Below are 115,343 nucleotides of genomic sequence, written 5' to 3' on the forward strand. Positions count from 1 at the left end.
ACTTTTAATCAACGCAGAAAAACCGTTAAGAATGGCTTAAAAGTAGTTCTTGATGTGACTTTGCTTCCAGAACATCCGTTTTTGAAACAACGTGCAGAGACATTAAGTGTCGATGACTTTATTGAGTTAACGCAGATTGTTGAAAAAGCGATGGTGTAGTATTAATGTCGCCACTCTGTGGCTTTGAATCTCGTGGTGTTAGTGTTTTTATTAACACTTCATCACTCTGTGGCGATGGATTGTAGATTCTAAAGCTACTGTAATCCAAAAAAACCACACGAAATTTCAATCCAAAATACCAAGTTAAAACTGTTTTAGTTTTATATTTATCGGTTCCTCACTATTACGCTAACTAGCCCACGGAGTGGGTGATATGTGAATAAAAAAAACGTTAGACGTTTTTTTAAAAGCCACAGAGTGGTGACGTGCTACTCAATCATCAATCTGTTTTCTGAATTGGTAAGCGTTTAGGATGAAATCACATTCATATGTCGCCACTCTGTGGCTTTGTAAACTCTTAGTGTAGCTAAAGCTACTAACACTTCACCACTCTGCGGCGATGGATTGTAGATTAAAAAACTACTGTAATCCAAAAAGAAAACACACGAAGTTTCAATCTAGAACATCAAGCTAAAACTGATTTTATTTTGCATTTATCTGCTTCTCTTTATCTAGCCCACGGAGTGGGTGATATGTTAATAAAAAACTTCTAAAGTTTTTTATTAACATATCACAGAGTGGTGACGCACTATGCACACATCACCGCTATTCTCTAAGGTTATGTGGGTTTTAATACTTTTGGTATTGCTGAATCAAAACACATAACGTTCGTCATATTCCACTTCACAAGTATCTAAAAACTCTAGGTATTCTTCTTCGAAAGTTTTCCTACTATGATGCTTTTCTTGATTTTTGATATAGTTTGTTACCATTGGTACTTGAGAATATCCAATAGTAAAAACACTATATCCTTTTTGCCAAGTAAATTTCTTACTCGTAAAGTGATTTTCATTAATCCATTTTGTTGAACTTGATTTAATATCTCTAACTAGATCAGGTATGAAGCAATTTGGATTACTACTTAATAGAATATGAAGATGATTTGGCATTCCGTTAATAATCATCATTTTTTGTTTTGGAGCCTTAACAATTCCGGTTATGTACTTGTTTAAGTCTTCTTTCCAAGATTTATCTATGTGGTTTTTTCTGTTTCTCACAGCAAAGATTATGTGATAATACATTTTTGAATAAGTGTCGCCCATGATTTAAGTTTTTAAGATTTACTAAATTAAGATAGTGAAATAATTGAGATTAAGCGATATAGATTAGGATTATTTTTTTTATTTCTGGATTTTGCGTTTGTGGTGTCCTGCTATTCAATCATCAATCTGTTTTCTGAAGTGGTTAGCGTTTAGGATGAAAGCACATTCACATGTCGCCACTCTGTGGCTTGGGACCCCATGGCTTTAGGATTTTTATTAACACTTCACCACTCTGTGGCAATGGATTGTAGATTTAGAAACTACTGTACTCCAAAAAAACCACACGAAACTTCAATTCAAAAACAATTCTTGTCTATAATTTCTTATTTCTCGTTATTAAGCCCACAGAGTGGGTGACATGTTAATAAAAAAACGTCTTACGTTTTTTTAAAAGCCACAGAGTGGCGACACGCTATTCAATCATCAATCTGTTTTCTGAAGTGGTTAGCGTTTAGGATGAAAGCACATTCACATGTCGCCACTCTGTGGCTTGGGATCTCATGGTTTTAGGGTTTTTATTAACACTTCACCACTCTGTGGCGATAAATGATGACTAAAAACGACTGTACTCCAAAAAAACCACACGAAATTTCAATCTAGAACATCAAGCTAAAACTGTTTTTGTTTTGCATTTATTGGTTTCTCACTATTACGCTAACTAGCCCACGGAGTGGGTGATGTGTTAATAAAAAAAACGTTAGACGTTTTTTTTAAAGCCACAGAGTGGCGACACGCTATTTAATCATCAATCTGTTTTCTGAAGTAGTTAGCGTTTAGGATGAAAGCACATTCGTATGTCACCACTCTGTGGCTTGGGATCTCATGGTTTTAGGGTTTTTATTAACACTTCACCACTCTGTGGCGATAAATAATGATTAAAAACGACTGTAGTCCAAAAAAAACACACGAAACTTCAATTCAAAAACACCAAGCTAAATGATTCTTGTCCCTTATTTACGAGTTCCTCACTATTACGCTATCCACCCCACAGAGTAGGTGATATGTTAATAAAAAAAACGGCTAGCGTTTTTTAGCCCGTCAGCTGCCGAATGACGCAACTATGCACACATCTTGTAAACAAATCGTTACTATTCTCTTAAACAAAACGCATAGCAATCGAAAAATTAAAACACATTCACGTGTCGCCACTCCTGTGGCTTTATGGCATTACTGAGTAGCTAAAGCTATTAACATTTCATCACTCTGTGGCGATCGATAATAGATTGAAACGCTATTTCAATCAAAAAACTCAAGGATTTATTTATATGAAGAAAAATTCTAGATTTTTCTTTCGTAAATTTGCAAAAATCTTATCCAGATGCAGTACGAATTAACTAGAGAATATTTAGATGAAATCAGAGATTTAATTGCTGAGAACGAAAGCGATTTTATTGAGAAAGAAATCATCATACTTCACCCAGCAGATATTGCTGAAATTCTAGACGAACTAAATAGAGATGAGGCCAAGTATATTTATGACCATTTAGATCATGATTTACAAGGTGATGTTTTAATGGAATTGGATGACGATGTACGTCAACGTTTCGTTGAAACATTCAATTCTGATCAACTTGCACTTCAATTAGAGAATTTAGATTCTGATGATGCGGTGGATATTCTTGGTGAGATGTCTGTTGCAAAGCAGCTGGAGGTAATCTCTAAGATGGACAGCGAAAACGCTTCTGAATTAGTTGATCTTTTAAATTATGACGAAGATTCGGCTGGGGGATTAATGCAAACGGAATTTATTCGTGCAAAACTCGAATGGCCAATTAATCGTTGTGTAATTGAGTTGCGAAGACAAGCCGAAGAAGTTGACAAAGTCCATACCATTTATGTAGTCGATAATGATGACAAACTTGTGGGAACATTATCGCTTCGTGCTTTATTAGTTGCCAATGCAAAATCGGTAGTTAGAGATGTTTACGAGAATACAAACATGGCTTATGTTTATACCAATGAAGACGCCGAGGAAGTAGCGAGAGTCATGGATAAATATGATTTGGTTTCTGTTCCTGTGCTTGATTTACAAAAGAAATTAGTCGGACGAATTACCATTGATGATATCGTTGATGTTATTCGTGAGGAGGCAGATAAAGATTTCCAGATGGCTTCGGGTATTTCTGAGAATGTAGAACACAATGCTGGAATCATAAAGATGTCACGTGCCCGGCTTCCTTGGTTGATGATTGGTTTAATGGGAGGAGTTTTAGGTTCTCAAGTAATTGGAAATTTCGAAACACAAATTGGTGCAATTCCTTCATTGGCATTTTTTATTCCGCTGGTAGCAGCAATGGGAGGAAATGTTGGAGTGCAGTCAAGTGCTATCGTTGTTCAGTCAATTGCTAATGGAACAAGTCAATTCAGTAGTATTTTATCCCGAGTAAAAAGAGAAGCTCTTCTAGGGCTTTTAAATGGTCTTATTTGTGGGATTTTCATTTTTGGAATCACATGGTTATTACAAGACATAAGATTGGGAATCTCTGTAAGTATCGCCTTATTTATTGTGATCTTTTTCGCAGCGATTTTCGGGACGTTAATTCCTTTGATTTTACACAAGTACAAAGTTGATCCCGCGGTGGCAACAGGTCCGTTTATTACAACTCTAAATGATGTTGTTGGACTGTTTATTTACTTTGCTGTGGGAATGATGGTGTTTGATTTGTAAACATGCAATGGTATTTTGGTTTGTGTTAACGAGCAATGGTTTTTGATTTGTGTTAACATGTAATGGTATTTTGGTTTGTGTTAACGAGCAATGGTTTTGGTTTGTGTTCACATGCAATGTTTTTGATTTGTGTTAATGTGCAATGGTTTTGGTTTGTGTTAACGTGTAATGGTATTTTGGTTTGTGTTAACGTGCAATGTTTTTTATTGTGGAGACGCAATGCATTGCGTCTCTACAATAAAAAAACAAATCAAACATTATCTTAACGGTGCAAATGACGTACCTGATTTCGATCCTTCGATTACCTGAATACCATTTTTAAAGGTCTGTTCTTTTACCACTTTTCCGTTTTCATCGTAAATTTTAACCTTCCCGTCTTTTACACCGTTTTTATATTCGGCTTCAGAGATAATTCTATTTCCTCTGAATTCATAATTTTTCATTTTACCATGGAGTTCTCCATTTTTATAATTTGAAATTACTGCCGGCAAAACACCTCCTGGATGATAAACTGTCCACGTTCCATGCTTTTCACCATTCTTGTATTTTCCTTCCTGCGTTTTTGAATAATCTTTTTGAGAATACTCAATTGATTTTCCATGAGGAACGGATATGCGTACTACTCTGTCTTTTGTTGGACCGTATTTTACCTTCGATTTCTTTTCAACTACTTTAAAATTCTCAACATCTTTTGGCATTCCATTTCTAAAAAAAGTTATCCATTCGCCAGATTTTTGACCATGATCATAAAATCCTTTCGAAAGTGGTTTTCCATCATTAAAAAACGACAACCATTCGCCATTTAGTTTTCCTTTTGAGAAATCAGATTGGTTTTTTAACTGACCATTTTCCCAGTAATTTTTCCAAGTTCCTTCTTCAAGGTCGTCTTTGTAATCACCTTCCATCAGTAATGTTCCATCCTCATACCAAGTAGTCCAGCTTCCGTTTTTTAAATCATTTTCGAAATGACCTACTTTAAACTTTTTACCATTTCTGTAATTATAAGTCCATTTCCCATCCTTCTTGCCTGCTTTGTATTTGGCGCGATAAGAAAGTTCTCCCGATGGAAAATTGTAAATCCACGAGCCATTTTGCAATCCATTCTTGAAAGACCCTTTCATGTCAATAACTCCAGAATTAGTATACCAAAACCATTCTCCTGTTTTTTCTCCTTCTGAAAATTCACCTTCAACATTCACCTGACCATTGTCGAAATAATAAATGTAAGAACCTTCTAACTTACCGTTTTTATAATGTGATATCTTTTCTAAATCTCCTGTGTAGTAGTAATATTCCCATTTCCCTTCGGGTTTATTGTCAATAAAAGATCCTTTCATTAAATAGTATCCATTCACAGAAGCTTCTTCAAAAACTCCGTGTCGTAATCCATCTTTGTAATTGTACCAAGATTCTAAGCGACCATTACCAAAGTATGTCGCCATTGAACCATTACCGTCTGTTATAGATTGTGTATGCGCGGTATCTGCTCCGTAAAACTGCCAAACATAAGAGGTTTCATCTATGATTTCTTCCACCATTTTTAAAGCACCATCCGTATAAAAATAACGCCATTTTCCTGTTGGTTCTCCTAAATTGAAATACCCGACTTGCGTTGTATCTCCAGTTAAAGAAAAATCAATAAATATACTGTCTTGCTCATCTTGATAAAAATAGCCTATGCTTTGTGTTTTTTCTTTTCCATAGTACTTTATCACTTCTCCATTTAGCTTATTTCTGTCGTAGTGACGTTCTTCAACCAATGTTCCTTCTCTATTAAAAAATGACCATTTACCATGTCTTTCAGTGGTTTCACCTAAATCATCTGAATAATAATAGCCATGACTTTCTACTTGAACCCTTGTTGCTGGATCGTAATAAAAAGTTTGACGCTTAGAAAGATTTCTTTCTTTTCTGGTTTGGCTATATCCATTAAAGAAAAGGAATACAAATAAAAAAAGTAAAATTGTTTTGTACATCATAGAAACTATATTAACATATCAGTATAACAAAAATATCAGAAAAGTTACATTTTATTTGAGCCACATAACGATGCTATTGATTACCAAAAACACACCAAAAACCATCAATATAGATCCTGTAATTCTATTTAATGAACGCAAAAGAGTTACTGTAATAAATGGACGTAATTTTTTAGCACCAACTATTTTCACCACATCAATGGCGAAAAATGTAAATAAAACAATTGAAAGATAGAGAATCATTTCACCTCCGGTAAGTACGTCATTTGATCGCGTGTGTCCCAATGCCATGACAGAAAACCAATAAAAAACGACCAAAGGGTTTGCTAAATTCAACAACAATCCTTTGATGAATAAAATCCAATAATCTTTAGGATCAGCATTAACTTTCTTTGTTTTGGCGACCTCAACAGTATCTACTTTTTTGACAAAGGTAAGGTAACCATAAACGAAAAAAAGTACACCTCCAATGGCGCGAATTAACGCATTATCACCTCCACTGGAAAGATCTTCGATTTGCTGAATAAAGACATAAGCGATAACAATATAAATAATATCACTGACTAAAACACCAGCATCAAAAGACAAAGCAGCGCGAATCCCTCTTTTAATACTTGTCTCTAAAAGCACAAAAAATGCAGGACCAAGCATAACGCTTAAGATTAATCCTGTAACAATCGCTTTTAGAAGTAATTCGCTCAATTTACTTTAGTTCTATTTAGTCGTTCAATTTCAATACCGCTAAAAATGCTTCTTGTGGAACTTCAACTCTACCCACTTGTCGCATACGTTTCTTACCTTCTTTTTGTTTCTCTAAAAGCTTTCTTTTACGAGAAATATCTCCACCATAACATTTGGCAGTTACATCTTTACGTAAAGCTTTAATTGTTTCTCTGGCAATAACTTTCGCTCCAATACTCGCTTGAATAGGAATCTCAAATTGTTGTCTCGGAATTAATTCCTTCAATTTTAAACAAATTTTCTTTCCTAATTCAAAAGCATTACTTCTGTGAACCAATGCCGAAAGAGCATCTACTTGTTCGTGGTTTAATAAGATATCCAGCTTCACTAAATCAGACGCTTGATAACCAATTGGGTGATAATCGAAAGAAGCATAACCTCTAGAAACAGATTTTAAACGATCATAAAAATCAAATACAATCTCTGCCATTGGCATTTTGAAAGTGATCTCAACCCTGTCTTGGGTTAAATAGATTTGATTCTGTAATTCCCCACGTTTTTCAACACATAATGTCATTACTTGTCCAACATATTCAGATTTTGTAATTACTTGTGCTTTAATATAAGGCTCTTCAATTGTTTCAATAGTCGATGGATCTGGTAAATCAGATGGATTATTTACAATTTGCTTATCTGTAGGATTTTTTCTTGTATAGCAATAGTAAGAAACGTTTGGAACAGTAGTAATTACTGTCATATTGAACTCTCGTTCTAAACGCTCTTGGATAATTTCCATGTGTAACATTCCTAAGAATCCACAGCGAAAACCGAAACCTAATGCAGCAGAAGATTCAGGTTCAAAAACCAGCGATGAATCATTCAATTGTAATTTCTCCATTGAATAACGCAATTCCTCAAAATCATCTGTATCAACAGGGTAAATTCCGGCAAATACCATTGGTTTTACATCCTCAAACCCTTTTACAGCAGTTAAGCAAGGATTGTCAAAAGTTGTAATTGTTTCTCCTACTTTAACTTCTTTGGCATTTTTAATCCCTGAAATAATATATCCAACATCTCCTGTTTTAACAATATCTCTGGGTTGAGGCGTCATTTTCAAAATTCCAATTTCATCTGCATGGTAATCTTCTCCAGTATTTAAAAATAGAATTTTCTCACCTTTTTTAAGAGAACCATTCATTATTCTGTAATAAGCAATAATTCCTCTAAATGGGTTGAAAACAGAATCAAATACCATCGCTTGTAACGGTCCATCAGGATCTCCTTTTGGAGCTGGAATTCGACTTAAAATTGCAGCTAATATTTCATCAACTCCTAATCCTGTCTTTCCAGAAGCTGGAATAACATCAGAAGGATCACAACCTATTAATTCTACAATTTGGTCTGTCACTTCCTCTGGCTCCGCACCAGGTAAGTCCATTTTATTTAAAATTGGAATAATTTCCAAGTCATTTTCTAAAGCCAAATATAAATTCGAAATCGTTTGTGCTTCGATTCCTTGTGATGCATCAACAATTAATAATGCACCTTCACAAGCTGCGATAGAACGAGAAACTTCGTAAGAAAAATCAACGTGTCCAGGTGTGTCAATAAGGTTTAAAGTATATTTCTCGCCATCCTTTTCATAATCCATTTGAATTGCATGACTCTTAATAGTGATTCCACGTTCGCGTTCCAAATCCATACTATCAAGCGCTTGATTTTGCATGTCACGATCTGAAATCGTTCCTGTAGCTTGTAATAATCTATCAGCCAAGGTGCTTTTTCCATGGTCAATATGTGCGATGATGCAGAAATTTCGAATATTTTTCATTTAAATCCTTTTGTTCTTGTGTTTTTGGTCTGACCTTAAAAAACCGATAATGATTTTATAATCGGTAAAAGATAAGAAATCGTATGCGAATTTAAGGGATTTTAGTCAGTTTTCAAGCTATTTGACTGCAAGAATGATAAATGATTAAACAGAAAATTCAATTATTGACAAAATAGAGCTGTTTTGTCCTGCAAAATTGACGATTTAATACCTGTCAAGGACTTATAATAGATGAAATAAAGAGATATGATTAAAGGCGTGCATAAATAAAGTGTCTTAAATTAATAATTGGAGATAGAGACGGGCGTCTCTATCTCCAATCAAACACTACTACTTATGAAACCTAACGGTACAAAGATACTAAACTTTTCTACCTTGGAATCACTTACCATGGTATTTATTCTTAAAAAAATGTTAAAAAAAATTTACCCCCTAATTTTAAAGGGAACTGGTGTTGAAAATTTGATTGAAGAATAAAATAATTGGGTGATCAAGATAGATTGCTAATTGAAAAATATGATTAGTATGAACTGTCATACGCTTCATCCACGCAGTGAATAAGATGTAATTAGTATCTGCTGACGGATGAAGCGCTCAACATACATGGACGCTTTTCTCTTAGACAAATCGCAGAGTAATCGAAAATTAAAACACAATCACATTTCGCCACGCTGTGGCTTTATCGCATTAATGAATAGCTAAAACTACTAACATTTCACCACTCTGTGGAGACAGACAAGAGATTGAAAGGTTGTTGACGTTCGTAAAACCAATGTAAAAATCCTAAAAAAACAATCTCCCATTAATCCATTCAGGATCTAGTGTGGCTCCAATTTTCTTGTAAAACTGAATAGCAGAGTCATTCCAATCCAAAACTTGCCAATCCATGCGTTTTACACCCATTTCTTTGGCTTCATCTACTAAAGTTTGAAACAGTTTTTGACCTATTCCTCCTCTGCGGAAATCAGGTTGAATGTATAAATCCTCAAGGTATAAACATCTTCCTCGCCAAGTAGAGTAAGAAATATAATATAAAGCCATTCCTCGAATTATACCCTCTATTTCATATACAAAACAATCACAAATCTTATCATCGAATATATCGATGGCCAGCTGCTCTGGGGTATTTATGACTTCATCTGGCGCTTTTTCAAATTCTGCAAGTTCATGAACAAGTCCCATTAGTGCCAGTTCGTCTCCTCTTTTGGCTTTTCTAATGTTTGTTCCTTCCATCATTATTGTGTTATTTATAGTCCTCCTAAATTGATTCTTATTCTAAGTCCAGCGGCAATGTTTCCTGTAACGTAAGACGTTGCAACCGTTGGATCTGTTAACTGCTGATCGTAAAATAACGAAAGCGTTAGGTTTTTTCCAACCAGATAATCTGCACTTGATCTGATAGAGAATACACGCTGTCCAGCTGTTGCTTGTGTCGTGTTTTCAATTACTTTTCTAATTACAGTGATGTTATCTCTGATTGATAAATCGATTCGGATATTCAAATCAGAGGCTTTCAATTTATTTCCTTGGAAGGTTAACGGGAGTCTGAAATTCGTGAACTTATATCCTGTTCCTACCACATACTCCGTTCCTATCATCTCTGTTAATTGATTATTTGCTAGAGACAAAGAAGAAGAACGTTCTTTACTGATTTCAAATTTAGTTAAAAGTCCATTTCCATTGACTTTCCAAGTTGCATCAAATCCAAATAATGGAGAGAAGCGCTCTGAAATAGTAACGTTTTGAACTTGTTGTTGAGAAATAAAATTGTCATTGATATCTCTGGCAGATAAGAATCCGTCATCATCTATTTCTGAATTCAAATTGGTTTGCATTCCTGCAACGGTTACAGATGAATTATAACCATGTCTTAAAGTGAAATTCTGTACATATTTTTTAAAGAATTTAAACTTGGTTAATCCATTATAGGAAACCTGCCAATTTGGAAGTGGAACATTTCGAACTGGAGAAATTGATTTCTTAGAAGTTTTCTTTCCAGAGAATGTGTTCAAGAAAGCACCAATAATTACATCTTGCTGACTTGGACCATATCCATCTTTATATCCTGCACTATCTGACAAACTATAAGGATTTCCTTCTCCTAAAACTTGAGAAACTTCTGTCCTTTTCGATCTTAGATTGTCAAAAGAAGGGGATCGGAAATCACTATCCATAGCTTCAAATGCCGAACGAATAGAAATTGTAGAATAACTTACCGTCGTTGATTTGAATTCACTTTGATTTTCAAAAGCTTGTAAACTATCTGAGAATCTATAATATTGAGATGAGCTTTCTGTGAAATTACGTTTCATTGTTAAATCAACCTTCAAATCTTTAATTGGCTCAATACTGGCCCTCAAATTATAATTTTGAGCATGCATTATTGTATGTTGTGTATTCAATCCACTTGTATCAACAACAAATCCATTAGCTCCAGCATAAGGTGCAAACTCAAATCCTGTTTCTTTTCCGAAAACATTTCGTTGTTGTTCACCAATTGCAAATCCTCTAATTTTACTGTCACCAATCATCGCGTTGTTCATTCCAAAGAACTTAGCCTCCTGATTAAATCCTGGCAATAACATCCCATCATTTTGAGTGTATGTTCCTGAAATTGTTCTCACACTCATCAATGCTCTAGCTCCAAAACCAGTAATTGGATGATATGGTTTTCCAAATTTATCTTGATACTTTTCTTCTCTTTCTTCTTGAGTGGCTATTCTTTCATTTTGATTTTCTAATCTTGGCTCTTTACTTCCTAATTTTCGTTCAACTTTTGCAAGCTCTTTTTGGTGCTCAACAAGTTCGTCTGTCTCAAGTTGATCTACCTTAATTTTTTCTAGTTTCTCTAGTTTTTCATTAAGTTCTTTTACCTTCTTGGCTAAACGGCTGTCGTTATTTGTGTTTCCTAAGTTCCTATTCACTCCACCTCTGGTATTTAATCCGCCATCACCCATTGCGCTGCGCATAGTTGCTCTTCCACCTCTACCATCGTCAATAATCTTCTTTAAGAAATCAGACTTCTTATATAAGGTCAACATATTCAATTGTGCCGTTGTATTTATCGTTCGGCTATTTTGAATTGTATTCCCAAAGGCTTCTTGACCTAAATTTGGCCTTGTCCATTCATAAGAACCACTGTAACGCACATTTGAATTAATGAAATCTAAAGCAGGTATCTTATTAAATGGAAGATTGTAAGTTAGATTATAAGTTTGATCATAGCGCATTGTTTTTCCTAAAGTCCTCAATTGAGTTCTTACAGAATCTTGAAATTCTCTGTATAATTCTGGATTTTCATTTTTATCAACTTGTCCTCCTGGCTCATCTATAATTGAACTATTATTTGCTGAAAAGTCGAATTTTAGATTTCTTGTTAAATCATACTTAAAGTCAAATCTTCTGTTCCATGTAAAGTTTTTCAAATAGATTGGTTGGAATTCAAAAGCAGTATTGGGAATATTATTTCTGATTTGTCTTTCGTTATAATTACGAATCAAGTTGTTTTTAACACTAATGTTCTTTGGTCCAAGATACAAATTCGTTGATTTCACTAAATCCCACCATTTAGATTTACGCATCAATTTGGAGTTTTTGAATGGCTCCCAAAGGGTTGGTGCTCCATTATAAACATAGTTCACACCCCCTTTCCAAATTTTAGTTCTATCATAATTCGTAGTGAAATCTCGGTGTAAATCTTCACTGTAAGCAAAGTTTAATGAGAAATTACTAATGTCCCAGAGATTGGCTTCTGAACCAGGCTTTCTTTGACGTCTAACATTTGTAAAGTTGAATGATTTACGTTGTGTAAAATCTCGTCCATCTTTTAATTTTCGTTTTCGCTCTTCTGCTTCATAAGAAGAAAGTTCTATATCCGGATTGTAAGGATCGAAGCGTGGATTTATTGCTCCAACGGAATAAGTATATAAGAAAGGAATGTCAATTTTAGCATTTTCTCCTAATAATTGTCCCAATTGTGCATTTGCAGAAATATCTAAACTTAAACGCGTATCTCTCTGACGGTCTGAAACTTTACTATCTATACTTCCCCAGTTTAAACCACTGTATGCACCCGCAACTTGAACAGTAGCAAAGTCAGCAATTTGCAGTTGAGCTTGTGCCAAAGCAGCAGATCCTCCTTCGTTTTGGAACTCTGTTAAACGCAGCTCATTCACCCAAACCTGAACACATTTCGCTAATCCATCATCTGGTTTCCAAGGGTTTTTGGCATCCAGTTTCGGATTCCTAACTCCAATCATGATGGTTTTCACATCTGTTAAGCTTGGATTTCCTTTCACCTTCATCATTCTTTTTGAATAACTAACGCTGTTGTTATCGGATTTCCCAGGTTTATGATTCACTTCTTTCGAATACTCAACATTAAAAGCAGCTCCAGAACCGGGTTGATCCAAGGCGTTATTTCTTTCTTTCTTCAAAGCAATTAAATCATCAAATACAATTCTTAAATTGTTTTCCTCTGGCCAAATTTGAAGATCTTGTGTTACGCCCCATTGACTAATTTTCATGGGCACCTCATACTCATAATAGTTTTCCTTAAAGTCGGTTCCTAGCCTAATGAAAACGGTTACATCTTCATCGTTGAGTGGATTTATGGCATCTACTTCTTCGGCATGAAGGTACATTTCTAAATTCTTGTACATAATCATGTCCATTCCAACATTCTTGGTGGCGGCCCTTGCATCACCATCTTTAAGGTTACACACCTCAATGGTCATCGATTGCTCATTCAATTGTCTTTGGAACTGCTGAGATGGATCAACTTCACGCAGAATCCCTGGTGGAATAACATATTTAATTGGCTCGCGTTGATCGTGTTCTTCAACGTTTACTGCACCAATATTGAAAGCTGTTGAATTTGGATCTTCTTGAACCCCTTCTCCTGGCTGTGTTAAACTTTCTCTGAATTTTCTCCATTCACCTCTTACCAATTCTAATTTGGCAAAACGCAATGTTGTTTCTTCTTCAAATGCCTTCATAAACATTCTCATGAATCGTATGGAACGGAAATCTGAAATTCCATTGACTGCTTTTTCAGGATTTCTAACCGGAATACGGAATTGATACCATTTATATTCCTTTTGTCCTTTTGAATACTCTCTTGAGTTAACAATGTAGTTCTTCCCAACTTGCAAATCAGGTTGACGCAAAGAAACTTTATATTGATAATAGCTTTCAGATTCACTCAGGTTATTGTCACGGTTAACATCCTCCATGTCAGGAGTATTTGTTGCCTGCGTAGGATAACCATCATTATTGATTGTTGCAGACATTTCTGGAGTTGGAGAGTTTCCTTCGTGTCCATTCCAGTATTTATACCTGCGAATTATACCTTGTTCATCTGAATCGTAGCGATCATCTCGGTAATAATTGTAATTGTCTTTTGATACATCGGCTAAGATTTTATCCTTTGCTGCTTGTGAAAGTGTTCCATTATTCTGAACCCAACTCACATAATTTGCAAAAGCCAAACGTTCTTTTTCATCATCGTATCCATCCAACCCAACATCTTGTGCTGCTCTGGTGTCTGGATCATTATCAAATGCATTTACTACAACTTGTTGCGTAGAAACACGTGCCCAATTCGTTAAATCTGTATTGTCTGTATTTGAAAATTCTCTTGGTAATCCATTTTCAAAACTCTTTCTTGAATCAGGAAGTACATCTTCCGATAAGTTACCAATGTTGAAATATAAATCTCCTCCAGAATGATTCGTATTGGGATCTTGTAATTCTTGGTCCTCATTAAATGGATCTAACATCCAGAACTGGATATATTCTACGTTCGTTTCTTCAAAATTTGTTGTTGTTAAAGAACGCATAATTCCATTCCATCTTTCTTGTGGATCATTGAATTCACCATCAATGTTAACCGTGTTAGTTGTATCATAATTATACATTCCTCTTTCCTTAGGATAGTAAGTCATGTTGAAAACTGGCAGGTTTGTAATTTCACCTGTTGCGGGTTGCGTATTCGGGAAAATGTCTGTTTTATTTATAATAGAAACATTCATGTTTTCCGTTTCATCTGGATTGTCAGCAATGTGTTGAGGTGTTATCGCTCGGTTTTCATGAAACATTGGATCAATAGAATACCATGATAAATGAGAACGTTTAAATCCTGCAGCTAAATTGTTTTTCAATGCTGCTTCTGGAAATAAATTACTTTGTCCTTGTGGAATAGAAGCTAATCTCCATGAAGAGAAGTTCTTTAAATCTATTGTAGATTGACTTCCTTCAAAATCATCAACATAAGAAATTCCTTCTTTTGAAATAGCACGTGGAGTTCCAGGAATCAAGTGCGCTACCTCTGCATTTAATGTCAAAGTAGACATTTGCTTTGTTGAAATAGTCGGAATAAAGTTGATCAATTTTGTTAAGAAAGGAATATCCTTTCTGTAAGATAAATTAGCTCCAACAATATTATTTTTAAATGGCTCATCTCCGATATCCACTTTTTGTGTAATTGGCTTTTCGGTCATTCTCATCCATGTTGCTCCAACATTAAAGTCTGGATTAATCATGTAATTCAAATGCGTTCCCATGAGGGATTTATTTTGAAATCCAAAGACAGAATTACTCTCAATCGAAATCTTGATATCTGCATTTGATTCTAAAACTGCACTGTTTAAAATCTTCACTCGACCAAGATTATAATCTACCGTAAAGTCTGAACCTTCTGTTAAACGAATTCCTCCTGCAGTTACTACAACTGCACCTTCAGGAACGTTCAATGCGTTTAATGGAATTTCATCACTCACAGAAGATTCATATTTCCCTACAAAGTAGAATCTGTTTTTCTTCGGTATTTGCTGTGCTGCAATTTTAGTAGAATCATATAATTCATCATAAGCTACTTTATCTGCAAATTGTGCAAGATCAGTACTCGTAGCAATCATTTCTTGTCTTATCGTTTCTCCAAACGGTTCAATTGTACTGAAATAAATTCTACCATTCCTGGTGTTAATAGTTCCACCATTTGTGGCTTGATTTCCATTAAATGTAATCGGTAAAAAGTCAAAAACACCATCTTGTTGTGCACGGTTGTTTTGATTTAACCTGTCCATTCCCACAACATCAATCACTTGTCTGTCATCCATTTTTTCAAAAGGAAGGAAATTCACCAATAAACTATTGTCTGGATTATTGTATAAAATATCTAATCTAAATCCTTCTTGACTTACTTGATAAGCACCAATAGAATAAACGTTTTTCATCATCAAATCCCAAAGTTTATTCTTAGGGTTTAAGATTGTAGGCTTCAATAATTTCAAGAAAAGTGCGTCAGTTCCAACAATACCATCAGTTGAAAATTCCCCAACTTGATATGTTCTTCCTGCATAAGTATATTCATAAGAAACGGCTAAAACCTCATCATTATTTAAAGGAAGATTTACCGAGATAAAACCCAGTTGGGCATTATAAGTAAATTCTTGGTCTGTTAATCTTCTTGCGTTCTCAACTTTTTCGTAATCATTTGCTTGTTGGAAAGGTCCTGGCTCTGTTAATTCAGATTCTAAGGCAACAACCGCATTATTGAATCCACGAATGGTTGGATTGTTTTTTGCGAATTCATATAATCCGTTGGCATTATTTCTTGGAAATTGATTACTCGATGCATTTCCTGGATTTCCTGACCAATTTTCAGGTTTTGCTTCCCCTAAATCGGTAAATCCAATAATATTTCTAGTGTCTTCAACTTTATTGGTTTGATTGGTTACCCAAACTTCAATACGTGTAATGTTTACCAAAGAACTTACAACAGGCACAGTTTTCATTGCCTCATCATAGTGATCTCTGTGGTAATAGTTCAAGAAATAGTGACGATTGGCTTCGTAATCATCTGCTTTCAATTTAAAGTCTTGTACTTGCGCACCTCCTTTAATATTGATTTCTTGTTTTTGCCCTCTTGATGTTGAAGCAATTGCATCAACGGTCAAACGACCAAACTTCATTCTTGTTTTTACCCCAAATAATGTTTGAGATCCTTCAATTAAAGAAGTTTCTAATGGCATGGAAACGTTACCTGCCTCAATTTTTTGAAGAATTTGATCTTCGTTTCCTGTCCACTCTAGTTTTGTAACATTGTCAAAGTTAAAAGCGGCTTCGGTATTGTAAGAAACTCCTAATTTCAATTTTGTACCAATTTGACCAACTAAGTTCAATTGAATTTGCTGTTGGAAATCAAATCGTGTAATACGGCGTTGATTTTCTGGTAAACTCGGATTATCGTATCGAGAAGAGTTTACACCTAAAGAAAGTTCAACACTTCCCTCTGGGCGAATTTGAATCTCATCTGATCCAAAAATATTCGCAAATCCTGGATTATCAATTGTAATAGGTGGAATTAATCCTTGCTCTTCTTCTGTTTGAGAATCGATTTTCTCTTTCCAGTAGCTTTGCATTTTTTGCTGACGTTCATACTCGATATATTCATCAAGGGTCATCATGGATGATCTTCTATAATCGAGACCACCAATAACTTCTTTAAAAACGTACTTCCCCGTTTTCGGATCGTAGACAATTGTTTTTTGAACGCTTTTAGGATCGCCCAAGTCAAAGCTTTGCCTTCCGTTTCCTGTTGGATCGTAAGGATTATTTATTGGATATGGTAACTTTGTTGAATCAGGATCATTCTGACCGTAAACTGATGTTGCGGCAGAAAGAATTAGAGTTAACAAAAACCCATTCCATAACGTATTTAGTGTTTGTATATTCACAGTTGAATTTTCCCGTTAGAGCACTTTCAAAGCGTTCTTGATTAAAATTTCTACAGAATCTTGCTCATTCATTACTTTATTTATGGCTTTTTCCGCTGATTTTTTATCAAAACCAAGTGAAACCAATGCAGTTAACGCATCAAATCGAAGTGTATTGTTTGAAGATGAAATATTATCACCAGAAACCTCGAATTTTAACATTTTGTCCTTTAAATCTACGATTACACGTTGCGCAGTTTTAGTTCCTATTCCTTTGACTCCCTTTATCGTATCAACATCTCCTGAAGTAATTGCGTATGCTATTTCAGCTGGAGAAAGTCCAGACAACATCACCATTGCTGTATTTGGTCCAATACCAGAAACAGAAACTAAGAAGTTGAACATTTCTCTTTCGACTGTATCATTAAATCCATACAAGATTTGCGCATCTTCTCTTACCACAAATTGAGTAAATATTTTAATCGATTCATCAGTTCCGATTGCCGAAAAAGTGTTCAATGAAATCTTTACCTCATAACCTATTCCTCCACATTCAATGACCAATACAGTTGGAGTTTTCTCTATCAGTCTTCCATTTAGGTATGTAATCATATCTATTTGTTTTGAGCGTCTACTACAGCAACTTTCACCATGTTTACTATTTCTCGTACAGACGCACCCAATTGCAATACATGAATTGACTTTCTCAATCCTACCAATACTGGTCCGATTGCTTCAGCATCCGTCATTTCTTGCAATAATTTATAAGCTATATTTCCCGATGATAAATTAGGGAAAATAAATGTATTTACCTCTTTATTCGCTAATTCAGAGAATGGGAATTTTTCATTCATCAACTCGTTGTTCAAAGCGAAGTTTGCTTGAACCTCTCCATCTACAACTAAAGTTGGATATTTTTCATGAATAATCTCAACTGCTCTAGCCATTTTCTTAGCATCTTTTCCTTCTGCTGAACCGTAGTTAGAATAAGACAATAATGCGATTTTTGGATTTACTTTAAACTTACGAATCATTTTCGCAACGTTGTTTGTCATATCCGCAATTTCTTCTGCTGTTGGATCAAAATTAACCGTTGTATCAGCTAAGAAAATTGGGCCACGTTTCGTAATCAAAACATACATTCCAGCAACTCGGTTCACATCTTTTTGTGTTCCAATAACTTGTAAAGCAGGACGCAACACATCACTGTATTTTCTTGTAGTTCCAGAAATCATTGCATCAGCATCACCTGATTGAACCATCATTGCACCGAAATAATTACGTTCACGCATTATTTTCATTGCTTCATACTCAGTGAATCCTTTTCTTTTTCTCAATTCAAAGAATTCTTTAGCATAACGTGTTAGTCTCTCTTTTTCCTCAGGAGCTTTAGGGTCTAGAATTTCAACGTCTGGAAGCTCCATGTTGTATTCCTTAATCATTCCTAAAACTTTTTCCTTACGACCTAATAGAATTGGAATAACAACTCCTTCTTCATAAGCTGTTTGTGCAGCTTTTAAAGTTTTATAATGATCCGCTTCTGCAAAAACAACACGTTTTGGATTGCGTTCCGCTTTCTCAGTTAAACCTCTAACAAGCTTATTATCAATCCCTAAACGTCTTTTTAAGTTAGCGTCATACTCATCCCAATCCTTAATCGGAATTCTAGCTACACCAGATTCCATTGCTGCTCTTGCTACTGCTGGTGCAACATGATAAATCAATCGTGGATCTAATGGTTTTGGAATAAAGTTCTCACGTCCAAAAGAAATACTTCTTTCTCCATACGCTTCACTTACTTCCTCTGGAACAGTTTCTTTGGCCAAATTAGCAATTGCAAATACAGCTGCTAATTTCATTTCCTCATTAATACATTTAGCACGAACATCTAATGCTCCTCTAAAAATGAAAGGGAAACCCAACACGTTATTCACCTGATTAGGATGATCTGAACGACCTGTTGCCATAATTAAATCCTTACGCACAGACATTGCATCTTTATAAGGAATCTCTGGATCTGGATTTGCCAAAGCGAAAACAATTGGATTGTCTGCCATTGATTTCACCATCGCTTTTGAAACCACACCACCTCGTGAAAGTCCAACCAATACATCAGCTCCTTTTAATTCGGTAGCCATATCAGAAGTTTTCTTGTGGTGTTCTCCAAAGAATTTTTTATTTCCGTCAAGATCTCTATCTCTGCTCAACAATCCTTTACTGTCAAACATGAAGATATTCTCCATTTTTGCGCCTAATGAATTGTACAATTTAGCACAACTCATTGCTGAAGCTCCTGCTCCTGAAACAACTATCTTAACATCTTCTATTTTCTTATCCGCCAACTCTAAAGCGTTGAGTAATCCAGCAGAAGAAATAATTGCTGTTCCGTGCTGATCATCATGCATTACAGGAATGTCTAATTCAGCTTTTAATCTTTCTTCTATTAAAAATGCCTCTGGGGCTTTAATATCTTCTAAGTTAATTCCTCCGAATGTTGGAGCAATTGCTTTTACCGTTTGAATAAATAATTCTGGATCATTGGCATCAACTTCAATATCGAAAACATCGATATCTGCAAAGATTTTAAACAACAACCCTTTTCCTTCCATAACAGGTTTTGAAGCTGCTGGACCAATATCTCCTAAACCTAAAACAGCTGTTCCGTTAGTAATAACAGCAACTAAATTAGATTTTGCAGTGTATTTATATACATCCTCCGGGTTTTCTGCAATTTTTAAACAAGGCTCTGCAACCCCTGGCGAATAAGCCAATGATAAATCACGCTGCGAACTGTATGGTTTTGTTGGTACAACCTCAATTTTACCTGGTTTACCCTGTGAGTGATAGTCTAGTGCGTCTTGTTTTCTTATCTTAGCCATATTGATGCGTTTTTGTAATTCTTTAGCAAGGCTGTAAATTTAACAAAAACCAACACATCAAAAGAATTAATAACTTCAAAGTATGACTAAACAGAAAATAATTGTTTTCACTGGTGCTGGAATCAGCGCTGAATCAGGACTTGGGACATTTCGTGACAACGGTGGATTGTGGGAGAAATTCAATATTGAAGAGGTGGCAACACCAGAAGCTTGGCATGCAGACCCTGAAATGGTAACTGAATTCTACAATATGCGCCGCAAACAATGTTATGAATCTAAACCCAACGCGGCTCATTATGCAATTGCGAAATTGGAAGACAAATTTGATGTTGAAGTAATTACGCAAAACATCGATGATTTACATGAAAGAGGCGGAAGTTCGAAAGTGGTGCATCTTCATGGAGAAATAAACAAAGTAAAAAGTTCTGGACCCAATGCAGAAAAGAAGTATTTCCTTCAAAAAGATTGGGAAGTAAAAATTGGAGACAAATGTGAAGAAGGTTTTCAAATGCGACCACATGTGGTATGGTTTGGTGAAGCGGTTCCAATGATAGACGAAGCCATTTCAATTATAAATGATGCAGATATCGTTATTGTTGTGGGAACATCTTTAAACGTTTATCCCGCTGCTGGAATTCTAAATTACGCTCCGCACAATGCAAAATATTATTTGATTGATCCAAGTGAAGTGAGTGTTCCGAGTTATTTTAACGTGATTCGTTCTTCGGCTTCGAAAGGAGTTCCGGAGTTGGTGGAGCAGTTGATGATGGAACACGGACTTTAGTCCCGTATTTTAATCGGGATGACACGGATGCATCGACAAGCTCACTTCGACAAGCTCTGTACAACGCTGCAGAACTGCAAGCAACGCGGATAATAACGGATTTTTGTCGAAATGTTTTAGAAATATTTAAATTGTTTTTCGGTAAAATCTAGTTAGATACCATAATTAGATTTAATGAAATTGATATCCCTCACAAATGTCAATTATCAAAAAGTTGCTAAGTATCATTTACAAAAGATGATAGGGTTTTTAGTGTTAGTTTATAACCGATAGGGGCTAGTGCTTACTTACGAAATAGTGTCTGGTCGGAAACGCAACAAATTCATTGATTACAATATTAGTTTTTACCTATAAGTAGTCTTTGAAGTTTTCCTACAGACATTTAATAACAACAAAAAAACCCTGATCGATAAGACCAGGGTTTAAATATTTATAAATAATGTTCGAGTGACTATTGAATAATCAATCGTTGAACATTACTTTTCGTTCCGTTATTTCCGTTGATGTTAACAAAATAGACACCTCTTTTTAAATCGCTAACTGATAACTTTGTGTTTATTCCTTTTACAGATGCACGTTTAACTTCTTTTCCTAAAGCATCCAAGAAGATAACTGTTCCGCCATCTTTAAGTCCATCACCTTTTATAGTAAGGAAATCTTGTGCTGGGTTAGGGAAAATACTCAAAGGAGTTTCTTTCATATTTTTATCAACACTCAAGTTACAATCTGCATTAGTTGTTTTAAAAATCACATTAATTGAATCGTAAACCGTACCGAATTCACCTACTACATAGTATTTGTGAACAGCACAAGATTCCATTCCATCAGGACGAATCTGAGGTTTAAAAATTGAAGAATCTCCTGGATTAATTTGATTTAAAGTAGGCGAAATATAAGTATAAGCATCATCAGCGGCATAACATTGAGAGTTGTCACAAATTTCGTCTACTCTATTGCTGTTAAAATCTCTAACTCTTTTGTACTTAACTTTTATTGGTTGCGCACCAGAATTAATAACTTTAAAGTCAGAATATATGGTAATTTCATTTTTATCATCTACTACTTCAACAGTAGTTCCGCTCAAATCTGTCGTTAAATCATTAACAGAAACTATTTGGACGCTTTGTCCAAACAATTGGGCTGCAGACAATAAAAGGGTTGTTGCAAGTATAGTTATCTTCATATGCTTAAATTTTTAATTACAATTAAGTAAATATAAATAAAAATAAAGTGAATTCAATAGGATTTAAGAAACTTTCGTATTTAAATCAATTTAGGATTACAATAATTAAACAATATTTTAGAATTAATTTTATTAAAATTTAACAAAATAGTTTACTTTTGGAAACATAAACCAAATTAAAACTAATAATTATGAAAACATTTTTACGTTCAGTAGCTGTATTTATAGCAGCTTCATTTACGATGAATGCCTCTGCACAAATTCCTGACAACGGAATTTGGCCTGCTGGAGTTACATTCACAGACATTAACGGTACAACTCATGACATGGATGCTATTTTAGATGCAGGTAAAACTGTTATCATAGATGCATTTGCAGATTGGTGTGCTCCATGTTGGTCTTACCACCAAGGACATGCATTAGAAAATCTTTATACTCAATATGGACCAAACGGTACAGATGAGCTAATGGTTTTTGGAATTGAAGCTGATGGTGCAGTACCTGAAAGCAACATTTCTGATGCTAATACAGGTATGGGAGATTGGACGGTAGGTGTTACTTACCCGCAAGCAAATGACGATCTTATATCAGGTATCATAAACCTTTCTTACTACCCAACAGTTATTATGGTTTGTCCAGACAGATCTGTTACTGAAGTTGGTCAAAAAACAACGGCAGTTTTATATTCTGGAATAAGTACTTGTGGAGCACCTTCTTCAAATGCAAATGACCCAAGATTAGTAGCAAGTGAGTCAGATGAAACATTCTGTGCTGGTTCTTCTGCTAATATGTCGGTAGTTCTACAAAACTTTAGTACTGCACCTTTAACTTCAGCTACAATTAAAGTAATGAATGGTTCAACTACAGTTGCAACTGAAAACTGGACAGGTAACTTAGCTTCTTATGATGTTACTACTGTTAATTTAGGTTCTGTTACTCCATCTGGAGCTACAAACTATACAATCAAAATTACATCTTCAAATGATGACACTTCGAATGACCAAATTATGGCTTCAGTTGCTCCAGCTCCAGTTTTAAGAGTAGGTAGTACAACGAAAAACATTAATTTCGTTATTGCAGGAGATCCATTTAAAGAAGAAATTGGAATTATTTTCGACGAAGGTGATGTTCCAGCAGTTTCTTTTGTGCAACTGCACAACGATGCTCAAGCAGGAACAACTTCACCATTAGGATTCACTCAAGTGGGTTCACTTGCGCAAGGAGCTGCGGCTGAGACTGTAACATACAACGCAGTTAACGAAGGTTGTCATTATGTAGTATTTGTTGATTCTTATGGAGATGGTATCACTTACCAAATGCCAGAAGCTAAACTTTCTATTATTGGTGATGGTAGTGCGAAAATTGATGTTAACCCAGACTTCGGTGATGGAATAGCAGTTATTTTTGATGTGAAATTCCAAACTGAGGTAAGTGTAAACACTGAAGAATTCGCTTCTTCATTCAAAGTTTATCCTAACCCAACAAGCAGCGTTGTAAACGTTGAGTTTGAATTGCAAAACCAAGAAGATGTAACAGTTTCTATCATGAACACTGTTGGTCAGACTGTAACAACAAACAATTTAGGTTCAGTTTCAGGAGTTCAAGCAACACAATTAGATGTTTCTTCTCTTGAGTCAGGAATGTACATTGTTAGAGTTAAAACGGCTAACGGAGAGCAGACAAAACGTATCTCAGTTATCAAATAATTTTGATTCTAAAGCTCGCTATCGTCGTTGTGAGTGAATTTTAAAACAGTTATTGACATAAAGTCAACGCCTTGGATTTAAAATTAACTCACGCCTAGATAACAAACTTTATAATTCAAAATGAGAACTTAGTTATAACGACTAATGTTTCAATAAAAATTTTAGAAGAAAGGGAGGCAGAAATGTCTCCCCTTCTTTTTTGCATTTAAATAGTACATCTAAAGCACTGTATTGTTGCTGTGAGTCAATTTTAAAACAGTTATTGACATAAAGTCAACGCCTTGGATTTAAAATTAACTCACGCCTAGATAACAAACTTTATAACTCAAAATGAGACCTTAGTTATAACGACTAATGTTTCAATAAAAATTTTAGAAGAAAGGGAGGCGAAATCGTCTCCCTTTCTCTTTTGCATTTAAATAGTACATCTAAAGCACTGTATCGTTGCTGTTAGTCAATTTTAAAGCAGTTCCTTCGACAGGCTCTGGACAACACACTGGCATAAAGTTAATTCCTTAGATTTAAAATTAATTCACGCCTAGATAACAAACTTTATAACTCAAAATGAGACCTTAGTTATAGCGACTAATGTTTCAATAAAAATTTTAGAAGAAAGGGAGGCAGAAATGTCTCCCTTTCTTTTTTGCATTTAAATAGTACATCTAAAGCACTGTATTGTTGCTGTGAGTCAATTTTAAAGCAGTTCCTTCGACAGCCTTTGGACAACGCATTGACATAAAGTCAACGCCTTGGATTTAAAATTAACTCACGCCTAGATAATAAACTTTATAAATCAAAATGAGAACTTGGTTATAACGACTAATGTTTCAATAAAAATTTTAGAAGAAAAGGAGCGCAAAAACCTTTCATTTTCTTTTTTGGATTCCAAGAGTAAGACCATCATTTTTATTCTGTTTTTCACTTTTATATCTATATTTGAAGATTAAGCGTTATATGGTACGAAGTATGCATATATGTTGCTGAACTAAAAACTAAATAAACATGAAAAAATTATCCTTTTTAATCGTTTCTACTTTTCTATTCTTATCTGCAAACTCTTATGCACAAGACGGAGGCAAAGGGCTTTTGGAAAAAACCATTCCTGAAATGCAATTAAAGAACACGGTTGGAGAAATGATTAATACTGCTCAACTTGAAAACGATGGGAAACCAATCATTATCTCTTTTTGGGCAACATGGTGTACACCTTGTAAAAAAGAATTAAATGCAATTCATGATTTGTATATTGATTGGCAAGATGAAACTGGTGTTCGTCTAGTAGCCGTTTCGGTTGATGATCAACGTACAGCTTCTCGAGTTGTTCCTTATGTAGATTCAAAAGCTTGGGAATATGAAGTTTTATTGGATCCTAACGGAGACTTTAAACGTGCAATGGGTGTAAACAATGTTCCACATACTTTCTTGGTTGATGGAAATGGAAATATTGTTTATTCACACAACAATTATGCGCCTGGTGATGAGTACGAATTGTATGATCATATTTTAAAACTTTCTGAGAAAAAGGATTAAATTCACGCTGCCGAATAGGGTTTTAAATCTTGAAGTAATTACAAGATTTAAGCCTATGTCGGCATTATACTCTAATTAATGAGCAGCATTACATTTTAAATTTGGTATAATTTACCGTACACAAATACATTATGAAAATTACAAAATTACTCGCTGGTTCAGCATTTCTTTTTATCGGTCTAAATGGAATGTCTCAAGGGACAATATCTGGAAATATGGAAAGCAATTTTCAATATTTGAACGATGATGAGAAAATCAACGCTATACAACCAGATGAGAAAGCACTTCTCAATTCCTACATAAATGTAAACTATCGCAATAGTGGATTTAAAGCAGGAATGAGATTAGAAGCTTATTTACCCTCAATTTTGGGTTATCCAGATCGTTTTGATGGAGCTGGATTAGGATACAGATACGTTGGGTATGAAAACGAACTTGTTGATGTAACTGTAGGTAACTTTTATGATCAATTTGGTTCTGGTCTAATTTTCCGTTCTTATGAAGACAGAGCACTCGGGTTTGATAACATGATGAATGGTATAAGTTTGAAACTACGTCCTTACAAAGGTGTAACGATTAAAACTGTTTATGGTCGCCAACGGTATTCATTTACGGATGGAAAAAACCAATACGGAGCTGGAATTGTTAGAGGAGCAGATTTAGAGATTAACTTTAGTCAGTGGTTTCCTAAGCTAGCTGAAAGTGACTTTAGGGTTACAGGAGGTGGTTCATTCGTTTCTAGGTATCAAGAAGACGACAATACTCAATTTGTATTGCCAGAAAACACAGGGGCTTATGGAGGTAGATTAAATTTAGCCTACAAAAAGTTCTTTATTAATGGAGAATACACAATTAAAGAACAAGATCCATCTCAAGACAATGGTTATATCTATAATTACGGAAAAGGTATTATAGTGAATGCAGGTTATTCGCAAAAAGGATTGGGAATTTTACTTTCTGCAAAATCAATTGATAATATGAGTTTTAGAAGTGATAGAAATGCTATTCTTCAAGATCTCACAATAGGTTTTGTTCCACCTTTAACAAAGACACATACTTATAATTTAGCGGCAACACTATATCCTTATGCTTCTCAGCCAAATGGTGAAGTGGCTTTTCAAGCAGATATCATTTACAATATTAAAAGAGGATCACTTTTAGGGGGGAAATATGGAACTGACATTGCGTTGAACTTTTCTACAGCTTACGAACCTTTAAAACGTTTGTCAGGAATTAATCCGGGTGACTCAACACGTGTTACCTACGAATCTAAGATTTTTGACAAAAGTGATTTGTTATACTGGAGAGACATAAACGTTAACATAAAAAGAAAATTGACTAAAAAATGGACTGTTGAAGGAAGTTACTTTAACATTTCTATGAACAATGATGTTTTAAAATTAACGAACGAAAAGGGAATTATTCAATCACATATTGGGGTTTTAGACGTTCAATATAAGATCAATAGAAAACATACGGTTAGAGCTGAACTTCAAGGCTTATGGACTGTTGATAATAAAGACAGAGGATCTTGGGCAACAGCATTAATTGAATACACTATTTCACCAGACTGGTTCTTTAGTGCGATTCTTCAATCAAATTATGGAAACCCAATAGAGGAAGATCGTATTAATTATCCTATGGTGTTTGTTGGTAAAATTTGGGGCGCAACACGTGTTCAAGTGGGTTACGGTCGTCAAAACGAAGGATTATTTTGTGTAGGAGGAATTTGTCGTTTCGTTCCAGCATCAAATGGTTTAACGGCATCATTTACACATAGCTTCTAAAAAATAAAACCATGAAAAAATTACATCAATACATCTTCTTTTTATTCGGATCAGCAATGCTTTTCACGAGTTGCGATAAAGTTGATCATCCTTACGAAAAAATAGCTACAATTAATTTAGATACTACCCTGTATAATGGTTTATGGAGTGATTATCTAGAGAATGAATACCCAACGTTTACGAGCAATACAAATACGAAAGTTAATGTATTGGTTGAAGACTACACAGGGCATACATGCTTCAATTGTCCTCCAGCAGCAGATCTTGCTCATGCTATGCATGGGAATAACCCTAATCGCGTTTTTGTAGCTTCGATTCATACAGGACCAGGGTCACTTAATTATCAAAAAGCATATCCTCAAAGTCCGAAATTCTTCACAGATCATACCAATCCAGATGGAGTTGAATATGGTGAAACATTTAAAAGCGGCTTCAATTTCTTAGGAAATCCTCAAGGAACAATAAATAGAAAATTTGTGGGTGGAGAAATGTTCACAATTACTGGAACATGGCAAAGTAGAACTGATGCTATTATAAATGCAAATGACTTAAAAGTTAATATACAATCTGTATTTAACTATTATTCAGATGCTAACGGGGGATATTTGCACGTTGAAGTAGAAAAGAAAACTTCTGATGCAATTGAAATGAATACCGTAGTTTACGTGATAAAAGATTCATTGGTGGATTGGCAAAAAATGCCAGACAATTCTGACTTTGAGTTTTATGTTCACCGTGATATGCATTTGGGAAGTATTGACAATAATCCATTCGGAATACCAACGTTTAAAGCTGAAGCAGCGGCAGGAGATAAAAAGATTTTAGATTACTCCTATGTTTTACCAGCAGATCTTGATATAACGAATATGCATTTCTTAGTGTATGTTTATGATAAAGACACTTATGAGGTTTTGCAGGTGATTAAGCAGAAAATTGAAGATTAAGAATGACGCTGGTGACTTATTAAGAATGACGCTGGTGACTTATTAAGAATGAAGCAGAGTTTCGCGGAGAGGCAGAGATACGCGGAGAAAAAAAAGATAAAGAAGAATGACGCAGAGTTTTGCGGGGCAGAGTCCCATGCAGCTGTCGGGACGCGGAGAAAAAAAGTATATTAATAGTTACGCCGAATTTTAGTCGAGAGATTTAAAATTCGGCGTAACTATTTCTTGTTTTTCCTCTTTTACACTTCTTTCTTTGCGAACCTCTGCGAAAACTTTGCATGTCTTTGCGTTATTCTTTCTATTTTTGAATAAATAACACAAATAATTCCTCCATGGGCAAGATTTTAGTCATAGACGACGAGAAAAGTATACGCAGAGCACTGAAAGAAATTTTAGAGTTTGAAGATTTTGAGGTTGATGAAGCAGAAGACGGAAAACAAGGTTTCGAGAAAGCGACAGCTCAGTATTATGATCTTATTTTTTGCGATATCAAGATGCCTAAAATGGATGGAATGGAAGTTCTCGCTGCGCTACAAAAAGAGAAAGTGGACAGTCCAGTAATTATGATTTCTGGACATGGAAATATCGAAACGGCGGTTGAAGCCATTAAACTAGGTGCTTTTGATTTCATTGAAAAACCATTGGACTTAAACCGTATTTTGGTAACCATCAGAAATGCGAGTGACAAAACCAATCTGGTTGAAGAAAAAAAAGCGTTAAGGAAAACAGTTCAACGTTTTAAAGGTTCCTCTATTATCGGAGAAACAGATGGCATCATTCAGATCAAGGAAATGATTGAGAAAGTGGGTCCAAGCGAAGCACGTGTTTTAGTCACTGGAGAAAATGGAACAGGAAAAGAATTGGTTGCAAGATCACTTCATGATAACAGCCCAAGAAAAGATGAATCATTTGTTGAAGTGAATTGTGCGGCTATTCCTGCAGAATTGATAGAGAGTGAACTTTTCGGACATGAGAAAGGTGCTTTTACATCTGCAATTAAACAGAAAAAAGGTAAGTTTGAATTGGCAAAAACTGGAACTTTATTTCTAGACGAAATTGGCGATATGAGTGCATCTGCACAAGCCAAAGTTTTACGAGCATTACAAGAAAACGTGATTCAAAGAGTGGGTGGTGAGAAAAACATCAATGTAAATCCACGCATCATTGCCGCAACGAATAAAAACTTACGTAAGGAAATCGAAGAAGGAAACTTTAGAGAGGATTTATACCATAGATTAAGTGTTATTTTAATTCATGTTCCTACATTAAACGAAAGAGAAGAAGATATTCCGTTATTGGCTGAGCACTTCTTATCGATGACGTGTGCTGAACATGGAATACCAAGAAAGAAGTTTACAGAAGATGCTTTAGAAGCGCTTAAAAACACCAATTGGAGCGGAAATATCCGTGAGTTGAGAAATATTATTGAACGTATGGTGATTTTATGTGACCATGAGATAACTGGGTTTGATGTGAATACTTTTTCGAATCCTAGAGGATGAGAATAATTATGAATTATGAATGATTAATTATGAATGGGCAGGGTGTTGAATCTCTTCTGCGAAGTGATTGTTGTTTGTAATTAGTTTGAAGCTAAAGCTTTGGGTTAAAATAAAAAAATAGATGTTTTTTAGATCATTATTTGGTAAAAAAAAGGAAGAAGAACAAAATATTCCAACAGAAATGAAGTATTTGATTGTAGGATTGGGAAATCCTGGTGCAAAGTATGAAAACACACGTCACAATATAGGTTTTAAGATTGTGGAGGCTTTTGCAGAAGAGCGTAAAGCAATTTTTGAAACGATAAAATTAGGTGACGTTGCGAAAGCGAAATGGAAAGGTCGCCAAGTGATTCTTTTGAAGCCATCTACATTCATGAATTTGAGTGGTAAAGCGGTGAATTACTATTTGCAGAAAGAGAAAATTCTTCCTGAGAATTTATTGGTGATTACTGATGACCTGGCGCTTCCTTTTGGAAAACTGCGCATGAAAGGAAAAGGAAGTGATGGTGGTCACAATGGATTAAAAGATATTCAGGCGGTATTAAATACGACCAGCTATGCTAGATTGAGATTTGGTGTTGGAAGTGAGTTTGGAAGCGGTCAGCAAGTAGATTATGTGCTAGGAGAATGGGATGCTGCGGAAGCCAAACAAATGGATGAACGAAAAAAAACAGCTACGGAGTTTATTAAAGGGTTTACGACAATTGGACTGAATCAAACGATGTCGAATTGGAATAATAAATAGGTTCATTTGAGAATGAAATTATATATCTAGCGAAATAATTAGCGGTTAGACATTATTAGATGTTAGACAGTTAGACGTTAGATATTAGACAAACTAGATGTTTGTCTTTTTCTAAGGTTTGGTGTTTGCTATTAAGGTTTTTAGAAGCTAAAGTTAAATGCACTAAAGTGCATGTTTTATCTCTTTGGACATTCTTACCAGCTCTTTAACTTTCGCCTTTAAAACCTTTGTTTCAATATTTAAATTTTCTATTGAAGTCAGTGTATTTCAAATAACACCATTCTTAATAAATACAGATCCTACTCCTCTTCGAAAGTAATTACAATGACAGTATTCCAATCTTTTTCAGAACCATAGACCACTTCTCCTTCATAATTTGAAATTATAGTATCAATTAATTCCATTCCAAAACTAGATTTATAGTTTCCCTCAGAAAAACCGACTCCGTTGTCTTTATACTTTAATTCAAAGTTCTTATCTTTTATTTTACGTAATGAAATATTGATTTTTGGTTGAGTTATACCTTCATTGAATGCATGTTTAAAAGAATTAGTAATCAACTCATTTAGAGCGATCCCAAGATTAATTAGGGTCTCTATTTTAAATGGAATTTCTTCAGATTCAATAGTAATGATGATTCGGCTATCACCTGTTTTATGAAGGTTTTCTACCAGTTTTTCAAGATAGTTTTTAGCATCGATATCTCTAAACTTTTCTTGACGATAAATAACATTATGAACAATTGCCATGGCATTAATTCGATTCACAGCTTCTTCGAAATTTTGACGTAAAACCTCATCTTCAAAACTATAAGATTGAAGACGTAACATACTTGATACAATTTGAAAATTATTCTTTACTCTGTGATGAACTTCTTGTAAGAGTATTTTTCTCTCTTCACTTTGCTTGGTAATATATTTATTGTGCGCTCTTGTTGTTCTTAGCCTAAAGTATATGATTAGTGAAAAAGTAAGTAGAATTACAAAAAGACTAGCTATAAGTAAGTAAAAATAATTGCGTTCTTGATCTTCATGTTCTTGATCGAGTTTATGTTTATCCTGATTATTTTCTGCAATAATTTTTTGTTTATCAAGCTTAAACCTGACTGTTTCCAGCTGATTTATTTGTTCATTTAATTGGTCTTTATGTTCATTTAAATGCTCAATTACTCTTTTTTGATATAGTGCTAGTTTATCTGTATCCTCTAATTTTTCATAAATTTTTAGTAAAATATTAAGGATAATATACTCTGCACGCTTATTTTTTATTTTCTCACTTAAACTCAAAGCTTTATTTGCAAATAAAATAGCTTGTTGATAGTCAGCTTTTAAATAATAATAATCGGAGTAATTAATAAACATAAAAGACCGCTTATAATCTGAATCGGCTTTATCAATTAACACAATTGCTTTATCAAAGTATATCTTAGCATTATCAAAATCGCCAGTGTTTTTATAAAACTCTCCAAAATTACTATAGACGTTTGCTTTAACTAATTCATCTTCTGTTAACTCAGACAACTTAAGAGCCTCCTGGTAAAACGGTAGCGCCTCTTCTAAATTATCATTAAAGTAATGCATTACAGCAATAGATATGAGTAAATAAATTGAAGCATCCACGTCGTCAGTCTCCTTACTTATCTTTAAAGCTTTGTTCAGGTACTCATGCGACCTCACATAGTCTTTCTGCCGTTTATACAACAACCCTATACTCCGGTAACCAATTATTATTCCCTCTGAATCGTTAAGATCTATAAAAATTGAGGTTGCTTTATGCATTAACTCCAAAGCTTTAGGTTCTTGACCTACTTTCGAAAAATTAGTAGCTAAATTTGTGAGACAATCTGCATACTTATTTTTGATATCATATTTTTTGAAAATCTCAATCGCCTTTTCATAACCATTGATAGACTCAAAAATTTCATTTCTAAAATAATTAGTTCCACCATAATAATAGTATATCTCTGCAATAGTAAGCTGTACCTTTTTTGAATCAACGGTATTTAAATCAAGTTCGTTACACATCGAATAACCATAGTCAACGTAGTAAAATAAACTATCCTTAATTTCTAATGAATCAAAATACAAGATTTTGTAGTAAACATCATATATATGTTGAATATCAACCTTTAATTCGGGTTGATTTTTCTCATTGGCAGCTAAGGAGCTAGAGCTTATCGCTAGAACGCACAGCAACCAGTACAAAGCAATTCCTCTGAATTTTTGCATAAAAGTATTATTTATTAATAATGAAAAATCACCTTCAATCTGATTCGTAAGGAGAATCACAAATGCTTTTTAATTGTAGTAATATTTTATCTTTTCAATTCGCATTTATAGTAAAAGCCACCTTAGGCACATGAGTAGTTTTCGTATTTATTTTACGAAAATTGAATTTGATTATCATTATTTATTTAGATCTTCAATGTAAATATAATAAAATCTACACATAGTTAGTTGCATAAGTTCTATCGATTAAAAAAAAATATGTGTATCAAAAAATAGCTTTTTTATCGTAATTCAAAGACTAATTAAGGATTGAATACTGTCCAGAATATGAACAGTAAATAACTCAATAACAGATAATTCAATCTTCCGTAAAGGTTATCTTGATCAAGGTATTCCAATTCATTTCTGGGGCAAAAGTAACCTCACCATCAAAATTAGAGATTATTGTTTCGATTAATTCCATTCCGAAACTTGATTTATAATCATCTTGATTTATACCAATTCCATTGTCTTTGTAGATCAATTCATAAGTTTTATGATCTATTGTTTTTAATGAAATACTAATTTTTGGTTGAAATATTGTATCATTAAAAGCGTGTTTGAACGAATTTGTTATTAGTTCATTCAAGGCTATTCCTAGGTTTATTAATGTCTCAATTTTGAATGGAATTTCTTCTGATTCAATAGCTATTAAAATTCGGCTATCTCCAGACCTGTGAAGATTTTTCACAAGTTTCTCTAGGTATGTTTTGGAGTCGATGTCACTAAATTTCTCTTGACGATAAATAACATCGCGAACGATCGCCATGGCGTTAATTCTATTCACCGCCTCTTCAAAATTTTGGCGTAATATCTCATTGTCGAAATTATAGGACTGAAGACGCAACATACTTGAGACAATTTGAAAATTGTTTTTAACCCTGTGGTGAACCTCCTGCAGTAGAAGTTTACGCTCTTCACTTTGCTTTGTAATGTTCTTATTTGCTTCCCTTGAAGACCTTAAACGAGAATAAATGATCAATGAGAAAGTTATTAATACAATAAAGATCATGACTAATATGATGTAGTAGAAATTCAATCTTTGCATCTCTTTCTCACTATTAAGCTGGGCTTGAACTTCTTTATTATTAGATATGATTTTATCTTTTTCTAATTTATACCGAATGGTTTCTTGATTAGAAATTTGTTCTATAATTTGCTTTTCGTTTTTTTCATTATACTTTATCAATATTTTTTGATAAAAAGCAGTGCGCTCCCAATCTTTCTGTTCTTCACTGATTTTAATTAAAAGAAGAACTGATTTGTACTTCCCTTCATTATTGGCTGTATGCTCACTTATCTCAAATGCTTGCTTGCTAAATTCTAAAGCCTTGAAATAATTTTGAGATAGATAATAATAATCTGCTAAATTGATCAATGTAAACACCTTTCCAAAAGTAGAATTATTATCAATAGAAATTTTATAAGCACGTTCAAAATATGCCTTGGCCTCCTCTAATTCACCCATTTCTTTGTGAATTACTCCTAGATTATTTAAAATCAAGGCGGATTTCATTTCATTTTCAGCATTTTTAGCAAATGAGAGTGCTTCACTATACATTGATAAAGCACCTTCTACATCACCTAATTCTTTTTTTAGTCCGGCAGTTGAGTTTAAAACGCTCGACAAAACATCAGAATTATTTAACTTTCGAGCTATATATAAAGCCTTATCTAAATACTCTTGCGTTCGTGGAAGATCAACTTGATCTCTATAGATTTTAGCAATACTATTATAACCTAAGGCAGTTGCGATAGAATCTTTTGTATCAATAAATATAGAAGTTGATCTATGTAAGTATTTTAATGCTTTGGTCTGATTTCCTATTTTTAAATAGATAATGGCCAAATTATTTAAAGACCTTGCTAATTCATTTTTTATGTCAAGTAAATGAAAGATATTCACAGCTTTCTCAAAGAAAATTAATGCTTCTGCTAATTCATTCTTTCTGTAATAACCTGAACCGACTAATGAATATATTTGACCCACAGAATAATGTAAATCACTCTTTTCAGTTCTTGAAAGTTTTGTTTTTTCACATAATCGCTCTCCTATCTCTAAGTAAAAATCTAAGCTGTCGACATTTTTAATAGAATCAAAATAGATGATCTTTTTTAAATTAGATTCAATTGATTTTTTGATTTGAGCTTGTGATTCTTCTTTGTCGTTATTATTTGCAGCCGCTAAAGAAGTCCAAGTTATTAGACACAATACAGACAACAAAAAGTATTTAGTCGTTTTTTGAATCATAAGCACGTTTATTGTCAAAAGTTTAAGCAAAGATCACTTCAAAAAAATAATGGTATTAATTAACTATTCTTCAACCTCAATTTCTTCATCAGTTGGCATTTTCACAACCTTAATTGGCAATGTCGTTTTGACTTCCCAATTCGCTCTAATTGTAGATTTGGACGAAAACCATTCAATAACCTCTGCTTCAACATCATTAAATATAGATCCGGTTGTCCATTTACCATCCCTATTTAAGTCATAAATGTAGTGAAAACTATATTCACCCGGTTGCATATACTCTATTCTATGGTCTGTTTTTTCAACACCATCAAAAACAACCCTTTTTTCGTATTTCGCTGCTTTGTTACTGATAACCAATACTCCATACTCAGGAATAGTATCAAACTCAACTATCATAACTCCAGTTTCCTTCTCCTTTTGCACTGAAAAATTGAAGTTTATGCTATCATTTAAAGCATAATTCTGACCTTGAACAGCAGCTGGTGGAATACTAATGAATACTTTTTCTATATTTTTCTTATCGAAATAGATGTGCTTTTCAATCGAACTGTGGTTTATTACTTCAAAATCTAAAGAAGACTTCACAGTATCTTTTATTTTAATCGCCTCAAAAACAATTGGTGCTTGATCAAAGTAAACAAAAGGTTCATTCGCTTTTAATTTCAAGGTATCATTTGCCCACAATTGATTTTTAGACAAGTTGTTTGATATTTTCAATACCAACTCCTTTTTATCCTTAATAAAATACTTTTTGATTATTGTATCACTTTTTTCTGATGATTGCAATACACCTGAGAATGATCCAGAATTTGAAGAAGATTCATAAAAAGCACTTAAAGAATCTTTTGTTTTATTCCAAATTACATGAGCAGGTTGTGGAGCTATAAAACTGAAGTTTTCTTCTTCGCTTAAAGGCCTATTAAAGCTTAAACACCACGTAGATGTTGGGATGACTTCATTACTTATGATATTTAATTCATTCGCTTCTGGTGCCATTAGTCGGATAGTTGGAACTGTTTCGAAAACAGTATCTAATTCAACAAGCCTGTTTAAAATCGCTCGTTTTTCAGTAGCATCTAATCGATTGTTTAAGTTATCGTCTTCAAATGCATAAATGAAAAAAGTGGTGTCTTTTATGTATTGAAAGAATGCGATTCCTTCTTCATTTGTTGAAGCATAGTAACGCGGTTCAACTTTACTTGTATCGTTAATTAGTTTTTGCGTGAACAAACCAACCGTAACTCCAGAAACTGGTTTTCCAGAATAAGCGTCTTGAACTTGTACTGCTGTTTTTAAAGAATCTAGAAAGTTTCCTGTTGAAAAAACATAAGCTATTATTGAATCATTGGCCTCGGTAATGTCCTTAACGGCACGATTTAAATAAACTGTATATGTTGTATTTGGTTTCCACTCTCCTGTTTTAACAGCTAAAACTACAGATTTTTTATTGATGGTATAATCTAGTTTTACATCTGCGGGAGTAACACGAATATTTTCAGCTGGTTTATTAAACTCAATAAATTCGTCAAAAGGAATTGTGATTTCTTGAGGAGATGTATTAATACTTCCCATAGGTGGATTCACTCTTTCCTGAATAATTCCTGGAGCTGTTATGTCTTTTTCACCACCTGTTATTGAGCCCACTTGTCCACAAGCAACGAGCAATAAAGAGAGAATTCCCCAGATTATATAATTGAAGCGAGCCATGAACAAATTTCGTTTAAATATTTATGATCTACTTCATCAAATGCTTTAACGTGGTCATGGTCTAAATCAAAAACACCAATTACTTCATTGTTTTTAATTAATGGAACAACGATTTCAGACTTCGATAGACTACTGCAAGCGATATGTCCAGGAAATTCATCAACATTATCTACTAAAATAGTTTCAGCTTTTTCCCAAGCAGTTCCACAAACACCTCTTCCTTTTTTGATTCGGGTACAAGCAATTGGACCTTGGAAAGGAGCGAGAACCAATTCATCATTATCAGATTTTTTATCAACAAGGTAAAAACCTACCCAATAATAATCAAAAGTTTGTTTGATGGCGGCTGCAACATTTGCAAGATTAGCCACACGATTAGGTTCCCCCTCACACAAGGCTTTCAATTGAGGAATAAGGGTTCTGTACTTTTCCTCTTTTGAACCCACAACTATGCTGAGATCCTCTGCCATTCTTACCTTTTTCTTGGAGTTTTCTTTCTTCCTTTGTGCATTTGAGCTTGGCGCATCTGGTTAGGAGAAGCGACCATTCCCATTTGTTTCTTCATCGTAGCAAGTTGCTCTTTCAGCATATTTTTAGTATCTAATTTCTTAGCTTCTGCCAACAACATTTTAGCCTCATTTTTACGGCCAGTTTGCATACAAATCCCTGCTAATTGCATGTGTGCAACGGCTTGATCTTGTTTAGTCCTCAAACCCATGTTTAGTCCTTTACGGATCATTTGCTCACATTGTGCGTAACCTAAATCATGTTGTAAACCCAACATTCCTTTTAAATAAAGAACATAAGCGTGTTGCTTTTTAGGTAAGAATTGTAGTGCTTTGATTCTATTTAATGCATTCCAAGCTTTATCTATTTTTCCCAAACGCATTTGATAAAGAGCGATAATCACATTTTCATTTCGCCAAAAAGTCACCCAAATAATAGCCAAAGGAAGAATCATTGTAATTCCCCATCCCCAAGATCCAGAGTAAAATAAATAAACATTAAAAGCCAATGCCGATACGGCGATAATAACTCTAAGAATAAATCCAATCATAATTTTAATTAATCAATTGTTGCAATACATTTTAATTCAATAGCAATAGGAGTTGGCAATGAAGACACTTCTACTGTTGTTCTACATGGCTGATTATCTTTAAAATACTCAGCATATATTTTATTGTAAGTATGAAAATCTCTCTTCATATTTACCAAGAAAACTTGAACGTCAATCAATTCATTCCAGCTTGAACCTGATGCATCCAAAATGGCACGTACGTTATCAAATACTTGACGACATTGTGCTTCGAAATCGAACTTAATAAAGTTTCCGTTTTTATCTAATTCTAATCCTGGAACATGAGAGTCTGTAGCGTCCGAACCAGCTGTTCTTGGTCCAACTCCAGATAAGAAAAGTAAATTTCCTGCTCTTCTTGCATGCGGGTATAAACCCACTGGTTTTGGTGCGTTATTCGTACTGAATTTTTCTTGATTTGACATATCCAATTTCTTTAATTGCACAAATATACGGAATTGAAGTGGGTTGAATCAAATTTATTGAAAGGTAAAATATTTTCTTATCCTTGCTCCTGAATATACTTTTCTACTTCTTCTGAAAAATGTTTATGCTCTACTACCAATACTTTCTTCTGAATTGTATTTACATCATCTTTTGGAGATAGTTCAACTTTGTATTGTGCAAGAATTTTGCCTTCGTCGTAGATATCATTTACTAGGTGTATTGTGATACCCGATTCTGTTTCTTTATTGTCTAGAACTGCTTGATGAACTTTCATTCCATACATTCCTTTGCCACCATATTTTGGTAATAATGCAGGATGGATATTGATGATTTGTGTTGGGTATGCTTTGATTAATTCGTTCGGTATTTTTCTTAAATAGCCTGCTAATATGATGTAATCTATGCGTTCTTCTTGCATTAATTCTGTTAGGAAAGATCCATCATTTGCTCCGTCATTATTGATGACTACTTGATCTATGAATTCTTCTGTTTTTTCTAAGACTCCTGCGTTTTCATTATTTGTTAATAGTAAAACTGCATTAATTTCAGGTGATTTATCAAAGTGCTCGATGAGTTTGATTGCGTTGCTCCCTGATCCAGAAGCGAAGATAGCGATGCGTTTTGTGTTCATAGGGGTAAAAATAAGCTTATTTTGGTAAATCGGCTCGCAGATTTCTTTTTCCCGCAGATTTTTCGGTGGTTGGTTTTTTGTTTCCCGCAGATTTTCGCAGATTTCGCAGATTTTTTTTGGTTGGGGTTTGGTTTGGTAAAAATTTGAATTAAATAAATAATCCTCTGCGGGAAAACTTTCCACCATAACACGCCCCCACATCTGCGGTAATCTGCGAGATCTGCGGGAGACTTACCCCTTACAACCCACTCACTTTCCTATAAATCCCTGAATTAATATTTTCTACATTAAAGTTAACCAGTATTGCTAGTTTTAGATTTGTAATCTTGAGGTAGGTCAATACTTGTTTGTGATGAACTCCTGCTAAGCGTTCTACCGATTTAATTTCAATAATTACTTTCTTTTCTACTAGTAGATCTAATCTGAAGCCTAATTCTAGTCTTTCTCCTTCGTAATAAACAGGGACTGGCACTTCTTTTTTTACTTTTAATCCTGCCTTTTTTAATTCGTACACTAATGCTGCTGAGTAGACTGATTCTAGTAATCCTGGGCCGAGATTGTTATAGATGTTGAATATCGCTCCTCTAATCTTGTATGAGATGTCGTTTTCTGTCATGATTAATTCTTTTGTTAATGTTGATTTATATTGATTTTGGTGGTAGAATGTATTAACAGAAAATTTTGAGGTTTTTTCGTTTTATAATCCTAGCTTAAATTAAGTTACGTAGAATAATTGGTTAAATGGTGGATTGGGGGGGTGTTTTTTTTGGGGGTGGGGATTTTTTTGGGTGGTTGGATGGTTTTTCCCGCAGATTATCGCGGATTTCGCAGATTTTAGTTGCGTGTTTTTATTGGGTTTAGAGTTATTCGTGGTTGGGTGGGGATGTTGCAATGGTTGGGTGGTGGGTGGTTTTTCCCGCAGATTATCGCGGATTTTGCAGATTTTAGTTGCGTGTTTTTATTGGGTTTAGAGTTATTCGTGGTTGGGTGGGGATGTTGCAATGGTTGGGTGGTTGGGTGGTTTTCCCGCAGATTAATGCAGATTTTAGTCGCGTGTTTATATTGGTTTTTTTGGGGTGGGGTGAAGTTTGGTGGTTGGTTTGGGTGGTGCTTTTGTTAGGAAGTTGGTTAGGAGATTATTGTATTTAACATACCGCTACTGGGTTTTTCTCATCGTCTACAGCTACCATTGTGAAAGTTCCGTGAACTGCTTGTTCTCTTTTTTCTGAATACATTTCTTCAACAAATATTTCTACAGAAACGACAATACTTGTTTTTCCTACCTTGTGAACATTCGCGACAAGTTCTACTAGGGTTCCACTTGGAATTGGTTTTTTGAAATCTACTCGATCAGAACTTACTGTTACTACCTTTTGTCTGCTAAATCTTGTGGCACAAATAAAAGCTACCTCATCCATTAATTGTAGGGCTGTTCCTCCAAATAAAGTATCGTAGTGATTGGTTGTGTTTGGGAAAACTGCTTTAAAAATCCTTGTTTCAGCGGCTGCCTTTCTTTCTTCTAGGGTTTTACTCATTTTCTAATTTTTCTAAAGGTTCTAAATTTTCAACTTTTGGGTTTTGTTTTAAATCCAATTCTTCTCTTTTAGCGTACTTTGTGCGGATCATTTTATAGTAAGCAAAACTTACCAAAGCCGCTCCAACATCAGCAATAGGAAATGCCATCCAAATTCCATTTAAACCAAAATACAGAGGTAAAATTAAAACAAGTGGGATGAGAAATATTCCTTGTTTCGTTAAGGCTAAAAACAGTGCTGGACCAGCTTTACCAATCGCTTGGAAGTAGGCACTAATAATTAAACTCACCGCTAATAAAGGTGTGGCTAAGAATACCGTACGAATAACTGGAGTTGTGTCTTTAATTAAATCGAGGTCAGAAGTAAATAGTTCCGAGATATTTGCAGCAAAAGTCATAAGTACTATGAACAAAACCACTGAAATCCCTGATGCCCAACCAATAGATATTTTTACAATTTGTTGAACACGGTCTTTCAATTTCGCTCCATAATTATATCCAACAATTGGTACAAAACCTTGTGTGATGCCTAGTACAGGGAAATTAGCAAACATTAAAACCCGATTTATTATTCCATAAACGGACAAACCTTGTTCTCCTCCATAAAAATAAAGTGAGTTATTGAGTACGACTGCCAAAACACTTATTACACCTTGTCGGGCCAATGTAACCGAACCTAAGGATGCAATTTCTTTTATGATTGGGAAGGATGGTTTACAATTTTCTATTGAGATTTTTAATGCTGACTTACCATAAATAAAGTGACGTAAAGTAAAGGCAGCGCTTCCTATATAGGAAATTGTTGTTGCCCATGCAGCTCCTTTTATTCCCATATCAAAAACAATAATAAAGATAGGATCTAAAATTAAATTTATAATCGCTGGGACAATCATCGCATACATCGCTACCCTTGGATAACCTTCTGCACGAATAACGTTAATACTCATCATAGCCCACGCCAGAAAGGGAACACCAAATAAGAGAATAGTAAAATATTCTATTGCTGGAGTTTCAATATCCCCCATTCCACCAAATACATGGATGATGTCATCTGTGAAAAACGCACCTAAAATAACGAAGAAGACAGCCAAAAATAAGGTCATCACTACTTGGTTTCCGAAAGTTTTAAATGCTTTCTTGCGCTTATCATTTCCTAATGCTCTTGAAAGAACCGAAGAGCCTCCCACACCAATTGCCATTCCTATACTCGAAATCAAAAAAGTAATGGGTAAAACAACTGTGATTGCACCAATTCCTTCTGGACCGACGAAATGACCAACATAAATAGTATCAACAATGGCATAAATCGACATGGTAAGAATCCCAACTGATGCTGGAATAGCTTGCTCTGCCAATAATTTCCCTAAAGGAGCGGTACCAAATTTATCTGTCGACTTCATTCTTGTATGCTAACACATGGATTTTAAAAATGTTGACGAAGGTAATTTATTTTTGAATTGAAAAACAATGATATTCCGCTTATTCTGCCAATAATACCTAAGAAATGAACCACTATGGACTGAAAGTACCATAGGTTCAAATGAGAATAAAATTCTACAGCTCTCCAAACATTTAGATGTTAGACATTCGATTTTTTGTCTGTTGTCTAATATCTATTTTTTAATTTGAAACTTTTTAGAAGCTAAAGCTAGATGCACCAAAGTACATAGCTTTAACTATTTCTGAGACCAATAAAATGACTGCTTTATGAGCAGTATGGTTTGCATAACAAAAGATATATTTCGAGGAACAAATTCAACTCTATTTAAATCCGTATGAAGTTTGTAGAAAAACACGAAGATTTAACAACCTTTCTCTTGGCTGATACGTTTGAAAAAAAACAGAAATGTGTTTTTACTTTGAATTATAAATATTAGAAAAAAATAGTCTGCATCCTCCTTTTTACTTTGAATTCCTGCCGTACAATTAGCGGGGATTTCATCATTATCATTCGATGTCATCCTCCGTTAAAGTGAAATAATAGTAGGTTCCAGTATCATTATTTTCACGTTTATAGGTTCCTTCCAATTGCTCTGTAAAAACCTCAATTAATTGTGTACCGAAGGTTTGTTCACCGTTTTCTTTCCATTTACCGTCATCAAAATAAGTCATATTAAAGCTTCGTCCTTCGCCTGGACTTAAAGTTAACTCGATTCTGCCAGATTTAACAAAAGCGTGTTTCATTGTATTGCTCACCAGCTCATTTATTATCAAGCCGAGAGGAACTATATTTTTAGCACTTACACTTTTTAAACTTGAATTAACACTGAATTGAACATCTTTATCTACTGCTCCTGATTCAATAAGATTTTTAATTAAAGTACTCAGGTAATCCTTAATATCTATATCAATCAAAGACTCTTTTTCATACATTTTTTGATGAATTAAAGACATCGTCATAATTCTGGTTATCGCATCTTCAAAACTTTCTTTAGCTTCTTCTGATACTATTTCTCTCGATTGCATTCTCAAAAGACTCACGATCACTTGCATGTTGTTCTTTACACGGTGATGAATCTCTTGGAGTAAAACAGTGTTTTCTTTATTTTGATGCTCTACTATTTGTTTTTCCGAGTTCAATTCTTCATACGCTTCAGAAGCACGTTTGTAGGCATATTTATTAATCAATCCATATTGAAACATCACATAACCAATCAGAAACATAGCAATTGTAAACTCAATAGACAGCAAAAGAAGTGCATCTGGTCTTATGGTGAGGCTAATATGCGCTGTTCCTGCAAATTGAAAATTATAATATATTCCGTAAAATATTGAGTTGATAAGCAAGTAGAAGCTTCCCCAACCATTTCCTAATGTAAAAAATGTAGAAAGGATTAATACAACCATCCACAATGCTTCTTGGAGATGCAAAGACTCAGGAACAGTAAAAATTGCCAAGCCCAAAACTATAGAAATTGTGAAATAAAGGACTTTGGCTACTTGTCTATAGGACCTTAAATATTTTAAGAAAAAAAGACTGCCTACGGTAATAAAAAAGACTATGGCATAGTATACAAAAAATCGATCTTCAATGATATAAGTAAAAACCGTCATTACAAATCCCACAATCGTAAAGACGAAATTTATACGCCATACAAAATTGAATCTTGCTTTTTCTTGAAAACTAGAAAGTATGTTGTCCGGTGTCATTAATAGACTCATAAACGGATAGTTGGTTATTTAAACTGTTGAATTTCAAACGCTTTTAATTTGAAATTTAATTTCGACATAAATATACAGTTTTTACTTTTAGCACATCAGTAAAGCAATGTTTCATTTTACATAATTGCTGTTTTTTTTGAAATTACATAATCACTTCATCAGTGAGTTCAAAATGATAATATGTTCCAATAGTTGCAATTTCTCTTTCATAAGATCCATCTAGTTGTTCTGTAAAAACATCAATTAATTGTGTACCAAAAGTTTTTTCTATATTTTCTTTCCAAATACCATCGTCAAAATACGTCATTTTAAAGTCGCCTCCTTCTCCCGGAGTTAAGGTTAGTTCTATTCGCCCTGACTTCTCAAAAGCATGTTTAATCGTATTACTCACCAATTCATTTATTATTAATCCCAAGGGCACTATGCTTTTAGCGCTCACACTTTTCAGCGTAGAATTAACAACAAAAATGATGTTTTTATCTACCGAGCCTGTATCAATTAAATTTTTAATCAAGGTATTCAAGTAATCTTTAATATCAATATTCATTAAAGATTCATTCTGATATAGTTTTTGATGAATAAGTGACATTGTTAAAATTCGAGTGATGGCATCTTCAAAAGTTTCCTTTGCTTCTTCCGATTTTAATTCTCTTGATTGCAGTCTCAATAAACTCACTATCACTTGAAGATTGTTTTTTACGCGGTGATGAATTTCTTGAAGTAAAATTGTTTTTTCTTTATTTTGAAACTCCACAATCTGCTTTTCTGCTTTCAATTCATCATAAGCGTCTGAAGTCTTTTTTACAGCCTGATTTATTAAAACCCCATATTGAATCATCACGAATCCGATTAGAAACATTGCTATTGCAAATTCGATGGATAAAACAAAAAGCTCATTTGAACTTATTTCGGCAATGAAATGCGCGTTAGGCTTAAAGACGTAATTATAGTAAAAGAAATAAACGATCGTATTGACAATCAAGTAAAAAATTCCCCAGCGATTTCCTAAGGTAAAAAAGGAGGTGAGAATTATAACGACCATCCACAATGCTTCTTGAAGGTGCAAATACTCAGGTAGGGCGAAAATGGCAAAAGAAACTATAGCCGCGAGTGTGAAATAAAATACAATAGCGACCTCTTTATAGGCTTTTAGAGACCTTAGCAAATACGATCCTATTAAGCTGATTAGAAAAGCTACTAAATAGTAGTTAAAAAGACTATTGTCCTGTATGAAAGTGAATACAGACAGGAGCAAGCCAATGAATGCATAACCAATAGTTATTCTCCAAACAAAGACAAACTGCGCCCGTTCTTGAAAACTGGGAAACTTATTTTCAGGTATTTTAAAAAAACTCATTAATGTTGTCTTTTTTAGCTTAAAATATAATATCCATGTGAAAAATAATTTGCTCTATACTATAGAAGGCATATTCCCACTTTTCAAATATAATGATTTTACAACCACAATAATGATAAATAGATTCAGGTTTATAAAATGAAAGTGGTTTGAAAGCTGTATTCAACGCTAATCCAACCTTTAAAACTATTTCGCAATTATTAAAGCACTTCAGTTGGCGAGTAAGTTGTCATAGAGACTTGTTTTCTTTTTCAACCCTAATGTTAATAGTCGATACCTTCAGCTTTCTGTTCGAATTTTCTTACATTTGTATGTATTAAAAATCAAATGCAAGAAAAAACTTACAAGTTCGCAACTAAAGCTATTCACGCTGGAGTTGAACCTGATCCCACCACGGGAGCAATTATGACTCCCATCTACCAAACCAGTACTTACAAACAAGAAAAAGTTGGTCAACACAAGGGATATGCATATTCTAGAACATTAAATCCTACTCGTCACGCTTTAGAAAATGCACTGGCAGAATTAGAAAACGCTAAATATGGCGCTTGTTTTGGAAGTGGAGTTGCTGCAATTGATGCTGTATTGAAAATGCTCAATCCAGGAGATGAAGTAATTACAACGGATGATCTTTACGGTGGTTCTTACAGAATTTTCACAACGATTTTTGCGAAATTTGGAATCAAGTTTCACTTCATTAAGATGGGTGAATTATCTGAATTAGAGAATACAATAAATGAAAACACAAAGTTAATTTGGATTGAAACCCCTACCAATCCAATGATGAATATTATAGATATTGAAGCGGTTGCAAAGATTACTAAGAAATCAAATATCTTGTTGGCAGTAGACAATACTTTTGCAACACCTTATTTACAGAATCCTATCGATTTAGGTGCAGATTTGGTAATGCATTCTGTAACGAAATACCTTGGAGGACATTCTGACGTTGTTATGGGAGCAATTGTTACCGACAATAAAAAAATTGCAGACGAAATTTACCGCATTCAAAATAGTTCGGGAGCAATCACTGGACCAATGGATTCTTTTTTGGTGTTGCGTGGATTAAAAACATTGCATTTACGTATGCAAAGACATTGTGAAAACGGTGAAATACTCGCTTACTTCTTGAAAGATCATCCGAAAGTGGACAAGGTTTATTGGCCTGGTTTTGAAGATCATCCAAATCATGAAATTGCGAAAAAACAAATGCGTGGTTTTGGTGGAATGATTTCTTTTTCTTTGAAAGGAAACGATAGGAAAGAAGCACATTCAATTATGGAGAAATTTGAAATATTTACGCTTGCAGAGTCACTTGGTGGTGTTGAATCATTAACTTGTCACCCTGCGACGATGACACATGCTGCTCTTCCAGAAAAAGACAGACAAGAAGCAGGAATAGTAGATTCTTTGATTCGACTAAGTGTTGGAGTTGAAGATTCAGAAGATTTAATAAACGATTTAAAACAAGCTTTAGCTTAAAATACACAAATGGGATTTAACAAATTTGCAGTAATTGGAGTTGGGAAATATGGTTCAAACATCGCCCGACGTCTTGCCGAAAAAGGAGCACAAGTTTTCGCTTTCGACAATAATGAAGAAAAAATTGAAAACATCAAGGATGATGTTGCATTTGCTGTGACGTTAAACAGTACAGATTTTAAGATCTTATCCTCTCAGAAATTGGAAGAAATGGATGCCGCTGTGGTAGCCATAGGTGAGAATTTTGAAGCTACAATTCTAACTGCAGTTCATTTAATGGATTTAGGTGTTAAGAGAATTATTGCACGTGCAAACGGAGCAGATCAAAGATTAATTCTAGAAAAAATCGGTATTAAAGAAATCTTAACTCCAGAGGATGAGGTTGCTTTCGTTATTCGAGAGAAATTGCTGAACCCTTCAATTTTATCTTTCCTTCAGTTATCTGAGGAATATGAAATTGCTGAAATAAAACCTCCAAAAGGAGTACTCAATAGAACAATTCAAGATATTGATTTTAGAAATAAATATCAATTGACATTAGTAACCATGAGGCGCGAATATGACATTAAAAAGAAAGGTCAGTACGAGGTAGAACAACATGTTATTGGTGTTCCGAAAGGAGATACCGTAATTGAATCTCGTGATACTTTGGTGGTTTTCGGAACTGCAAAACACGTTCAGCGCTTTATTGACGTAAATGAATCATGATTTATATAATAACAGGAACATCATCGGGAATAGGAAAAGCCTTAGCCCATTTTTACTTAGAAAAAGGAGAAAAAGTAATCGGAATTTCGAGAAACAATTCCATTACAGACGATAATTTCACGCATGTAATGTGTGATTTATCAGACAAACACCAATTGCATGATCTTGCACTTTTAGATCTTGTCTCAAAAGACAACTTCCCAATTCGTTTAATTAACAATGCAGGAATCATCGGAGATATTAAAAGATCGCATGAATTAACGTTGACGCATTATGTGGATATGGCAATGGTTAATCTTGTTGCTCCACAATATCTTTGTAGCTATGCTTTATCGACGTTTGGTTTTGAAAATGTAGATACAATTGTAAACATAACTTCTGGTGCAGCTCAGCGCCCTGTTCCATCTTGGGGTTCTTATTGTGCCACCAAAGCAGCGATGGATATATTTGCTGAAACCCTAAATGAAGAAATCAAAGAATTAGGCAAATCAACGAAAATTTTCAATATAGCGCCAGGTGTTGTAGACACGCGTATGCAAGAAGCTATTCGCGGAAGTGGAGCACAAAACTTTTCTGGTCACCAAAATTTTGTTGATTTAAAAGAAAATAATGAGCTGAGAAGTCCAGAGGAAGTGGCGGTTTTAATTGATGCATTTATCAATGAAGAACACCCGGAAGAAGAAGGAGTGATTTGGAGAATTTGAAAATTAATGGTTAACGTGAAATAATGGTTAATGTTTAATTGTTAATGTTTAACGAGGTTTTGTTTGAAAATTAGATGGTTACATGTTGTTTTAAAACGAATTTTGTGGAATCATTTTTTTGGTTTTGATCTGTTTTTAATACAAAAGAGATCCTCTGTCAACTAACGAGATCCCTTGTTAAAATTCTTTTCCAACAAGTTGAAAAAAGAATTTTAACAAGGGATGACAGTCGGAGGTGGGTTATTTTGAAAAAAGGGGAGAAAAAGTTGATGCTCTGCATCAACTTTTTCTCCCCTTTTTTCACTCCAAAACTACTATAGACTGTCATCCTACCTATTTGTGAAATCATTGATTTTACAAATGGGTAGGATCTTGTTGGAGAGCGAAGCCTAGTGCCATTATTGAAATTTTTCAATTTAAAAATCCATAAGCAATGGTTGAGTTCTGGTCTACCACTTTTGGAGAACTAAAACATAATCAAACCATTGATGAACTAAATCTAAAACACCAAGCACACAATCTGATAATTATCAATTGTCCATTGTTAATTATCAATTATATTTAAAGCTTACTCTTTTTACCGGAACTTTTCTCAAAGTGTCATCTGCGTTGAAAAAATTAAGTTCACTTGGAAGAAAATTCTTGTACTTTATAATTCCTAAATCACTGTGTAGAAATTCATCGCTGGCAGAAACTAAACTGTCTTTGATACTCATTAAAACTCCAGTAGAATCATAATCAAAACATCTTTTAGTGGTAAAATCTTTCGTGTGAAAACTTTGACTTTTTAAAGCTTTTGATGGATAATAAATACGGGATTGTTTCAGGGATTTTTCTACTAGATTCACCAATGAAAAAGAGGAAAGATAATCTGTTGGAGAACCATAATAAAATAGGTGTTTTCCTTCTGGATTAAAGTTATGATCTATGTAGGAGACATTCCAATTTGCTGTGTCCAAGATGAAATAATGATAGATTTCTTTTTTACTGCTTTTGTCAACATATTTAAGTAGTTTTTCATCTGATTCTTCTAAAACTAATCTTTGATATTGCTGCAGTTCCTGTAAAGTATTCAATAATGAAATCATACTTTTTTCGCGGTATTTTACATTGCTAGAAACTGCTGGAGTTGAATACCCCAAAGAATCTGTTCCTGATTTGTAACTAAAAATGTGCTGCGCCAATTGAATTCCGTCAATAAATTCTGCCATGACAACCTTTTTCACACTTCCTTTTTGATCAAAATTAATTTCTAAAGTTCTATAAGGCATTGTATCGGTAATGTTGACAATACTGTCTGTAAAATTGAAATTTGTAAATCCAATCAATATGGTTTTAATATCATTTGAATCGATTAATTCTTTGGAAAACCAAGTTGGAAAACTCATGTTTTTCCATCCATCAGCATTCATAACACTCCAGTTTATCAATTGCGAAGTTAGCGGTGGCTCAATTAGAATCTCCTCTTTTTTTACTTCTTCCTGACCACAAGAATACAATAATGCGATTGAAAAAATCAAAAGATATTTTATGCGAAATTTCATGTTTCAAAGGTCATGTTTTTATCAGGAATAACCACATTATGGTAGCCATTTTCTTTTAAATGTTTTTTGAAGTGAACGGCAACTTCTTCCTCACCATGAACTAAGAACAAACGTTTTAATTTCCCTGAATTATTTCCTGACAAATAACGAATCATTTCGTTGTAGTCTGCATGGGCACTCAAGGATTTAATGTATTCTATTTCGGCATTCACTTTTCTTTCATCTCCAAAAATAGTGACTACTTTATCGCCTCTTTGTAAACGTCCAGCCAATGAATTTGGCTCAGCATATCCAACAAAAAGAATGGTGTTTTTAGCTTTTTCTAGTGCATGATAAATATGGTGTTTCACCCTTCCTGCGTCTGCCATTCCTGAAGCAGAAATTACAATACAAGGCTCATCCAATTCATTTATACGCCGAGAATATTTTTGTTCTTTAACGTAAATCAATTTTTTAAAACCAAATGGGTCGTGTCGGGTTCCTTTCTTAAAACGTGTAACCTCTCGGTTTAAAAGATGCGAATAACGGCGCATAATATCTGTTGCGTCAATTGCCAACGGACTATCTACAAATATTTTTACATCTGGAAGTAATCCATATAGATCCAATTTATTCAAAGCAAACACTAACTCTTGGGTTCGTCCCAAACTAAAAGCTGGAATTATTAATTTTCCTTTTTTATCTTTTAAAGTATGCAAAACAGCATTCAATAAACCTTGTTCTGCATCAACGGTATTGTCATGTAATCGATCTCCGTAAGTAGATTCACAAATCACGTAATCTGCTTGAGGTGGAAGTTCAGGATTTCGCATTAAAGTAGCGTCGTATCTTCCAATATCCGCTGTGTAAAGTAAAGTATGTTTTTCGCTTACTTCGTCAATATTCAAATAAATGGCAGCACTTCCTAGGATATGTCCATTCGGAATAAATGTTGCTTTAATTCCTGAAGTTATTGCAGTAATTTCATTTTCCTTAACAATCACAAACTGATGTAAAGCTTGCTCAACATCTTCAAAACGATAAAGTGGTTCATAAGCAGCATCACCTTCTCTTTGGTGTCTTTTATTAGAATAAAGCACATCTGCTTCTTGAATATGCGCACTGTCCCGCAGCATAATTTCACATAATGCATGTGTGGCTTCGGTACAAAATATTGGCCCTCTGTAACCATCTTTTACAAATTTTGGAATTAATCCAGAGTGATCAATGTGCGCATGGGAAAGTAAAATAGCTGAAACGGAAAGCGGATCTGCAAAATCCTCCGAATTTAAAGAGTGCGTATCTTTTCCCATTCCTTGGTACATTCCACAATCCAACAATACCTTTGTATTGTCCCACAATTGAACAATGTGCTTACTTCCTGTAACTGTTTTGGCGGCTCCTGCAAATGTAATTTTCATTTGTTGTGTTGTTTAGTAGTTCTTGTCTAGTGTCCATAAGAAAACTAGGCCTTTTCTAGTATTTGATAAGAAGATTCCAAAGACAAGGCTTGTGATTCCGATAGCTATCGGAATTTTAATTGTCAGGAGTCCCCAATAATAGATTGGGGATGACTGCAATTTAAAACAAGCATAACGCAGTATTTGTAGTTTTCTTGCAAAGACTATCTAAGGTAACACAAATGAATGAATAAAGGAAGGGAAATGTGGGGAATAAAAAAAAGTGCAGCTCTTTCAAACTACACTTTTAACACACCTTCTTATTTTACTTTAACTTTTCGGCACTTCTTTTTATTTTAGCTGCTCTCCACAAGTCGTAATAACTTTTCGTTTCTATGATAATTACGCCACCTGTTGTATCTCCATATTTTGCTGGAATTGCGCTAGAATAAATAGTAATTGCTCCGATAGCAGCACTGGGAATTGATTTCACTTCATCCATTTTTACTCCATCGATATAAGAAACGAGGTTATTCCCTCTAGATCCACGGATCATCATTTGTCCATTGTCGTCAATCTTTATATCAGAATTTCTGCTGCTGATTAAAGCTTTCATGTCAGATCGAACAGCACTTTGGGCGATATCTAAACTATTGATTCTTTCTTGACCAAAGTCGAAGCTAATTAAAGGATCTTGGTAATATCCGATTTTATCAAAACCTTCTATTTCCATTACCTTGTCTTTAAAGTTAATTCGACCTAAATTTTCTATTCCATCTGCCACCACTTTAGCATAAATGGTTTGAGAAATAGTGTCCGATAAGTAGTTCACTTTTAGCACATACATTCCTGTTGGAATAGAATTAATTTTAAATCTTCCATTTTCATCTGTGTCGGCCCCAAATTTTGTGGCACCTCTTTCCACCCAAACTTTGGCGAAAATTGCTGGTTTTTCTGTATCTGGATCTTCAAAAATTTGTCCTTGAATATCTCCAACCGCTCCTTGAGCAACTGCAAAATTCACAAAGAACATTGCTGCGATAACTTTCATTATTGTTTTCATCATTTCTATGTTTATATACCAACTCAACATTCTAATAACTCATTAAAAAGATAAATTGGTATTGGTTCAACATTGAGATGCGGAAGGAGTAAAAATTCCATAAATTAATTTGAAATAGTTGTGAAACAGCTTGACTGAATAACTATAGACTATAAGTGTCATCGGTTCATTTGAGAATAAAATTCTATATCTAGCGAAATATTTAGATGTTAGATTTTAGATGTTTGTCAAAAGACAAAAAGTCTAACATACAAAATCTATTGTTTGGTTTAAAAATTTTTAGAAGCTAAAGCTAGATGCATTAAAGCGCATATTTTCAACTATTTATGAGATCAATAAAGGGCGTATTGGACTTCGACGCTGTTCAGCCACTTCCATCCATACATTCAAGCTTTTAAAAAAAAACATTAGCTAATTTTCTTTTTCCCCCTAACTTTCATCAAGAGTTTAGAGAAATTAATATTATCGAAAATCAATCCTACCACTATAAAAATAAGACCTGCAATTGTGGAAACGAGGATGGTTTCGCCGAGAACAAAATAAATTACGATTAGAGAAAGGAAAGGAACCAAGTAGATGAATTTACTCACTTTAGCGGTGTGTGTTGACTTTTTTAAGGCCAGTGACCAAATAACGAAGGTAATTCCCATTTCAAAAAAACCAACATAAGCAGCAGCAGAAAAGTATTTTAGAGAGAATTTAGGGAACTCAGAAAAAACAAAAAGAAAAATTGTAATGTACACCATTCCAAAAAGGAAATTAAGAAACAGTTTCCCGATTTCGTCTCGTTTATCCTTAATATTATAAATCCAAAAAAGAGCCCAAATTACCGCTGAAAGTAAACCAAGCAAAGCGCCAAAAGGATTACTAAATGTAAATCCTAGAATATCTCCTTTTGTTGAAATCACGAGTACACCAATGAAACTGATGAATATTGCAACGAAATTCTTTACTGTTATTTTCTGTCCTAAAATAGGAATAGAGAGTAAAGTCATCATGATAGGCCAAGTATAATTTAAAGGTTGCGCTTCTTGCGCTGGCAATAGTGAATAGGCTTTAAAAAGAACGATATAATACAAAAATGGATTGACCAGCCCGAAAACGGCCGATTTTAAATAAGCTTTTCTTTCATATTGGAATACATCCTTTAGCTTATTCTGAAAAACCAGAATAAAAAACAAAGAGATTAAAGAACAGGAAATAGCCAGAAAAAGCAATTGCAAATAATCAAAATAGCCCAATGACAACTTCATTGCTGAAGCGACGGTACTCCATAAAATTACAGCAATTATGGCGTATAGATATGCTTTGTTTTGATCTTTCATATTATAGTTTTAAGAAGCATAAGCAAGGGCGTTTTGCAAAACGCCCATACTTAATACTTCTTAAAAAGTACTCCGATGAAATGAGTTCAGTAACCTCTCACTACCCCTCACCTTTTTCTCTTTTCTTTCTGTTCTCCTCATCAACTCTTTTCATTGTTTCACCAATTTGGTTTGACGCTGTAAACGAAGCCACCATATTGTTCAACATATCACTACCCGCTTGTGGCGAGTTTGGAAGTAAGATAAGATTAGAATTTGTTTCTTCTCCAAGAGATTGTAGCGTATCGTAATGTTGTGTTACCACGATTAAAGCCGAAGCTTCTTGAGAATTAATTCCCACTTTGTTTAAGACATCAACACTTTCAACTAAACCTCTTGCGATTTCTCTTCTTTGATCTGCAATACCTTGACCTTGTAATCTTTTACTTTCTGCTTCTGCACGTGCTTTAGCTACAATTTTAATTCTTTCTGCTTCTGCTTCAAATTCAGCCGCTACTTTTTCACGTTCCGAAGCATTAATTCTGTTCATTGAAATTTTAACTTGCTCGTCTGGATCAATGTCTGTTACCAAAGTTTTGATAATATCGAATCCATAATCCTGCATCGCTTCGTTTAATTCTGATTTTACAGCATTTGCAACGTCGTCTTTACGCTCAAATACATTGTCTAATACCATTTTTGGAACTTCAGCACGTACAACATCAAAAACGTAAGATGTAATTTGAGATTGTGGATTTTCAAGCTTGTAGAAAGCTTCATAAACCTTGTCTTTCATTACTTGAAATTGAACAGAAACTTTTAAACGTACAAAAACATCATCTTTGGTTTTTGTTTCAATGATTACATCCAACTGCTGGATTTTTAAATTGATTCGTCCAGCTACTTTATCTATCAAAGGAATTTTGAGTTGTAAACCTGAATCTCTAACCGATTGAAATTTACCAAAACGCTCCATAATTGCAGCAGTTTGTTGTTTTACGAGGAAAAATATGCCGTAAATCAAGAAAATGACAATGGCAAGGATGATCACATTGGAAATTGGAAATTCGTTCATAGCTATTAGTTTTGAACGAATTTACAATAAAGAAGTTAATAAACGATTAAAACAAATAGGTTTGGTTAGATATGGACCTAACTTTTACATTTCAATAATTCCGTGTAATTAAATCACCTATAATGTTCCCGAAACATTAAGTCATTTATATGACATTACAGTAAGCGCTGTATTGAAACGCTGACATTAGTCCCTTATTTTAATCGGAATGACGCTGATCTCTTCCCTCAGATTTTGCGCAGATTCAAATAATGAAAAGTCTTGCAGGTCGATTGTCGGAGAAACTATAGATAATTCAATAAGATTATAAAAATAAGAACCTCCCTCTCGTTCTCGCTCCAAAGCAAGAAATGAAAAAAAATATTACAAACCTTGCATGGTACTCAACTTGTGATACAAACCATTTTTAGCAAAAAGTTCTTCATGCGTTCCGCGTTCGGCAATTTCACCTTTACTCAAAACCAAGATTAAATCGGCATTTTTAATGGTGCTTAAACGGTGAGCAATAACCAAGGAAGTTCGATTTTTCATTAAATTATCTAAAGCATCTTGAACCAATTTTTCGCTTTCTGTATCTAAAGCAGAAGTTGCTTCATCCAAAATCATGATGGGTGGATTTTTCAAAACTGCACGGGCAATACTCACTCGTTGTTTTTGACCTCCAGATAATTTGTTTCCACGTTCACCAATGTTCGTGTGGTAGCCATCTTCCATTGCAGAGATAAAATCATGCGCATTGGCTATTTTGGCTGCTTCCATCACTTCCTCTTCAGTTACATTGTTCATCCCAAAAGCGATGTTATTGAAAACCGTATCGTTAAACAGAATAGATTCTTGATTTACAATTCCTACTTGATCACGTAAATCATGTACTGTAAATTGATTGATATTGGTTCCGTCATAAGTGATTTCACCCGAAGTAACATCATAGAATCGTGGAAGTAAATCAGCGATAGTTGACTTCCCACTTCCAGATTCACCCACTAATGCAACAGTTTTTCCTTTCAGTAATTCGAAGTTCAAATGCTGCAAAACCATTTCTGTTTGATAAGAAAAAGATACGTTTTTAAATACAATCCCTTTTTCTAATGGATGAATAGCTGCTGGATGAACTGGATCAAGAATTTTCTCATCCGCTGATAAAATCTCTTCTATTCTTTCCTGACTCGCTTTTGCTTTACTCAGGTTCGCGCTATTCTTAGCTATATTCTGAACTGGAACTAACAATTGAGAGAATACGATAATGAATCCGATAAACTCTTTCCCTGTGAAACCATCTCCAGCTGCTCCATCAAGAATCATTGAACCACCGTACCACACAATACCAATCATAACCAAAGCACCCAAAAACTCATTTAATGGCGAAGAAACATCTCTTTTTCTAAATGCACGCGTAGTTAATCTTTGGTGGTGTAAATTTATTGCTGCGAATTTTCTCACTGACTCATCCGTTGCATTGAATGCTTTTACAATTCTAATTCCTCCAAGGTATTCATCTAAAAATGAAAACAAAACACCCAATTGCTTTTGTCCTTTACTAGCAGTTCTTTTTAAACTTTTCCCTATTTGAGTAATGATTAAAGCAGAAACGGGCAGTAAAATAAAAGAGAAAAGTGTTAAAGCTGGACTCCAATAAACCAATACACTTACTGTAATGATTACAGATAAAGGATCTCTAAAAATCAATTCTAAAACAGCTACAACTGCAACTTCGATTTCATTGACATCGTTATTCATTCGTGACATCAAATCTCCTTTTTTCTCTTCTGTAAAGAATGAAATTGGCAATCCCATTGATTTTTTAAAGAGTTGATCTCGGTAATCTCTTACCACTGCCATTCTTAATTGGGATTGATGGTAAATGGCCAGGTAACGGAATAAACTTTTAAAGAAAAACGCAATAACGACAGTTACACAAACAAAAAACAAAGCATGTTTTGGATCATTTTGCGCCATTGAAGTCATGAAATAATTGTAATAATTACTTAAAAACTCAATATAAGCTGAAATCCCGTCGTTTTCTAAAATTGGCTTACTCACTATTTCAACTTCTTCAGAAGGGAAAATAACTTGTAAAAAAGGTACAAAAAGCACCAATGAAAGAAGATTGAAAATGACATATAAGAAGTTAAAAACAATAGTAGCTATTGCTCTCGCTTTGTAAATAAATGTCGCTCTGAATATAGTCGATAATTGTTTCATTCATCGCAAATATAGGATTTTTTCAAGTTTAAAGAGTAGACAAAAAGTTATTAATGATAAACGTAGAAACGCAATGCATTGCGTCTCTACGTTTATCATAAAATGCATTCATACAATATCTAAATTATCACTACTTTTGCACTATGGGTACAATAAGACAAAACAAAATTGAGAAAGTCATTCAGGAGGAAGTTTCTAAAGTTTTCCAACAGAATGCGCGCGAATTGTGCATGGGAGCAATGGTTACAGCAACTGTGGTTCGTGTAACTCCGGATTTGAGCTTGGCTCGTGTATATTTAAGTATTTTTGCTGGTCCACCAAAGGAGGAAGTATTGCAAAACATACAGATTAACAAAGGAAAAATTCGTGGTGACGTTGGAAGAAGATTAAAAGATATGCGTCATATTCCTGATTTAGAATTCTTCATTGATGATTCATTGGATTACGCTGAAAAAATCGATGAATTGTTAAAGAAATAAGTCTATGAATGTTGCTCGATTCATAGCACGAAGGTACTTTAAAGCTAAAAAATCTCGAAATGTAATTAACCTCATCACTATGATTAGTGTTGTGGGAATTGCTATTTCTACTGCTGCTTTGGTGATTTTACTTTCTGCATTTAATGGAATTGAGCAAATGGTTATAAAATTGTACAGCGATTTTGATCCATCGATCAGTATTCGTTCTGCAAAAGCAAAAACCTTTAATCAAGGCTTTATAGATTTAGAGAAAATTAAAGCGGTTGAAGGGGTTCAAAATACATCGCGTGCCATTGAGGAAGTCATCATTTTAAAACATGAAGACAAATGGGTTCATGCTGAAATGGTTGGTGTAGACACCAGTTTTTTAACCATGTCTAAGATGAAAGACCACCTTGTGGATGGTATTCCAACTTTGTATATCAACAATAAACCGCAAGCCATTTTTGGAGCATATTTGTTAGATAAATTGGGCGGTTACATTCCGATGTCTGATCATATTCAAGAACAAATCACGTTTAATGTTCCTTTACGAGAAGCAAAACTACGCCCAGGAAAAAACCCTTTGAATGTGCGTGTTGTTAGTGTTTCCTCTCGCATGAATTTCAACAGAGAAGTCAACGCTGAAAAAGCAGTTATTCCTTATGAATTGGCCAATGAACTGCTAGAATACGGAGAAGATATTACGGCAATGTATGTTGATGTGAATGACGATTACAATCTAAATTCGGTCAAAAAAGAGATCCAAAATGTTGTAGGAGATGATTTTGAAGTAAAAACTAACTTTGAAAAGAATGAGTTGATTTTCAAAACAAGTCAATCCGAACGCCTAATAGTTTACTTCATTTTGGTGTTTATTTTTATTCTGGCTTCTTTCAATCTCATTGCTTCTATTGCGATGCTTTTTGTTGAGAAAAAGTCAGACATTACCACACTTTATGGATTAGGAGCAACAAAAAGCACCATTTTCAACATCTTCTTCTTTGAAGGATTAATGATTGTGGGAAGAGGAATTGTTTTCGGATTAATAATCGGTTATTTTGTGACCTTCTCACAAATCTATCTCGGCTTAGTAGCAATGCCAAGCGCACCTGGAGAAAGTTTCCCGATGGTGACCACTTGGTCTGATGCATTTATGATTATTTCATCAGTGACTGTTTTAGGACTGATCGTTTCTTATTTCCCAACGAAGGTTTTGATTCGTAGACACGAATGATTTAATGTTTAATGGTTAATTATTAATGTTTAACGAGGGTTGTTTTTAATTGTTAATTTTTAGCGAAGGTTCGTATTGAATTTCTACTGTTTAGAAATTGAGGTTGTTACTCAATTGTGGAGTTTTAATCTAATTGATTTCACCTTCGCGTACGCGTTGAATAATGGTCTCCTCCAACTGAAGGATGACACGACTATGATGGGTTTGGGTTGAAAAACGTGGATTAAAAAATCCTCTCCCTCAGTCCCTCTCCAAAGAGGGAAGTGCTTCGAATCAAGCTTTTGCCATATAAGAAGAGACTCCTCAATCTTATAGTTGTAAGCAATTAGCGGCTTAACTCAGCAATCCAATGAGAAACAATATCAATGATTTTATCAGTAGCCCAAAATTATCAATTGTCAATTAACTGAACGAATCCAGATTTATCAACATCTTCGCCAGTAATAGTTTTGGCTTTTATGACATAGAAAAATGTTCCGTTGGTAATTTTATTGCCTTTTTTATCTGTTCCATCCCATTTGAAATCAGGAGTATCGAATTCACGAACTAAATTTCCCCAGCGATTTACGATCACACATTCTAGTTGTTGAATTCCTTCGAAAGAGATCAGTTTAAAGTAATCGTTAATACCATCAGAATTTGGTGTAAAAACGTTGGGTACTTCAACATCACAATTGGGATTCACTGAGATAAAAACAGAATCTAAATCTGATTTACATCCTCCAACATTTGCTTGTACATAAAAGTAGCTAGATTCTGAAGGTGACAACATCTGACTCGCCCCAATCAAATTATTTGGAAACCATGTGAATTCAGAATTGGGAATCGATGAAACAGCCACTAAGTTTGCTTCATCACCTAAGCATAAGTTAACACTGTCTGGTAAAGAAACAAGTGGCTTTTCGCCTAAAACGAGTTGAATGGAATCTATTTCCGTTCCACAAACTGGATGTGTTCCTTCAAGATATACCCAGCCAATATCAGCAATGGTAGTACTTAAAACTGGAGTTGTTTCGTTTCTTGGTAACCATAAAAAATCAGTTTCAGTTAGATTAGAGATGGCTTGTAAACTGTTTTGGTCGCCTTCACAAAAAACGGTATTTCCTTCAATTTCAACTTCTAATTCCTCCAGTACAGTCATTTCAAATTCAGCTGTTGCTACACATCCTTGTGGACTAGTTGCTGTTACTTCATAAATTGTTGTTGTACTTGGCGCAACTGTAATTGTAGCTAGTGTTAAATTATTATTCGTCCATAAAAAATCTGTTTGTGGAATTGAAGAAATAACTTTAATTAATCCTGCTGTACCCTCACATATAACCGAATCACCTTCAAATGTAAGAACCGGTAAAGGATTAACATTTACGACAACCGTTCCTGTGTTCGATATACAACCGTTTGCATCTTCTCCCACTACAGTATAAGACGTTGTTGCGTTTGGAGAAACATTAATTGTAGCTCCTGCTCCACCTGGCGTCCAAGTATAAGTCATATTTGAAGACACAGAACTTGCTGTAATATCAACATTATCTCCCTCACAAATGGTTTGTGCTGAATTCACTTGAATTACAGGGTTTGGTGGAATTGTAACAGTAACTTGATCAGTATAAGTACAAACTGGTCGAAAAGAGATATCATCAATTGAAAAGTCATTTCCACCTCCAGAACTATTCAAATTAGTAATACAAATATCAATTGATGTATTGGCTCCGGAATTCCATACTTCAAAAAATTGATTCCATGTACATGCATTCGTTGCCGTTGAAAATGGTGTTCCTAATGTGGTTCCGTTTATAGAAAATTGAAGTTGTGCAACATTTGGATCATTTAAAGCATTGGCTGCCCAAGTACTAAACTGATAGTTCGTATTGGGGGAGACATTTACAGTCTGACACCAAACATTTGTTCCTGGAATATCAGCACCGTTAACAACCATCATATTTCCAGTTCCGGTAGTATGGTCTGGACAAGAGCTAAAGTTATTGTGAGCATTGCTTGGAGAAGTAGTTATGGCATAAGTACCAGGATTTGAAAGCAATCCATAAGTACCGCCTGGAACACCAAGTGTATAACCAGTTGTAAAACCAGTATTTCCTGCTGAAAAATCTCCATTTACTACTATTTCTGGTCCCAAATCAGTCGCAAAACAGCTATACGTTCCTGATGTAGAAACTGTAATAGAAGATTGAGAAGATCCTGTACTCCAAGCATAACTATCTAGTCCTTGATTGGCTTGAAGTGTATACGTTTGACCACAAAGTAATGTTGAATCATTTCCGATAGAGAAGTTAATGTTACAAGGACTTTGGGCTTGCAGTGTAAAAACACAAAACAATAGGGCGACTAAAAGGAATATTGATTTCATAATTTTTAAAATATCTGGTTATTAAAATTAATTTAATAGTTATTGTTAGACGAGATGAAAGGCTAAATAGTTGTTTTGCTTTTCACATTAATATGCCAAATTCTAACTAATAAAGAACAGTTTAAACTATTGAAAGTAAAGGCATCTCGATAAACATAATCAGCTTTAGTTTCATAATCTAAGGTATAAAAAAAGTGATGGATGAAATGCATCCACCACTTTTAAAAAATTTATTGAACAATCAGTTTTACAACTTCAGTTTTATTTGCATCTGTAATATGAGCAAAGAATACACCTTTACTCCAATTGTTTACATCTATTTTCACAGTTGAATTAATTTCTCCTAAATCAGAAACAACTTTTCCGTTTACATCAAATATTACAACATTTGCTTTAGCAGTATTCCCTAATTCGATAGTGATAAAATCGCTACTTGGATTAGGATAAATTCTCAAAGCTTCTTCGCTGTTTTCATCTGTTAGACCAACAGTTGTCGTAATATTCACTGAATTTGTAATGGTTGTATCTCCACAATCGTTTGAAACAACAACTGTAGCTGTATACACTCCTTTATCATCGTAAATATGACTTATGTTTCCTGATGTATTTGAATCGGTATTTCCATCTCCAAAGTCCCAAGCATAAGCATACCCATTTTGAGCATTTTGAACATTGAATAACGTAACTCCAGATGGGTGATAAACTACTTCTAACATTCCCACATTTGGAACGTCATTTACAGTAACAATTGTTGAACCCAAACCTGTACATCCTAACGTATCGGTAACTTGAACAACATAAGCACCTGACTGATTAACAGCATAAGTTTGCGTTACAACACTTGTTCCATTCCATACATAAGTTGAAGTTACATTTCCAGCATCTAAAACTACAGAATCACCTTCACAAATTGTATAATCACCTCCTAAGTCTACAATTGGATTAGTGTTATTTAAAACAATAGTCTGAACCATTTTCTGACAGTTACTTGTAGAATCCTTTCTCATCCACAAATAGTAAGTTCCAGGAGCTAAACTATCAAATTCTTTACCCGCTTGCCATTTTGTTGGTTGATTTGTTGAAGATGTTGTAATACCAAACTCATATTGTCCAGCAGAGATTTTTAAGTTTTTAAGCGCATGTCTATTTGCATCACCACCCGTTTGAGCACTAAAACAATGTTTCCAATTGCTAACATCTTCAGTTATATAAGCAGCAGGCAATGCAACATTATCAAAAATAAGAACACCATTCACCATCAAAGAAAGTGCGCCATTTTCAATACTAATATCAACAGGAACATCAGCTTGATTTTTCCAACTACTCAGGTCAGCATTATAAGCTAATGTAGTCAGATCTCCAGGAGCAGGAGCATTAGTATTTTGTTTTCCATAAACTAAATAAACACCTGCTGAATTCGAGCCGTTATCCGCAGAGTCAAAGCTCAATCTTAATTTAGAACCACGTCCATTATTTATGTTACTGTTCGAAACATTAATGTCATCTGCAAAAGAATAAGCAATACCATCTGCTCCACCTGTTCCGTATGTGTTAATTGGTAAATCAACAGTCAGGTCAAAAGAGATTTGCATTGAATTATCACTTCCTAAAACTTGATTCGTTGGTGAAATAACCAAAGATCCATTATTTCCAGTTGCAGAAGGTGTAATTACAGCCATTCCATTTGTCAAACTTGTGTTTCCTACAACAACAAGGTCAGCTGTATTAGAAGGATCAGAAAAATCATTTTCGAAAATTATTGAACCAGTACTTTGACCGAAATCATTATTTGCTTGAATTGATCCACCTAAATTTACACAGTTGTAATCTACTACATTTACTTCTGTACCGAAACCAACAGTTATAGTTTTAACCGTAGATTCATTTTCAACAGAAGAACACTCAGTTGATCTGATTTTATATTTGATTTTATAAACTGAATCTACTGGAGCATTAATTGCATAAGTATTAGTAGTACCCCAAGCAGCTAATGTAACGTTGTTTTCATCCAAGAAAGTATATTCCCAAGCAGCTGTACCTGCTAAACTTGGTAGATTTATAACTTCAAAATTAATAATCGCTGGAGCACTGCATAAACCACTCGCATTGTAAGTGAAATCTGTAATTACTTTATCAATAGGACTTACTATTACTGTTTCAACGGCTGTACATCCGTTTATTGAAGTTCCTGTCACTTCATACGTTGTAACATCAGTAGGAGAAGCAGTAACAATTGCAGTATTAGAATTTGATAATCCAGCACTTGGTGACCAAGAATATGTATTTGCACCACTAGCCATTATAGCAGCAGGATTACCTCCACAGAATGCGATATCTTGAAAATTCACGGTTAAAGGTGGCGCAGAACTAACTGTTATTGTCTCCACTCCTGTTAGGATTTCAGTATTATTAGCTAAACATGTTGCTTTTACTCTAATATCAGTCGTTTGAGCCAAACTAGACTCGTAATATGTTGAATCTGAATTTGCGAAATCAACCCAATTACCATTGTCTAGTTTTTGCCATTGATATACTAATCCATTCACATAAAACAATTCATCAAAAGTTCCATTAAACAACTCATTATCACAAAGCGAAGATTGTGCTAATGTCATGTTATAAGGTCCTGTAAAAGCTTGACTTTGACAGTCAACATAATTGATGTGTTGAAATTTAATTTTTGGTACACTTTGATATAAATTTTGTGCCACCGGTGGAGTTTGTAAACTTGGAATGTTAAAATCATTATAGGTTCTCATAGAACGATTTCCTGTAACAGGGTATGTACCCCATTGAATTTGGCTGCCGGTATAACCAGGAGACTGATCACGGACTCCTACTACAATATTAGAAACACCATCCCATAAAAAAGTAGAATCTAATTCTATTTCCATCCATCCATTTGCACCATTTGCAGTAACCGTTCCGTTATAAAGCGTTTCTAGATTAGCAAAAGCTTCCCAATCATTTCCATCTTGAAAAGCTGTTTTACTCGTTTGTCCAATTAAAATTGTCCAATTATCAGTGCTAACAACGTTTCCCGACACATTTAAAAAACTTAATTTACTTATTTCAGTGGGAACACCTTGAACTGCGGGTAAAAATTCTGAGGCTAAGTAAATACTTTGACTATAACTATAGCCATAATATGAATATACTGGAATATTGGCGTTCTGACCTGTTCCTTGATCCAGAGAGGTTTCATAAACTTGTGATTGAGCACTATTAAAAAAGAGCGCTGAAATAAAAATGATGAGTGAATAATGTTTAAGTTTCATATTGCGTGTTTAATAATTAATATTAAACCAAAAATAACTACAGCGCTTTTATATATCGAAAATTTAGCGAGACAAAAACAAGACAACTAGGAATTAAAAATCAACTATACCTTTCAGTTCTTAAAGATTGAGTTGGATTAAACGGTTTTTATAAATTGAATTAATTCCTTTTGAGACTCTATCGAGAGTTTTTTTCTAAGTCTTAAATTAGATTTCCGCACTGAATCTTGAGATATTCCTAAAATTCTAGACATTTCAAGACTTGAAAGATTCAACTTGATTAGCATAGCCAATCTTGTCTCAGAATTTGTTAAATCATCCTGTTTTTGTATCAAAGAATCATAAAAACTAGGATGTATTTTATCGAATAAATGCTTAAACTCCAATAAATCATTCTCTGTCAGTAATGTAAAAGTGTTGATTTTCTCATATATAACTTCTTTCTCTTTTTGCAAAGTGAGATTTTCATCCGATACTTCTCTTTTATTAATCTCCTGATTTAAGGTGTCAATAATATCGTTTTTCACAACTAAGTTTTCTAAAATCTTATTCAACTCTTCCTCGTTCTTTTTAAGCTCTGTTCGTATTTTTTCTTTTTCTAATTCTAAAATTTTATGCTCATAAATTTTCCTTTTTCGCATCAAATAAATGATGTAAATACAAGCTAAAATGATCACAGATAATATAATTGCAATTCCATAATAGAGTTGACCTGTTCGTTTCTCTTTTTCAATTAATAATTCAGACTCATTTCTGTTTTTCTGAAATTTTATTTGAAAAATCATGTTTTGAAGATTCAATTGATCGTATTCCCTTCCTGATGAATCTTTATATAAAACACTTTGTTGATAAGATTCATAAGCCAATTTATACTCTTTAAGATGTTCCCAGTAAATTGTTTTTATATAATGATAGCGCATTACCGAATAATAGTCAGTCACTTGAGGAATCAAAGAATCAAGGGTTTTCATATAAGTTTCAACCAAATCAAAACGCCCTCCATTTAACTCTATTTCTATAAGTAGCGCAAGGGCATTTAAGGCGCTTTCTGTTTGCTCGTTTTTCAGACTTAATTCTTTATCTAAAATCAAACATTTTCTTGCACTGATTAAATCTCCATTGAGATAGTAGATGAACCCCAAGTTCCCATTGATTATACCAATCCATTCATTGTTATCTATCTTCGTTGCTAGCTTTAAACCTTTATTGAAATAATAAATCGAAGAGTCAATATCACCTAATTTTTTGTGAATTAATCCCAACGTATTAATCATACTAATTTTCAAAGTACTCTCTTCTTTCTGTTGTTTTAAAGCTTTTAAAAGTAATATCCTTGATTCCTCATATCTTCTAAAATCATAGAAATAAGTTCCTTTCATTTCATAAAACTCAGCTGCAAAAGAAATTTCTGAAATATCGTTCTCTTTTAAAATATTACTCACAACATCTAAATACTCATAAGCTTGATAAGGTTCATTGTCCTTAGTGAGTTTCTTGGCTATTTCAAAACAAATTTCTGCATAAACGATGGTGTTTGAACCTTTAAATAATGCTGCTTTTTTAGTAATGAAACTTACGTATGCGTTATTACTTTCAAAGACATCTTTGTTTCCTACTTTTATGAAGTCTAAAAGTTCTTTCTCTTTATGAATACTTGGTTGTTCAGTCTTTTCTAAAGCTGATAAATTGGTGATTTCTTCACTTTCTTGCGTAATTGCATGTGAATTGGATACCAAATAAAAGATATAGAACAATATCAATAATAATCTTTTTTGCCTCAAAACCTCATCTCTTTTTTCATGTAAAATTGATAGTCAATTACGAATTCCCAACTTTTTAATTAAACAATTGAATTAAAGCTTTATCAATAAATTCAAAATGCAGATTCGTAACTTCTGAAAGTTATCTAAAATATTGAAACTAAAAAGTAAGTCCTTGTAAAAAATCACCGAATTCGTAATTGACAATTATAAATGATCAATTGGTTTCTATCTTATCAAAACAACAGTCCCCGTCTTTATAACTACATTTTCATTTTTTAATTCATTGAAAGTTATCTTCCAAGAATACATACCTGCTTTTACTATTTGACTCCCATAAGTTCCATCCCAACCTACACTGTAATCATTTGATTCAAATATTTTTTCTCCCCAACGATTATATACTTCAAACTTATACTGCTGCGGATCTACTCCGACAGTCATTATTGGAAGAAAAACATTGTTATTGTCATCACCATTTGGCGTAAAAGCATTGGGCACATAAAAAATTGTTTGGTCTTTTACTGGAACAATTCTCGTTGTTGAGTCAATACAGCCTTTATCCGAAGTAACGATTAACTTAACCTCATAGTTGCTTTCTTTACCAAACGGGAAAGTGAAAATTGGATGAGCTTCTGTGCTTTGACCTAATCCATCAAAATTCCATTGATTTTGAGCGTTCAACTCTGATTGATTTTCAAAATTAACTACAGGGTTATCAGAAAATATACTTTTTGGTTTAAAATCAAAAGCCGCAACAGGATCTGGGTTAATACAGATAAGCTTGTTTTCTGTCAAACTTGAGGTACAAAAATTGTCTGTTACAATTCTTAAACCGATGTTATAACATTTCACTTCTTCAAAAGTATAACTCATGGTGTTGTTCACTCCCACTTGGTTTCCATCAACAAACCAAGTATAATCTGTGCTTCCATTCACAACTGTTAAATCCGTAAAATCAACAGTTAATGGACTACAACCTTCATATAAATTAGCAGAGAATTGAATATCTGCTATTTCACTTAACTCTATACTTACAAATGCTGTATCTGCTTCACACGGAAAATCATTGCTGACCACAAATTGGAAATTATAGCTATTTTTCGATAAATTATCTAACTGTAAAATTCCAGATGAAGGATTAAATATTGAATTTGGCAACCCATCCAAAGAGGACCAAACACCAGCATTATTGACGGTTAAAAAGTTATTTAAGTTTGTTGTTCCATCACTACAAAAACGTTCAGAAATATCATTTCCTGCGCTTTTAAAAACCTTAATGTCCAGTTCAAAAACAGCAGTATCTGATGGACAAAATGTACTGGTTAAGACATAGTCATAATTATTAACCCCTAACAATTGGCTAATATCTAATTGTCCGCCATTTATCAATATCCCAAGTTCAGTATACCATGCTCCTGATGTAGAAATTGAAGGATCTAATAAACTAAATAGATCAACATTTAGATCCGTATCACAAAAAGAAAACGAGTCATCCATTCCAGCGTCTGGAGGCGTGTGAAAAGTGACAATAAAATCTTGTTGTTCATCACAATAACCGTCATCAGAAACAGTCACTGTAAAAGTTCCAGAAGTATCTACTTGAATTGTTTGGGTGGTTTCATTTGTAATCCACTCATAATCAAAACCAGGGTTTTCTGCATTCAAGGTTAAAATTTCTCCTTCACAGTCATTTAAAATAGTTGGTAGAGAAAATACTGGACTCGAATTATAAGTAACATCAATGGTATCATTAAAAACACAAATCGGAGAAAATGAAATATCATCAAGTGAAAAGTCATTTCCACCACCAGTACTATTCAAATTGGTAATACAAATTTCAGCCGTTGTTGCTGTTCCAGAATTCCAAATTTCAAAAAACTGATTCCATGTACATGCAGTCGGAGAGGCAGCAAAAGGTATTCCTATATTCACCCCATTTATGGTAAATTGAAGTTGCGCAACATTTAGATCATTCAAAGCATTGGCTACCCAAGTACTAAATTCATAATCAGTATTTGGAGAGACATTTACTGTTTGACACCAAACACTCGTTCCGGGAATATTTGCTCCATTCACAATCATCATACTTCCAACTCCTGTTGTATGGTCTCCACAAAAGCTAAAATTATTGTGCACATTGCTGGGTGAGGTATTGATGGCATAAGTTCCAGGATTTGACAAAATTCCCCAAGAACCACCTGTACCCACAATATAATCTGTTAGAAAGCTTGTGTTTCCCTGTGAAAAATCACCATTTATCACCAAGTTAGTAGATAAATATTTTACTTCAACGAAATAAATCCCAGTTGCTGAAACTGTCCTTGTAGCTGAATTTGATCCATTATCCCAAGTAATTGAAGGATTATTTGTTAAACCCGATAAATCAAATTGTAAGGTATTGTTTGGACAAAGTATGGTGTCGTTTCCAAGGTCTGGACCAGTAAATTGAGTGCATTGGGTTTGTGCATGAACTATAAAAATAGCGAACATACCCAATTGTATAAATATATTTTTGAAATGAGCTTTCATAAAATAATTTGAAAATAGAAATTTAACATCAAGTTAAAGGCGAAAATTAAGCGTTAAAGCACATAATCATTCAAATATAAAAAGATTATTTCTGGAATTTTATTAGTCGTGGGACAAAAACAAGACAACTCTCAAAAAACAAGCATTTATTACCAGTTCATTAGGATGTATACAAAGAATACACTTGTTTTTGAAAAGTAATAATCAATTTTTATCATACCTTTTCAATTATATAGTTTTCCAAAAAAGAAATCTCAACCAAGACAGCAATATTCAATCAATAACTATTAAATTTGCGCTTTCTAAAATGATACATTATGTTGGAAATTACAAGGATTAGAGCAGAGAAAGATATCCTAATTGAAGGATTGAAAAAACGAGGCGTAGATTTTAGCCCACAATTAAACGAAATAACATCACTTGATGAGTCATGGCGTGCTAAAAAATCTGAATTAGAATCAGTTCAATCCGACAGTAATAAAATCTCAAAAGAGATTGGAAAACTAATGGGAGCAGGAAAAACAGAGGAAGCGAATGCTGCCAAAGAACAAACTGCTAAACTTAAAAAACAAGAGCAAACGCTCAAGGATGAAGTAAGTCAATTAGAGGATAAAATTCAGGTATTACTTTACGAAGTTCCTAACGTTCCATTGGCAATAGTTCCTTCAGGCAAATCTGAAAATGATAACATAACAGTTGAAGAAGTAGGACAAAAAGTTCAGTTTTCTGGAACACCATTACCGCATTGGGAATTGGCTAAAAAATATGACATCATCGACTTTGAGTTGGGTGTTAAAGTTACAGGAGCAGGATTTCCATTCTATAAAGGAAAAGGAGCGAAAATTCAACGTGCTTTAATTAACTTCTTTTTAGCTGAAGCAGATAAAGCAGGTTATACTGAATATATTCCGCCATTAATGGTGAACGAAGCAAGTGGAATTGGCACTGGACAATTGCCAGACAAAGAAGGTCAAATGTATCATGATGCAAAGGACAATTTGTATTTGATTCCTACCTCTGAAGTTCCTTTAACGAATATTTACCGAGATGTCATTCTTCCAGATGAAAATTTCTCAATCAAAATGACAGGATACACGCCAAACTTTAGAAGGGAAGCTGGATCTTATGGAAGTGATGTGCGTGGATTAAATCGTTTACATCAATTTGATAAAGTTGAATTGGTGCGTATTGAGCATCCAGACCGTTCTGAAAAAGCATTGGAAGAAATGGTAAACCACGTAAAAGGTTTACTTGAAAAACTAGGTTTACAATACCGTGTTTTACGTCTTTGTGGTGGTGATTTAGGATTTACATCTGCTATCACTTATGATTTTGAAGTATTTTCAGCAGCACAAGAAAAATGGTTAGAAGTGAGTTCTGTTTCATTATTCGAAACTTTCCAAGCCAACCGTTTAAAATTGCGTTTCAGAAATGAAAGTAAGAAAACACAATTGTGTCACACTTTAAATGGAAGTGCTTTGGCATTACCAAGAATTTTGGCTGCGTTGCTTGAGAATTATCAAACGCCAGAAGGAATTGAAATTCCAGAAGTATTAGAGAAGTATGTGAATTTTAAGATGATAAATTAATCAGCTCCACAGGAGCGACACATTAATAGCCAAGAATGTAAATCCTTGGTATAAAAAATAGTGATAAAATAATCCCAAAAAAAAACCGACGTAATTGCATGCAATTACGTCGGTTTTTTTTTGGGATTATAGATTTGTGTGGTTCTATCGGATGGACTCACGTCCATTCCTATTAATATGTCGTCACTCTGTGACTGTAAACTATAATAAAGAGTTTAGCATAATTTAAATACTGTATTATACATCCAGAACAACTCTCGGGAGTATAAGACAGTATTTAAGATTATTCATTAATTTCGTCCCTCAATATTTTATGTGACAAATGTAACGGTGAAAACGCTCATCTGTTTGTAAATTTGCACTGTAATTGAAACTTAAAACAAAAACAATGAGCAATAATAGAAAGGTTATAGACGTACGTTCAGAAATGGAATTCATGGGTGGAAATGTTGCAGGAAGCATAAATATTCCTTTGCAAGAGGTTCCTGATCGTTTAGATGAATTTAAGGCGATGGATAACCCTATTCTTTGTTGTGCATCAGGAAATAGAAGTGGACAAGCAGTTCAGTTTTTAAAAGCAAATGGCATCGAATGTGAAAACGGCGGTGGCTGGATGGAAGTAAATTATCAAATGGCACAACAATAATAGTTATGGGATTTTTAAGTAGATTGTTTGGAGGAGGACCTAAAGTTGATTTAGCTGAATTGAAGAAAAATGGAGCGCTCATCCTTGATGTGCGTAACCCAGGAGAATTCAAAAGCGGCCATATCAAAGGTTCTAAAAACATTCCTTTACAAGAGTTAAATAGCAAAATGAAAGGTTTAAAAAAGGACCAAGTAATCATCACCTGTTGTATGTCAGGAATGCGTAGTGGAAGTGCTAAAAACATTTTAAAAAATGCGGGTTTTGAAGTTTACAATGGCGGCGGATGGTCAAGCCTAAAGAATAAGATATAATAGTAGTGAATTATAATTAGTAGTAGTGTTTTTAATAAAAAGTCACTCCTTTGGGAGTGACTTTTTTGTTTTGATTCGTTTAAATAAATTACCTTTGTTTTTAATAAATGATCAAAAATGGAATTATATACTTTACATATTATTGAAACTATTGTTCTTCTTGTTGCTTACTTTATTTTAAAGTATATCACAAAAAAAGCAACGAATAAAGCAGCATTAAAATTCTCAAAATCAAAGACACGTGTAAAGATCATTAAGAAAATCATTCAACTGATGTTGATTACAATAACCTTAACTTTTCTATTGCTCATCTGGGGAGTTGAACAATCAGAACTAATGTTCTTCATTACCTCACTACTTACTGTATTAGGAATTGCTTTTTTCGCGCAATGGTCTATTATATCAAACATTACTGCTACGTTGATTATTTTCTTCAATCACCCCGCAAAAATTGGTGACGAAATTGAAATATTTGATGTAGATCACCCTGTTCTAGGGAGAATTAGCGATGTGGGTATTTTCTTTGTTACAGTTAGAAATAAAGAAGGTGCATTAATTACCATCCCAAGTAATCTATTCATTCAAAAAATGATAATTAAAAGAGATAATCAAGCGTCTTCTATAACTTCAAAACTCCTCTAAATCCCCTAGAAATATAATAAGATATTGCACTGTTGTGATAGATAAAAACTTCATCATATCTATAGTCACCAAAAATCGCACCCCCTAGTTTTCTTATTCTCTCAGGTGTTTTTAACCAACTAGAAGTTTTGGAATCGAAGGTCCCAAATTCTTGAAGTCTCCTGTATCCGATATGGTCAAGGATATCAATTCCCATCTCTTCGGCAACATCTACAATATTATTTTTAGGTTTTGCTTTAGGTCTAGAAAGCCATGCTTCCTTGTCATAACATAAGCTTCTGCGTCCTTTTGGGCTTTCAATTGAACAGTCGTAAAAATAGTAGGTATCTGTTTGGGAATCATAATCAATCACATCAGGTTCACCGCCTGTTTCCTCCATTTTATGAAGAGACCACAGTTTTTCTGGATATGACTTTAATTTTTCTAATATATTCTCCCATTTTAATGACTCGTGTCTCATTAAATTTTTTTCAAATCTTTCTTTAAGTGTTTTGATTAAGCGATCGCTTTCACGAGGGGTTATCGTCTGATTCATAATTGTAAGAGTTAGTTTAGTATAGCTTAGCATTGCTATAATGTACAAAAAGCACATAAATTGTTAACAAAGCTAATCGTTTTTTAAAGCTAATCGTTGTTTTCTAATTTCTTTTTAAGTTTTTCATTCATTAAGACAAATCCGTTTTTTGTGTTTAATTCGAAGTTTTTACCAAAAAAAAGCAATAAAAAACCTTTAAAAACCTCACTATGTAAGAAAGTTGTGGATCCACCTCCATTGTCAATTAGTTCAAACTGATGTGTTCAATCAAATAATCCTCTAAATAAAAAATGTCACAACCAACAGAGTTTTGTACCTTTTTCTAGCGCCAAAACTGTAGGATTAAAAATCATTCCCTTTGAATTAGGTGGAACTATTTTCACTTTTAGCTTTTCTCCTATTTCAATTTTTCCAGTGATCGATTGAATAAAAGGGTTCCAAACAGGATATTCTTTAAAATTAGTAAGTACTTCCCAGATTCTCTCTTTACTTGAATTAATTACAATCTCTGTTTTAATCTCTTTTGTCATTTGATTTTGTTTTTATTTATTACATCACAAAGATCTGGAAGGATAGTAACTTTCCTCTTGACAAATATGAAGACATTTAGATTTTAGAGGTTAGACATTAGACATTTTTAGTCTTCTGTCTTTCGTCTAACTTCTAAAATCTATTTTTTGAAATGAAAATTTTAGAAGCTAAAGCTAGCTGCACTAATCCCGATGGCTTATCGGGAGCATAGTTTTAACTATTTCTGAGACCAATAAAAAGTATTGATTGTTAGAATTAAGCCAAATTTATAAAGTTGTTTTTTTTCTAATTCTACTAAATATTTAGAGGTTAGATTTTAGAGGTTAGACATTAGACATTTTTCAGTCTTTTGTCTTTTGTCTAACCTCTAAAATCTATTGTTTGATATGAAAATTTTTAGAAGCCAAAACCAACTGCACTAATCCCGATGGCTTATCGGGAGCATAGTTTTAACTATTTCTGAGACCAATAAAAAGTATTGATTGTTAGAGTTAAGCCGAATTTATAAAAGTTGTTTTTTTCTAATTCTACTGAAAGTCTCTGGTGTCATTCCTAACATCGAAGCAATATATTGCAGCGGAACTTCATTAAATAACGCTTTATTTGATTCAAAAAACATTTTATACCTCTGTTCTGCCGACATTGATAAATGACTAAAAACACGGTCTTCTAAAGTGATGAAACAATTAATCAAAAACTGCTTTTCCAAGGAGTGCCATTGGGAAACAATTTCTCCAATTTTATCATAATTTTCTTTGGTAATAGAAAACACTTCTGTGTCTACCAAAGCTTGAATAGAGAGTCGAGAAGATTCCTCATAAATAAAACTCGCCAAATCAGTTGAAAAATATCCTTTTGTGGAGATCCATTGCGTCACTTCATTTCCATCCACTAATGCGAACATGCGTAATAATCCAGATTGAACAAAACTGAGTTTATTACACTTTTTACCTGATTCTAATAGAAAATCACCCTTTTTAAGCTCAGAATATTCAAAAAGCTTACTGATTTTGTTTAAATCCTCTTTTTCGAGAATTCCAAAACTGGCTTCAATATATTTTTCGAGTTCTGTCATGATTTGTGATAATGTGAAATAATAAAACCTCGCCAATTGACGAGGTTTTGAAATGTAAAATTATAGTCTATTATTTAGAAGTATCTCCTTTTGGTTTATCATCTTTAACATCAGCCTTCTTGTTTGAATTATCATCAGCGTCTTCCAATTCTTCACCTTTTAAGTAGTTCGGTAATTGCATTCCCGCCATATTAAACATTTCCTGTAATGGCGGAACAGCTTTATACATTCCCGAAATAAAGTTAGAAGTAGCTGTTTTTCCATCTTTTCCTCCACCATTTTCCCAAACAGTAATTTTGTCAATTTTGATATTTTTAATCGCCTCAGCTTGTGTTTTAACTAATTCAGGTAATTTATCTGCAATTAATAACAGAACAGCATCTTTTGAGTTGTTCCCAGCTGCTTTTACAATCATATCTAAACCTTGTGCTTGCTTAGTTAGTATTTCATAAAGTCCTTTAGCTTCTGCTTCTTTCTTTAAGAATATTGCATCCGCTTCACCTTTTGCAATTCTTCTGATTTGTTCTGCCAGTGCCTCTGCATCAATTTCAATTTTCTGTTTAGAAATTCTTGCTGGAACGATAATATCTGCTCCTTGCTCAGCTTCCTTTCGTTTTGCTCTGGCTTCTTCAGCGATTTTCTCCGCTGCATAAGCTTCCTCTAATGCTTGTGCTGCTTGAACTTTCTCAGAAGCATTTGCGATTTTTTCCGCTTCCGCTTCTCGCGCTCTTCTATCAGCATCAGAATTTGCTACTTGGATTTTTGCAGTATTTTCTCCTTCGACAGCATGCGCATTTGCCGCCGCTACTTGAATTCGTTGATCTTGCATTGCTTGTGCCTCACCAATTGCACCATCTCTCACTTTCTGAGATACGGAAATTTTAGCATCGTTAATTGCTTTGGCTGCAGCTTCTTTTCCTAAAGCCTCAATATATCCTGACTCATCATGAATATCTGTAATATTCACGTTGATTAATTTCAATCCAACTTTCTTTAATTCAGATTCAACACCAATTGTAATGTGAGATAAAAATTGATCTCTGTCAGAATTGATTTCTTCAATATCCATTGATGCAACGACCATACGTAATTGACCGAAGATAATTTCTTGTGCTAAATCTTTAACAGCATCTAAAGTCAATCCTAAAAGTCTTTCAGCTGCATTTTGCATTATACTCGGCTCAGTAGAAATACCAATTGTAAATCTTGAAGGTACATTCACACGAATATTTTGCTTACTCAATGCTTTGGTTAAATTCACCTCAATAGACATTGGAGTCAGGTCCAAGAATTCGTAATCTTGAATAATTGGCCAAATAAATGCGGCTCCACCATGGATACATTTCGCTGATTGACCTCCGCCGGTTTTTCCGTAAACAACTAAAATGCTATCAGAAGGACAACGTTTGTACCTGCGCATCATAGAAAACAGGAAAACAAATAAGATCAATACAACAGCGGCGACTAAATAAATCCCGCTAAAGATTTCAACTTGTGCAATTAATAAATTCATTTTTATTTGATTTTTGAAAGAGTTTCTACCAGTAATATTTCAGCACTCACGACGCCAACGACTTTAATGACAGTACCTGTGGACAATACATTATCCTCGTCAGTAAGAGCGTCCAATTCTCGAAATGAACCTTGTACACTAATTTGAATTTTTCCTGTTTTGGAACGATGAGGCCCAATAGGTAAATACACTTCTCCAACAGTACCAATTGCATTTTTAATTTTCAGAGTACCATCTTCTGCAAGTCGGCTCATAAAGTAAAACATTGAAGAAGTAACAAGCATCATTAATAAACCAGCAATGACAGAAATCAATAAAACGACACCATTAGAAAGATTTAAATCGTTACAAACTACGCCTGTCCAACCAAAAATAGTAAAGAAGGCAATTAGGTTTTTGAAAGTAAAAAACTCAAATCCAACACCTCCATCATCTGTTTCAAAGTCTGTGCTATCTGCTAACATATCACTATCCATGCCTCCGCCAACGAAAGTCATCACCAACAAAATACCAAATATTAAAGAACCAATAATGGCAATAATCCAATACGTTTGTGCGTAAACTGTTAATCCGTTAAATAATTCTTGCATTTATAATAGTTTTGAAATTCTTTGAGTTAAGAAGATTTCAGAAAACAAAATAAACATATTTTTTGGTATTGGACCCTTTTTTCAGAATGACAATTTTTAAACCATAGATATTGAAGCACATTACCCACAGTTTAATTGGCAACACTTATTTGCTCCAAATGGACTCATTTTTATCATAATCCAGCCATTTGATTCAAATAGCATTAAAAAACTTGGAAAATTCATGTATTTATGATAGATTCTGCGATCAAAAAAAATTAACAATAATATATGTCAATTAAAGTCTCAAGAAAAGACAGTACTTCAACATTTTTAGGATTAGTCGTAAATAAAACAGTGTTTTTTGCAACAATCGCAGTAATTATATTTAGTGTTGGATTTACGCTTATTTTCGAACAACAGGCAGACCATTATTTTGGAATTGCACAAACTTATGTTTCTGAACACGGAGGATGGATTTATACTTTAGCCGTTAATTTATTCATTGTTTTTTGCCTATACATGGCTTTCAGTAAATACGGATCTATTCGCATTGGCGGACGAAAAGCTAAACCGGAATTTAGCCGTTGGGCTTGGTTTGCTATGCTTTTTAGCGCTGGAATTGGAAACGGATTGGTGCTTTTTAGTATCGCAGATCCTGTACGTGACTTTCTTAATCCACCACGATTGGCTGGAGAAGATCCTGTATTAATTGCACAAGAAGCGATTAACTTTTCATTTTTACACCACGGAATTCACGGTTGGGCAATTTATTCGGTAGTCGGATTATCTCTCGCTTATTTTACCTTCAACCGAAAGATGCCGCTCACATTACGTTCTGCTTTTTATCCTATTCTTGGAAATAAAATTTACGGTTGGATGGGAGATTTAATAGATATAATGGCCGTGATTACCACCTTGTTTGGATTGGCAACAACTATTGGTTTTGGAGTTGGACAAATCAACTCAGGTTTAACCCATGTATTTGGTATTCCAAGTTCTCTGTACTATCAAATTATTATTATTCTAGCAGTAACTCTAGCAGCTACAATTTCAGCATTTAGTGGAGTAAATAAGGGAGTTCAAATGCTAAGCAAACTCAATATTAGAGTAGCTTCTGCCATATTTTTATTGGTACTTATTTTAGGTCCAACAACATATATTTTAAGTGCATACATTCAAAACTTGGGTAGTTATTTGGTGAATTTTGTAGATATGTCAACATGGACAGAATCATTACGTGGAACAGATTGGCAAAAAACACGAACAATAATGTATTGGGGTTGGTGGATTTCATGGTCTCCTTTTGTGGGAACCTTTATCGCTCGAATTTCAAAAGGAAGAACCTTCAAAGAATTTATTTTATGCGTTCTCATTCTACCTGCATTGGTAACTTTCTTATGGTTTAGTGCTTTTGGAGGAATAACAATGCGCGATATTCTCTCGGGTGATACAGCCATGATTGTTGCGGTTGGAGACGATATTTCTACGGCTGTTTTTGTATTCTTTGACAAGTTTCCAATTGCAATGGTATTAAAGGTTCTTGGCCTTGTTCTCATCAGTAGCTTCATCATCACTTCTGCAGATTCTGGTGCTTTGGTAGTAGACAGCATAACATCAGGAGGGAAATTGAAAACACCTAAATACCAAAGGGTTATTTGGGCTGTAGCAACTGGACTAATTGCGGCAGTCTTAATGTACGGTGGTGGTTTAAATGCCCTGCAAACCGTCTTCACTATTTCTGGACTTCCCTTCGCTATTCTATTGGTCATCATGTGTTTTTCGTTGTATTCAGGTGTCAAAGAAGATTACAATAAAGCTGAAAGAAAAGAAAAACTCGTTGAACGGGAGGATTACAAACAAAACATTCTTCAATTGGTAAATAAAGACCGAGAGGAACGGAGTTTAGATAAAATTGATCCGGAAGATAAAGATGATTCACAAACATTAAGTGATTAAAATAAGGTAAAACAAATCACAGGTATTAATAATTAATTGCGTTAAAATAGATTCAAAATAATGGGGAGAAAGATAAATTTAAACTCGAATTTAAAAATAATGGTAGCGATGGATCTAACTAAAATGGATGCCATTCTCTTGAATTACGTGAGTTTTTTGTGTTCGGTTTGGGGAACGGAACACATTTACTTCACGCACAACATTAAACAATATAAATTAGAAAGTCTACAGGATAGTTTTTTGGAAGAAGGAATTTCCATTGAAAATATCATTGATAAAGAATTACAAAGATCAATAAAAGAAAATTACACAGCTGATATTCCTTACACTATTTTACTCACAGCAGACGATTACACCGAAAGTATTCTCACACATTTGTCTAAAGAGTATAAGATAGATATTATGATTACAGGGAATAAAAACGAATTGCAAGGAACGGGTGCATTGAACCAAAAGCTTGTGCGAATGTTAGACGCAAATGTTTTACTAGTACCAGAAAAAACAAGAAATCAACTAAAAAAAGTATTGATCCCTACAGATTTTAGTTCAGCTTCAGCAAATTCTTTTGAAGAAACACAAATCTTAATAGCAAGCTCAAAAGGTGAAATTGAAGCTTTGCATGTTTACAATATTCCATCATTTTTCTTTCCATATATCAACACTGAAAAAGCAATTGATAAAACCAAAAAGCAACTGAAAGAAAAAGTTCAACAGTTCAAAAAACGCTATAAACTTACAGAAGATATTGATTTCAAATATATGGACAGAAAAGAATTCTCGGTAGTAGAAGCCATTGAAGAACATGCAGAAAAGGGTGATTTTGATATTATAGTCGTTTCTGCTAGAGGTGGAAACAAAATCGCTTCGTTGTTTATTGGAAGTGTGACGAATGATTTATTGATTAGGAATAGGAGAATGCCATTGTTAGTGATTAATTAATCTGTTCTACAGGGTTGGTGTAGGTCCGGTTTGCAACCGACTTTGCCTAACCACCCCTGCAAACCGTCCTTAACGAACAGCCCCTGCAAAACCTTCTCTATTTAGTACTCACAACCTGCAATCCAACAATAGAAATAACCAATGTCATCAGGAAGAATAATCTCCAAAAACTAACCGGTTCTTTAAATAGAATAATACCTGCGATTACTGTTCCGATGGCGCCAATTGCACCCCAAACAGCATAAGCTGTGCCAACAGGAATCGCGTTTTCTCCACCCATCGCTTTAAAAAGTAAATACATACTCACACTCACGCAAATTGCAAAAGCTATGAGCCACATCCATAATTCTTTTCCTGAGGTTTGTTGTGCTTTTCCTAAGCTAATGGCAAATCCCGTTTCAAATAATCCTCCAATAATTAATAAAATCCAATTGATACTCATGTTTTTATTTTCTGTCTTTAAAGTGTTATTAAAAAAATGTTTCGCTGTGTTAAAAGCCGCGGAAAAGATACACTTTGTTTTAGTGAATTACCAATAAATACATCTTTGAGTGAATGATTTTGATTAAATTGAACAGCTCAATGTAAGCAGAAACCTTACATAAACTTTAAGCTTCAAACAGTTAAAATTCTTTTTCAAAATAATTCCCTATTTTTGTATTACATTTTATTTAAAACCAAAACTTATGCAACATCTAACATCTAAGCTTTTAATTGCAGTCATTACTTGCTTTTTCCTTTTTACAAGCTGTAAAAAATTTGGTTTTGACAAAATAGCTGAGGGCAGCTGGAATCCAAACTTTGCTGTTCCAGTAGCACATGCCAATTTCGGTGTCTACGATATTTTGGCTTCTCAAGACAGTTCTGATTTAGTTGTAATAGATCCTAATACTGGTGCAATTGCGCTCGTTTATAAAGGAGAAATTTTAACGATTGATGCTGGAGTTTTGTTAAATATTCAAGACGAGAATGAAAGTTTAAACCTTGATGCTACTGACTTGAATGCTATTCCTGCGCCTATTTTCAACGGTTCGGTGACTTCGAATAACAATCAAAACTTTGTTTTTGACGCTGGAACTTCGGAGCTCCATCAAGTTACTTTCAAATCTGGAAACCTAGACATTAATGTTTCTACAGATTTAGCACATGATATTACATGCATTATTACTTTTCCAGAACTAAAAAAGAACGGAATTCCAATTTCAACTACAGTTTCACTCAATTATTCTGGAAATGTTCCACAAAGTGACAATGCTTCGGTTAATCTTTTAGAGGCGATTGGAGATTTTACTTTAGGAAATACCACTTTTAATCAACTCGATGCTGAGATATCTATAACGATAAACGGAACTGGTCAACCAATAACAGGAACGGAGGATATAGACATTGAATTTGCTTTTAGTAATCTCGATTTTAAAAATGCGAACGGATATTTCGGTCAGAATAATTTAGGGATTTCCGGAGATTCAGTTCTTTTAAGATTGTTCCAAAATGCCAATAATGGATATTTTGAATTAATTGATCCTAAGATTACGTTTTTTGCAGAAAACACATTCGGTTTTCCAATACGTATGAATTTTTCAAATTTAAAGACTGTTAATGTCAACAATGGAAATGAAATTTTTCTATCTGGATTTCCTAGTGTATTTGATATTCCTAGCGCTATTTCAATTGGACAATCATCATTTTCTCAATTTGATTTGAATACTACAAACACAACTAATTTATCAACTATAGTCTCTTCTGTACCGAAGTTTTTTGTTTATACAGCCAATGTAGTATCGAATCCTGATGGAAATATTCCACCATTAAACTTTATCTCCGAAAAAAGTCAAATGAAAATTCGAACTGAGGTTGAATTGCCTATGGAAGGTTTAGCTTATGGATTTGAGTTAAGAGATACAGTTGATTTTAACTTTAATGAAGATCTTTCACAGTTGGAATCTGTAATGTTTAGATTAAATATAGACAACGGTTTCCCTGTAGAATTAAAGTCTCAAATAACATTTTTAGATGATAATTATAATCCTATTTTCTCAACATTTAATACACCCGAATCTGTTGTTTCTCCAGCCTTGGTAGATAATAATGGACGTGTGAATCAGCGCATAAAAAAAATCACTGATATTAATCTGACTCAGGATCAAATTTTACTTCTTTCTGGTGTAAAATATATTCTTTTAAATGCTGTAGCTCAAACGCTAGATGGGACTAATGGACAAGTTATAAAACTATTTGATGACTATACCTTAGATTTTAAATTAGGACTTCAGGTTCAAGGAAAAATTAACTTATAAATATTTAAATCACCAATTATGAAAAATTTAGACTTAAATATTAATTTTCTTTGGATAACGATTATAGCTTTATTCATTGGAGGAAATGCAATTGCACAAAAGAATTACACATTTTATGCTCTCGAAAACACAGCCCAATCTCATTATTTTAATCCTGCTTTTAAACCTTCTGCAAAGGTTTCAGTGAGTATTCCTGGATTATCGATGCACAGTTTTGGTGCTTCCAATAGCGGATTTAACTTGAGTAATCTTTTTAATGAAAGACCTCAAGACGATTCCTTACAGATCGATCCGCAGAAAGCGCTTAGTAAAATGAAGGATAAGAATTTCTTAACTTTTGAATCTTACAACGAGATTTTTGCTTTCGGAATAAAAGTAAATAAAAACTATTTCAGTTTTGGAATTACCAACCGATTAAATGCCAGTTTTATCTATACTAAAGACCTATTTACAATCGCTATAGAAGGAAACGGTAAATCACTTTTGGGTGAGCGTGCAAGCTTTGATGGAACAGGAATAAACCTAAATTCTTATGTGGAATACGCTTTAGGTTTCAATAGGGAAATAAATGATAAACTTGATGTTGGGGTAAGAATGAAAATTCTTTCTGGTATTGCTAACGTAAACACACGAAAAAGCGAATTCGGAATACACACCAATAAAACTACGTTTGATCTAACGTTTGATGGTTCTGCTATCATTAACACTTCTGGGATTAAGCCATTTTATGATACGCTTGCAACAGACGATTATATGCCATCCGATAACGCTTATAATTTTAAAAACTTTGGTCTGGCCTTCGATTTAGGTGCTTCTTACAAATTGACAGAGAAAATAAAAGTATCAGCGAGCTTACTTGATTTAGGTTTTATTACTTGGAAAACTGAAAATGCTACTTTTGAAATTGACGAAATCAATTACAGATTTGAAGGTGTGTATTTGAATCAATTTTTAACAGACTCAACGGAAGCCGTTTTTCAACAATTGCAAGACACTTTAAAAGATGTTTTTTCACAAGAAGAAAGCAGCGAAAATTACAGAACAGGATTAGCTACTCGTTTTTATTTAGGTGGGACTTATGAGTTAACTGAAAAATTTAAAGTTGGAGCTACATTATATAATGAAATAATTAAATCAAATTATCGTGTCGCAGCAATTGTTTCAGGAACTATTCAATTAAAAAATTGGTTAAGCGCAACCATAAATTATTCACAATATGCTAGATCTTTTGGAAGTATTGGCGCTGGAGTTTCTTTGCGAGGTGGACCTATTCAATTCTTTGTTGCCTCAGACAATATACTTGGTTTTATTGCTCCACAAAATTCAAAAAATGTGCATTTAAGTTTTGGTTTAAATCTTTTGTTTGGGAAACCAGATAAGCCAATTAATAAAAAAAGATACGGATAAGAAAGTGAAAAGCTATTAAAAAAATGACGCTTTAGGCGTTAGAGAAATGACTTTTTTTCAAACATTTGTTTTCTGATGCTGTCTCCATAAAAAATCACAAAAAGTCAATTTTGGGGATTAAATCAGCTAAAAAATGCGATATTAACGCTATTGTAAGGTATTTCACACCAAAATCTCAAAAAATAACTAGATGAAAATTAAAAAAGTACTTGTTGCCAATCGTGGAGAAATTGCGATTAGAATATTTCGATCATGTACAGAAATTGGCTTAAGAACCGTTGGAATTTACACATTTGAAGACCGTTATTCTTTGCACCGATATAAAGCGGATGAAGCTTATCAAATTGGTGAAGATGATGATCCTATCAAACCTTACCTTGACATCAACAAAATTATTCAGGTTGCGAAAGAAAATGGTATAGATGCTATTCACCCTGGATATGGGTTTCTATCAGAAAATGCAGCATTTGCTCAAGCGTGTGAAGACAATGGAATAATTTTCATTGGTCCAGATGTTTCAGTTTTAAAATCTTTGGGAGATAAAGTAATGGCGAAAAAAGTAGCCATTGAAAACGGAATTCCAATTATTGAAAGTAATAAAAACGACCTTACAACAGTAGAAATAGCTATTGAAGAAGCTGAAAAAATTGGCTACCCTGTAATGCTAAAAGCTGCCTCAGGAGGTGGTGGACGCGGAATGCGTGTGATCAAAAACAGAGATGAGCTGAAAAAAGCTTATCCTGAATCAAAAAGAGAAGCGTTAGGTGCTTTTGGAGATGATACTGTTTTCTTAGAAAAATACGTTCAGAATCCGAAGCATATTGAAGTTCAAATTCTAGGTGACAAACACGGAAATTTAGTGCACATGTTTGAGCGTGATTGTTCTGTGCAACGCCGTTACCAAAAAGTAATTGAAATTGCTCCTTCTATTCATTTGCCGCAAGAAGTAAAAGATAAACTATATAAATATGCCTTAGATATCGGTAAAGCTGTGAATTACAGCAATGCCGGAACGGTAGAATTTTTGGTTGACGAAGACCAAAGTATTTACTTTATTGAGGTAAATCCGCGTATTCAAGTGGAGCATACAGTAACGGAAGTTGTGACTGGAATTGACATTGTGAAATCACAAATATTTATTGCTGGTGGTTATAAATTGGCCGACGAACAAATCAAAATTACAAGTCAAGATTCAATTACCACCAATGGATTTGCTGTTCAATGTAGAATAACAACAGAAGATCCTAAAAACGATTTCAAACCAGATTACGGAACAATTACTACTTACAGAAGTGGAAGTGGTTTTGGTATTCGTCTAGATGCTGGAAGTGTTTACCAAGGTGTTACTGTTTCGCCATTTTTCGATTCAATGTTAACGAAAATCACTGCCAACAGTAGAACTTTGGATGGTGCTTGTCGTAAAATGAGACGTGCTTTAGCAGAATTTAGAGTCCGTGGTGTAAAAACCAATATGGCGTTTCTAGACAATATTCTAAACGACCCAACTTTTAGAGAAGGAAAAGTTACTGTAAATTATATTGCAAATACACCTGAGCTTTTCAATATTAGAGAACCACGTAACAGAGCAACAAAATTGCTTAATTTCTTAGGAGATGTAATTGTGAATGGAAATCCAGATGTGAAAATCATCGATCCAAATAAAAAATTAATTAAACCACATATTCCGAAATTTGATAAGCAAGCAGCTTATCCAAAAGGAACAAAAGATTTACTCACCGAATTAGGTCCAGAAGGATTCTCAAAATGGTTGAGTAATGAAAAGAAAATTCATTACACAGATACCACAATGCGTGATGCGCACCAGAGTTTATTGGCGACACGTATGCGTACTTATGATTTAGAAAAAGTGGCCAAAGGATTCGCAATGAATCACCCAGAAGTTTTCAGTATGGAAGTTTGGGGTGGAGCGACATTCGATGTTTGTATGCGTTTCTTAAAGGAAAATCCTTGGGAACGTCTACGTGTTTTGAGAGCTGCAATGCCAAATGTATTATTCCAAATGTTATTGCGTGGTTCAAACGGTGTGGGTTATACTGCTTATCCAGATAATTTAATCGAACGTTTTGTTTCTGAAGCTTGGGAAAACGGAGTTGATATTTTCAGAATTTTCGATTCTCAAAACTGGATGAAATCTATCGGACCTGCAATTGAACATGTGCGCAAGAATACCAAAGGATTGGCAGAAGGTGCGATGTGTTACACGGGAGATATTTTAAACCCAAATGAGCAAAAATATAATCTAAAATACTATTTAGATCTTGCCAAAGAAATTGAAAATGCTGGAGCTCATATTTTAGCCATTAAAGACATGGCAGGTTTATTAAAGCCTTATGCAGCAACGGAATTAATTACGGCTTTGAAGTCGGAAATTAAGATTCCAATTCATTTGCATACACACGATACCTCATCCATTCAATCTGCAACTTACATTAAGGCAATTGAAGCTGGTGTTGATGTTGTAGATGTTGCTTTGGGCGGATTAAGTGGATTAACTTCACAACCCAACTTCAACTCTATCGTGGAATCTATGCGTTTTCAAGAGCGTGAGAATAAAATGGACATTCAAAAATTGAATGAATATTCTACCTATTGGTCAGATGTGCGTGATTACTATTATCCATTCGAATCTGGATTAAAATCTGGAACTGGAGAAGTATTTACACACGAAATTCCGGGTGGACAATATTCTAACTTAATTCCACAAGCAGAATCTTTAGGATTAAGAGATCGTTTTTCTGAAATTACAGAAATGTATACGAAAGTGAATAAACTTTTCGGAAACATAATTAAGGTAACACCAAGTTCGAAAGTTGTGGGTGACATGGCGCAATACTTAGTAAGTAACAACTTGACGATTGAAGATTTCATGGAAAAAGGAGAGACATTGTCTTTCCCAGAATCTGTGATCAGTTTCTTTCGTGGTGATTTAGGTCAACCCGTTGGTGGATTCCCAAAGGACATTCAAAAAATCATTTTACGTGATGAAAAACCATACACGGATCGTCCAAATGCGCACCTGGAACCAATTGATTTTGATAAAGAATTCGCTGAGTTTAAAAAGGAATTCGATGCTGGAATGGACAGGGAATTAGAGATTACTGATTTCTTATCTTACAAACTGTATCCAAAAGTATTTACTGATTTGTATAATCACTATCTCAAGTTTGGTAAAGTGATGCAAATTCCAACTAAAAACTTCTTCTACGGAATAAAGCCAGGGGAAGAAATTATTATTGAATTAGACAAAGGAAAAACTTTATTGATTGAGTTGATTTCTGTTACAGAAGCCAATGATGACGGTGAAAGAACAGTATTCTTCAAAATCAATGGACAAACAAGAAGTACTGATATTAAAGACAATACCATCTTAGTTGAAAAAATAGTTCACCAAAAAGTGGACAAAAATAACGTCAATGAAATAGGTGCTCCATTGCAAGGATCTTTATCTTCCATCTTGGTAAAAGAAGGAGATACAGTTGAGAAAAACCAAGGTTTATTTGTAATCGAAGCCATGAAAATGGGAACAACGATTTGTGCAAATGCCGAAGGAAAAATCAAGAGAATTTATCTGAAAGAAGGAACGATGGTGCACAGTGATGATTTGATTGTGGAAATGGAGTGAGACAGTGTTGAGTATTGAGTAGGGACGGTTTGCAAGCTGTCCCTACCCAAGTAAACTCGATTAAAATCGGCAGGAAGAAAAAAGGTGAATATGGGCTCGGAGTGAGGGCTTCTAACGTGAATTTTGTGAGTTGGTGTTGTTAGGTGTTTTTTCTCCCGCAGATTATCGCAGATTTCGCAGATTTTTTTTGGTGCGTGACTTCTGTAGACTTTAAAACTAGTTTCCTTTCTATCCAATCTCGGTGAATCACTGTACTTTCTCAGTGCCCTCTGTGCAAAACCTTTCTTCTCTCCCCTCTCTCTGCGAATCTCTGCCCCTCCGCGCATCTCTGCGTCATTCTTTTTCTCTTCTCTTTGAGACCTCCGCGGTTAAATTTTATCTTTGTCCTCCATGAGAATTGATCCATTTGTAATTGCCATCACGTTAAGTATAGTCTTGGCGTATTTCTTTCCGCAACTCGGTGCTTCTGGAAGTCCTATTCCTCTAAACATCATTGCAAGTTTGGGGATTTCACTCATCTTCTTTTTCTATGGATTAAAACTCTCCACCGAAGCCATTAAAAGCAGTTTAAAGAACTGGAAACTTCACGTTGTTGTTCAAGCAAGCACATTCGTCCTATTCCCTTTGATTGTCGTTGTATTCTATCCGCTAGTTAAAGACACAACTCACGAGATGCTTTGGCTTTCCTTACTTTTTATGGCTGCTTTGCCTTCTACCGTTTCTTCATCTGTTGTGATGGTTTCTTTGGCCAAAGGAAATATTCCTGCAGCTATTTTTAATGCCAGTATTTCGGGAATCATTGGAATAATAATTACTCCATTGTGGATGACGACTTTCATTCAACAAACCGATATCGCTTATGATTTCTCCGCTATTTATTTGCAACTGGGAATGGAAATCTTGCTGCCACTTATCTTGGGATTATTGTTGCGAAAATACCTTGGAGCTTTCGCACAAAAGAACAAGCGTGGATTAAGTCTATTCGATAAATCTATAATTCTCCTTATCATTTACAAAAGTTTTGTTCATTCCTTTGAAGAAAAGGTTTTCAGCAGCGTGAGTATCTTCGATTTATTAATCATGTTTGTTCTTGTGATTGCGCTTTTCTTCCTCGTATTTTTCATTACTGGATGGATAGGAAAACGTTTACACTTCAACCGTGAAGATAGAATTACCGCTCAATTTTGCGGAACTAAAAAATCGCTTGTCCATGGAACCGTTTTTTCTGAAGCTTTGTTTGGTCAAACGAGTATTATGGGATTGATGCTATTGCCGTTAATGCTTTTCCATGCGGTACAGATTTTAATTATTAGTGTTTTGGCTACTAAAATGGGGAAAGAGGAAACGGAACGGGAGATTGCAGAATCACGAAGTTCCCATCAAAATAACTAGTTTAAAAACAGCTTTTTTTCAGGTCGTTTTTTAAGGAAAATTACTTTTTTAACAATTGGTTACGAACTAAAAGGGTATAATTGTTAATTAATTATGCAGTTACATGATACATTAGAACATATTCTCTTAAATATAATTTTCCGTAATTAAGAAGAAAAAAATGACTCGAACACTACTAAAAAACAAAGGCGAAATTATTTATATCTACTATGAAAGAATCTATTTTTAAATCCACATTACAATCTTATGTATCAAAAACAGCTGTATTGGCAATACTTTTGTTGATTGGAACAACACTAAACGCTCAAGTTGCATTCTATTTGAGACCGACGGTGAATATGAAGACAAACCAAAGTAGTTTTGGAACTGAATATCAAATGAACACTTATAATTCCGTCACCAACGAACATTTTACGTTTGTAAACAGACCAATGTTTTTGGATGGCCATATTGACTTAGGAATTAACGTAGGAATTCAGATAAAAGAAAAGCACTTTATAGAACTAGGTATATCCTCCGATCATTCTAGTATTGGAAGAAGTCTATTAACGCATTCAAATTTCAACGATTATGAAACAGGAGAAAACTACACAAGCAATAGTTATTCACATACTACGGTAAGCCCTTTTTATGCAAGGATATCTGCTGATTACCACAATAATTTTTGGAACAACAAGAAAGGAACTATAGGTTTTCGAAGTATTGCAGGAATAGGATTTTTATTTAGTGGAAATAGTAAACTTCAAATTAATGGAAGTGGACATGGAAACGGAAATTTAATCATGGGCAATGATGATTATGGAACTGGAATAACAGGTGATAATGATATTCAACAAATAGCCCCTGATGTTTTCATAACTGATTACGTAAGTAAAATTGAAACTTATGATGGTGTTACAGCATCCGTTAAGCTTGGACTAGGAATAGATTTCAGTACCAAAAAAGATTTTCATTTATTCTCATTTGATGTTTCCTATCTTCTAAGCACCAGACCTGTCCAGTTTCAAGAAACTAAAATCACAGTAATTGATAATGGTTTTGAAACAAATTATAGATATAATCAATCCAGTAGAGGTTCAGGATTATACTTTACATTATCGAGAAGATTCCAATTTTACCCTTGGAAACCTATAATTAAGAAACAGCAACTTTAGAAATAAGGATACTGTTTTTAGTTAAACCATTTTTAATTAAAAATACACCTTTATTATTAAATTATTGGCACCTATTTTGAAGAGCAAATATTTAAGCAAGAATTAATTTTTTAACAAATACATATCTGTTTTAGAGTTAATATTGCAAGTTGTTTTGAAAAATAAAAGGAGATGATTTTACCTGAACGCTCCTAGATTAAAAGTAAGGCCCACTACATTTTATATGAACATGAAAAAATCTGCATTTGAACCATTACTGTTTTTGTTGAAAACGGATAAATTAATCAACCTGAAAAAATCAACATTACTCTCCATATTTTTATTGTTTGGAATTACCTTAAACGCACAAGTTGCGTTTTATTTGAGACCGACAATTATTGCTAAAACCAACCAAGGTAAATTTGGAAGTTTTAGCGGTAAGGCGTCATTTAATACGATAACCAATGAGCATTTTACGTTTGCGAATCAACCTGTTTTATTCAGTGGATATCTCGATATAGGTTTTAATATTGGAATCCAAATAAAGGAAAAGCATTTCATTGAATTGGGTTTATCATCTGATTACTCTAGTATTGGAAACAATATTTTGATTAATTCAACTTATACTGATTTTCAAACAGGTAAAGAATACATAACGAACAATTATTCTATGGGCACTACAAGTATATATTATCCGCGACTTTCTGTAGATTACCACAATAATTTCTGGAGTAATCCAAAAGAGACATTGCGAATTCGAAGCGTTGCAGGAGTAGGAGTTTTAATAGGTGGGAAAAGTATTGCTAGCAATGGAGGAGATTCTCCAGATCAACCAAATTCTCCCGAGGACTACCGTGAAATAGGACCAAATATTTTCATCACAAATGAATACTCTACAAGTACTAACAACGGAGGAAATACTGCTTACTTTAAACTAGGTTTTGGAATGGATTTCAACACGAAAAAAGACAGACATTTATTCTCTTTGGATGCATCTTATCTGCTTAGCGCAAGACCTGTACAATATGAAGAAACAAGAATTCATGTGCTTGACAATGGAAATGAAGTAAACTATTTATTCGATCAATCAAGCAGAGGATCTGGTTTTTACTTCCAAATTTCTAGAAAGTTCCAGGTTTATCCTTGGATTCCTATAAGAAAAGATAAAATATAAATTGGAGCTTCGACTCCAGTATTATGTCATTCCCAACTGGGGCTTCGACTGCGCTCAGCCGCCAGTTGATAATTGATAATTGATAATTGATAACTATGAAACGGCAACTTTAGAAATAAGGTTGCTGTTTTTGTTTTTTGTAGGATAATATTGAATTGAAACACTTTTTCTAAAGAATTAATTCATCACAATAGAATTGATTTATCAAACAAGGACTATTAAATAGATGTGAAATTTCAACAAATTAAAAACACATCAACAAAATCCCTATCGGGTGAACAATTTACAATTAAAATTTAACCATTAAAATATTAACTTTAGCCCTGCTAATGAAAGAAACCCAGTTCATCAATCAGAATAAAAACAAGTGGAACAAATTTGAAAAACACTTGGCTTCCTCTTCGACTGATCCCGAAGAGATTCGTGAACTGTACACCGAACTCAACAATGACTTGAGTTACGCGCAAACGTTTTATGAAAAAAGAACTGTTCGGGCTTATCTCAATTACTTGGCTCAAAGTGTTCACCGACAATTGTACAAACAGAAAAAAGAACCTTTTTCGGCAGTATGGAAAGCTTGGACAATCGAATTACCACTAGAAATTTATAGAGCACGTAAAAACTTACTTTTTGCATTGATTTTGTTTGTTATTTATGCAGCAATTGGAGCTTTTTCAACACATCAGGACATTGATTTTGCGAAAACTATTCTTGGAACTGGTTATGTGAATTTAACAGAAGAAAATATCGCAGCAGGAAATCCTTTGGGAATTTATGGCGATTCTTCGCAAGGAACAATGTTTGTTCAAATCACACTCAACAACATTAAAGTAGCCTTGTTGTGCTTTTTTGGTGGAATTTTATTCTCTCTCGGAACACATGTTATTTTGTTTAATAACGCCGTAATGGTTGGTGTTTTTCAATACTTTTTTAAGGTTAAAGGATTGTTATTGACTTCATTTTTAACGATTTGGATTCACGGAGCTTTTGAAATTTCTGCAATTGTTATTGCGTCAGGAGCCGGATTTACGCTTGGACATGGATTATTATTCCCTGGAAGCTATACCCGACTCCAAGCTTTACAAATGAGCGGTATGAGAGGAATCCGCATTATGCTTTCTTTGATTCCTATATTTGTTATTGCTGGATTTTTGGAAAGTTATGTCACAAGAAACTACCAAGTGCTACCTGATTGGTCAAAATGGATGATTGTAATATTTTCTTTTGCAATGATTCTATTTTATTATGTCGTTTATCCAATTTTAGTCGCTCGGAAATATCCAGAGAAAGTGCACGCAACACCACAAACAACTGCATTTGAAAAGGTAAAATTTGAACCTTTTAAAATCAGAAAAAATCTTGAAATATTTAGAGAAAGCTTTCAATTGTACAGTATAAAATTCATTTTCTTTTGGAAAGGAATCATGCGTAGCGCGGTTCCTATGATTTCGGCACTCCTTATTTATCAGTTTTTCATGCATTATTCTGATTTAACGAGTTCGTATTCTGTTGACTGGAAAGCACAACTCTCTATTTTATTCGGAAATTCATGGTCAGAAACTTATAATGGAATCTCTGATACATTGATCTCCATTTTGTGGATTTTACCGATAGTTTTTATCGCCTTATCCCTGTTTTTTAGTTTTTATTCAAAAGAAGAAATATTCAAAATGCCAAGTTTCGTTTCTTATGTTAGCAAACGATTTTTAAAAATGTTATTGGCTGTTTTACCCCTATATTTCTTAATGATTGTCCTCCCTTTTTATATTTTAATTCCGATGATATTCTTATTTCCATTTTTCATATTAGGTCTACCAAGTGCCGGATTAGAAGAGAAATCGTCAATTAAGTCGGTATTTAAACTGGCTTCTCAAAAGTGGTCTGCGAGTTTGATTATTCTGATCGTTTTATCACTTACCACATTCTTCTTTGCACAACCCTTTGCTTTTGTTATCTCAGGAATGGGTGATTTACTGGATTGGTTTACCGATTTCTTACTTCCAATTTTTGCTGAAATCTCATCAGATCCTATCGTTTGGGTTAATGTCATTCGACAAATAGTTTATGTATTATTTATGATTTTATTACTTCCTTTATTCTTCATTGCATTTACATTATTGTTCTATTCTGCGAAAGAAGAAAATGAAGCTTTAGGATTAAAGTCAGAATTTCAGAAATTTGGTAAACGCAGTAGAATTAAAGAAACAATAGTCGATTTTGAATAAATTTCAACTCAAATATAATCTGATTTGGCTCTTGTTTGCCGTTTTTCCTTTCGTGCTTTTTGGACAGGAGAATGATGCTTTTGAAAAGCGTTGGGAGGAAATCAATAAAGGAATTGAATACAAAAAATCAGCACGTCCAAAAGGCCCTGAAAAAGAATACATCGCTCCTCAAAGTTTAAATGAAGAGCGCAAGAACGAAGAAAATTACGATGCTCGACCTAACAGTGAAGATATTATTTATTCGAGAGAAAAGCGATATGAAAATGGCGAAAATCAAGGAATAAAAAAGCACATTAAAGATGGAGAAAATCAAAATATAGATGATTTATCAACTCCAAAAAGCGAAGCACCAAAATCGGAAAATTCTTATAATAATCGTGATTTCGGTGATGGTACCGTTTTTAAATATATTATCATCATTGGTATCGTCTTGGTCGTTTTTCTAATCTATTATTTCTTCTTCAAAAATGCGGTAAAGTCCGACAAGGAAATCGTGAATATCGATTATGAAAAAGTAAATGACATCAATCCAGAAACCATTAATAAAAGTCAGCTGGAAACTGATTTAGAAAAAGCTATTTCAGAAGAAAATTACCGTGCTGCAATTCGTATTTATTACATTCTTTTATTAAAAGCCTTAATCAATAGAAACTTGATAAAATGGGCGAACAGAAAGACAAACACACATTATTTGGCAGAAATGACCACGCAAAAGGAGTTTGAAAACTTCAATAAATCGGTTAATATTTACGAATGGACTTGGTATGGGAAAAACAATCCAAGTAAGGACGTTTTTGAGCGCTTCGCAGCATTTTATGATGACTTTTTAAAACGATTAAAGGATGAATAATAAAAGAATCCTTTACCTCATCATTGCGGTTGTGCTTGTTGGCGCATTGTTCGTTCTGTTCCTAAATTCAGGTTCGGAGGAACCCACAGCAGCAAAACGTAAAAAAGTTGATTACTCTTCTCACGATTGGAAGGTTGACTTATCACTCGATAATAAAAATCCTTATGGTTTATATGCTTTCCGAGAGTTAACAATTGCTGATGGTCGATTTACTGAATTCAATGCTGTTTCTGACTATAATTTACTCGATTCTATTGTCCAATTAGATTCATCGATGTTGATGTTCATTGGAATGGATTTAATGCTGACAGATGAAGAAATCGACTTGGTTTTAGAAAGTATTGATTACGGAAATGACTTCTTTATATCAGCTGAGAAAATACCTTCTTATTTGTTAGATCAATTAATGAGTGAAAAAGCGTTAACCTATTATCCGAATAAAAAAGCGCCTCATAAAATCAATAAAAAGGTTTACGATATGTATTATTTCTACGAGAATGATACACTGACTGAAATTTGGGATCTATTCAATCCTAAGAAATTGGACACGCTGACCAATGTATTGTCTACAATCTACGGAAGACCTAATTATATTGAGATTGAATATGGTTTAGGGAAGGTTTTTATCCATTTGAATCCTTTGGTTTTTACAAATGTTCAGCTCTTAAAAAGTGATGGTAAATCGTATTTTAAAGAAGTTTTATTGACGCTTGAACAACCAAAAATTCAATGGCTTACTTTTGCTAATTTCGAAGCTAAACCTTACAGCGATAAGTCAACAAGCTTTGAGAATAATAAGAGTTTATTGAGTGAATTATTCAAACATCCAGCTTTCCGTTGGGGATTTATTCTAGCCGTTTTTGGTGTACTTTTATTCTTGCTTTTTAGAAGTAAAAGAAGACAGCCAATTATTCCTGCAGTTGAAGACAATAAAAATACTGGCTTTAGTTATGTAGATACTTTGGCGGGAATTTATTACAACAAAGAACATGGAGATAAAATCTTAAAAATCATGCGCCGTAATTTTTACAGCGCTGTTTACGACCATTTCTATATTGATTTGGCCAAACGAGAGGATTCAAAACCAATAATAGCACTTTCAAAAAAGTCAAATATTCCTACATCTGAAATAGAGCAATTAATAAAGTACCTCGAAGTTACCACTAAAGTGAGCGATATTTTCTTGAGTAATACTTACAAAATTCAGCGTTCCTTCTATTTAAAATCTGGAATCTGGAACGAAGAAATCAGACAAAAACAAATCAACAGTTCGGTTTCAATTTACCGTCAAAAAGAGCGGGCTTTGGGAACAATTGGTTTAGGTATTTTCATTATTGTACTTGGATTCATTTTCTTATCCGTTTCTTTAGGAGTTGGAGTTTTGTTCTGGCCATTGGGAATTGTAGGAATTGTGATTGGAACAAGAATGCTCAATACTCCAGCGATAATATTAAATCCTGGTCAAATTGAGTTAAATCCATTATTTGGTAAAAAAGTTATCATTTTGCATGAAAATATTAAGTTTATTGAAGAAAAAGGTCTAAATTCTCTCATTTACTTTAAAAATGGAGGAAAGGCTACTTTAAATAATTCACAATTAGATCAAAAGAAAATTAAAGCATTAGATCATTTAAAACAACGGTTTAAACAAACTTAGCAATGGAAGAAAACGAAAAATATTTACCGAAAAACGAAGAGAATGCTTCAAGCAATAATGAAGAAAACCCTCTTTCATCAGGGGAGAATGTGGAAGTAAATCCACTTGAAAAAATGCCTTTTGAAGAAGAAAATCCAGAGATGATTTGGCTCTCACAAAAGGTCAATGAAATCAGAGCAAAAATGGGTGAATTCATTATTGGTCAACACGTAATGGTAGATTTATTAATGACAGGAATTTTCTCTGCCGGACATATTCTGTTGGAAGGAGTTCCTGGAGTCGCAAAAACATTATCGGCAAAAGTATTGTCTAAATCATTGGATATTGATTTCTCTAGAATTCAATTTACTCCTGATTTAATGCCTTCAGATGTCATCGGAACTTCGGTTTTCAACATGAAGAATTCAGAGTTTATTTTCAAGAAAGGACCTATATTTTCTAACATAGTTTTGATTGATGAAATCAACCGTGCTCCAGCAAAAACGCAAGCTGCTTTGTTTGAAGTAATGGAAGAACGTCAAATTACTTATGATGGAGATTTATACAAAATGGAGTTTCCATTCATTGTAATAGCGACACAAAATCCAATTGAACAAGAAGGAACTTATGCTTTACCAGAAGCTCAGTTGGACAGATTTCTATTCAAAATCACAATGGGTTATCCAGATTTAGAAGACGAAATAAAAATTCTTTACCGCTATAGAAATAATATTAAACCACCAGAATTAGATGACGTAAAAGCGGTCATTTCCACTGCTGATATTCATAAAATTCAGGAGTTGATAAAGAAGGTTGTCATTACAGATGAGTTGATTCAATACATCGCTTCAATTGTTGATAAAACGAGAAATCACGGGAAGATTTATTTAGGAGCTTCTCCACGTGCATCGCTTTCAATTCTTAAAAGTGCAAAAGCAGCCGCAGGAATTCGAGGAAGAGCATTTGTAACGCCAGACGATATTCAATTTGTTTCTCCTTATGTGTTGAATCACCGTTTAATTTTAACGCCAGATGCTGAAATGGAAGGAACTTCAACGAATGAAGTTGTCGCTTCAATTATTCAAGAAATCGAAGTACCAAGATAATAAATGTTGAAATCGCTTTACATATCGCGCTTCTTTTTCATTGCTTTTGGAATGAGCATTGTTCTTATAGTAACAGGATTTTATTTGCCTGTTTTGCTCTATTTTGGACAATTTTCACTTATTGTGCTGCTAATTCTAACAATTTTGGACGGTTTTCTGCTGTTTAATCATAAAAACCCAATTGCTGCAAAAAGGAACATAGAAGCACGTTTAAATTTAGGTGATGAAACATTAATTAATATTTCGATTAAAAATAAAGGAAATCAACCTTACAGAATAACGGTTTTTGATGAGCCGCCATTTGAAATGCAAGCCAGAGATTTGACATTCAACGGATATATCAAAGCAGGAAGCGAAGAGCAATTCAGCTATACATTTAAACCCACAGAACGTGGAGAATATGAATGGAAAAACTTGCATGTTTTCATTCGTTCTTTTATCAATCTATTGGAACGAAGAATCATTATTGAAGCTCCAGAAAAGGTCTTGGTTTATCCTTCTATTTTGCAAATGAAGAATTTTGAATTCCTTATTTTTAACCAACAAACACAGCAAAGAGGAATCAAAAAAATCCGAAGATTGGGTCACAACAATGAATTCGAACAAATTAAAAATTACATTCAAGGAGACGATATCCGAACTGTCAATTGGAAAGCTACCTCTCGTCGTTCAGAATTAATGGTGAATCAATTCCAAGCACAAAGATCTCAATCTGTCTATGCGGTTATTGATAAATCACGCTCAATGGAACACCGATTTGAAGGATTAACACTATTGGATCATGCGATTAACAGCACACTTATATTTTCAAATATAGCATTAAAAAAAGGTGATAAAATTGGCTTGGTTACTTTCTCTCATAAGTTAGGAACTCAAATTGCGCCAAATCTAGGAAAGAGACAATTGCAAAGAATCTTAGATGCACTTTTTGCTCAAAAAACAGAGTTTAAAGAGTCAAATTACTCGCTTTTGTACCAATCTTTGCGAAAAACCATCCCTTTTCGTTCACTTTTGATGTTGTACACCAACTTTGAAACAGAACTCGCAATGCACCGCGCTTTACCCATGCTGAAAAGCATCAATAAGAGACATGTTTTGGTAGTGATTTTCTTTAAGAACACAGACTTAAATGAAGAACTCACGAAAAGTCCGACGACTGCTAGAGAATTGTATGTTTCAACGCTTGCAGAGGATGTAATTAACACCAAAAAGCGCATCGCAAAAGAATTGAATCGACATGGAATTCAAACTGTTTTAACAGCGCCAAATGAGTTGAATGTCGATACTTTAAATAAGTATTTGGAATTGAAATCTAGAGGGTTGATTTGATGTGTCTGTTTTCGTGCGGACTTGCGGTACGGACGATTTGCAAATCATGCACACATGGACTAGTACGGTCGATTTGCAAATCGTCCCTACAAAGTCCTTCTCACCAACCCCAAAGTCTTCTGCCCTTGGTCACTATAATAAATCGTCTTGTTTTTATTCTCTAAATCGGGAACAAACTCTTTATTCAAATGCAATTGAGCTTTTGAAAACACCTCTTCAACAGTAATCAATTTCATACAAACATTATCGCCGTTACAAGGAGAAATATTGAAATCATGCACACATGGACTACAGAAAACTTTTTTGTAAATCACCGTTGTATATTCGTTTCCTCCATATTGATCAGGCGAACACGGTCCAAATAGACAAACTGTCGGTGTTTTGCAAGCGAACGCAATGTGCATTGGTCCTGTATCATTCGTAATGACCAATGTCGCCTTGTGAATCAAAGCTATCAACTCATCAATTGTAGTTTTACCCGCTACATTTTTAACGCTAGGATGATTGATTCCTTCAACTGTTTTTACGCTGTATGGACGCTCATCTTTACTTCCAACAACAAGTATTTCCATTAAAGGATATTCTTCAACCAATTTTAAAATTAATTGATTAAACTTATCTGAACCCCATCTTCTTTCTAACCTTAAATCTGAAGCATTAGGATTAATGATAATGTATTCACTTTTTGGAATTCCGTCATAATCATGGGTGTTTTCAAATAAAGGATACAAAACGTTTTTCGTGTGATTTACGCCAAAAAGACGTGAAATCTGTAAATAAACCTCCGAAATCGGCACATTATTGTTGAAAAACATCATGTGCGTATAAATCCCCATATTAAACGAACTTGATCTCAAGTAGAATCCAACTCTATTTTTCGAGAAAGTAAACAACGTAAATAATGTGCTGAAATTGGAATAGATTTCTAAGTCAATATAAACATCTGGTCTTTTTCGCATTAATTTAAAAAGCGAAGAAAACATCGTAGAAATAAGCTTAAAAACGTTTTTGTCATCTAAGCAAATTATGGAGTCAATGTGCTCTATTTTTTCTAAAACAGTCCGATTGGCTTTCGTAGAAACAAATGTAATTTCAGCATCTGGAAATTGAGTTCGTAAAGCTTCAATCATTGGAGTCGCTTGAATAATGCTGCCCATTCCTTTGAATTTACAAACCACAATATGCTTGAAATCATTGTCTAAACTGTGATCAATTCGTAAAATTTGCCCAACGATTCGCACCAAAAAGTTCATCAAAAACGCAATGGGTTTGATGAGATAATTGTCTATTGCTAATTGATGTTTAGTTTTCAAATCGTGTGTCTTTATATAGAGTAACGCTTTTTAAAGCACTTGAGTTACCATTTTCTAATTCAAAGAAAGTTGCATTTCCGTTGTGCCAATGGTAACTGTTTGAAATTCGAATCATGTATTTATTTCCCAACTCTTTATTGATTTCAAACTTAAACAAGTCTAGTTTATTTCCCAAGGAATCTTGTAAAATTAAGCTTTTCGTTGTCTTATCGAAATCATCATTAAATTCAAATAATAAATACGCATGTGAATTATTATTCGCTAAATCTCTAATTGAAATTGGATCTGCTAATTGTGTTTTCCATTCTTGAATTGTTTCTAAATCTTCAAAGCTATTTCGCTGATAAAAGTCATGAATATAATGTGCTGTTTTCTTATAATTATAAACTTCTGGAGATTTAGAAACAGAATCTTTTAATGCCAAATAATCGTTTTTAATTTTAAAATCTTTCGCTATCCAAATGCGTTTTTCACTAATGATTGAATAAGGTTCGTAATTTTTATAAATGTATTCAGCGACCAGATAATAGCGCATACTGTTAGGTATTCCATCCGTTTCATCAAACCATGATTTTGGATAAGAAGAAAACACCACCACAGGAACATCTTGAGGATTTACAGCATTCAATAAGTGCAATTGTGAAAAATCATCTACACTATTTTGAAGATTCTGACAAAAATATCCAGGCACTTCTTTCCCTGAATAATAGTACAACATTGGTGTATTTGAAAAATCTAAGAAGGTTTCTTTCCCCGTTAAGTTATCCTCTAAAAAGTTTTTAAAATCTCTAAGCTCACTAGCATAAAAGCCATGGTTTGGTTTCGTTCTGCGTAATTCTGTTTTTGCAGCAATATCAACGTTTAATGTGATGAAAGCATTTTTCTTAATTGCCTTATCAAAAGTTCCAAATTCTGGTTGATAAGGGAAAAATCTGAATATTAAAAACAAAGAGAAACAACCAATATAAAAAAGTGTTAATCGATTTTTTACTACATAATTTCGAAGCAAAAACACAATCAATAATGTCAGCGCAAAATAAAATGTAGTAATCACTGCGCCATCATTATTTTCTGCATAACCATGCCGAACGATTCCTCTTTGTGCATTGGCTAAAGAAATCAAAAAGAAAAACAATGAAGTATGTAAAATCAATACATCACTTTTACTGATGTTCAATAATTCCACTTTTTTCCATAAACGAAAAACAATATAAAGTATAGAAATCACGGATATCAGCGGCAAGAAGAAATAAGAAATATAAAACTGATGTGGATATTTGTAGGCAATTTCAGAATATCCATGGGCTTGATTTCCGCTCACATAATGCAACGCAACTCTAAAGTTTTCTAAAATAGTACCTCCACCTCTCAATAAAATAGCGACAATAAGAAGTCCTAAAATTATGGCAATCGCAATGAAAAACCCCTTAAAAAGATGCTTCCACTGAATTGAAATAGTTTTGGTAATAGTTAAGAAAAGGAAATAGAAAAAACTTGAAATTAAGGCAGCATAACCGGCGTCAATTTTCCAAACAATCAAAAGAATTACAGAAGCAAATAAGAAGAAATAAAGTTTCGTTTTTGATTCTTTTAAAATCTGTTGAATAATAAAAAACGGAAGTATACAATAGATTAAATCATTGGAAAAAACCTCTGTTAAAAATGGAAAGGCCAGAACAAATAAGAGAGAAAACGCTGGTCTTTTAAACAACTTGTTCAATACAAAATAAACGACTAAAAGGAACATCAATCGATTAAAGAAGAAGTAAATCTGAAAATCTAATTCATTATTGTACCCAAAAATAAGTGAGTAAATAATGCCGTACCATTGTTCTGCAAACATGTGAGAACTCATGAAATCAACAAATGGAATTTCACCAAACCTAAAGATTCGCATTATGGCATTCGCTGGATTCCCTAATTCAAAAAGCTCTGTGTTTTGTTGAATAATTGGAAAGTAATAAATCAATAAACAATATGCGATGATGATGGAAGGCGATAAATATCTTCTAAAAATGAATGTTGTGTTTTTTAATTTTTTCTTTTTAAAGTAAATGAAACCATAAAACACAATTAGAGAAAGAGTGAAAAGTAATAAGTACAGTTTTCGATACCCTAAAAAATCATATCCTTTTTGATATTGGAGAATTACCAATTCTATAGCTAAAAATGAAAGTAAGGAGAGAAATATCAGCGGAATAAACAGATGATTTATTTGTCTAAAAGTGAGTTTTGAAAATTGATTAATTATGAGAAAGACTATCGTCAAAAAGAATACGGAAAAGACATAAACTAATAAAAAATGTTCTGTTCCTGTTAAATACAAAACGGCAAAATAGACTAAAAATCCATAAGATAAAATGGAATTACTCAGTACCTCGGCTTTGAATATTTTAAAGGATTTTATACCGCTATTTGCAAATCCATAAATGATTATTTTGTAGAACAACAGAAAGGAAATCAAATAAATAAGCATTTCTGTTTCTACTCCGATTACTTGAATTAAGGTAATTGAAATCCCAATACTACTCAATAACAACAATACAGATTCTTGTTGTTTTTGAATTTTTATGCGCTGAAAAACAAAATGAAATATTGATAAATTAATCAACAAGAGAGCAATCAATTTAAAGATCAAACCGTAAAATAAATCTACCCGACTTTGAATAGAAATCCCATCTGCCGTGGCTTGACTAATGATGAGCTTGTGCATTTCAACCAACTCAAAACTACTATTTTGATAAAGCAGTTGCAACAAAAAAATACTTACAAAAAGCGCTGTAAAAAACGTAAAGCTTTTAATTTGTAGTAGATATGAAAAAGGGTTTCTCATTTAATTAATTTGTTGAACTAAATTATGTAATTCTCCTCAAAATTAAGTTTTCGTGTGAAAAGATGGTTAATTCTTTCAAAAAATGAACTAATAATAAAAAATAGAAAACGGATTTCGGTTAATTTACAAATTAAAATCCGTTACTATCCGCGTTGCTAACGGTAATTGAGCCTGTGGAAGGCCCGCATAATCCGCGTTCCATCATCCCAGAAAACACCTGTTTCTACATTTATTGTTTACCTTTATACTTTTAAATTATGCAAAAGCTTAAACTCACAACAGATCAAAATGTACCCATCGAAGTAGAGTTGGCAGGAATCGAACAACGACTTCTGGCTGTACTTCTTGATTTGGTTATCCTGATGAGCTACTTTGTTTTGATGTTGGCGCTTATCAATATTATTTTTACAACGAGTTATAGCAATTTCAGTGAGCAAGATTTTAGTTTTTGGTTTATTCTTTTTATACTCCTTGTTTACTTACCTTTTTCTCTTTACACCCCCTTAATGGAGTATTTCACAAAGGGTCAAACCATCGGAAAAATGGCTTTAGGAATTCGTGTAACCAAGGTAAATGGAGAGAATGCAAAATTTAAAGACTACTTTACACGTTGGCTTTTTCGCCCTTATGAAGTATACATTTTAATGTTTGCACTTGGCGGAGTATTAGCATTTTTAGCCTCATTTTTTTTTGATACTTTGATCAGTGCTATTTCAAGTAAAAACCAAAGAATTGGTGATTTTATGGCAAATACTGTTGTGGTAAGGAAAAAACCAAAGAAAGTTTACTCTATAAATGATATCTTAGCCATCCGAAATAACGAAAACTATACCCCTACTTATACAGGAGTTTCGATGTACACAGACGAAGATATGATGTTGGTTAAAAATGTCATTTCTCGTGTTGAAACATATAAAAACAAAGAAACAAAAGCATTAGCAATTGAACTCGCAGATCAAATTGCAGAAGAATTAAAGTTGGAAGAAAAACCAGAGAAAAAATTGACTTTTTTAAAAACAGTATTGAGCGATTATATCGTTTTAACAAGATAAATTATGAGTGTATTATACGTTGTTCCCACACCAATTGGAAATCTAGAAGACATCACCTTGCGTGCACTTCGCGTGCTAAAAGAGGCTGACTTTATTTTGGCTGAAGACACCCGAACTACGGGACAATTGCTAAAGCATTATGAAATTTCGAATCAATTGGTTTCGCACCATATCCACAATGAACACAAATCTATTGAGCGATTAATTGACCAAATTAAAGCTTCCAAATCAGCTGCAATTGTGTCTGATGCTGGAACACCATCAATTTCTGATCCTGGATTTTTATTGGTTAGGGCTTGTATTGAAAATGATATCAATGTGGTTTGTTTACCTGGAGCTTCTGCAATTATTCCAGCAATTGTAGGTTGTGGTTTCCCTTGCGATAGTTTCATTTTTGAAGGATTTCTTCCGCATAAAAAAGGTCGTCAAACAAAATGGAAAGCAATTGCTGAAGAACCTAGATCTGTTGTTTTGTATGAATCTCCACACCGTTTAGTGAAAGCATTAAAAGAAATGGTTGAGTATTTAGCTCCAGACAGACAGATTTGTGTAGCTAGAGAAATCTCAAAAATGTTTGAAACTTTCCACCGTGGAACTGCAGCAGAATTACTTGCATATTTCGAAGAAACTCCACCAAAAGGAGAAATTGTAGTCGTTATTAGCGCAAAAGGAAAAGAAAATAAGGATGACTAAATTATCTATACAACTCACCAAGTTTGGCGGACCAAAAGAAGCTTTTTCTTTTACTGAATTGACCATTCCAGAACCTTTAAATGACGAAGTTCAAATTTCTGTCGAACGTTTTGGAATCAACTATGCCGATGTTATGGCGAGAGAAGGAAATTATAAAGAAGCTCCTCCACTTCCATGTGTTTTAGGGTACGAAGTCGTGGGTGAAGTAACTAAAGTTGGGAAAGATGCACCACAAGATTTAATTGGAAAACGTGTCGTTGCTTTTACGCGATTTGGAGGATATAGTCAATGCGTAAATACCAAGCATTTTGGAGTAGCAGAAATTGGAGATTACGACGGAAATAAAGCCTTGTGTTTGGCTACGCAATATGTTACGGCTTATTATATGGCTTTTGTAGCAACAACTGTTCAAAAAGGCGATAATGTTCTAATTCATGCCGCAGCTGGTGGTGTTGGAACGGCATTAATTCAATTGTTGCGCAATAAACAAGTGCGAGTTATTGCTAAAATTGGTAATGATTCAAAAGTGAAATACTTGAAAGATTTAGGTGTAGATTATATTGTCAATTATAACAAAAGTGATTACGCTCTTCAAATAAGACAAATTCTCAATACAGAACCAATTCATATTTCATTTAACCCTGTTGGTGGTTCAACATTTAAGAAAGATTGGAAACTTTTAGGCTTAACCGGAACGCTCGTTCTTTTTGGTGGAAGTGAACGCTCAGGTAAAAAATGGGGAATCCTTTCAACTTTAAATTTCGTTCGCAAAATGGGAATTGTTGTTCCTATTGGACTAATGATGCAGTCAAAAAGTATCATCGGAATAAACATGTTGAAAGTTGCCGATTTAAAGCCTTTAGTTCTTCAAAATTGCCTTAAAGAAGTTGTTCAGATGGCTATAAAAGGTAAATTAGACCCAAAAGTTGGTAAAGTTTATAACGCCAAAAATATAAGCGAAGCACATGAATTTTTAGCTTCTGGAAAATCGACTGGTAAGGTTGTTTTAGAATGGTAATTTGAACTTATGAAACCCAGAATCGTCATATTTGCTCCTTATCCAAAAGGGACAGCTCCTTCTCAACGTTTTCGTTTTGAACAGTATTTACCTTTGTTAGAAAAAGATGGTTACGAAATCGTTTACAATAGTTTTTTAACTGAAAAAACATGGAAATTACTTTATCTTGAAGGTAATTTCGTAAAAAAAGGAATGGGAATGTTCAATAGTTTTTTTAAACGCGCCCTTTCAATTCTAAAATTAAAAAAATCAGATATTCTTTTTGTTCACCGAGAAATGTCTCACGTTGGACCTCCTGTTTTTGAATGGTTTGTGGCCAAAGTCATGCGTAAAAAATTTATTTATGATTTCGACGATGCGATATGGTTGCCCAATTATAGTGAGGTCAACGCTAAAGTACATTGGTTAAAAGCCTATTGGAAAGTAAAATACTGCATTAAATGGGCAAATCAATTGAGTGTTGGAAATGATTATTTAGCGGAATATGCTAGGCCATTAAATCCAAACATAACGGTTGTACCTACGACAATCGATTTAGTAAATCACCATAATCTTATAACAGATTATGATCATTTACCAGTTATAATTGGTTGGACAGGAACCCAAACAACATTGCGTTATTTAGATGAACTGGTTCCAATTTTAGCAGAATTAGAAAAAGAATATGATTTTGTTTTCCGCGTAATTTCCAATGAAGAACCTCAATTTAATTTAAAATCATTGGAGTTTATTCCATGGAACAAAGAAACTGAAATTAAAGATTTAGCAGCCATTCAAATTGGCGTGATGCCTTTGGTTGAAGATCAATGGTCGAATGGAAAATGTGGTTTCAAAGCATTGCAATACATGGCGCTTGGAATCCCCTCTATTTTATCTCCAGTAGGAGTTAACACCAAAATCGTGAAAGATGGTCAAAATGGCTATTTATGCACTTCTCCAACGGAATGGAAAGAGCGTTTGGTAGAGTTATTATCAAATACAGAACAAAGAAAAGTAATTGGTCAAGCAGGAAGAAAAACAATTAATGAAGCGTATTCTGTAAAGGCTAATTATGCCAAGTATTTGGAAGTTTTAGGGAAAAGTTAATTCTTATTCGTTTCAATACTATAACTCAAATTTTGTAAACCAAAATTTTAACTAAACCAATTTACATTGCAGACTTCATTCGTTAGATAGTTTCCTAACTAAGCCCTGTAATCCCAAATTTTATCTAAACCTCAGGACTTAAGTCTATTTTCAATTGAGTACAAGCGCCTTGCTCATCATACAACTCTATTGAACCATCTAGTTGTTCTATCAGCCCATTTATGATAGCTATCCCGAAAGAATTACCTTCTAGAATTGAGCTCAAAGCTTCACCATAACCAACACCATTGTCACAGAAAGTTAAGTTAAGCATGTTCTCCTCTTTTTCAATTTTAAGAGAAATAATCATTGAATCAGAACTTGACCTTCCATGTTTCATTGAATTATTAACCAATTCTGTAATTATGAGTCCAATTGGAATTAAAAAATCAATATTTTGTTTGTAATCAACTGAATCAATACTGAATTCTATATTTTGTTGTTGAATTAATGGTCTAACAATTTGCTCTATGTAAGTATCTATATTTACAATTCCTAAGTCTTCAGTTTTATAAATGGCTTCATATGCCATGGCAATTGAATTTATTGAATCTTCTATTTCGTGGGTTTCAATCTTACCATTTTTGTCTTTTAACCTAGATAAACTGAGTAATAATTGAAGGTTGTTTTTAACCCGATGATGCACTTCTTTAAGCAGAATATCACGTTCCTTAATGGCTTTTTTAAGCTGAAACTCATGGTTCTTTTCTTCTGTAATATCAACATGACAGCCTATTACGCGAAGTGGTTCTCCTTTTTCATTCCATTTAACAACTTTACCATTGCACCTAACCCAAATAGTTTCACCATTTTTATGGTAATAACGAATTACAATATTAAATGCGGTTTTGCCTTTTGAATTTATATGATTTTCTAATGACGTAAACATAGCAGGCAAATCTTCCTGAAATGCTATTTTTTGCCAAGCAGCAGGCGAACTCTCCATCTCTGAATCTAAATAACCAAACATCTCTTTAAAGCGAGGACTAAGATACTCCTCATTGGTTACTATATTCCAATCCCAAAAACCAGCTAACGAACTTTCTAAAGCACTTTCGCTTAACAATCTAAGGTCTTCTATCGAGTTATATCTTTCCATTTACTTTATTTACGTCTTCGTTATAAATTAAAAAGGTGATTAAAAGTAGTCTATTTCAATTTAGTTCTCAATCAAAAACTTTTTTTTAATTTAATCATTTTATATGACTAAATATAATAAACTGAAGTGTTTGTTAAAAGCAGTTTTAATGAAAACCTAAAAACATCCTATTTAATATATATGGCAAAAGATAAATAAGAGTTTTAAATTACTGACCTAAATTGATTTTTTTTTATAATTGTTTAGCTATAATAGAAGGGTCCCACTCTACTTGGGCAGACATTATTTTGCCATTATTATTAATTTTAAATACTTCGATACCATTAAATAAAATCTCTTTGCCATTGAAGCTCTTTGCTTTGGCTTTCCAAATTATTTTTACTGAATCTTCTTCCAGATGTTTACTCTCAATTGTCATACTGAGTTCTGAGAAAAAGCGTATAACTCCTTTAAAGAAAATAGCCAATTGTTGGTGACCAATGTAAGGTCTACTTCCTACAGGGTCTTCCATATATCCATTTTCGGAAAAAAGATCAACCCATTTTTCTTGATCAAAACTACTAATTGCATCAAAATAGCCATTTACTGCCGTATTTATAGCGTCAATTTTAGTGGTGTGAACTTCAGTATTTTCAGGAGTAGGACCTTCTTTATCTAGAATTAAAATTCCAGAAATATTACCGTATTGATAGTTTGTTTTTAATGTCAAGTCGTATTTCGCTTGATCAATTTCTTTGAAAATAGGTTCAACAAATTTATCCGCAAGTGATACGATATCCAAACCTATAGAGCCAAATGATTGTGAGCCAATAATATTTGATGTGAGTACATAATGCTGAAAGAAAAAATTCTTTAATGAGCGCTCAAAATTCGTAAAATGATTGACAATAGGAAGTAGAACAGCGTTATCTTTAGGGTTTTCTAATATCTGAACTATGTTTATATTATCGCTTTCAATATGCTTTAAAAACTTTTCAAAAAGCTTTTTTGAAATATAAAATAACTCGTAAGCTTGTTGAGATTGCCCACCACTGGCTCCTCTAAGCGCTACCCTTAAAGGATGGTAGTCAGCTAAGATCATATGTTCTAAGAGGAGAATATTGTCTGCAAGGTAAAGAAGTGTTTCATAAACAACCTTAAAATGATGTCCAATTTTATCGTCACTAATAGCTGAATTTTCAAAAATATTATCGATAGTTTTCAACTCATTGATTGCTATATTAAACCAACATTCGGAAACTTGATGCGTTATCATAAACATTTCATCTTCTGAATTGAAATACTCTAATTCATCCAGTTTAAGCTCTTTTATAATGTTGGGATATTCTATTTGATCCGCAATATCAAGACGCTTAACAGGTAGTTTCACTAAAAAGAAATAATCTCTTATCTTATTTATTTGATCGTCAAGTCCAATTTTTACTTTCTCAGAAAGCTCGAAATATGATGTGGTAATTCTGTCTATTACACCGGAGTAACTGTGATCTAGTAATTTGAGGTTTTCAATGTTTTTAGAATAACTTTCTTTAAAACCTTTTTCTTCCAAAATAAAATCACAAGAATTTAATAACTTAAACTGTGTTTCTATTCCTTGAAGGATATGTGATATTTTATCTCTATTGTTTTTTTCTTTTGTTTTAAGAATACTGCCCATTAGATAGGTGGACAATTCTACTGAAACAAATCCGCAGATCAAAAAATTTTCCTTTCTATTTGTATTTCCTTTGAAAAAGGAACTTAGTTCATCAAAATGGATATATAAATTGTAAGGTATTTTTTTCATAACTAGCGTTGGTTAACAAAGTATTGGAATCTTTTTTATTATAAATTATAAAAAATTCACATTCAAATACATTTTACCTCAAATCTAACATTTTCAACTGACTTTTAAAACCCTTTATTTCATGTGCGAATGTTTTTTTTGAAATTAATACCGCAACACTTAAAATTGTCGTTATGTGTTTGGTTGAAGGAGGGTGGTTGAGTTGGATGTTTGGGTTTGTAGAATTACAGTATATAGTCTCTGGAATCCTATCTCTTTTTAGAGTTAGTGTAAAATGATGAAATTTGAGGGAAATGGGTGTCTAATTTATACTTTTCTGTGTTTTTCATGGGGTTACGTTTATGGACGTTTGGGTATATAGCAATAAAGACAGAAAGACACAGATTAACTTCCAAATTCCCACTGAACCAAATCGTTGTGTTTGATTTTATCTTATTATTTTAAAAGCCTGTCGGGATCTTTTCCAGTAAATTCATTCTTTTAGTATTATTTTCGATAAAATGGTTATACGCTCCAATGGCACGCGGATGACACTGATACTTCGGCGGGCTCAGCAGAACTGCAAGCAACGCGGATACTCACGGATTTTTCACTTATGGTGAATTCGGATAAACGCGGATTGCTTTGGTCCGTAATAGTAACTATTTCCTTACCATTAAATAAAATCATATCTAATTTCTCAAGAGAACCTAGTGTGCTGTTAAATAATTAAATTATAATTCTAGACTTACTAGTAAAGTATCCGATAAGCATTTTATTTTAAAAGCCAAATCAACGATTTGGCGGTGTTAGTTAAAGGTAATGAACTTTCGGAAACCGTAAAGTGCTCTATTTGCTGTATACCATGTTATCTTCTTTTTATTCAAATACATGTTTGCCCAAACAAAATTCTTTAGTTAAAGTATAAAATAAGCTATCCGTTTTCTCATTTGGTTGTAAATGTCGACTGTAGTCATTTACAATGATGTCATATTCATTTGGATTTGGACCAGTGAAAGTACATGAATTTTGATATTCTCTTTTGGGGTCATGAGTTTCAAGTGCTTCGTTGAAAAATAATCTAAAATTGGATAATTGAATCGAATCAATCAAAATATAGGTTTGAAATTGAGTGTCTTCATCTCGAATTAATATCCAGTCAATATTTTCTGGGAAGTATCCACTCCTTTTTAGAATGTATTTTATTTCCCCAGAACCTCCAATCCCACCATGAAATGTTTCAGTTATTTCTATTCGTTCAGCTTTATCTATTTCTTTCACAAACTCATTGTCCGAGATGCTACACGAACTCAAAATAAGTAGTAAGGAAAAGAATATATGAAATTTTAAGTTCATCCTGTTTTCAATTGAAGATAACGAAGGAGGCTTTGCGGCTGCCTGTTTGCTAAATGTTTTATCGAAGATACAAACTTTTAGATTTACATGAATGTAAAAATCGGAGGTTTTTACAGGCTGATCGTCAAAGGCTGTGTTATCTATATTTTATTTAGGTTTATATTCGTATGTAAGCCTTTTTGATTTTTCTCGAATTGATTTTCGTTCTCGCTCAAGCTTTTCGATTTCTTTTTCGATTTCAATAATTTCAGTCTCAGTTAATTCATTATTCGATTCAAGTTCTTTTTTCAAAAACACCAATCTTTCTATATTCTCAAATGTTTCCGCCATAATAGCTTTTCTTGATTGATAAATTTCCTCAAAATATATCTCCGCTTCTTCAGGGATGACAATATCAAAGATTACAACCCTGCTTGTTTCAGGATAATAAAGTTTATAAACTTCATTCATTATAGTTTCCATAGAATCTCTTTGAGAAACCCATAAATCGTACAATTCGAACTGTCCGAGCGAATGAATAATTGTGTCTTTAATTTGCTTCTGCAATGAATCAGTAGGGAGATCAGGGATGACTTTATTAAAATAATAGACGTTGAACCAAATAATTGCATCTGAATCAAATTTAGATTTCACAGTTATTGATAAATCATCGGATTTTAACTTTTCGTTAGTCCTAAGATTGAAGGCACTAAAATAATTTTTAAATTCATTCTTTTCGATAGTCTCAACTCGGTCACTATTCCCTACTTCACTTTCTATTATTTTTCTCCAATTTTCAGAAACTCCGATTTTCAAAACTTCTAAGTTTTTTAGCTCAATTTCACTTTCCATTTTTGGGCCAATAGAATCTATCATTTTAACTAAATCAGAAATAGTGTTTTCATCGGCTATTTTAGCTATCTCTTCACCTAATCTCTTATTTATAAAATTTATTTTAGACTGGTCTGAAGCTGTTTTTTCGGGAACTTGATAACTAAAATAGAAGTATGCGTCTGTCCCATTTCTATCCATAACTCCAATCTCATACAACTGTTTTTTTGATTGGTTTTTGAGAGAACCATTCTGAACAATTGTATTTTTTTGATCACTGGTTTGATATTTAGAGTCAACTATTCTTTCCAATCTAATTTTGAATACGTTATCACTTTTCATCTCAATGTACATTCCAAAACTATCCTGACTTTCTGATTCGGTATTCATCATGGCAGTCATTATGATATGTATATCCGCACCGACATAACAATGATTATCAATATCAAAATAATACGAGGCATTTCCAGTTGTTGCGCTTTTATATTCCCCTTTTAATTCTTCAGGCTTTTCGAGTTTTGAAATATCAATAATCCCTTCGAGAACTGCACATTTTCGGTCTTGGATAGTTTTAAAACCTACAAAAGTTAAAGTATTGAATCCTTTAGAAAATAACACTGAGCCATTTGCATTAAAGGGGATTTTCATTGGAATTTTATCAGACTGTCCTTCTTTCAAATCTATAGATGGAAGAGGAAAAACAATATTGAATAATGTATTGGAATTGGGCTCGTCAAAACTTCCATTTGGCCTCATGTCTTGAGCAACAGTTGGCGCTGTTTCATTTGTCATTGTATCTCTTGGTGTACCATCCTTATTAAACATTATCATGCTTAATTTTAAATTAGTCAAACTTAAATCCGCCAAATTATTTGGTTTGACTTGAACATTAAGGTTTCCTTTCCCGGTCATAAATGTTTTAGTGGTTGCCTCACTTTTTGACATTTTATTCTCGGTCTCTACTGCTTGTGTGTATGAATAAACATATATTTTTTCTTTACTAAAATCCCAAATGAATTGTTTGTTCTTTGAATCGACAGCGACTTTTTCTTTAGGTATACTTCCACAGCTTGATAGCAATATGATTACTGTAGCAAAGATTATTTTTTCGATTGTATTTTTCATTATAGATAACAATTGGCTTAACGCAGTTGCGTTAAGCCATCTTGTATGTTTTAGCCCAAATTTAATCATTATTTTGAATCAACTAAGCTTTAAAAAAGTTTAAAACCCAACATAACTAAATGTATATCAATTACAATCCGTCTTTCGAAGAGTCAAAATAATTCTCAATAGCAAGCGATGCACTAGCTTGTCGAATGAACTGTTTTAAAAAAAATGTGGAACGTAAATAACGGACATTAATTAAACGACCAATCAAAAGTATCAATCTCCGTCACACACCTTATCAACAAATCAATACTTCCTTGAATATCTTCCTTGTGCGCCATCTCAATCACTTGATGTAAGTGTCTCGTAGGAATTGAAATTGCTCCTGCTATTGAACCTCCAGCAGTCATTCTTTGAATTCCAGCGGTATCTGTACCTCCAGCGGTCAAAATCTCTGGTTGCCATTTAATATTGTGACGATCAGCTGTTTTCCTCATGTATTCTACCATGCGGTAATCTGCAATCGTTGAAGCATCCATAATTTTAATGGCTGTCCCTTCTCCTAAAGAAGTGATTTTTTCATGCGCTGCAGCTCCTGGTAAATCGTATGCAATTGTGGTGTCTAATCCAAATCCGAAATCTGGGTTTATTTTTAATGCAGCAACATTTGCTCCTCTAATTCCCACTTCTTCTTGAACGGTAAATACACCGTAAATGTCATAAGGAACTTCTTTATCTTTCAAGTGTTTTAATGTTTCTATCAATATAAAAACAGCCAAACGATTGTCTAAAGATTTAGAGTTTACACAATCTCCCATTTCAATAAATGAGCGTTCTCTTGTGATTGGATCACCAATGCGAACCAATTGTTCAACTTCTTCTTTTGAACGGCCTGTATCGATGAAGAAATCTGTTGTTTTTGGAATTTTCTGACGTTCCTCTGTGGTCATTACGTGAATTGGTTTTGCGGCCATTACACCCATAACATCTTCTCTTCCGTGAATAATAACACGTTGAGCAGTTAACGTCTTTGGATCAAATCCTCCCAAAGTATGAAAACGAATAAATCCTTTGTCATCAATGTGGGTTACAATGAAACCAATTTCATCCATGTGCGCGCCAATCATGATTTTTTTATCCGATTTTCCGCGTTTTATCGCATAGATATTTCCCATGTTGTCAAGTTCTACCTCATCAACAAGCGGACGTACTTCTTCTAAGATTAATGCTCTAATTTTTTGTTCGTAACCTGGTGCTCCAGGTGCTTCGCAAATGGCACTTAATAATTCAAGGTTTAAACTCATATCTTAATGTTTATGGTGTTCAAATAATCAATAGAATATTAATAATCTGAATTATTAATATAAACTTTAAATATTGGGTTTAGAAAATCAACGTGTGTCGGTTAAAATAACACAATGTATAATTTAAAAAATCATAAATATTTTTTTAAAACGTTGCAATGCTTTGTTTTTTGAAACGGCGCAATGCATTGCGACGTTTAGAAATACTTTGATTTCTTTTCTTCTCTAATCACTCTTTTTGGCAACGGATCTTCATTTATTTCCTTGATGAATTTACGTTTTCTGTAAATATCCACTGCAAGGTAAATTGCACTTCTCATTGATTGTTCGCTCGCTACACCTTTCCCTGCTATATCGAACGCTGTTCCGTGATCTGGAGATGTTCTTACGATTGGTAAACCTGCTGTGAAGTTTACTCCATCATCGAAAGCCAATGATTTGAATCCTGTTAATCCTTGGTCGTGATACATTGCTAAAACTGCATCGAAGTTGGCATATTGACGACTTCCGAAAAATCCATCTGCTGGATAAGGTCCAAAAGTTACAATTCCTTCTTCCATTGCTTTTTGAATTGCTGGAGTAATTTGTTCAGATTCCTCTGTTCCCATTTCTCCTTTTTCTCCTGCATGTGGGTTTAGTCCCAATACCGCAATTTTTGGACGAATAATTCCAAAATCTTTCTTTAAACTCTTATTTAATTCATGGATTTTAGCAAGAATTCGCTCTTGCGTAACGTCTTCAATAACTTGCTTTAAAGGAATATGACTGGTAACAAGGGCAACACGTAAATCTCCTGAAACCATCATCATTAATGCATCTTCTTTACCTGATAAATCAGCTAAATATTCTGTATGTCCGGGAAATTTGAATCCTGCCTGGTGAATTGTTTCTTTAGAAATTGGTGCTGTTACCAACACATCAATTTTTCCGGCAGCTAAATCTTGGGTCGCTTTTTCTAATGATAGAAAAGCATATTTTCCTCCGGTTTCATTTGCTTTTCCCAATTGAATATCTACCACTTCGTCCCAACAGGAAACGATATTTACCTTTCTATCTTGTGCATCCTGCGCATCAGTAACTCTTTGATAATTAAATAAATCATCGCCAATGGCTTTTTTATGAAAAGCCATTGTTTTTGTAGAACCGTAAATTATTGGAGTACAATCCATTAATATTTCAGTATTATTCAATGCTTTAATAATTACCTCTGGACCAATTCCGTTGATATCACCTATAGATATTCCTACGCGAATAGGTGTTCTGTCTGACTTTAAGGTTAAGGTTTCTTTTGCTCTCTTTTTTTGCATACTGCTTTATTTTTACACCTAATTATAAAATAGAATGGTGTTTATAGTAAATGGATGGAAACATAATCATTAATTCCGATAACTATCGAAATGATTCTTTTGAGCTTATTTCACATTATTTCTTGTCGGTTTATACAGCCAACGAGCACTAAGTAACACATCTCCTAAAGAATGAAAAGTAAAATAATTCTCAAAATTTATACAAATTTTAAAAATCGTCTGTTTCCGACCAGACACTATACACAAAAATAACAAATGTTCGGAGATTATGTTGTATAAAAGAGTTTGAAGAATAAAGTACTACATTTTCCTTGATCGTGGTTTTTTATAACGCGGCGTTTTGAAACCCCATTGGTACTTTCTCTTTGTAAATGATTTGCTTTTTTTCTTATCTAAATCTTGAACCTTATAGACCAACCCAAAATGCGCATGTCCATAACTTGAGTCACCAGATGAAAAGCCCATGTTTCCTGAAGCTCTAAATTGAACTCCTAATCCACCTATTAACATAAGGTTAAAACCAGCTCCAAATGTTCCACCAATCATACTTTTTGGACTAATTGCTTCTCTTCCTGTGTAACCTACCCCAGCAAAGAAAAATGGATCAAACCATTGTTGGTCCATTATATAACCTAAACTATATTTGAAATGTGCATCTAGTGAAAAGAATTGACCATAGACAGTGGTATCTTTGTCTACCGTTTTTCCTAATTTATAATTATTTACAGATCCTACAAAATCAATACTCATACCTTTCATAAGGTAAATATCTAGATTAATTGCTGAAGGATATACGGGTAAATTCCATGATTTTTCAGGGTTTAAAAGATGTTTTGATCCATATCCATCATCTATTACGTTATTCCAATAAACGCCAAGCATCCATTTATAGGGCTTAACCATTCTGAAATTTCGATTTTGAGAAAACGAAAACGCACTAATCGATAAAAATAAGAGAGCAAAAATTACTTTTTTCATACAGGGTTTACAGATGCTTTATAAATTAAAAGACTGCTACCAAATTAATAAAATTATAGCAAATAACACTTTTAAAGACTATTTGAATGATAAATTTAATAGGTCAATTCTTGTTTTATAGGGTATCTGAAATTAAAAATCTAGATTAAGCATAAATACTATTCATGCAAATACCCTTATTTAATTCCTCGTCGTTGTGCCGAAGGAATTATTTTAGCTGAAGTCTTCTATTATATTTTCGGTAGAACCCTTTTTATTACTGAACAGTTGAAAACAGTTTGTATTAATCAGTTTTAACATTTCTAGTTTATATCCAGAAACTATTTAGCGTTGTAGTCGCAATTGCTGATATTTATTAATCGTATTTCCAGACTCATCCTCCGCTACAATAATATAAAAATAAGTTCCTTCCTTGACAGGTTGTCCACTCATATCAAATCCATTCCATCGGAAATCAACATCATTTGTTGAGAAAATAATATTTTGTTGATTGTCTATAATTGTCAATTGGAAACTCTTAATATTCTTGCAGTTCACAAAGAATTCGTCATTGTTTCCATCTCCGTTTGGAGTAAAAACGTTTGGTAAATCACCTATCTCACCTGAAATCTTAATTTCAACTTTTATATTTTTAGTAAGTTCTTCTTTATCTGTTTTTACAGTACATTTTACATCATACTCTCCAGCTTCAGTGTAAAAATGTTCTGGATTTAATGTACGATCAATAGTTCCATCACCAAAATCCCAAACTACATAAGCATCATTAGGAATTTCTTCCACTTTAAAAGCAATGTATTGATTGTTTTGATTAACTATTTGAATATTGAAATTAGCTAATTCAGAAACTAGTGCATCCTTTGGTGTGGGTAATATCAACAATGGAGCTGATCTAGATTTATTTATATCATCTTTAACTATTTCGATTTTGTCTTTACTTTCTACTTTTTGAGATACAACTTTACTTTCTTGAGTAGTTAAATTGTTCGAAGAATTCTTAGATTCATTTTGTAAATCATTAATTTCATTTTGTAATTTTTCTTCTGTGGAATTAGATTTAGTTTCAATTTTTGATTCTTCTTTCTCAACTGAACTTATTTCATTATTCGAAGAATCAATTGTTATTTCTTCTTTTAATTCTATTTGATTTGAAGATTCTTTACTTACTGAATCTTCAACTTTTAAATCTGAAATTAACTCCTGATTTTGAGGTGTTTTTTCTTCATTATTCACAACCAATAATGTTCCAACAGTAACCGCAGCAGCAATTGAAACACCAATAACTATTTTACCTACAAGACCCAAAGATGTAGCTGCTCCAGTTGCAGCACCTGCGCTACCTAGACCAGCTTGTATTCC

Annotated in this window: 82 protein-coding genes (2 of these 82 only partly in view); 35 read left to right on the forward strand and 47 right to left on the reverse strand. The window is 33.9% G+C overall.

The features are described 5' to 3' along the window. Window positions 1-159, forward strand: partial view of a 16S rRNA (adenine(1518)-N(6)/adenine(1519)-N(6))-dimethyltransferase RsmA gene (gene rsmA, locus ERX46_RS08730; RefSeq protein ID WP_130093478.1) — the final stretch only. The gene continues 624 nt to the left of window position 1, outside the view; the window shows 159 of its 783 coding nt (coding positions 625-783); the start codon falls outside the window, past its left edge; its stop codon occupies window positions 157-159. 653 nt (window positions 160-812) lie between these two features. Here the strand turns inward: rsmA and tnpA are convergent. Continuing rightward, window positions 813-1,262 (reverse strand): IS200/IS605 family transposase, encoded by a 450-nt coding sequence (tnpA, locus tag ERX46_RS08735; RefSeq protein ID WP_130093479.1) that lies wholly within the window; start codon window positions 1,260-1,262, stop codon window positions 813-815. 1,318 nt (window positions 1,263-2,580) lie between these two features. Between tnpA and mgtE the strand changes: the two genes are divergently transcribed. Continuing rightward, the gene (gene mgtE, locus ERX46_RS08740; protein WP_130093480.1) at window positions 2,581-3,930 is read left to right on the forward strand and encodes a magnesium transporter; all 1,350 of its coding nucleotides are present in this window, start codon (window positions 2,581-2,583) and stop codon (window positions 3,928-3,930) included. A gap of 257 nt (window positions 3,931-4,187) precedes the next feature. On the opposite strand, the gene ERX46_RS08745 is transcribed toward mgtE, so the two are convergent. From ERX46_RS08745 to ERX46_RS08775, 7 genes are all read right to left on the reverse strand, one after another. Further along, a complete protein-coding gene (locus ERX46_RS08745; protein WP_130093481.1) occupies window positions 4,188-5,909 on the reverse strand; it encodes a toxin-antitoxin system YwqK family antitoxin in 1,722 nt (573 codons plus the stop codon). Between the two features lie 51 nt (window positions 5,910-5,960). Beyond that, the gene (locus tag ERX46_RS08750) at window positions 5,961-6,611 is read right to left on the reverse strand and encodes a LysE family translocator (RefSeq protein WP_130093482.1); all 651 of its coding nucleotides are present in this window, start codon (window positions 6,609-6,611) and stop codon (window positions 5,961-5,963) included. A gap of 16 nt (window positions 6,612-6,627) precedes the next feature. Next, window positions 6,628-8,424, reverse strand: coding sequence for a translation elongation factor 4 (gene lepA, locus ERX46_RS08755; RefSeq protein ID WP_130093483.1), 1,797 nt, complete (start codon window positions 8,422-8,424; stop codon window positions 6,628-6,630). Between the two features lie 783 nt (window positions 8,425-9,207). Further along, entirely contained in the window at window positions 9,208-9,660 is a 453-nt protein-coding gene (locus tag ERX46_RS08760; RefSeq protein WP_242494557.1) for a GNAT family N-acetyltransferase, read from the reverse strand. 11 nt (window positions 9,661-9,671) lie between these two features. Next, the gene (gene sov, locus ERX46_RS08765) at window positions 9,672-17,162 is read right to left on the reverse strand and encodes a T9SS outer membrane translocon Sov/SprA (RefSeq protein WP_130093484.1); all 7,491 of its coding nucleotides are present in this window, start codon (window positions 17,160-17,162) and stop codon (window positions 9,672-9,674) included. Between the two features lie 15 nt (window positions 17,163-17,177). Then, on the reverse strand, window positions 17,178-17,753 hold the full coding sequence (ruvA, locus tag ERX46_RS08770) for a Holliday junction branch migration protein RuvA (RefSeq protein WP_130093485.1): 576 nt from the start codon (window positions 17,751-17,753) through the stop codon (window positions 17,178-17,180). A 2-nt stretch (window positions 17,754-17,755) separates the two neighbouring features. Next, entirely contained in the window at window positions 17,756-20,020 is a 2,265-nt protein-coding gene (locus ERX46_RS08775) for an NADP-dependent malic enzyme (protein WP_130093486.1), read from the reverse strand. A gap of 82 nt (window positions 20,021-20,102) precedes the next feature. On the opposite strand from ERX46_RS08775, the gene ERX46_RS08780 reads away from it, so the two are divergent. Further along, on the forward strand, window positions 20,103-20,804 hold the full coding sequence (locus ERX46_RS08780; RefSeq protein ID WP_130093487.1) for an NAD-dependent deacylase: 702 nt from the start codon (window positions 20,103-20,105) through the stop codon (window positions 20,802-20,804). A 451-nt stretch (window positions 20,805-21,255) separates the two neighbouring features. On the opposite strand, the gene ERX46_RS08785 is transcribed toward ERX46_RS08780, so the two are convergent. After that, window positions 21,256-21,987 carry a T9SS type A sorting domain-containing protein gene (locus ERX46_RS08785; RefSeq protein WP_130093488.1) on the reverse strand — a complete coding sequence of 244 codons (732 nt, stop codon included), beginning with the start codon at window positions 21,985-21,987 and terminating at the stop codon, window positions 21,256-21,258. A 191-nt stretch (window positions 21,988-22,178) separates the two neighbouring features. On the opposite strand from ERX46_RS08785, the gene ERX46_RS08790 reads away from it, so the two are divergent. The 6 genes from ERX46_RS08790 (at window position 22,179) to pth (ending at window position 30,201) form a co-directional block, all read left to right on the forward strand. Continuing rightward, window positions 22,179-23,693, forward strand: a complete 1,515-nt coding sequence (locus tag ERX46_RS08790; protein WP_130093489.1) for a T9SS type A sorting domain-containing protein — start codon at window positions 22,179-22,181, stop codon at window positions 23,691-23,693. 1,002 nt (window positions 23,694-24,695) lie between these two features. Continuing rightward, on the forward strand, window positions 24,696-25,223 hold the full coding sequence (locus ERX46_RS08795; protein WP_130093490.1) for a TlpA family protein disulfide reductase: 528 nt from the start codon (window positions 24,696-24,698) through the stop codon (window positions 25,221-25,223). Between the two features lie 131 nt (window positions 25,224-25,354). After that, window positions 25,355-27,010 carry a DUF6029 family protein gene (locus ERX46_RS08800; RefSeq protein WP_130093491.1) on the forward strand — a complete coding sequence of 552 codons (1,656 nt, stop codon included), beginning with the start codon at window positions 25,355-25,357 and terminating at the stop codon, window positions 27,008-27,010. Window positions 27,011-27,021: 11 nt separating this feature from the next. Further along, the gene (locus tag ERX46_RS08805) at window positions 27,022-27,954 is read left to right on the forward strand and encodes an Omp28-related outer membrane protein (protein WP_130093492.1); all 933 of its coding nucleotides are present in this window, start codon (window positions 27,022-27,024) and stop codon (window positions 27,952-27,954) included. Window positions 27,955-28,286: 332 nt separating this feature from the next. Beyond that, complete coding sequence (locus tag ERX46_RS08810) at window positions 28,287-29,456, forward strand: sigma-54-dependent transcriptional regulator (protein ID WP_130093493.1); 1,170 nt, start codon at window positions 28,287-28,289, stop codon at window positions 29,454-29,456. 121 nt (window positions 29,457-29,577) lie between these two features. Further along, on the forward strand, window positions 29,578-30,201 hold the full coding sequence (gene pth / locus ERX46_RS08815) for an aminoacyl-tRNA hydrolase (RefSeq protein WP_394345108.1): 624 nt from the start codon (window positions 29,578-29,580) through the stop codon (window positions 30,199-30,201). Between the two features lie 299 nt (window positions 30,202-30,500). On the opposite strand, the gene ERX46_RS08820 is transcribed toward pth, so the two are convergent. The 12 genes from ERX46_RS08820 to ERX46_RS08875 all read right to left on the reverse strand — a co-directional run bounded on the left by ERX46_RS08820 (window position 30,501) and on the right by ERX46_RS08875 (window position 44,635). Continuing rightward, window positions 30,501-32,429, reverse strand: coding sequence for a tetratricopeptide repeat-containing sensor histidine kinase (locus ERX46_RS08820; RefSeq protein ID WP_130093494.1), 1,929 nt, complete (start codon window positions 32,427-32,429; stop codon window positions 30,501-30,503). Between the two features lie 358 nt (window positions 32,430-32,787). Next, a complete protein-coding gene (locus tag ERX46_RS08825) occupies window positions 32,788-34,719 on the reverse strand; it encodes a tetratricopeptide repeat-containing sensor histidine kinase (RefSeq protein WP_130093495.1) in 1,932 nt (643 codons plus the stop codon). A gap of 63 nt (window positions 34,720-34,782) precedes the next feature. Beyond that, window positions 34,783-36,429, reverse strand: a complete 1,647-nt coding sequence (locus tag ERX46_RS08830) for an Ig-like domain-containing protein (RefSeq protein WP_130093496.1) — start codon at window positions 36,427-36,429, stop codon at window positions 34,783-34,785. After that, window positions 36,408-36,899, reverse strand: coding sequence for a GAF domain-containing protein (locus tag ERX46_RS08835; RefSeq protein WP_130093497.1), 492 nt, complete (start codon window positions 36,897-36,899; stop codon window positions 36,408-36,410). The genes ERX46_RS08830 and ERX46_RS08835 overlap by 22 nt, the downstream gene beginning before the upstream one ends. 2 nt (window positions 36,900-36,901) lie before the next feature. Then, a complete protein-coding gene (locus ERX46_RS08840) occupies window positions 36,902-37,486 on the reverse strand; it encodes a tetratricopeptide repeat protein (protein WP_130093498.1) in 585 nt (194 codons plus the stop codon). Between the two features lie 8 nt (window positions 37,487-37,494). Further along, window positions 37,495-37,929: a RidA family protein gene (locus tag ERX46_RS08845; protein ID WP_130093499.1), complete on the reverse strand. Its 435-nt coding sequence runs from the start codon at window positions 37,927-37,929 to the stop codon at window positions 37,495-37,497. Between the two features lie 77 nt (window positions 37,930-38,006). Next, window positions 38,007-38,582, reverse strand: coding sequence for a phosphoribosylglycinamide formyltransferase (purN, locus tag ERX46_RS08850; protein ID WP_130093500.1), 576 nt, complete (start codon window positions 38,580-38,582; stop codon window positions 38,007-38,009). 238 nt (window positions 38,583-38,820) lie between these two features. After that, window positions 38,821-39,198 (reverse strand): GxxExxY protein, encoded by a 378-nt coding sequence (locus ERX46_RS08855; protein WP_130093501.1) that lies wholly within the window; start codon window positions 39,196-39,198, stop codon window positions 38,821-38,823. 529 nt (window positions 39,199-39,727) lie between these two features. Next, window positions 39,728-40,117: an acyl-CoA thioesterase gene (locus ERX46_RS08860; protein ID WP_130093502.1), complete on the reverse strand. Its 390-nt coding sequence runs from the start codon at window positions 40,115-40,117 to the stop codon at window positions 39,728-39,730. Then, window positions 40,110-41,516 carry an MATE family efflux transporter gene (locus tag ERX46_RS08865; protein ID WP_130093503.1) on the reverse strand — a complete coding sequence of 469 codons (1,407 nt, stop codon included), beginning with the start codon at window positions 41,514-41,516 and terminating at the stop codon, window positions 40,110-40,112. The genes ERX46_RS08860 and ERX46_RS08865 overlap by 8 nt, the downstream gene beginning before the upstream one ends. A gap of 547 nt (window positions 41,517-42,063) precedes the next feature. Continuing rightward, window positions 42,064-43,278 carry a sensor histidine kinase gene (locus ERX46_RS08870; RefSeq protein WP_130093504.1) on the reverse strand — a complete coding sequence of 405 codons (1,215 nt, stop codon included), beginning with the start codon at window positions 43,276-43,278 and terminating at the stop codon, window positions 42,064-42,066. Window positions 43,279-43,420: 142 nt separating this feature from the next. Further along, a complete protein-coding gene (locus ERX46_RS08875) occupies window positions 43,421-44,635 on the reverse strand; it encodes a sensor histidine kinase (protein WP_130093505.1) in 1,215 nt (404 codons plus the stop codon). Window positions 44,636-44,962: 327 nt separating this feature from the next. Between ERX46_RS08875 and ERX46_RS08880 the strand changes: the two genes are divergently transcribed. From ERX46_RS08880 to ERX46_RS08890, 3 genes are read left to right on the forward strand one after another with little or no spacing between them, the layout of a single operon-like run. Further along, window positions 44,963-46,117, forward strand: a complete 1,155-nt coding sequence (locus tag ERX46_RS08880) for a cystathionine gamma-synthase (RefSeq protein WP_130093506.1) — start codon at window positions 44,963-44,965, stop codon at window positions 46,115-46,117. 9 nt (window positions 46,118-46,126) lie between these two features. Continuing rightward, a complete protein-coding gene (locus ERX46_RS08885) occupies window positions 46,127-46,825 on the forward strand; it encodes a potassium channel family protein (protein WP_130093507.1) in 699 nt (232 codons plus the stop codon). Next, on the forward strand, window positions 46,822-47,529 hold the full coding sequence (locus ERX46_RS08890; RefSeq protein ID WP_130093508.1) for an SDR family NAD(P)-dependent oxidoreductase: 708 nt from the start codon (window positions 46,822-46,824) through the stop codon (window positions 47,527-47,529). Before ERX46_RS08885 ends, ERX46_RS08890 begins: the two co-directional genes overlap by 4 nt. A 551-nt stretch (window positions 47,530-48,080) precedes the next feature. On the opposite strand, the gene ERX46_RS08895 is transcribed toward ERX46_RS08890, so the two are convergent. From ERX46_RS08895 to ERX46_RS08920, 6 genes are all read right to left on the reverse strand, one after another. After that, the gene (locus ERX46_RS08895; protein ID WP_130093509.1) at window positions 48,081-49,073 is read right to left on the reverse strand and encodes a hypothetical protein; all 993 of its coding nucleotides are present in this window, start codon (window positions 49,071-49,073) and stop codon (window positions 48,081-48,083) included. Next, the gene (locus tag ERX46_RS08900) at window positions 49,070-50,473 is read right to left on the reverse strand and encodes an MBL fold metallo-hydrolase RNA specificity domain-containing protein (RefSeq protein ID WP_130093510.1); all 1,404 of its coding nucleotides are present in this window, start codon (window positions 50,471-50,473) and stop codon (window positions 49,070-49,072) included. The genes ERX46_RS08895 and ERX46_RS08900 overlap by 4 nt, the downstream gene beginning before the upstream one ends. Window positions 50,474-50,777: 304 nt before the next feature. Next, entirely contained in the window at window positions 50,778-51,518 is a 741-nt protein-coding gene (locus ERX46_RS08905; RefSeq protein WP_165366196.1) for a carboxypeptidase-like regulatory domain-containing protein, read from the reverse strand. A 404-nt stretch (window positions 51,519-51,922) separates the two neighbouring features. Beyond that, a complete protein-coding gene (locus ERX46_RS08910) occupies window positions 51,923-52,840 on the reverse strand; it encodes a DMT family transporter (protein ID WP_130093512.1) in 918 nt (305 codons plus the stop codon). A gap of 100 nt (window positions 52,841-52,940) precedes the next feature. Further along, a complete protein-coding gene (locus ERX46_RS08915) occupies window positions 52,941-53,894 on the reverse strand; it encodes an SPFH domain-containing protein (protein WP_130093513.1) in 954 nt (317 codons plus the stop codon). Window positions 53,895-54,257: 363 nt separating this feature from the next. Next, window positions 54,258-56,096, reverse strand: a complete 1,839-nt coding sequence (locus ERX46_RS08920) for an ABC transporter ATP-binding protein (RefSeq protein WP_130093514.1) — start codon at window positions 56,094-56,096, stop codon at window positions 54,258-54,260. A gap of 143 nt (window positions 56,097-56,239) precedes the next feature. Here ERX46_RS08920 and rbfA point away from each other — a divergent pair, with 143 nt between their 5' ends. Then, window positions 56,240-56,575 carry a 30S ribosome-binding factor RbfA gene (rbfA, locus tag ERX46_RS08925; protein WP_130093515.1) on the forward strand — a complete coding sequence of 112 codons (336 nt, stop codon included), beginning with the start codon at window positions 56,240-56,242 and terminating at the stop codon, window positions 56,573-56,575. Window positions 56,576-56,654: 79 nt separating this feature from the next. Next, window positions 56,655-57,791 carry an ABC transporter permease gene (locus tag ERX46_RS08930; RefSeq protein ID WP_165366197.1) on the forward strand — a complete coding sequence of 379 codons (1,137 nt, stop codon included), beginning with the start codon at window positions 56,655-56,657 and terminating at the stop codon, window positions 57,789-57,791. Between the two features lie 391 nt (window positions 57,792-58,182). On the opposite strand, the gene ERX46_RS08935 is transcribed toward ERX46_RS08930, so the two are convergent. From ERX46_RS08935 to ERX46_RS08950, 4 genes are all read right to left on the reverse strand, one after another. After that, a complete protein-coding gene (locus ERX46_RS08935; protein ID WP_130093517.1) occupies window positions 58,183-60,156 on the reverse strand; it encodes a gliding motility-associated C-terminal domain-containing protein in 1,974 nt (657 codons plus the stop codon). A gap of 230 nt (window positions 60,157-60,386) precedes the next feature. Beyond that, a complete protein-coding gene (locus ERX46_RS08940; RefSeq protein WP_130093518.1) occupies window positions 60,387-63,434 on the reverse strand; it encodes a T9SS type A sorting domain-containing protein in 3,048 nt (1,015 codons plus the stop codon). A gap of 137 nt (window positions 63,435-63,571) precedes the next feature. Then, entirely contained in the window at window positions 63,572-65,194 is a 1,623-nt protein-coding gene (locus tag ERX46_RS08945) for a hypothetical protein (protein ID WP_130093519.1), read from the reverse strand. Window positions 65,195-65,422: 228 nt separating this feature from the next. Then, window positions 65,423-67,726, reverse strand: a complete 2,304-nt coding sequence (locus tag ERX46_RS08950) for a T9SS type B sorting domain-containing protein (RefSeq protein ID WP_130093520.1) — start codon at window positions 67,724-67,726, stop codon at window positions 65,423-65,425. 317 nt (window positions 67,727-68,043) lie between these two features. On the opposite strand from ERX46_RS08950, the gene serS reads away from it, so the two are divergent. The 4 genes from serS to ERX46_RS08970 all read left to right on the forward strand — a co-directional run bounded on the left by serS (window position 68,044) and on the right by ERX46_RS08970 (window position 70,914). Beyond that, a complete protein-coding gene (gene serS, locus ERX46_RS08955) occupies window positions 68,044-69,315 on the forward strand; it encodes a serine--tRNA ligase (RefSeq protein ID WP_130093521.1) in 1,272 nt (423 codons plus the stop codon). 388 nt (window positions 69,316-69,703) lie between these two features. Next, window positions 69,704-69,961: a rhodanese-like domain-containing protein gene (locus tag ERX46_RS08960; RefSeq protein WP_130093522.1), complete on the forward strand. Its 258-nt coding sequence runs from the start codon at window positions 69,704-69,706 to the stop codon at window positions 69,959-69,961. Window positions 69,962-69,966: 5 nt separating this feature from the next. Further along, window positions 69,967-70,272 (forward strand): rhodanese-like domain-containing protein, encoded by a 306-nt coding sequence (locus ERX46_RS08965; RefSeq protein WP_130093523.1) that lies wholly within the window; start codon window positions 69,967-69,969, stop codon window positions 70,270-70,272. A 117-nt stretch (window positions 70,273-70,389) separates the two neighbouring features. Further along, entirely contained in the window at window positions 70,390-70,914 is a 525-nt protein-coding gene (locus tag ERX46_RS08970) for a mechanosensitive ion channel domain-containing protein (RefSeq protein WP_130093524.1), read from the forward strand. Here ERX46_RS08970 and ERX46_RS08975 read toward each other — a convergent pair. From ERX46_RS08975 to ERX46_RS08995, 5 genes are all read right to left on the reverse strand, one after another. Next, a complete protein-coding gene (locus ERX46_RS08975; protein WP_207214147.1) occupies window positions 70,892-71,449 on the reverse strand; it encodes a DUF4256 domain-containing protein in 558 nt (185 codons plus the stop codon). The two genes, ERX46_RS08970 and ERX46_RS08975, sit on opposite strands and share 23 nt — an antisense overlap. Before the next feature lie 293 nt (window positions 71,450-71,742). Further along, entirely contained in the window at window positions 71,743-71,979 is a 237-nt protein-coding gene (locus ERX46_RS17680; protein WP_242494558.1) for an SRPBCC domain-containing protein, read from the reverse strand. 503 nt (window positions 71,980-72,482) lie between these two features. After that, window positions 72,483-73,055 carry a Crp/Fnr family transcriptional regulator gene (locus ERX46_RS08985; protein WP_130093525.1) on the reverse strand — a complete coding sequence of 191 codons (573 nt, stop codon included), beginning with the start codon at window positions 73,053-73,055 and terminating at the stop codon, window positions 72,483-72,485. A 70-nt stretch (window positions 73,056-73,125) separates the two neighbouring features. Continuing rightward, window positions 73,126-74,568 carry a flotillin family protein gene (locus ERX46_RS08990; protein ID WP_130093526.1) on the reverse strand — a complete coding sequence of 481 codons (1,443 nt, stop codon included), beginning with the start codon at window positions 74,566-74,568 and terminating at the stop codon, window positions 73,126-73,128. A gap of 2 nt (window positions 74,569-74,570) precedes the next feature. Next, window positions 74,571-75,158 carry a hypothetical protein gene (locus tag ERX46_RS08995; RefSeq protein ID WP_130093527.1) on the reverse strand — a complete coding sequence of 196 codons (588 nt, stop codon included), beginning with the start codon at window positions 75,156-75,158 and terminating at the stop codon, window positions 74,571-74,573. Window positions 75,159-75,428: 270 nt separating this feature from the next. Here ERX46_RS08995 and ERX46_RS09000 point away from each other — a divergent pair, with 270 nt between their 5' ends. Together ERX46_RS09000 and ERX46_RS09005 are read left to right on the forward strand one after the other, a co-directional pair. Beyond that, the gene (locus ERX46_RS09000; RefSeq protein WP_130093528.1) at window positions 75,429-77,096 is read left to right on the forward strand and encodes a BCCT family transporter; all 1,668 of its coding nucleotides are present in this window, start codon (window positions 75,429-75,431) and stop codon (window positions 77,094-77,096) included. Between the two features lie 108 nt (window positions 77,097-77,204). After that, window positions 77,205-78,035 carry a universal stress protein gene (locus ERX46_RS09005; protein ID WP_165366198.1) on the forward strand — a complete coding sequence of 277 codons (831 nt, stop codon included), beginning with the start codon at window positions 77,205-77,207 and terminating at the stop codon, window positions 78,033-78,035. 97 nt (window positions 78,036-78,132) lie between these two features. Here the strand turns inward: ERX46_RS09005 and ERX46_RS09010 are convergent, their stop codons facing one another. Continuing rightward, on the reverse strand, window positions 78,133-78,471 hold the full coding sequence (locus ERX46_RS09010; protein WP_130093702.1) for a DMT family transporter: 339 nt from the start codon (window positions 78,469-78,471) through the stop codon (window positions 78,133-78,135). A gap of 250 nt (window positions 78,472-78,721) precedes the next feature. Here ERX46_RS09010 and ERX46_RS09015 point away from each other — a divergent pair, with 250 nt between their 5' ends. From ERX46_RS09015 to ERX46_RS09065, 11 genes are all read left to right on the forward strand, one after another. Further along, window positions 78,722-80,332, forward strand: a complete 1,611-nt coding sequence (locus ERX46_RS09015) for a hypothetical protein (protein ID WP_130093530.1) — start codon at window positions 78,722-78,724, stop codon at window positions 80,330-80,332. 18 nt (window positions 80,333-80,350) lie between these two features. Continuing rightward, window positions 80,351-81,739 (forward strand): DUF5723 family protein, encoded by a 1,389-nt coding sequence (locus tag ERX46_RS09020; RefSeq protein WP_130093531.1) that lies wholly within the window; start codon window positions 80,351-80,353, stop codon window positions 81,737-81,739. A gap of 190 nt (window positions 81,740-81,929) precedes the next feature. Then, on the forward strand, window positions 81,930-85,382 hold the full coding sequence (locus tag ERX46_RS09025; RefSeq protein ID WP_130093532.1) for a pyruvate carboxylase: 3,453 nt from the start codon (window positions 81,930-81,932) through the stop codon (window positions 85,380-85,382). Between the two features lie 390 nt (window positions 85,383-85,772). Continuing rightward, window positions 85,773-86,774, forward strand: coding sequence for a bile acid:sodium symporter family protein (locus tag ERX46_RS09030; protein WP_130093533.1), 1,002 nt, complete (start codon window positions 85,773-85,775; stop codon window positions 86,772-86,774). Window positions 86,775-86,983: 209 nt separating this feature from the next. After that, window positions 86,984-87,928: a hypothetical protein gene (locus tag ERX46_RS09035; RefSeq protein WP_130093534.1), complete on the forward strand. Its 945-nt coding sequence runs from the start codon at window positions 86,984-86,986 to the stop codon at window positions 87,926-87,928. Between the two features lie 229 nt (window positions 87,929-88,157). Beyond that, window positions 88,158-89,081: a hypothetical protein gene (locus ERX46_RS09040; RefSeq protein ID WP_130093535.1), complete on the forward strand. Its 924-nt coding sequence runs from the start codon at window positions 88,158-88,160 to the stop codon at window positions 89,079-89,081. A gap of 329 nt (window positions 89,082-89,410) precedes the next feature. Then, window positions 89,411-91,306, forward strand: coding sequence for a stage II sporulation protein M (locus ERX46_RS09045; protein ID WP_130093536.1), 1,896 nt, complete (start codon window positions 89,411-89,413; stop codon window positions 91,304-91,306). Further along, a complete protein-coding gene (locus ERX46_RS09050; protein ID WP_130093537.1) occupies window positions 91,299-92,156 on the forward strand; it encodes a hypothetical protein in 858 nt (285 codons plus the stop codon). The genes ERX46_RS09045 and ERX46_RS09050 overlap by 8 nt, the downstream gene beginning before the upstream one ends. Continuing rightward, entirely contained in the window at window positions 92,149-93,813 is a 1,665-nt protein-coding gene (locus tag ERX46_RS09055; RefSeq protein WP_130093538.1) for a DUF2207 domain-containing protein, read from the forward strand. The genes ERX46_RS09050 and ERX46_RS09055 overlap by 8 nt, the downstream gene beginning before the upstream one ends. A 2-nt stretch (window positions 93,814-93,815) precedes the next feature. Then, a complete protein-coding gene (locus ERX46_RS09060) occupies window positions 93,816-94,898 on the forward strand; it encodes an AAA family ATPase (RefSeq protein WP_130093539.1) in 1,083 nt (360 codons plus the stop codon). A 51-nt stretch (window positions 94,899-94,949) separates the two neighbouring features. Then, on the forward strand, window positions 94,950-96,227 hold the full coding sequence (locus tag ERX46_RS09065) for a DUF58 domain-containing protein (RefSeq protein ID WP_207214148.1): 1,278 nt from the start codon (window positions 94,950-94,952) through the stop codon (window positions 96,225-96,227). 86 nt (window positions 96,228-96,313) lie between these two features. On the opposite strand, the gene ERX46_RS09070 is transcribed toward ERX46_RS09065, so the two are convergent. Further along, entirely contained in the window at window positions 96,314-97,540 is a 1,227-nt protein-coding gene (locus ERX46_RS09070) for a glycosyltransferase family 9 protein (protein ID WP_130093541.1), read from the reverse strand. Continuing rightward, a complete protein-coding gene (locus tag ERX46_RS09075; protein WP_130093542.1) occupies window positions 97,530-100,373 on the reverse strand; it encodes a hypothetical protein in 2,844 nt (947 codons plus the stop codon). Before ERX46_RS09075 ends, ERX46_RS09070 begins: the two co-directional genes overlap by 11 nt. A gap of 257 nt (window positions 100,374-100,630) precedes the next feature. Between ERX46_RS09075 and ERX46_RS09080 the strand changes: the two genes are divergently transcribed. The 4 genes from ERX46_RS09080 to ERX46_RS09095 are packed head-to-tail and all read left to right on the forward strand — an operon-like array spanning window position 100,631 to window position 104,222. After that, window positions 100,631-101,425 (forward strand): RDD family protein, encoded by a 795-nt coding sequence (locus tag ERX46_RS09080; RefSeq protein ID WP_130093543.1) that lies wholly within the window; start codon window positions 100,631-100,633, stop codon window positions 101,423-101,425. 3 nt (window positions 101,426-101,428) lie between these two features. Beyond that, the gene (rsmI, locus tag ERX46_RS09085; RefSeq protein WP_130093544.1) at window positions 101,429-102,118 is read left to right on the forward strand and encodes a 16S rRNA (cytidine(1402)-2'-O)-methyltransferase; all 690 of its coding nucleotides are present in this window, start codon (window positions 101,429-101,431) and stop codon (window positions 102,116-102,118) included. Next, window positions 102,111-103,136 (forward strand): quinone oxidoreductase family protein, encoded by a 1,026-nt coding sequence (locus ERX46_RS09090; protein WP_130093545.1) that lies wholly within the window; start codon window positions 102,111-102,113, stop codon window positions 103,134-103,136. The genes rsmI and ERX46_RS09090 overlap by 8 nt, the downstream gene beginning before the upstream one ends. 9 nt (window positions 103,137-103,145) lie before the next feature. Continuing rightward, window positions 103,146-104,222: a glycosyltransferase family 4 protein gene (locus ERX46_RS09095; RefSeq protein WP_130093546.1), complete on the forward strand. Its 1,077-nt coding sequence runs from the start codon at window positions 103,146-103,148 to the stop codon at window positions 104,220-104,222. A 124-nt stretch (window positions 104,223-104,346) separates the two neighbouring features. On the opposite strand, the gene ERX46_RS09100 is transcribed toward ERX46_RS09095, so the two are convergent. The 8 genes from ERX46_RS09100 to ERX46_RS09135 all read right to left on the reverse strand — a co-directional run. Continuing rightward, window positions 104,347-105,360 (reverse strand): sensor histidine kinase, encoded by a 1,014-nt coding sequence (locus ERX46_RS09100; RefSeq protein ID WP_130093547.1) that lies wholly within the window; start codon window positions 105,358-105,360, stop codon window positions 104,347-104,349. Between the two features lie 232 nt (window positions 105,361-105,592). After that, window positions 105,593-107,143, reverse strand: a complete 1,551-nt coding sequence (locus tag ERX46_RS09105; RefSeq protein WP_130093548.1) for a nuclear transport factor 2 family protein — start codon at window positions 107,141-107,143, stop codon at window positions 105,593-105,595. 858 nt (window positions 107,144-108,001) lie between these two features. Further along, complete coding sequence (locus tag ERX46_RS09110) at window positions 108,002-108,478, reverse strand: hypothetical protein (protein ID WP_130093549.1); 477 nt, start codon at window positions 108,476-108,478, stop codon at window positions 108,002-108,004. A 147-nt stretch (window positions 108,479-108,625) separates the two neighbouring features. Continuing rightward, a complete protein-coding gene (locus ERX46_RS09115) occupies window positions 108,626-110,413 on the reverse strand; it encodes a hypothetical protein (protein ID WP_130093550.1) in 1,788 nt (595 codons plus the stop codon). A 236-nt stretch (window positions 110,414-110,649) separates the two neighbouring features. Continuing rightward, window positions 110,650-111,702: a M42 family metallopeptidase gene (locus ERX46_RS09120; RefSeq protein ID WP_130093551.1), complete on the reverse strand. Its 1,053-nt coding sequence runs from the start codon at window positions 111,700-111,702 to the stop codon at window positions 110,650-110,652. A 197-nt stretch (window positions 111,703-111,899) separates the two neighbouring features. Further along, on the reverse strand, window positions 111,900-113,009 hold the full coding sequence (gene pdxA / locus ERX46_RS09125) for a 4-hydroxythreonine-4-phosphate dehydrogenase PdxA (protein ID WP_130093552.1): 1,110 nt from the start codon (window positions 113,007-113,009) through the stop codon (window positions 111,900-111,902). Between the two features lie 300 nt (window positions 113,010-113,309). After that, window positions 113,310-113,987 carry a hypothetical protein gene (locus tag ERX46_RS09130; protein ID WP_207214149.1) on the reverse strand — a complete coding sequence of 226 codons (678 nt, stop codon included), beginning with the start codon at window positions 113,985-113,987 and terminating at the stop codon, window positions 113,310-113,312. 324 nt (window positions 113,988-114,311) lie between these two features. After that, window positions 114,312-115,343 carry the 3' portion of a T9SS type B sorting domain-containing protein gene (locus ERX46_RS09135; protein WP_130093554.1) on the reverse strand. Its footprint extends 84 nt past the window's final position, so 1,032 of the gene's 1,116 nt are visible here — the last part of the coding sequence; the start codon falls outside the window, past its right edge; it ends in the stop codon at window positions 114,312-114,314.

The sequence above is a fragment of the Brumimicrobium glaciale genome (assembly GCF_004152935.1).
GTDB lineage: Bacteria > Bacteroidota > Bacteroidia > Flavobacteriales_D > Crocinitomicaceae > Brumimicrobium > Brumimicrobium glaciale.

Coding starts and splice junctions, on each gene's coding strand:
- tnpA (WP_130093479.1), bottom strand. CDS start 1,262: ATGGGCGACACTTATTCAAAAATGTATTATCACATAATCTTTGCTGTG.
- mgtE (WP_130093480.1), top strand. CDS start 2,581: ATGCAGTACGAATTAACTAGAGAATATTTAGATGAAATCAGAGATTTA.
- ERX46_RS08745 (WP_130093481.1), bottom strand. CDS start 5,909: ATGATGTACAAAACAATTTTACTTTTTTTATTTGTATTCCTTTTCTTT.
- lepA (WP_130093483.1), bottom strand. CDS start 8,424: ATGAAAAATATTCGAAATTTCTGCATCATCGCACATATTGACCATGGA.
- ERX46_RS08760 (WP_242494557.1), bottom strand. CDS start 9,660: ATGATGGAAGGAACAAACATTAGAAAAGCCAAAAGAGGAGACGAACTG.
- ruvA (WP_130093485.1), bottom strand. CDS start 17,753: ATGATTACATACCTAAATGGAAGACTGATAGAGAAAACTCCAACTGTA.
- ERX46_RS08775 (WP_130093486.1), bottom strand. CDS start 20,020: ATGGCTAAGATAAGAAAACAAGACGCACTAGACTATCACTCACAGGGT.
- ERX46_RS08780 (WP_130093487.1), top strand. CDS start 20,103: ATGACTAAACAGAAAATAATTGTTTTCACTGGTGCTGGAATCAGCGCT.
- ERX46_RS08785 (WP_130093488.1), bottom strand. CDS start 21,987: ATGAAGATAACTATACTTGCAACAACCCTTTTATTGTCTGCAGCCCAA.
- ERX46_RS08790 (WP_130093489.1), top strand. CDS start 22,179: ATGAAAACATTTTTACGTTCAGTAGCTGTATTTATAGCAGCTTCATTT.
- ERX46_RS08795 (WP_130093490.1), top strand. CDS start 24,696: ATGAAAAAATTATCCTTTTTAATCGTTTCTACTTTTCTATTCTTATCT.
- ERX46_RS08800 (WP_130093491.1), top strand. CDS start 25,355: ATGAAAATTACAAAATTACTCGCTGGTTCAGCATTTCTTTTTATCGGT.
- ERX46_RS08805 (WP_130093492.1), top strand. CDS start 27,022: ATGAAAAAATTACATCAATACATCTTCTTTTTATTCGGATCAGCAATG.
- ERX46_RS08810 (WP_130093493.1), top strand. CDS start 28,287: ATGGGCAAGATTTTAGTCATAGACGACGAGAAAAGTATACGCAGAGCA.
- pth (WP_394345108.1), top strand. CDS start 29,578: ATGTTTTTTAGATCATTATTTGGTAAAAAAAAGGAAGAAGAACAAAAT.
- ERX46_RS08820 (WP_130093494.1), bottom strand. CDS start 32,429: ATGCAAAAATTCAGAGGAATTGCTTTGTACTGGTTGCTGTGCGTTCTA.
- ERX46_RS08825 (WP_130093495.1), bottom strand. CDS start 34,719: ATGATTCAAAAAACGACTAAATACTTTTTGTTGTCTGTATTGTGTCTA.
- ERX46_RS08830 (WP_130093496.1), bottom strand. CDS start 36,429: ATGGCTCGCTTCAATTATATAATCTGGGGAATTCTCTCTTTATTGCTC.
- ERX46_RS08835 (WP_130093497.1), bottom strand. CDS start 36,899: ATGGCAGAGGATCTCAGCATAGTTGTGGGTTCAAAAGAGGAAAAGTAC.
- ERX46_RS08840 (WP_130093498.1), bottom strand. CDS start 37,486: ATGATTGGATTTATTCTTAGAGTTATTATCGCCGTATCGGCATTGGCT.
- ERX46_RS08845 (WP_130093499.1), bottom strand. CDS start 37,929: ATGTCAAATCAAGAAAAATTCAGTACGAATAACGCACCAAAACCAGTG.
- purN (WP_130093500.1), bottom strand. CDS start 38,582: ATGAACACAAAACGCATCGCTATCTTCGCTTCTGGATCAGGGAGCAAC.
- ERX46_RS08855 (WP_130093501.1), bottom strand. CDS start 39,198: ATGACAGAAAACGACATCTCATACAAGATTAGAGGAGCGATATTCAAC.
- ERX46_RS08860 (WP_130093502.1), bottom strand. CDS start 40,117: ATGAGTAAAACCCTAGAAGAAAGAAAGGCAGCCGCTGAAACAAGGATT.
- ERX46_RS08865 (WP_130093503.1), bottom strand. CDS start 41,516: ATGAAGTCGACAGATAAATTTGGTACCGCTCCTTTAGGGAAATTATTG.
- ERX46_RS08870 (WP_130093504.1), bottom strand. CDS start 43,278: ATGAGTCTATTAATGACACCGGACAACATACTTTCTAGTTTTCAAGAA.
- ERX46_RS08875 (WP_130093505.1), bottom strand. CDS start 44,635: ATGAGTTTTTTTAAAATACCTGAAAATAAGTTTCCCAGTTTTCAAGAA.
- ERX46_RS08880 (WP_130093506.1), top strand. CDS start 44,963: ATGCAAGAAAAAACTTACAAGTTCGCAACTAAAGCTATTCACGCTGGA.
- ERX46_RS08885 (WP_130093507.1), top strand. CDS start 46,127: ATGGGATTTAACAAATTTGCAGTAATTGGAGTTGGGAAATATGGTTCA.
- ERX46_RS08890 (WP_130093508.1), top strand. CDS start 46,822: ATGATTTATATAATAACAGGAACATCATCGGGAATAGGAAAAGCCTTA.
- ERX46_RS08895 (WP_130093509.1), bottom strand. CDS start 49,073: ATGAAATTTCGCATAAAATATCTTTTGATTTTTTCAATCGCATTATTG.
- ERX46_RS08900 (WP_130093510.1), bottom strand. CDS start 50,473: ATGAAAATTACATTTGCAGGAGCCGCCAAAACAGTTACAGGAAGTAAG.
- ERX46_RS08905 (WP_165366196.1), bottom strand. CDS start 51,518: ATGATGAAAACAATAATGAAAGTTATCGCAGCAATGTTCTTTGTGAAT.
- ERX46_RS08910 (WP_130093512.1), bottom strand. CDS start 52,840: ATGAAAGATCAAAACAAAGCATATCTATACGCCATAATTGCTGTAATT.
- ERX46_RS08915 (WP_130093513.1), bottom strand. CDS start 53,894: ATGAACGAATTTCCAATTTCCAATGTGATCATCCTTGCCATTGTCATT.
- ERX46_RS08920 (WP_130093514.1), bottom strand. CDS start 56,096: ATGAAACAATTATCGACTATATTCAGAGCGACATTTATTTACAAAGCG.
- rbfA (WP_130093515.1), top strand. CDS start 56,240: ATGGGTACAATAAGACAAAACAAAATTGAGAAAGTCATTCAGGAGGAA.
- ERX46_RS08930 (WP_165366197.1), top strand. CDS start 56,655: ATGATTAGTGTTGTGGGAATTGCTATTTCTACTGCTGCTTTGGTGATT.
- ERX46_RS08935 (WP_130093517.1), bottom strand. CDS start 60,156: ATGAAATCAATATTCCTTTTAGTCGCCCTATTGTTTTGTGTTTTTACA.
- ERX46_RS08940 (WP_130093518.1), bottom strand. CDS start 63,434: ATGAAACTTAAACATTATTCACTCATCATTTTTATTTCAGCGCTCTTT.
- ERX46_RS08950 (WP_130093520.1), bottom strand. CDS start 67,726: ATGAAAGCTCATTTCAAAAATATATTTATACAATTGGGTATGTTCGCT.
- serS (WP_130093521.1), top strand. CDS start 68,044: ATGTTGGAAATTACAAGGATTAGAGCAGAGAAAGATATCCTAATTGAA.
- ERX46_RS08960 (WP_130093522.1), top strand. CDS start 69,704: ATGAGCAATAATAGAAAGGTTATAGACGTACGTTCAGAAATGGAATTC.
- ERX46_RS08965 (WP_130093523.1), top strand. CDS start 69,967: ATGGGATTTTTAAGTAGATTGTTTGGAGGAGGACCTAAAGTTGATTTA.
- ERX46_RS08970 (WP_130093524.1), top strand. CDS start 70,390: ATGGAATTATATACTTTACATATTATTGAAACTATTGTTCTTCTTGTT.
- ERX46_RS08975 (WP_207214147.1), bottom strand. CDS start 71,449: ATGAATCAGACGATAACCCCTCGTGAAAGCGATCGCTTAATCAAAACA.
- ERX46_RS17680 (WP_242494558.1), bottom strand. CDS start 71,979: ATGACAAAAGAGATTAAAACAGAGATTGTAATTAATTCAAGTAAAGAG.
- ERX46_RS08985 (WP_130093525.1), bottom strand. CDS start 73,055: ATGACAGAACTCGAAAAATATATTGAAGCCAGTTTTGGAATTCTCGAA.
- ERX46_RS08990 (WP_130093526.1), bottom strand. CDS start 74,568: ATGAATTTATTAATTGCACAAGTTGAAATCTTTAGCGGGATTTATTTA.
- ERX46_RS08995 (WP_130093527.1), bottom strand. CDS start 75,158: ATGCAAGAATTATTTAACGGATTAACAGTTTACGCACAAACGTATTGG.
- ERX46_RS09000 (WP_130093528.1), top strand. CDS start 75,429: ATGTCAATTAAAGTCTCAAGAAAAGACAGTACTTCAACATTTTTAGGA.
- ERX46_RS09005 (WP_165366198.1), top strand. CDS start 77,205: ATGGATCTAACTAAAATGGATGCCATTCTCTTGAATTACGTGAGTTTT.
- ERX46_RS09015 (WP_130093530.1), top strand. CDS start 78,722: ATGCAACATCTAACATCTAAGCTTTTAATTGCAGTCATTACTTGCTTT.
- ERX46_RS09020 (WP_130093531.1), top strand. CDS start 80,351: ATGAAAAATTTAGACTTAAATATTAATTTTCTTTGGATAACGATTATA.
- ERX46_RS09025 (WP_130093532.1), top strand. CDS start 81,930: ATGAAAATTAAAAAAGTACTTGTTGCCAATCGTGGAGAAATTGCGATT.
- ERX46_RS09030 (WP_130093533.1), top strand. CDS start 85,773: ATGAGAATTGATCCATTTGTAATTGCCATCACGTTAAGTATAGTCTTG.
- ERX46_RS09035 (WP_130093534.1), top strand. CDS start 86,984: ATGAAAGAATCTATTTTTAAATCCACATTACAATCTTATGTATCAAAA.
- ERX46_RS09040 (WP_130093535.1), top strand. CDS start 88,158: ATGAAAAAATCTGCATTTGAACCATTACTGTTTTTGTTGAAAACGGAT.
- ERX46_RS09045 (WP_130093536.1), top strand. CDS start 89,411: ATGAAAGAAACCCAGTTCATCAATCAGAATAAAAACAAGTGGAACAAA.
- ERX46_RS09055 (WP_130093538.1), top strand. CDS start 92,149: ATGAATAATAAAAGAATCCTTTACCTCATCATTGCGGTTGTGCTTGTT.
- ERX46_RS09060 (WP_130093539.1), top strand. CDS start 93,816: ATGGAAGAAAACGAAAAATATTTACCGAAAAACGAAGAGAATGCTTCA.
- ERX46_RS09065 (WP_207214148.1), top strand. CDS start 94,950: ATGAGCATTGTTCTTATAGTAACAGGATTTTATTTGCCTGTTTTGCTC.
- ERX46_RS09075 (WP_130093542.1), bottom strand. CDS start 100,373: ATGAGAAACCCTTTTTCATATCTACTACAAATTAAAAGCTTTACGTTT.
- ERX46_RS09080 (WP_130093543.1), top strand. CDS start 100,631: ATGCAAAAGCTTAAACTCACAACAGATCAAAATGTACCCATCGAAGTA.
- rsmI (WP_130093544.1), top strand. CDS start 101,429: ATGAGTGTATTATACGTTGTTCCCACACCAATTGGAAATCTAGAAGAC.
- ERX46_RS09090 (WP_130093545.1), top strand. CDS start 102,111: ATGACTAAATTATCTATACAACTCACCAAGTTTGGCGGACCAAAAGAA.
- ERX46_RS09095 (WP_130093546.1), top strand. CDS start 103,146: ATGAAACCCAGAATCGTCATATTTGCTCCTTATCCAAAAGGGACAGCT.
- ERX46_RS09100 (WP_130093547.1), bottom strand. CDS start 105,360: ATGGAAAGATATAACTCGATAGAAGACCTTAGATTGTTAAGCGAAAGT.
- ERX46_RS09105 (WP_130093548.1), bottom strand. CDS start 107,143: ATGAAAAAAATACCTTACAATTTATATATCCATTTTGATGAACTAAGT.
- ERX46_RS09110 (WP_130093549.1), bottom strand. CDS start 108,478: ATGAACTTAAAATTTCATATATTCTTTTCCTTACTACTTATTTTGAGT.
- ERX46_RS09115 (WP_130093550.1), bottom strand. CDS start 110,413: ATGAAAAATACAATCGAAAAAATAATCTTTGCTACAGTAATCATATTG.
- ERX46_RS09120 (WP_130093551.1), bottom strand. CDS start 111,702: ATGAGTTTAAACCTTGAATTATTAAGTGCCATTTGCGAAGCACCTGGA.
- pdxA (WP_130093552.1), bottom strand. CDS start 113,009: ATGCAAAAAAAGAGAGCAAAAGAAACCTTAACCTTAAAGTCAGACAGA.
- ERX46_RS09130 (WP_207214149.1), bottom strand. CDS start 113,987: ATGAAAAAAGTAATTTTTGCTCTCTTATTTTTATCGATTAGTGCGTTT.